The sequence below is a fragment of the Nocardia brevicatena NBRC 12119 genome (assembly GCF_000308495.1).
Classification (GTDB): domain Bacteria; phylum Actinomycetota; class Actinomycetes; order Mycobacteriales; family Mycobacteriaceae; genus Nocardia; species Nocardia brevicatena.
Map to the genome: position 1 here is coordinate 1 of NZ_BAFU01000019.1, position 115,343 is coordinate 115,343.

The 115,343-nt window shown below is 67.3% G+C and carries 74 protein-coding genes, 1 tRNA gene and 4 pseudogenes; 53 read left to right on the forward strand and 26 right to left on the reverse strand.

Going from position 1 to position 115,343, the window contains the following annotated elements; all coding sequences use genetic code 11:
• Nucleotides 1-219 precede the first annotated feature (219 nt).
• From ON20_RS03740 to ON20_RS03755, 4 genes are all read right to left on the reverse strand, one after another.
• Nucleotides 220-1,275, reverse strand: coding sequence for a Glu/Leu/Phe/Val dehydrogenase dimerization domain-containing protein (locus ON20_RS03740; protein WP_051161591.1), 1,056 nt, complete (start codon nt 1,273-1,275; stop codon nt 220-222).
• A gap of 175 nt (nt 1,276-1,450) precedes the next feature.
• A complete protein-coding gene (locus ON20_RS03745) occupies nt 1,451-4,945 on the reverse strand; it encodes an indolepyruvate ferredoxin oxidoreductase family protein (RefSeq protein WP_040833508.1) in 3,495 nt (1,164 codons plus the stop codon).
• 195 nt (nt 4,946-5,140) lie between these two features.
• Nucleotides 5,141-5,626: an Lrp/AsnC family transcriptional regulator gene (locus ON20_RS03750; RefSeq protein ID WP_040833510.1), complete on the reverse strand. Its 486-nt coding sequence runs from the start codon at nt 5,624-5,626 to the stop codon at nt 5,141-5,143.
• Nucleotides 5,627-6,014: 388 nt separating this feature from the next.
• The gene (locus ON20_RS03755; protein ID WP_051161566.1) at nt 6,015-6,488 is read right to left on the reverse strand and encodes a YbaB/EbfC family nucleoid-associated protein; all 474 of its coding nucleotides are present in this window, start codon (nt 6,486-6,488) and stop codon (nt 6,015-6,017) included.
• Between the two features lie 1,375 nt (nt 6,489-7,863).
• Between ON20_RS03755 and ON20_RS03765 the strand changes: the two genes are divergently transcribed.
• The 4 genes and pseudogenes from ON20_RS03765 to ON20_RS03775 all read left to right on the forward strand — a co-directional run bounded on the left by ON20_RS03765 (nt 7,864) and on the right by ON20_RS03775 (nt 11,895).
• Complete coding sequence (locus ON20_RS03765) at nt 7,864-8,337, forward strand: YbaB/EbfC family nucleoid-associated protein (RefSeq protein ID WP_051161568.1); 474 nt, start codon at nt 7,864-7,866, stop codon at nt 8,335-8,337.
• A 32-nt stretch (nt 8,338-8,369) separates the two neighbouring features.
• Nucleotides 8,370-8,771: pseudogene (locus ON20_RS41225) on the forward strand (WXG100-like domain-containing protein); the annotation flags it as partial.
• 99 nt (nt 8,772-8,870) lie between these two features.
• On the forward strand, nt 8,871-11,582 hold the full coding sequence (locus tag ON20_RS03770) for a hypothetical protein (protein ID WP_218002427.1): 2,712 nt from the start codon (nt 8,871-8,873) through the stop codon (nt 11,580-11,582).
• 34 nt (nt 11,583-11,616) lie between these two features.
• The gene (locus ON20_RS03775; protein ID WP_040833516.1) at nt 11,617-11,895 is read left to right on the forward strand and encodes a hypothetical protein; all 279 of its coding nucleotides are present in this window, start codon (nt 11,617-11,619) and stop codon (nt 11,893-11,895) included.
• Between the two features lie 185 nt (nt 11,896-12,080).
• Here ON20_RS03775 and ON20_RS40915 read toward each other — a convergent pair.
• The 4 genes and pseudogenes from ON20_RS40915 to ON20_RS03790 form a co-directional block, all read right to left on the reverse strand.
• Nucleotides 12,081-12,245, reverse strand: a pseudogene (locus ON20_RS40915) (MoaF-related domain-containing protein); the annotation flags it as partial.
• Nucleotides 12,246-12,398: 153 nt separating this feature from the next.
• Nucleotides 12,399-12,935: pseudogene (locus tag ON20_RS40420) on the reverse strand (HEAT repeat domain-containing protein); the annotation flags it as partial.
• Between the two features lie 605 nt (nt 12,936-13,540).
• Nucleotides 13,541-13,613 (reverse strand) — tRNA-Arg (locus ON20_RS03785).
• A gap of 102 nt (nt 13,614-13,715) precedes the next feature.
• A complete protein-coding gene (locus ON20_RS03790; RefSeq protein ID WP_040833576.1) occupies nt 13,716-15,188 on the reverse strand; it encodes a flavin-containing monooxygenase in 1,473 nt (490 codons plus the stop codon).
• Nucleotides 15,189-15,802: 614 nt separating this feature from the next.
• Here ON20_RS03790 and ON20_RS03795 point away from each other — a divergent pair.
• A complete protein-coding gene (locus ON20_RS03795) occupies nt 15,803-17,440 on the forward strand; it encodes a long-chain fatty acid--CoA ligase (RefSeq protein ID WP_040833519.1) in 1,638 nt (545 codons plus the stop codon).
• A 65-nt stretch (nt 17,441-17,505) separates the two neighbouring features.
• Here the strand turns inward: ON20_RS03795 and ON20_RS03800 are convergent, their stop codons facing one another.
• Entirely contained in the window at nt 17,506-17,898 is a 393-nt protein-coding gene (locus ON20_RS03800) for an SCO5389 family protein (RefSeq protein ID WP_040833521.1), read from the reverse strand.
• Nucleotides 17,899-18,420: 522 nt separating this feature from the next.
• On the opposite strand from ON20_RS03800, the gene ON20_RS03805 reads away from it, so the two are divergent.
• The 6 genes from ON20_RS03805 to ON20_RS03835 all read left to right on the forward strand — a co-directional run bounded on the left by ON20_RS03805 (nt 18,421) and on the right by ON20_RS03835 (nt 50,175).
• A complete protein-coding gene (locus ON20_RS03805) occupies nt 18,421-19,266 on the forward strand; it encodes a M23 family metallopeptidase (RefSeq protein WP_040833523.1) in 846 nt (281 codons plus the stop codon).
• A 69-nt stretch (nt 19,267-19,335) separates the two neighbouring features.
• Nucleotides 19,336-20,100, forward strand: coding sequence for a helix-turn-helix transcriptional regulator (locus ON20_RS03810; protein WP_083864599.1), 765 nt, complete (start codon nt 19,336-19,338; stop codon nt 20,098-20,100).
• Between the two features lie 206 nt (nt 20,101-20,306).
• Nucleotides 20,307-29,777, forward strand: coding sequence for a non-ribosomal peptide synthetase (locus ON20_RS38525; protein WP_245547018.1), 9,471 nt, complete (start codon nt 20,307-20,309; stop codon nt 29,775-29,777).
• A gap of 296 nt (nt 29,778-30,073) precedes the next feature.
• A complete protein-coding gene (locus ON20_RS03825; RefSeq protein WP_083864602.1) occupies nt 30,074-42,697 on the forward strand; it encodes a non-ribosomal peptide synthetase in 12,624 nt (4,207 codons plus the stop codon).
• A gap of 185 nt (nt 42,698-42,882) precedes the next feature.
• The gene (locus ON20_RS03830) at nt 42,883-48,900 is read left to right on the forward strand and encodes an AMP-binding protein (protein ID WP_157228680.1); all 6,018 of its coding nucleotides are present in this window, start codon (nt 42,883-42,885) and stop codon (nt 48,898-48,900) included.
• A gap of 249 nt (nt 48,901-49,149) precedes the next feature.
• Nucleotides 49,150-50,175, forward strand: coding sequence for an alpha/beta hydrolase (locus tag ON20_RS03835; protein ID WP_040833524.1), 1,026 nt, complete (start codon nt 49,150-49,152; stop codon nt 50,173-50,175).
• A gap of 75 nt (nt 50,176-50,250) precedes the next feature.
• On the opposite strand, the gene ON20_RS03840 is transcribed toward ON20_RS03835, so the two are convergent.
• On the reverse strand, nt 50,251-51,063 hold the full coding sequence (locus ON20_RS03840; protein ID WP_040833525.1) for an enoyl-CoA hydratase-related protein: 813 nt from the start codon (nt 51,061-51,063) through the stop codon (nt 50,251-50,253).
• A 134-nt stretch (nt 51,064-51,197) separates the two neighbouring features.
• Between ON20_RS03840 and ON20_RS03845 the strand changes: the two genes are divergently transcribed.
• Nucleotides 51,198-52,424, forward strand: a complete 1,227-nt coding sequence (locus ON20_RS03845; protein ID WP_040833526.1) for a TetR/AcrR family transcriptional regulator — start codon at nt 51,198-51,200, stop codon at nt 52,422-52,424.
• 36 nt (nt 52,425-52,460) lie between these two features.
• Here the strand turns inward: ON20_RS03845 and ON20_RS03850 are convergent, their stop codons facing one another.
• Nucleotides 52,461-53,987 (reverse strand): aldehyde dehydrogenase family protein, encoded by a 1,527-nt coding sequence (locus ON20_RS03850; protein WP_083864604.1) that lies wholly within the window; start codon nt 53,985-53,987, stop codon nt 52,461-52,463.
• A 276-nt stretch (nt 53,988-54,263) separates the two neighbouring features.
• Between ON20_RS03850 and ON20_RS03855 the strand changes: the two genes are divergently transcribed.
• From ON20_RS03855 to ON20_RS40425, 4 genes and pseudogenes are all read left to right on the forward strand, one after another.
• Nucleotides 54,264-55,442: an ATP-binding cassette domain-containing protein gene (locus ON20_RS03855; protein WP_245547020.1), complete on the forward strand. Its 1,179-nt coding sequence runs from the start codon at nt 54,264-54,266 to the stop codon at nt 55,440-55,442.
• A complete protein-coding gene (locus ON20_RS03860) occupies nt 55,439-56,254 on the forward strand; it encodes an ABC transporter permease (protein ID WP_040833527.1) in 816 nt (271 codons plus the stop codon). Before ON20_RS03855 ends, ON20_RS03860 begins: the two co-directional genes overlap by 4 nt.
• Nucleotides 56,251-57,105 (forward strand): ABC transporter permease, encoded by an 855-nt coding sequence (locus ON20_RS03865; RefSeq protein ID WP_040833528.1) that lies wholly within the window; start codon nt 56,251-56,253, stop codon nt 57,103-57,105. Before ON20_RS03860 ends, ON20_RS03865 begins: the two co-directional genes overlap by 4 nt.
• Nucleotides 57,106-57,209: 104 nt before the next feature.
• A pseudogene (locus ON20_RS40425) lies at nt 57,210-57,377 on the forward strand (Uma2 family endonuclease); the annotation flags it as partial.
• Between the two features lie 48 nt (nt 57,378-57,425).
• On the opposite strand, the gene ON20_RS03870 reads toward ON20_RS40425, so the two are convergent.
• Together ON20_RS03870 and ON20_RS03875 are read right to left on the reverse strand one after the other, a co-directional pair.
• The gene (locus tag ON20_RS03870; protein WP_051161571.1) at nt 57,426-58,646 is read right to left on the reverse strand and encodes a lycopene cyclase family protein; all 1,221 of its coding nucleotides are present in this window, start codon (nt 58,644-58,646) and stop codon (nt 57,426-57,428) included.
• A gap of 498 nt (nt 58,647-59,144) precedes the next feature.
• Nucleotides 59,145-59,675: a hotdog fold domain-containing protein gene (locus tag ON20_RS03875; RefSeq protein ID WP_083864607.1), complete on the reverse strand. Its 531-nt coding sequence runs from the start codon at nt 59,673-59,675 to the stop codon at nt 59,145-59,147.
• A gap of 548 nt (nt 59,676-60,223) precedes the next feature.
• Between ON20_RS03875 and rpsJ the strand changes: the two genes are divergently transcribed.
• The 12 genes from rpsJ to ON20_RS03935 all read left to right on the forward strand — a co-directional run bounded on the left by rpsJ (nt 60,224) and on the right by ON20_RS03935 (nt 66,171).
• On the forward strand, nt 60,224-60,529 hold the full coding sequence (gene rpsJ / locus ON20_RS03880; protein WP_003938093.1) for a 30S ribosomal protein S10: 306 nt from the start codon (nt 60,224-60,226) through the stop codon (nt 60,527-60,529).
• Between the two features lie 14 nt (nt 60,530-60,543).
• On the forward strand, nt 60,544-61,209 hold the full coding sequence (rplC, locus tag ON20_RS03885) for a 50S ribosomal protein L3 (protein WP_040833529.1): 666 nt from the start codon (nt 60,544-60,546) through the stop codon (nt 61,207-61,209).
• A complete protein-coding gene (rplD, locus tag ON20_RS03890; RefSeq protein ID WP_040833530.1) occupies nt 61,206-61,904 on the forward strand; it encodes a 50S ribosomal protein L4 in 699 nt (232 codons plus the stop codon). The genes rplC and rplD overlap by 4 nt, the downstream gene beginning before the upstream one ends.
• On the forward strand, nt 61,901-62,206 hold the full coding sequence (rplW, locus tag ON20_RS03895; RefSeq protein ID WP_011207266.1) for a 50S ribosomal protein L23: 306 nt from the start codon (nt 61,901-61,903) through the stop codon (nt 62,204-62,206). The genes rplD and rplW overlap by 4 nt, the downstream gene beginning before the upstream one ends.
• A gap of 33 nt (nt 62,207-62,239) precedes the next feature.
• Nucleotides 62,240-63,076 carry a 50S ribosomal protein L2 gene (rplB, locus tag ON20_RS03900; protein ID WP_040833531.1) on the forward strand — a complete coding sequence of 279 codons (837 nt, stop codon included), beginning with the start codon at nt 62,240-62,242 and terminating at the stop codon, nt 63,074-63,076.
• A gap of 14 nt (nt 63,077-63,090) precedes the next feature.
• Nucleotides 63,091-63,372, forward strand: a complete 282-nt coding sequence (gene rpsS, locus ON20_RS03905) for a 30S ribosomal protein S19 (RefSeq protein ID WP_040833532.1) — start codon at nt 63,091-63,093, stop codon at nt 63,370-63,372.
• Complete coding sequence (gene rplV / locus ON20_RS03910) at nt 63,369-63,770, forward strand: 50S ribosomal protein L22 (RefSeq protein WP_040833533.1); 402 nt, start codon at nt 63,369-63,371, stop codon at nt 63,768-63,770. Before rpsS ends, rplV begins: the two co-directional genes overlap by 4 nt.
• Complete coding sequence (gene rpsC, locus ON20_RS03915) at nt 63,771-64,568, forward strand: 30S ribosomal protein S3 (protein ID WP_040833534.1); 798 nt, start codon at nt 63,771-63,773, stop codon at nt 64,566-64,568.
• A gap of 3 nt (nt 64,569-64,571) precedes the next feature.
• A complete protein-coding gene (gene rplP, locus ON20_RS03920; RefSeq protein WP_040833535.1) occupies nt 64,572-64,988 on the forward strand; it encodes a 50S ribosomal protein L16 in 417 nt (138 codons plus the stop codon).
• Nucleotides 64,988-65,227 carry a 50S ribosomal protein L29 gene (gene rpmC / locus ON20_RS03925; RefSeq protein ID WP_039822435.1) on the forward strand — a complete coding sequence of 80 codons (240 nt, stop codon included), beginning with the start codon at nt 64,988-64,990 and terminating at the stop codon, nt 65,225-65,227. Before rplP ends, rpmC begins: the two co-directional genes overlap by 1 nt.
• Nucleotides 65,224-65,499, forward strand: a complete 276-nt coding sequence (rpsQ, locus tag ON20_RS03930) for a 30S ribosomal protein S17 (protein WP_040833537.1) — start codon at nt 65,224-65,226, stop codon at nt 65,497-65,499. Before rpmC ends, rpsQ (ON20_RS03930) begins: the two co-directional genes overlap by 4 nt.
• Nucleotides 65,500-65,580: 81 nt before the next feature.
• A complete protein-coding gene (locus ON20_RS03935; RefSeq protein WP_218002428.1) occupies nt 65,581-66,171 on the forward strand; it encodes an HD domain-containing protein in 591 nt (196 codons plus the stop codon).
• Here ON20_RS03935 and ON20_RS03940 read toward each other — a convergent pair.
• Entirely contained in the window at nt 66,147-66,629 is a 483-nt protein-coding gene (locus ON20_RS03940; RefSeq protein ID WP_040833538.1) for an NUDIX hydrolase, read from the reverse strand. The two genes, ON20_RS03935 and ON20_RS03940, sit on opposite strands and share 25 nt — an antisense overlap.
• 4 nt (nt 66,630-66,633) lie before the next feature.
• Nucleotides 66,634-67,371 carry a helix-turn-helix domain-containing protein gene (locus tag ON20_RS03945; protein ID WP_040833539.1) on the reverse strand — a complete coding sequence of 246 codons (738 nt, stop codon included), beginning with the start codon at nt 67,369-67,371 and terminating at the stop codon, nt 66,634-66,636.
• A 591-nt stretch (nt 67,372-67,962) separates the two neighbouring features.
• On the opposite strand from ON20_RS03945, the gene ON20_RS03950 reads away from it, so the two are divergent.
• The 4 genes from ON20_RS03950 to ON20_RS03965 all read left to right on the forward strand — a co-directional run bounded on the left by ON20_RS03950 (nt 67,963) and on the right by ON20_RS03965 (nt 71,451).
• Nucleotides 67,963-68,277, forward strand: a complete 315-nt coding sequence (locus ON20_RS03950; protein ID WP_040833540.1) for a hypothetical protein — start codon at nt 67,963-67,965, stop codon at nt 68,275-68,277.
• A gap of 243 nt (nt 68,278-68,520) precedes the next feature.
• Nucleotides 68,521-69,159 (forward strand): dTMP kinase, encoded by a 639-nt coding sequence (gene tmk / locus ON20_RS03955; protein ID WP_040833590.1) that lies wholly within the window; start codon nt 68,521-68,523, stop codon nt 69,157-69,159.
• A gap of 32 nt (nt 69,160-69,191) precedes the next feature.
• Nucleotides 69,192-70,013, forward strand: a complete 822-nt coding sequence (locus ON20_RS03960; RefSeq protein WP_218002429.1) for a DNA glycosylase family protein — start codon at nt 69,192-69,194, stop codon at nt 70,011-70,013.
• Complete coding sequence (locus tag ON20_RS03965) at nt 69,994-71,451, forward strand: B12-binding domain-containing radical SAM protein (RefSeq protein ID WP_040833541.1); 1,458 nt, start codon at nt 69,994-69,996, stop codon at nt 71,449-71,451. Before ON20_RS03960 ends, ON20_RS03965 begins: the two co-directional genes overlap by 20 nt.
• Here ON20_RS03965 and ON20_RS03970 read toward each other — a convergent pair.
• Complete coding sequence (locus ON20_RS03970; protein ID WP_040833542.1) at nt 71,448-71,906, reverse strand: NUDIX hydrolase; 459 nt, start codon at nt 71,904-71,906, stop codon at nt 71,448-71,450. The genes ON20_RS03965 and ON20_RS03970 overlap by 4 nt on opposite strands.
• A 183-nt stretch (nt 71,907-72,089) precedes the next feature.
• Between ON20_RS03970 and rpsQ (ON20_RS03975) the strand changes: the two genes are divergently transcribed.
• The 3 genes from rpsQ (ON20_RS03975) to ON20_RS03990 all read left to right on the forward strand — a co-directional run bounded on the left by rpsQ (ON20_RS03975) (nt 72,090) and on the right by ON20_RS03990 (nt 74,022).
• Nucleotides 72,090-72,350: a 30S ribosomal protein S17 gene (gene rpsQ, locus ON20_RS03975; protein ID WP_040833593.1), complete on the forward strand. Its 261-nt coding sequence runs from the start codon at nt 72,090-72,092 to the stop codon at nt 72,348-72,350.
• Between the two features lie 268 nt (nt 72,351-72,618).
• The gene (locus tag ON20_RS03980; protein WP_218002430.1) at nt 72,619-73,185 is read left to right on the forward strand and encodes an NUDIX domain-containing protein; all 567 of its coding nucleotides are present in this window, start codon (nt 72,619-72,621) and stop codon (nt 73,183-73,185) included.
• A gap of 480 nt (nt 73,186-73,665) precedes the next feature.
• Nucleotides 73,666-74,022 carry a hypothetical protein gene (locus ON20_RS03990; RefSeq protein ID WP_218002431.1) on the forward strand — a complete coding sequence of 119 codons (357 nt, stop codon included), beginning with the start codon at nt 73,666-73,668 and terminating at the stop codon, nt 74,020-74,022.
• A 68-nt stretch (nt 74,023-74,090) separates the two neighbouring features.
• On the opposite strand, the gene ON20_RS03995 is transcribed toward ON20_RS03990, so the two are convergent.
• Both ON20_RS03995 and ON20_RS04000 read right to left on the reverse strand, forming a co-directional pair.
• The gene (locus ON20_RS03995; protein ID WP_040833544.1) at nt 74,091-75,032 is read right to left on the reverse strand and encodes an RluA family pseudouridine synthase; all 942 of its coding nucleotides are present in this window, start codon (nt 75,030-75,032) and stop codon (nt 74,091-74,093) included.
• Nucleotides 75,033-75,116: 84 nt separating this feature from the next.
• On the reverse strand, nt 75,117-75,566 hold the full coding sequence (locus ON20_RS04000) for a TIGR03667 family PPOX class F420-dependent oxidoreductase (RefSeq protein ID WP_245547022.1): 450 nt from the start codon (nt 75,564-75,566) through the stop codon (nt 75,117-75,119).
• Nucleotides 75,567-75,831: 265 nt separating this feature from the next.
• On the opposite strand from ON20_RS04000, the gene ON20_RS04005 reads away from it, so the two are divergent.
• Both ON20_RS04005 and ON20_RS04010 read left to right on the forward strand, forming a co-directional pair.
• Complete coding sequence (locus tag ON20_RS04005; protein ID WP_040833545.1) at nt 75,832-76,881, forward strand: AMP-binding protein; 1,050 nt, start codon at nt 75,832-75,834, stop codon at nt 76,879-76,881.
• A gap of 116 nt (nt 76,882-76,997) precedes the next feature.
• A complete protein-coding gene (locus ON20_RS04010) occupies nt 76,998-80,519 on the forward strand; it encodes a non-ribosomal peptide synthetase (RefSeq protein ID WP_051161579.1) in 3,522 nt (1,173 codons plus the stop codon).
• A gap of 100 nt (nt 80,520-80,619) precedes the next feature.
• On the opposite strand, the gene ON20_RS04015 is transcribed toward ON20_RS04010, so the two are convergent.
• Entirely contained in the window at nt 80,620-81,327 is a 708-nt protein-coding gene (locus ON20_RS04015; protein ID WP_040833546.1) for a siderophore-interacting protein, read from the reverse strand.
• Nucleotides 81,328-81,523: 196 nt separating this feature from the next.
• On the opposite strand from ON20_RS04015, the gene ON20_RS04020 reads away from it, so the two are divergent.
• The gene (locus tag ON20_RS04020) at nt 81,524-82,813 is read left to right on the forward strand and encodes a SidA/IucD/PvdA family monooxygenase (RefSeq protein ID WP_040833603.1); all 1,290 of its coding nucleotides are present in this window, start codon (nt 81,524-81,526) and stop codon (nt 82,811-82,813) included.
• Nucleotides 82,814-82,873: 60 nt separating this feature from the next.
• Here ON20_RS04020 and ON20_RS04025 read toward each other — a convergent pair whose 3' ends face one another.
• Nucleotides 82,874-83,539: a GNAT family N-acetyltransferase gene (locus tag ON20_RS04025; protein WP_040833547.1), complete on the reverse strand. Its 666-nt coding sequence runs from the start codon at nt 83,537-83,539 to the stop codon at nt 82,874-82,876.
• 265 nt (nt 83,540-83,804) lie between these two features.
• Here ON20_RS04025 and ON20_RS04030 point away from each other — a divergent pair, with 265 nt between their 5' ends.
• Both ON20_RS04030 and nbtC (ON20_RS04035) read left to right on the forward strand, forming a co-directional pair.
• Nucleotides 83,805-85,151: a beta-ketoacyl [acyl carrier protein] synthase domain-containing protein gene (locus ON20_RS04030; protein ID WP_040833548.1), complete on the forward strand. Its 1,347-nt coding sequence runs from the start codon at nt 83,805-83,807 to the stop codon at nt 85,149-85,151.
• Entirely contained in the window at nt 85,144-88,290 is a 3,147-nt protein-coding gene (gene nbtC / locus ON20_RS04035) for a nocobactin polyketide synthase NbtC (RefSeq protein ID WP_040833549.1), read from the forward strand. The genes ON20_RS04030 and nbtC (ON20_RS04035) overlap by 8 nt, the downstream gene beginning before the upstream one ends.
• A gap of 67 nt (nt 88,291-88,357) precedes the next feature.
• Here nbtC (ON20_RS04035) and ON20_RS04040 read toward each other — a convergent pair whose 3' ends face one another.
• Nucleotides 88,358-88,843: an MTB12 C-terminal domain-containing protein gene (locus ON20_RS04040; RefSeq protein ID WP_051161582.1), complete on the reverse strand. Its 486-nt coding sequence runs from the start codon at nt 88,841-88,843 to the stop codon at nt 88,358-88,360.
• A 293-nt stretch (nt 88,844-89,136) separates the two neighbouring features.
• On the opposite strand from ON20_RS04040, the gene ON20_RS04045 reads away from it, so the two are divergent.
• Genes ON20_RS04045 through ON20_RS04080 form a run of 8 tightly spaced genes read left to right on the forward strand, consistent with a single transcriptional unit; the run spans nt 89,137 to nt 106,725 of the window.
• Entirely contained in the window at nt 89,137-89,892 is a 756-nt protein-coding gene (locus ON20_RS04045; protein ID WP_040833551.1) for a thioesterase II family protein, read from the forward strand.
• A gap of 45 nt (nt 89,893-89,937) precedes the next feature.
• Entirely contained in the window at nt 89,938-91,266 is a 1,329-nt protein-coding gene (locus ON20_RS04050; protein ID WP_040833553.1) for a beta-ketoacyl [acyl carrier protein] synthase domain-containing protein, read from the forward strand.
• The gene (nbtC, locus tag ON20_RS04055; protein ID WP_040833555.1) at nt 91,259-94,402 is read left to right on the forward strand and encodes a nocobactin polyketide synthase NbtC; all 3,144 of its coding nucleotides are present in this window, start codon (nt 91,259-91,261) and stop codon (nt 94,400-94,402) included. The genes ON20_RS04050 and nbtC (ON20_RS04055) overlap by 8 nt, the downstream gene beginning before the upstream one ends.
• A 12-nt stretch (nt 94,403-94,414) precedes the next feature.
• The gene (locus ON20_RS04060; protein ID WP_040833556.1) at nt 94,415-99,583 is read left to right on the forward strand and encodes a non-ribosomal peptide synthetase; all 5,169 of its coding nucleotides are present in this window, start codon (nt 94,415-94,417) and stop codon (nt 99,581-99,583) included.
• Complete coding sequence (locus ON20_RS04065) at nt 99,565-104,184, forward strand: non-ribosomal peptide synthetase (RefSeq protein WP_438803376.1); 4,620 nt, start codon at nt 99,565-99,567, stop codon at nt 104,182-104,184. Before ON20_RS04060 ends, ON20_RS04065 begins: the two co-directional genes overlap by 19 nt.
• Nucleotides 104,181-105,185: an ATP-binding cassette domain-containing protein gene (locus ON20_RS04070; RefSeq protein WP_438803375.1), complete on the forward strand. Its 1,005-nt coding sequence runs from the start codon at nt 104,181-104,183 to the stop codon at nt 105,183-105,185. The genes ON20_RS04065 and ON20_RS04070 overlap by 4 nt, the downstream gene beginning before the upstream one ends.
• Entirely contained in the window at nt 105,182-105,961 is a 780-nt protein-coding gene (locus tag ON20_RS04075) for an ABC transporter permease (RefSeq protein WP_245547024.1), read from the forward strand. Before ON20_RS04070 ends, ON20_RS04075 begins: the two co-directional genes overlap by 4 nt.
• On the forward strand, nt 105,958-106,725 hold the full coding sequence (locus ON20_RS04080) for an ABC transporter permease (protein ID WP_040833557.1): 768 nt from the start codon (nt 105,958-105,960) through the stop codon (nt 106,723-106,725). Before ON20_RS04075 ends, ON20_RS04080 begins: the two co-directional genes overlap by 4 nt.
• Nucleotides 106,726-106,777: 52 nt before the next feature.
• On the opposite strand, the gene ON20_RS04085 is transcribed toward ON20_RS04080, so the two are convergent.
• The 3 genes from ON20_RS04085 to ON20_RS04095 form a co-directional block, all read right to left on the reverse strand.
• Complete coding sequence (locus ON20_RS04085; RefSeq protein ID WP_245547026.1) at nt 106,778-108,139, reverse strand: SagB family peptide dehydrogenase; 1,362 nt, start codon at nt 108,137-108,139, stop codon at nt 106,778-106,780.
• Nucleotides 108,140-108,172: 33 nt separating this feature from the next.
• Nucleotides 108,173-109,150 (reverse strand): ABC transporter substrate-binding protein, encoded by a 978-nt coding sequence (locus tag ON20_RS04090; protein ID WP_051161585.1) that lies wholly within the window; start codon nt 109,148-109,150, stop codon nt 108,173-108,175.
• 171 nt (nt 109,151-109,321) lie between these two features.
• Nucleotides 109,322-111,361, reverse strand: coding sequence for a M13 family metallopeptidase (locus ON20_RS04095; protein ID WP_040833559.1), 2,040 nt, complete (start codon nt 111,359-111,361; stop codon nt 109,322-109,324).
• 337 nt (nt 111,362-111,698) lie between these two features.
• On the opposite strand from ON20_RS04095, the gene rplN reads away from it, so the two are divergent.
• From rplN to ON20_RS04120, 5 genes are all read left to right on the forward strand, one after another.
• Nucleotides 111,699-112,067 (forward strand): 50S ribosomal protein L14, encoded by a 369-nt coding sequence (gene rplN / locus ON20_RS04100; RefSeq protein ID WP_014349098.1) that lies wholly within the window; start codon nt 111,699-111,701, stop codon nt 112,065-112,067.
• A 1-nt stretch (nt 112,068) separates the two neighbouring features.
• A complete protein-coding gene (rplX, locus tag ON20_RS04105; protein WP_040833560.1) occupies nt 112,069-112,386 on the forward strand; it encodes a 50S ribosomal protein L24 in 318 nt (105 codons plus the stop codon).
• A 1-nt stretch (nt 112,387) separates the two neighbouring features.
• Nucleotides 112,388-112,951, forward strand: a complete 564-nt coding sequence (rplE, locus tag ON20_RS04110) for a 50S ribosomal protein L5 (RefSeq protein WP_040833561.1) — start codon at nt 112,388-112,390, stop codon at nt 112,949-112,951.
• Nucleotides 112,952-112,954: 3 nt separating this feature from the next.
• Complete coding sequence (locus tag ON20_RS04115) at nt 112,955-113,140, forward strand: type Z 30S ribosomal protein S14 (protein WP_011207308.1); 186 nt, start codon at nt 112,955-112,957, stop codon at nt 113,138-113,140.
• 167 nt (nt 113,141-113,307) lie between these two features.
• Nucleotides 113,308-113,898, forward strand: a complete 591-nt coding sequence (locus tag ON20_RS04120) for a Uma2 family endonuclease (RefSeq protein ID WP_051161587.1) — start codon at nt 113,308-113,310, stop codon at nt 113,896-113,898.
• 22 nt (nt 113,899-113,920) lie between these two features.
• Here ON20_RS04120 and ON20_RS04125 read toward each other — a convergent pair whose 3' ends face one another.
• On the reverse strand, nt 113,921-114,127 hold the full coding sequence (locus ON20_RS04125) for a DUF397 domain-containing protein (protein ID WP_040833562.1): 207 nt from the start codon (nt 114,125-114,127) through the stop codon (nt 113,921-113,923).
• Complete coding sequence (locus ON20_RS04130; protein ID WP_040833563.1) at nt 114,111-115,010, reverse strand: helix-turn-helix domain-containing protein; 900 nt, start codon at nt 115,008-115,010, stop codon at nt 114,111-114,113. The genes ON20_RS04125 and ON20_RS04130 overlap by 17 nt, the downstream gene beginning before the upstream one ends.
• Nucleotides 115,011-115,343 lie beyond the last annotated feature (333 nt).

Here is a 115,343-nt window from a genome sequence, read left to right on the forward strand (position 1 = left end):
TGCGAATCGCGACCACCGTTACCCTGCCATCCCGTTCATCGGCCCGAGTTGCCTGCGTGAAGCATACGACCGGATCGCCTGCTATGTGCCCGTACCGTGCCCGTCGAATCTCAGCGGGTGTCTCACGTGGGGAGTTTTGTAGCAGGTGCGCGTTGCAGCGCTCCGCACTCGCGAGTCGGCGTTGGACCTGCCGGCTTGCTCGTACCCGACTCTTGTCTCTTACGATTCGGCGGCGGCGTGGTCGGGTGATCGGGAAAAGGAGTCGAGCCGTCGCTCTGCGAACCGAATTGCTGCCGTGCCGGTGCCGATTCCTTCGGCCTTGGCTGTTGTGATGATGTCGCGGCACCGGTCGAAGATGCGCGCGACGTCGGTTTCGACAGTGGTGCTGTCTGTGCCGTTCAGTTCCCCGGCGACTTGGATGATGCCGCCGGCGTTGGCGACGAAGTCCGGTACCCACGTAATCCGGCGTTCGTTCAGGGTGTGCTCTACAGCGGGGCTCGCGAGTTGGTTGTTGGCTGCGCCGCATACCAGCCTGGCTTCGATGGTCTCGACGCCGGCTGCGGTGAGGGTGCCGCCGAGCGCGCATGGCGCGTACACATCTACCCGGGCGTCGGCAACCGTGTCCACTATCCGAACGTCGGGGTTCTCCTTCGACAGGCGTTGCAGTGCCGCGTCGTTCACGTCCGTGGCGCAGACGTCGGCACCGTCGGCGAGCAGCAATGCGATCAGTTCGCGGCCGACCTTGCCGACTCCCTCTACGCCCACCGTGCGGCCCGCGAGAGTAGGCGCGCCCCAAACGGATTCGGCGCCTGCGCGCATGGCATGGAAAACGCCGAGCGCGGTCAGCCGGGCGCTGTCGCCGGAGCCGCCCGCGGTCGTACTGCGGCCTGTCACGTAGGAGGTATAGCGGCCGATGGTGTCCAGGTCGTCGGTATCGGTGCCGACGTCACCCGCGGTGATGTATCGCCCGCCGAGGGTTTCGACGAATCGCGCGTAGGCTGCCCACAGCGCGTCGCTCTTGTCGACGGCCGGGTCGCCGATGATCACGGCCTTACCGCCACCGAGGTCGACGCCCGCGGCGGCGGACTTGTAGGTCATTCCCCACGACAGGCGTAGCACGTCATCGAGCGCGCGGGCCTCACCGGCGTAAGGGTACATGCGGGTGCCGCCCAGTGCGGGGCCCAGTGCAGTGGAGTGGATTGCGATGATCGCCTTGAGCCCGGATGCGTCGTCCTCACAGAACACGACCTGCTCATGAGGTCGGGTGCTCAGCATGTGGGAGCGGCCGAAGACCAGGGCGTCGGCGTCTGTATGTGCTGTGGTCAAGGGAGGGGCCTTTCCGGCTGGTTCGGTGGGGGAACGCGGGCCGCGGCGGCAAGGCCGCGAGCGGAATCGCGAGAGCTCGCCGGTGTGCGAAACGTCTCGGGATGGACGGGGTACAGCTGGGAAATCAGCACTCGATGCCGAGTTCGCGCAGACGCGACCGGTACAACTCGACATTGCCGAGCTTGATGTCCTCGTAACCGCGGACCAGATCGGGCAGGCCGGCGGCTTCGGTGGCGGTGGCGTAGGTCTCCGGGCGGAGCTCGTCGGTGAGTCGCTCGATCATCGTGGTGTAGTGGGACAGCAGCTCGCGTTCTACCTTCCGCACATGGGCGTAACCGAAAGGGTCCAACCGGGTGCCACGCAGAAACTTGCCCTTGGCCAGGACTTTCAGCGCCACATGGCTTCGCGGGCCCAGACCGATCTTCTTCTTGCGGCCCAGCACCCGCAGCATCGGCGGATGCAGCTTGTAGGTGAGCTTCTCGCCGCCGGGGACCTGAGCACGGATATCGGCGAGGAAGGCGGGATCGACCAGTAGACGAGCCACCTCGTACTCATCCTTGTACGCGGTCAACTTGTACAGACCGTGGGCGACCGCCTCGCTGAACTCGGTCCGTTCGGTGACCTTGCGCTCGGCGCTCCACACGGCCTGGACCGAATCGATGTAGCGCCGCGCGGCTTTCGTGTTCTGGTACGCGATCAGTTCACCGGCGCGGAGTTCGACTATCCGTCGCACCTCGCCATCGAGTGTGGTGCCGGTCATCAGATCGGCGGGTACGGGCGCCGAAGTACGTTTCGGCGCGGGCTCGCCTACGGCGCCGGTGAACGCCGCCGGATCGGCCACCGCGACTCGGCCCCAGCGGAAGGCCGAGATGTTTGCGGCGACGGCAACACCGTTGATTGCGATGGCTTCCTCGACCGTGGTGGCGGGCAGGCGGAGACCGCCGGACTGGACTGCGGCGCCGACGATAAGGAAGTTGGCGGCGGTGGTGTTGCCGAACAGCGCCTGAGCAGAGGTCAGTGCATCGAGGTGAATCAGCGAATGCGTGACTGCCTCCAAACGGTTCAGGAGCGACCGGGTGTCCGGGTAGTCGACGGTTTTGTCGTAGACCATGTCGCCCGTAGGTGTCCGGCCGGTGGAGGCGACCGCTACGGTGCGTGCGGGGGCACAATAGGGCAGGTTTGCGGTGTCGGTGGCGGTGAGCAGGTCGATTGCGAGGATGCAGTCGGCGCTGCCGGGGGTGAGGCGGTTGGATGGCTCCAGTTCGGTGGTCGAGAATCGCAAGTACGAGACAACGGGCCCGGCTTTCTGGCCCAGTCCGGTCCGGTCGAGGCTTTCGACGGCATATCCTGCGCGCAAGGCAGCGGTGGCCAGCACTTGGTTGACAGTGACGATGCCTGTGCCGCCAATTCCGGCGAGTAGGACGTTTTGGGTGTGGCGCGGCGGTTCGAATCCCGGATCGACCACCTCGGGCGGCTCGATGGTGTCGCCGGCGTGTTTGCCTGCACTGCGGGAGCTTTTCGCATGTTCGGCATCCGGTAGCTCGACTGTGACGAACGACGGGCAGTCACCGTCGAGACAGCTGTAGTCGGTGTTGCAGGAGGTCTGGTCGATGCGAGTCTTGCGCCCGAATTCGGTTTCCACCGGCTGTACGGACAGGCAGTTGGATTTGACACCGCAGTCGCCGCAGCCCTCGCAAACCGCTTCGTTGATCAGCACGCGGGTATTGCGTGTCGGGAGAGTGCCGCGCTTGCGTTGGCGGCGGGCATCGGCGGCGCAGTGCTGGTCGTAGATGAGAACGGTGACACCGGGGATCTCGCGCAGCAATCGCTGCGCCTCGTCGAGGCGGTCGCGATGCCACAGCAGCGTGCCTTTGGCGAGCGCTTTTCGGTTATGCCGCTTGGGCTCGTCGGCGCAGATGATGATCTGCTCGACTCCCTCGGTGGTGAGTTTGTGGGTCAGCTGTGCGACGCTCAGTCCGCCTTCGACATCCTGCGCGCCGGTCATGGCCACGACCTCGTTGTAGAGCAGCTTGTATGTGATGTTCACTCCGGCCGCGACGCAGGCCTGCACGGCCAGTTGACCCGAGTGGAAAAAGGTGCCGTCGCCGATGTTCTGGAATATGTGCGGTACGTCGGTGAACGGCGCCTGCCCGATCCATTGGCTGCCTTCGCCACCCATCTGGGTCAGGCCGGTTACCTCGGAATCGCTGCGGCCGGACATGGTGACCAGGGTGTGGCAGCCGATGCCGCCGGCACCGATGGAGCCCTCCGGCAACGCGGTGGAACGGTTGTGCGGGCAGCCGCTGCAGAAGTAGGCGGTTCGCTTTGCCGGAAGGACCTCGAGCGTGAGCGGGGGCGGGGGAGCCTTTTTCAGTTCGACTCGGTCTCGCAGTACTCGGCGTAGCGGCCCGAGCAGGCGACCCGGCGTGAGTTCGCCGCCGACCGGGAACAGCGGTCTGCCTTGGTTGTCTTTCTTACCGATGATCTGTGGCGCGTCGGGGGTGCCGTAGAGGATCTCACGAATCTGGGTCTCGATGAAGGCGGTTTTGTCTTCCACGACGATGAGCTGCACCAGCCCGTGCGCGAACTCGGTCACGACCTGCTGACCGACCGGGTACGGCATGCCGATGCGCAATAGCCTGATGCCATAGTGCCGCATGGTGGCCTCATCCACTCCCAGATCCAGCAAGGCCTGCTTCACGGCGTCGAAAGTGGGTCCGGTGGCGGCGATTCCGATCCGCGCGCCGTCGGGATCGACCTCGATCTCGTCGAGGGCGTTTGCCTCTCCGAAGGCGTGCACTGTGGCCCACCGCGGCCCGTACAGATCGGCCTCGGCGAGCAGGCTGTGGGTCGGCGCGGCCATCGGACGCTGCCGGTAAGCGTAAGGCTTTCCCTCCCAGTGGATCTCGGGGGTGGAAATGGTGAGGTCTGCTACCGATGTGTCGACGGTCCACGCCCCGTCGGCGACATCGGCGACGATCTTCATCGCGACAGCGCAACCCGATGCCCGAGACAGCGCGATGCCCCGCATGCCCATGGTGATGATTTCCTCGGCATTGCGTGGAAAGAGCACCGGAATTCCCATGGCGGCCAGGGACCGTTCACTGGCGGCAGGCACCGTCGACGACTTGGATGCCGGGTCGTCGCCGACCAATAGCAGTACGCCGCCGCGGGGGTTGACCCCGTACATATTGGCATGTCGCAGCGCGTCGGTCGCGCGGTCGAGGCCAGGGCCTTTTCCGTACCAGATACCGATGACGCCGTCGTGGGTCGGTGTGCCGGTGTGCAGCTCTGTCTGACTGCCCCAGACCGAGGTGGCCGCCAGTTCCTCGTTGAGCCCCGGTACGAAGACGATGTCGTGTGCGGCGAGCACGCCGGGCATACCGCCCAACAACCTGTCGACGCCGGCCAGTGGACTGCCTTGGTAGCCGGAGACGAACGTTGCGACTCGTCTGCCTGCTCGGGCGTCTCGCGCGTGTTGTTCGACCATCAGTCGGGCAATGGCCTGCACGCCCGTCAACAGGACCGGACCGACGCCGGGGCGGTAGCGGTCTGCGAGGTCGTAGGAGGGGACCGGTGTCGACGCTCGGAGATCGAACGGGCGGGCAACGCTGGTCATGAACAGTCACCACACTTTCCACAACCCAGATCGTGAGCTGCACAAGGATCGAACTAGCAATCAGCTCAGCAAAATTTGCCGTGTAGTGGAGAATCCATCAACTGTTACGGAAAATGATGATCAATCTGATCAATAGTGATCTGGAGCACTGTGTCGACCGCAGCATTCTGCTCGAGTCGGGCCGAACGTGGCTCGTCAAGACCGTTCGCGGCTTCTGGTGAGGTGATCGACCAGGGGCAGTGCCCTGTACTCGATCGGTGTGGCCAAGGCGAGCATCGTCTCGGTCTGCCGCACGCCGCCGATGGCATGCATGCGCTTGATGATGTCGAGCAGCTCCTGCTGCGTTTGGGCCGCCACCCTCACGAGTAGATCCGCGTGTCCGGTAGTCGCATGGACCTCGAGCACGTGGGGGAAGGCGCGCAGCGCCTCGATGATGTCGTCCATCCTGTTCTGGTCGGTCTCGATACCGACGAACGCGTGTACAGCGAAGCCCAACGCCTGCAGATTCACGTGGGGCGGATATCCCCGCACCGCCCCCGACGTTTCCAGGCGCTTCATCCGTGCCTGCACGGTATTGCGGGCGACTTTCAAACGTGCTGCCAGGTCCAGGATCGGTGCCCGCGGGTCGGACGCCAGTTCACGGAGTAACGCGGAATCCAATAGGTCGAGCTTGATGGCCATGACGACGCATTGTTACACGGGCCTCCTCGGCCGCCTCGGCCCGTATCCGGCGCGGGCTTGCGGGGGTCCTGGGGATGCTCCGCAGAGGCAGCCGGTAATGGCGGACCAGGCGCGGTTTACCGCACGGTTGCCTGAGCGTAACGGCGAATGTGGTCCTGGCCCGGTACGAACCGCCGGTAGGACACCGAGCGGTAGCGCTTCCGGACCGGCCGGCGCCGGTCGCGGTTGCTCGGGAGAGGTCAGGGGCGATGACTTCGGTGCGATTCCTGTTGCGGGAGTTGTCGCACGGCGCAGGTATGGCCTGCCCGGGGAAGGTGCGGAACGTCCAGGTGGAGACGGTGGTCCGGGCGATCTCGAGGAAGTCGTCGGCCTGCTGCCCGCCGCGCGCTCACTCCTTGCCGGGATCGCGCTCCGCGGTCTGGTCGGTGTCGGGCGCCGTGCGGGTGGCTGCCTCGACGACTTCCCGGATGCCGCGCAGACTCGGCGCGCCCGGCAGCAGATCGGGAAGGTCCGGCAGCTCCTCGGCGATCCCGGTGATCGGCGAGATGATTTCCGCCAGCTGCTGCCGTGCCGCATCGGCCGCGGCGCGGGCCGCCTCGGTGATGGATCGGGCGAGGTGTGCCGGCGGACCGCCTCGGAAAGCCCCGGCCACCAACCGGACATCGACGACGAGCCCGTACGCGTCGACGGTGACCTCGGCCAGCCGATCCGACGACCATGCCGACGATCGGCATCGCGACAACCGTTCGTGAACGCCCGGAATGTCCTCGCGTTGTTGATCCAGGCCATCCAGCAACGCACCGATGAGCCGCTTCATCCTGGCGGTCGCCTCGGTCAATTCATCCAGACTTCGATCGTCCATCCGTGGCTTCCCCGAGTGCTCGTCACATGGTTGTCGGTGTGCGCTGCATCGACTATACGACGTCCAATATGCATACGCCTCTCGTTCGAGCGGCAGGCGCATGCACCAGGTTCCCGGTCTCCACTGGTGGGAATGCGTGACACTGGGCGTGCCTGACGTCCGGAATCGAAAATAGGGACTTATGAGGTCGATCGGCCGTCGTTGGCGTGACAATTGTCGCGGCATGACCGTACCCACCGGTGCCGTTCATGAGCCGCGTATTCTTCCTTGACTCCGACGAACTAGCTGGTCAGAGCCCCACGATTGCAGGGGCCGCGGAGGAGTTGGCTGCGGCGCTCCACAATCTCGAAACCGTGCTCGGTACCGAGGGGCGGTGCTGGGGTAACGACGAGCCCGGAAAGGTCTTCGAGCAGACGTACGATTCCGACGCGAAGCAGACCGTGGTGAATCTGCGGAACCTGGTCGGGACATTGCGATCGAGCGGGCAATCCTTCAAAGATATCGGCAACGTATTCAACAATATGGATACCGATGCCGGTCGCCGGGTCCGAGGTCACGAATCGCCGTCCGAAACAACCGCATTCAGCCCGGCAGGTTCGCCGGGGAGCAATTACCCCGCGTCGCGACCGAACACCGTGTCACCGCTGTCCGGTATCGATTCGAAGTCGCCGAATGGGCAGCGGCCGCACTCGGAATCGCCGGTCGGCAGTGAGCAGGGGCAGCGCGGCTCGCGACCACCGGCTGCCGATGACACCACCGGGAACATGCCGGGCTCCGGAGCCGTTGCGCCTTCCGGGCCGTCCGGGGAACCGCCGCAATCGCCCTCGGTCCGCGACGCGGCCTCGGCGGCCGGAGCCGTCGAGGACGGAGCCGTCGAGGACGGAGCCGGTCTCGTCACCGGGGATCCGCCGTCCGGAGCCACCATCGCGCAGGCGGCACAGACGATGCCGCCTGCCTCGCTCGACAATGCGTCCTCGGGTGCGGAAACGGCTGGTCCGGCGCCGAGCAGTCCGTGGTCTCGACCCAGCGAGCGCCCTGGTCCCGGCGGGCAATCACCCGGCTCGCAGTCCGGTCAGCCGTCGGGAAACCCACCTGGCACCCGCTCGTCGGCGCAGCCCCAGGGCTCCCGAGCGAAACAGCAACGCCGTGAACGGAAGAAGGACAACAAGCAGCAGAAGCGCCCACCCGAAGTTGCCGCCTCCGAGAATGCGGACCGGCCACCCGCCGTGCCCACCCGGCCCACCGACCGAACGCGGCCGTCGGGCGGGTCGCGGAGGTACTCGACGCCCTGGTCGAAACCGGAACCCGTGGAGCCCGCGGAGACTACGCGGGCCGATGGGTCGAAAATCGGTCACTGACGAAAGGACGAGTCCACATGAATCGACCGAGTTCCGAGGATCCGCGTTCGGCCCACTCCGGATTGACACGGCTCGTAGATACACTGCTGGGCGGATTCGGTGAACAGTCGGCGGATCTCCCCGACATCGCCGCGCAGCTCACGGCTGCGCGCTCGTCGGCTTCGTCTTCCGATCATCTGGTGGAAGTGACGGTCGACGCATACGGAATCGTGATGGACGTGCAGCTGTCGCCCCAGGCGTTCCAGGCGAATTCGCCCGAACGGCTGGCCCGATCCGTCACCGAGGCGGCCCGGTCCGCTGCTCTGGCGGCGCAGCGGCGACGGGCCGAGATCGTTGCGCCGATCACCGGTACCGCCGGTGATCTGCCGGACCTGCCCGACTTGTTTCCGGATGCGCCGAGTCTGCGGGGAATCCGCGACATCACCGAGTCGGCCGAGCCCGGAAACGCCGAACCGGCGCGCGCTGACCGCGAGTACAGGTCCGGAGGATGAATGGTCGTCGCCGAGCACCGCCCTGGTAAGCGATGACGCTCGAAATTCCCAAGGAGATTCCCTCCTGGGTGATCGCCGCGGTGGCCGGTCCGTGGCCGGAGGGGGACGAGGATGCGTTGCGTCGGCTGGGCGCGGCGTGGAAGGAAATCGGCGATGCGATCACCGCGGTGTCGCAGCTGACGGGCGAGGCCCGGAAAAAGGTCCTGTCGGCGATCGAAGGGCAGGTCGGGGAGGCGCTCGAGAAATACGGCATCGACCTCGACGGCGACCTGAAACACGCGGCGGACGCCTGCTACGGGCTGTCGGAACAGTGTATGCACAATGCGCTGTCCACCGAGTACAGCAAGTATGTGATCATCGGGTCCCTGGTGGCGCTGGTCATCCAGTTGGGCGTGGATGCGTTCGTCCCGGGTGTGGGGCAGGTGCACGGCGTGTTGGCGACGGCGGCGACCCGGTTGACAGTGCGGGCCGCGTTCCGTGAACTGATCACCCGCCTGGGGACAGAGGGGGCGCGGGCGGCTGCGGCACGGTTGGTGCGAGCGATCGCGTTCAAGGGCGTGACGTTGGGTGCGGTCCAGGGTGGTGCTATTCCCCTTGTCGCACAGGCGGTGCAGATGACGGGTCCGGAACATTACCGGACGGAGTTCGACTGGAATGACATCGGCTTGGGGGTCGTCTCCGGCGCCGCCGCCGGTGCTGCGGGTGAGTTCTTCGGTGTGCGGACGATGATGGGACTGGAGCGCCGCTTCGCGAACAACACCACTTCCGCGGCGCGGAGCAGGCTCCACCAGGTCGGAATTCGGTTCGTTGGCGCCGGAGTCGGCGGTGCTGCGGGTGCTGTGGCCGGAGTGGTGTCGGTGGTGCCGTTCACCGGCCGGCTGGACCTGGGGTGGGACCACTTGTTGCCCGGCATGGTCGGTGGTGTGCTGGGTTCGATGCCACACGCGCTGCGCGGTCCGGCCGGACCCGAGATCGGGGCGCCGGTCGGTGACGTCGGAAGGCCCGTCGGTGACGGACCGGGTGCGGGAGACAGGACATCCGCGTCGCCCGGTGATGACGGGCCGCCGCCTTCTTCGCCTCCCAGAGACGAGGGCGGTGCCGCCGACAGGCCGGGCGCGGACCGGGACGACGGTGCGTCCGGCGGGCGTGACGACGATTCCTCCGACACCTCGGCGCAGCCCGGGGACGAAGGAGACTCGCCCGGCGCGGTGCGGACCGAGGCGGATGGGCGGACCGAAGGCGAGGCGCGTCCGGAGACCGCGGCTCGTCCCGAAGGGCAGCCGCGGCCGGATACCGAGGTGCGACACGACGACGGGGCTCGGCCGCAGCCGCCTGAGGAGACCGAGGAGACAGGGGGCCCTCGAACCGAGGAGAGGCCGGCCTCACGCGGTGAACCCGGCACTGACACACCGGCTCCCGCACACCGGGACGAAACGGTGCCGGTGAGATCCGAGGACGAGACGCAACCCGAGACCGTGGCGCAGCCCGAGCATGAGGGGGGTGCGTCGCGTTCTGAGAGCGTGGCGCAGCCCGAGCATGAAGGGGGTCCGGGAAGTGAGGTGCGTCCGGAGAGCGTGGTGCGTCCCGAGGGCGAGCCGCGGCCGGACACCGAGGTGCGATCGGAGGACGGGGTTCGGCCGCGTCCGCACGAAGAGACCGAAGGGACAGGGAGCCACCGAACCGACGAGGAGACCCACACCACGCGCGGCGAAAACGACACGGCTACACCCGTTCCTGCACGCGGGGACGAGGTAGTCTCGCCGCGCGGTCGCGATCGTGAGGCCACTCCGCCGAGCGTTCGTGAGGGCGAGCGGACTCCGCCGCGCGGCCGTGACAGCGGAACGGCCCCGCCGCGTGGTCGTGGGGGTGAGATCACGGCACCTCGTGGTCGTGAAGCGGAAGCCGCGGCGGCGCATCGTGGTCTGGATGAGACGACCACACGCAACGAGGCGGACGAGACGACCCCCCGTGAGGCGGACGAGGCGTCGGCACGTCGGCATGCGGATGAAGAAGAAACGGCTCGTCGTGCTGCGGAGGAAGAAGAGGCCGCACGGCGCGAGGAGGAAGAGGATCCGCCCACCGTGCCCCTCCGGCGAACCGGATTGAGCGACGAGGAGGCGGCCCGGATAGCGGCGGGCGAGGAGCCCGGGGCACTTCGGGTCGAAGGTGATTGGACGCAGCGCGAATTCATCCCACCGCTGGACGGCGTCAGCCGTCGCACGTACACGAAAGATCAAATTGTGGAGATGTGGGAGAACAAGATTGGCCGGAAGATGACTCTGAATGAGATCAGGACACTCGAGCTGGGGTGCGTCGGTATTTCGAGTATGTTTGCCGGCCACCCACTGCATCCACCGAACAACCTGATGTTCAGCGATCCCGACTCCTACCCCCGCCAGTTCGAATACGAGAAAATACTCGCGCCGCTGGACCGTTTGAACAGTGATATGGACAATGCGCGGAATTCACTACGTGAAGTGCAGGCGGCTCTGCGGCGAGCGGAAAAGGAACACCGTCTCAACCCGGGGTCCACGGAGGTACACGAGCTGAGAAAGTCGGTGAAAGCCTGGGAGGAATATATAAATCAGATCCGGGAGGCGGGGCGGAAAGCGGCAGCGAAGCTGTCGGACGATATCAGTATGCTAGACTATGAGCGCGAAATGGCAATGCGGGAACACGGCTTCAACACCCAAGAATTGGTCCAGCATTACAAGCAGCGCTTCGAGGATATCCTGCGGCGCCAGCCCGCGACGCGAGAAGAATTTATGCAGATGGTGGCGGAGGATTCGCAGCTATCCAAGCTGCGAAACGTGGAGCAGTACTTGCCGAGCGGTCAACCTTCCGAGTGGGATGTGGTCATGTACGCGAAGCACTTCTATTCCGGGCAGGAACACGTCCGGGATGCCGCCGGGAATCCACTCTATCACAACAACGGCTGGCCGGTTTCTCGGTCCACCGACCCGAATCCCGACTTGTTCAAACCCGATCCGGAAACCGGTCAGGTCGATATGTCGGGCGATCTGTGCTGCCCGAAGGGGCCCGGGATGGGAAACTTCGATTTCGGTCTGTATCTCGAAGACATCGATGCCTGGGTGAATGCGAATCATATGGAGTACCCGAACCCGGTGCGGCGGAAAAAGGATCCGATGAGGGCCTTCGTGAAGAGTAGTATGGACTTTCATAGCTACGGAGGCTATTATGATAGCGCAGTGATAGGCCTCGCCTTCCGGCGTATTGTACCGTGATAATGAATGCCCTGCGACGCGCGGTGAGGTAGAAATGAATTTCGAAGAATATCTGGACGGCCCGGTGACGCTGTTCGGCGTTGCCCAGAATTCGATGACCGGCGCGATTCTCATGTGCGGCGCGCGCTCGGTCGTCTATATCGACGGACTGCGGGAATGGGACGCCGCCGACGTGTCGAAGGTGCTCGAGCTGTCCGGCACCTTGGTCGTGGAGGGTGATGACGACGAGCTCTATACCGTCGACGGCGCGGTCGGGCACGGTATCGGTCGGCATTATGTGGTGAAAGAGGCCAGCTGGGAACGGCTGTCCTGAGTTACTGCGGCTCGCCTTCCCAACCAGTGTCCTGAGTCGGCAATCCGTTGGCAGTATGCGGCGGGGGCTTCGAGGATCTCATCGGCGGTTTGGTCCAGTGCGTTCATGTGGTTCGACGGGCGCGCCGACGCGACCGAGCCACGGCCATCTGGTCATGGAGTCATCGAACATAGCTTGCTGGCCGGTCATGCCTCCGTGATGGTTCCGACGAGGTTGTACAGGGTGCCGTCGACGGTGACGTTGGAGTACGGCGTCGCGTCGGCGAAGTCCTCCACGTGGGTCACGGTGGCGCCGCCGGCCTCGGTCCAGGAGTTCAGGTAGACGCCGTCGCGAATTTTCCTCAGGTCGAGCGGGCGGTCTCGGCGTGGCCGGCCGGCGCGAGCCCCCGCCTTTCTGGACGACGAAGCTGCCTCGCGACTGTGACTCGAAGGTGAACTTCCGCGTCTATCATCTGCAGCACGTCATACTCGTATGCACCGGTCTGTGCCACAAGGACTCCGCGATCACGCAGCCGAAGGATATACAGCGCCGGCACAAGGTGGTGTCGGCGGTACTGCTCGGTAGAGGTTTGGTGCTCTCTCGGGGTTCGTCGGGAACGCCGAGCCGATGGTAGTGCCGCACCGTGTTGATCGTGGTGCCGGCGAGATCTGCAAGCGCACATGTGCTCCACGGCATCCGAGCTGGAACCGGCCACTGTCGGCGATACGACCATTACGTGACACGGCGCCCGACCGGGCAGGCGGGGAGGCGCCAGACCGCCTCGTCGTTCCGGTCGCTTCAACAGTCACTCGGCCAGTCGAGCCTGTACCCTCGCGCAGGGTGTTGACGGCAGCTCGAGCTGCCTGCCGGCCATCTTCGTGAGAGTCTCCCAGCAACGGTTCGATCAGCGGTATCACCTCCGTTGAACCGAGGTCGTCGAGCACATCGAGGACCGTCTCGCGCACGATGTAGTCGTCGTCGCAAAGGCCGTGCAACAACAGCGGGTACGCCGACTCCGGTATCGCTCGCGCCAGGTAATCCAGCACGCTGGCCCGCACGAAAGGTGACGAGTGCTCCCCCTACTGCGGATGCGTTCCCCTGGGTCTGCGACGCCGAGCGAGCCGAGAAGCCTGCAGCGATCACCGGTTCGGAATCGCCGGCAGGCGACTTGACACTGTCGATGAACGCCGGGTAGCCGCTCTGATGCATTGTCAGGACAGTGAGCGCTGCGCGTAGCCGAGAGACCCGCCGACCGCCCAATTCCTGCTCGAGTCCTTCGATGCCGGCGCGGCCCTGGTCTGCCAGGCATCGGCTCCCACGGTTCATGAAGGTTGGCCCGGTGATCCGGGTTTTGGAGGTGTCCCACATGCTCGCGGCTATTTTGCGGGATCGCCGAGTGTCGGGCCGGTGATGGCCTGGGTCGGGCAGGCCACCGCCTCGGAGGCGAATGCGCTTGCCATACTGTTGAAACGGCAGGTGGATGGCTCCGGAGTCGGCCGGTCCTGGATTCCGGCGAACTGTCGGTCAGGTTGCCCATGTTTCGTGTTTCCTAGGGGTTCGCACAAGGGAAATCGGTTGACCTGCGCATTTCGTGCCCATTGACGAACCGGAAGCGACGCACGGCTCAGAAAATCGCGCTGAATTGCGCAAACGCGTCACAGGTTTGTGCCCTCGGCAGGATTCGAACCTGCGACACCCGCTTTAGGAGAGCGGTGCTCTATCCCCTGAGCTACGAGGGCCGGGCCGGTGGCCGGATGGTGGGAGTCTACCGGCTCGACGGCCGAGGAGCCGCATCGTATGCGTCCGGTTCCTGTTCCGGCTCGTCATCGGCACCGCTCGGTTCAGGCGGTGAGCCGGGCGGCCTGGCGTTCGTCGTACTCGGCCGGGTCGAAGCGGCGGGTCTTCCGGCGGTAGAGCAGGGTGGCGCCGGGCCAGTTGTTGGTGATGCGGCCGGAGGCGTTGCGGTACCAGCTGGTGCAGAAGTTCCAGGGGGTGATCTCCAGACGTTTCTGCAGCCAGTCGTCCCAGCGCTGTTCGGTGTCGGGGCGGATGGCGAGGCCGCGGCCGGGGCGGTCGGTGAGGTATTCGACGATCCGGCGGATATAGCGGGCCTGCGATTCCAGCATGTAGACGATGGAGCCGGAGCCGACGTTCGTGTTCGGGCCGTACATGAGGAACAGGTTGGGGAATTCGGGGACCGACATACCGAGGTAGGCGCGGGCGCCCTCGCCGGCCCAGGCGTCGGCCAGTTTGCGGCCGCCGAGGCCGTAGATGTTCATGGGGGTGAGGAATTCGGTGCCCTTGAATCCGGTGCCGTAGATGATGACGTCGGCTTCGTGTTCCACTCCATCGGCGGTGCGCAGGCCGGTCGGGGTGATCGCTTCGATGGCGGTGGTTTCCACGCTGACGTTCGGTCGAGTGAGGGCGGGGAAGTAGTCGTTGGAGAACAGGGCGCGTTTGCAGCCGGCCTTGTAGTCGGGGGTCAGCTTCTCGCGCAGCACCGGGTCGGGGACCTGCCTGGCGCGGTGGCGGTCGGCGACCCCGATCGTCGGCTCGGCGATCCACTGCAGATCGGTGAGGGCGAGGGCCATCACCTCGAAGAACAGCCAGACCGCGAAGCGTTCGGCCCAGCGTACGGGCGGGACGTACTTGAAGAGAGCATGGTGGAACGGGCGGTAGACGGTGTCCGGTTTCGGCAGCACCCAGGCGGCCGAGCGCTGAAACAGGGTCAGGTGTTCGGCTTCGGGTTGGATGCGCGGAATGTACTGGATGGCGCTGGCGCCGGTGCCGATACAGGCGATCCGTTTCCCCGTCAGGTCGATACCGTGCTTCCATTCGGCCGAATGGAAGGCCGCGCCGGTGAAGGTCTCGATACCGGGGATGTTCGGCAGGGCCGGGCGCGACAGCTGGCCGACCGCGGAGATCAGGACATCGGCGGTCAGGGTGGCGCCGTCGGCGGTGCGGACCTGCCAGCTGCCGGCCGCTTCGTCGAATTCGGCGTCGGTGACCTCGGTGCCGAAGCGGATATGGCGCTGCACCCCATATTTCGCGACCACCCCCCGCATGTATTCGTGGATATCGGCCTGTTCGGAGAAGCGGCGCGGCCAGTCGCTGCGCGGTTCGAACGACCAGGAGTACAGCGGGGAGGGGACATCGCAGGCGGCTCCGGGGTAGGTGTTCTCCCGCCATACGCCGCCGAGGTCATCGGCGCGTTCGATGATGGTGAAATCGTCGATGCCGGAACGGAGCAGTTCCAGCGCCATGCCGAGTCCACCGAACCCGGCTCCGATGATGATGATCGACGGCCTTGTCATGGAACCGAGGGTAAACCGGTGAACAACCGTTCCGAAGGGATCGACGGACAGCGAATCCATATTTTCGGCCAGATGCTGCGGAGGGTTCGATGGCCGGTTTCGGCTCTGCCCATCAGACGGGGATCCCGCTGCCCGTGCATTTGCATTTGAATCCGCCGGCCCGCCCGAAACCGGTGGGAAAGTGAATGGGGGCAGTTCAAAGGGTATTTTTTGCGAATGTCACAAGTGCGCCGGCCCTGGGTGCGCGTCTCATTCGTGTGTCGTTTCTTTCTCCGGCTTGGCACGGCCGGGGGCGAGTAGTTATCACCGATTACGTGCTCGATGTCGTAGAACGCAGTGCCGGCGGCCCGCAGGGGGCGTCGCCGGCACTGCGTACGCCTCGAGTCGTCCCGGCGGGTCGGTTTCCTTGATTTCCGCTCGGCCGTCCGAATCGGTACCCGTGTTCCGACGTGCCGGTCTCCGTGTTCCGCTCCCGGGTAGACGTCACCGCGGGTAACTACTCTTGGGTAGTCTCTCGGTCTGTGACGTGGGTCATGTCGCACCGGAGGCCTTCGTTCTCCTGGCGGCGGAGCCGCGTCATGGCTGTCCACCCAAGGAGTTAGGGGCGTTTTCCGATGTTGAGCACCATGATGGACGACCAGCTGTCGTTGGCGACGCTGCTGCGTTACGCGTCCACTTTCGTCGGCGATTCCACCGTTTCCACCTGGACCGGCGACGGGATGCGCACCATGACCTATCGCGAGGTCGGCGCGGAATCGGCCCGGCTGGCCAACGCCCTGCGCGAGCTCGGGATCGGAGAAGGCGACCGGGTGGGCACCTTCATGTGGAACAACAACGAACATCTGGTGGCCTATATCGCGGTCCCGGCCATGGGGGCGGTGCTGCACGCGCTGAACATCCGCCTGTTCCCCGACCAGGTGGCCTACGTCGCCAACCACGCCGAGGACCAGGTGGTGATCGTGGACGGCAGCCTGGTGCCGATGTTCGCCCAATACCTGCCGAACCTGAAGACCGTCCGGCACGTCATCGTCGCCAACGGCGACGCCACCACCCTCACCGCGCCCGAGGGCGTGCAGGTGCACTCCTATGCCGAACTGCTGGCCGGCCAACCGGACACCTACGACTTCCCGGTGCTCGACGAGCGTTCCGCCGCCGCCATGTGCTACACCTCCGGCACCACCGGCAACCCGAAGGGTGTCGCCTACTCGCATCGCTCGAACTGGTTGCACGCCATGCAGGCGTGTACGCCGAGCGGTCTGGGCATGCTGCCCACCGACACCATGCTCGCCATCGTGCCGCTCTTCCACGCCAATGCCTGGGGCCTGCCGTACGCGGCCCTGATGTCGGGCGCGAGTCTGATCATGCCGGACCGTTTCCTGCAGCCGGGTCCGCTGCTGGAGATGATGGCCGCGGTCGAGCCCACCTTCGCCGCGGCGGTGCCGACCATCTGGGGCGGTGTGCTGGCCGCCCTCGCGGCGTCCCCGCAGGACATCACACATCTGCGGACGGTGGTGGTGGGCGGTTCGGCCGCGCCGCCGGCGATGATGCGCACCTTCCAGGAAAAGCACGGCGTCCGGGTGGTGCACGCCTGGGGGATGACCGAGACGTCACCGCTGGGCAGTGTCGCGCATCCGCCCGCAGGGGTCAGCGGTGAGGAGGAATGGGCCTACCGGATCACCCAGGGTCGGTTCCCCGCCGGTGTGCAGGCCAGGTTGGTTGCCGACGACGGCAGCGTGGTGCCCAACGACGGTCGGTCGCTGGGCGAAGTGGAGGTGCGTGGTCCCTGGATCACCGGCTCCTACTATTCCCCGGACGGGGCCGAGGTCGATCCGGACAAGTTCGACAACGGCTGGCTGCGCACCGGCGATGTCGGCAAGATCGGCCCCGACGGCTACCTGACCCTGGTGGACCGGGCCAAGGACGTGATCAAGTCGGGCGGTGAATGGATTTCGTCGGTCGATCTGGAGAACGCGATCGTGGGCCACCCGGAGGTGGCCGAGGCGGCGGTGATCGGTATCCCCGACGAGAAGTGGGACGAGCGGCCGCTGGTCGCCATCGTGGCCGCGGAGGGGGCCGAGCCCGAGCCCGAGGAACTGCGCGAGTTCCTCGCCGACAAATTCACGAAATGGCAGCTGCCGGAACACTGGGCCTTCATCCCCGAGGTGCCCAAGACCAGTGTCGGCAAGTTCGACAAGAAGCGGCTGCGCGCCCAGTACGCCGACGGTGAACTGACCGTCATCAGTCTGGTCTGAGTTCGCACCGATATGGTTCGGGCCCGGTGCGAAGCAACGTACCGGGCCCGAAATCGTCTGCGCTTCTAGCAGTTACGCAGTTCCGGGCTCTGGTTGAGCAGTTGGGCCCGGGTGCTGATGAAGGTGGTGTAGGTTTCGCCACCGACCGCGGAGAGCGGGAAGGCGGCCACCCTATGGCAGTTCTGGAAGGCCAGTTTCACACCGAAATGCCGTTCCAGGCCGCCGCGGATGGCGTCGGAGGCCATGGCGCGCAGCAGCTGTCCGCGCGCGGTCTCGTCCGGCGGGGGTACCACGTTATCGGTGAATTCGGCGTTGCCGGACTTCAGTTCACCGGCGACCCGGCTGACCACTTCCCAGGCATAGGGCAGCGAGTTCCGGACGCATTCGACGAACTCGGCATCGGTGACTTCACCACGTTCGGCGCGTTCCAGTAAGGCGGTGGGGACATCTAGGGACATTGCGCTCTCCTCGATCGGCTCGGGCGCGAGTGACTGCGGATACCCGCGGCGTAGGTGCCGGGACCGAGTCTAAACGAAATTGGTTGTCATCATCGATGGTTTCGACGCGAAAGTTGTCCCGCTGACCGGCTTTTCGTCACGCAGGGGTTCAGGCGGGAGTGCGGGCCCCTGATCGGGGGGTGGGCCGGCGGGGTTCGGGACCTTCGGGCGCCCGGTTCGGCGCGCCGGTCGGTCGAAGGTGATCGGAGGCCGGTATGACGGAAAGATCACGACCTAGGACCTGGAAAGTAACGATGGATTGAAGGCGCGACCTGCAGATAACCGAAATTTCCGTCCTAAACATTGCGGAATGATCACGACGAGGTAGAGTTGCCGTCACAACGGATGCCGAAACGTTATTTTCGGCCCGGGCGGCTCCCCGGAGCCGGCCGAACCGGAACGGCGTCCGCGACCAGAGTTCGAACGGAACGCAAGGACTAACCCGTGGCGCACCATCGAGTAGGCCCCAGCTCCATAACCGTCATGAGCCTGATCGGCGACGAAGTCAGGGTTCGTCCCACCCGGCACCGGGCCGAGGTGTCGGCGGCCGAGCGGGTCAAGGCCGCCGCCGGTGCCGCGGTCGCCGCGGGTGCGCTCATCGGTACCGCGGCGCAGGTCGCCCCGGCCATCGCCTACGGGACCCCGCTGCTCCCGGATCCGCAGGACGCCGACAAGGTCGTCGAGGCCGAGCCCGTGTCCACCGCCGAGATCCAGGCCGTCGAGGCGCGGGTCGCCGAGGCGCAGGCCGCCCAGGCCGCGCCCGCTCCGGCGCCGCAGGCCCCGGTTACCGCGGTGGCCGCCGAGATCGCCGAGAGGCCGGCCAACCCGGCGCCGTTCGGGCTGCAGAACCTCCCGCCGGAGGTCGCCGCACCACTGGCCCACGCTGAACGGACCATCAATCAGATCCAACAGCAGATCGCTCCCGCGTCCACGGTGCGCCCGGTGGCCGGGGCCATCAGCTCCGGCTACGGCAGCCGCTGGGGTGCCATGCACTACGGACTGGATTTCGCCGATTCGCTCGGTGCGCCGATCCATGCGGTCAGCAGCGGAACCGTGATCGAGGCCGGACCCGCCTCCGGTTTCGGACTCTGGGTGCGGGTCCAGCACGATGACGGAACCCAGGCCGTCTACGGGCACGTCAACGAGATGTTCGTCCAGGACGGTCAGCGAGTGAACGCCGGTGATGTCATCGCCACCGTCGGCAATCGAGGCCAGTCCACCGGTCCGCATCTGCATCTCGAGATCTGGGACCAGGGGGGCAACAAGATCGATCCCCGGCCCTGGCTGGCGGCCAGGGGTGTACCCCTGGAATGGGGGCCGTCGTACTGATTCTCGTGGGGCACTGGAGACGTCGCCGCCGAAGGGGTTTCGGTGGCCGGTAGATCAGGGGTTCGGGATATGACCGAGGCTGTGGAGCTCGTCGCCGAGCCGCGCAGACAGCAAATCGCCGCCGTCCACGCCGCGGTGTCCCGGTTCGGTGGGACGCTTCGCCCGGTGGGACGGTCGCCCTATGACGGTGAGGTGGTGCCGGTGTTCAACCGGGCCGAGATCCTGGCCGGTTTCGAGGAGTTGCACCGCACGGCTCGCGACACCGTCAAACTGGTCGAGCGCGGTCCGCACCTGGGCGATATCGGTCGGGAGCACCGGATATCCGAGCTGAAGCAGTCCCGGATGGCCGAGGGGGTGCGATACCAGATCCTCTACCAGGACACCATCTACCAGGATCCCGAACGCCTCGGCTGCGCGCTGGCGACCAACACCCGGGGCGCGCAGGCACGCACCCTGCCCGACCCGCCGTTCAAGTTCATCGTCGCCGACAACGAGCGGGCCGCCCTGGTCCTGCACACCGACGACCGCCGCCCGGATCCGATGGGCCTGCGCATCGCCTGTTCGCCACTGCTCGACCTGCTGGTCCACACCTTCGACGTGCTGTGGACCATGGCCGCGCCGATCTCGGTCGATCCCACCGTGGGCGGACTCGACGATCGTGACCGCGCCATCCTCACCTTGATGAGCATGGGTGCCACCGACGATACGATTGCCCGCCGCCTGGGCATGTCGCGGCGCACCGTGGTCCGGCGGACCGCTCGGCTGCTGGAACGCCTCGGCGCGAGCACCCGCTTCCAGGCGGGTGTACAGGCGGTCCGGCGCGGCTGGCTGTGACCTGCTTCACCCGCCTCTCCAGAGGTGCAACACCCGGCGATTACCCCTCGATATAGCGCCGGAGACCTGCGGCGGCAACCGCCGCGGCAATGGCCGGGTTGCGGCCGATCGTATGATGGCTCAGGCCGCGCCTGCCCCGGTGGATATGCCCAGGTTATGTGGGCATGGCCGGGTCCGGACTCGACGCGAGAGGTGAATGCACTCGAATGGAAACTGCCCGTCGCTCCGCTCGTGGCAGCCGTCGGCGCCGCTCGGGCAGCCCACTCTTCGGACAGCTGCTCACCGCGGCGGTGGAATCCGCCGCCGCCGAAGTGGCCATTCGGTACAATCCCACGGGCGAACCCGCCGACCAGCGTGAGCTCACCTATCAGCAGCTCGACGAGGCGTCCTCACAGCTCGCACGGGAACTGATCGAACGCGGCGTCGGTCCCGGCGAGGTGGTGGCCATCGGGATCGCGCGCAGCCTGGAATCGGTGCTGGCCGTCTGGGCGATCGCCAAAACGGGCGCGGCGTACGTGCCGGTCGACCCCGGCTATCCCCTCGAACGCATCGACCACATGGTCACCGACTCCGGGGCGGTCCTCGGCCTGACCACCGTGGCGCACCGTTCGTCGCTCGGCTCCGCGACCACCTGGCTGGAACTGGACGATCCGATACACGCCGAGCGGATCGCGCGGCATCCCCGCCACCCCATCTCCTATACCGACCGGGTGCGCCCGCTCTACGAGCGGCATCCCGCCTACGTCATCTACACCTCCGGGTCCACCGGTAAGCCCAAGGGCGTCGTCGTCGGCCACAGCGGCCTGGCCACGGTGGTCGCCGCGGCCAACGAACACTACGGCGTGACCAGCGACTCCCGGGTCCTGCACGTGTGCTCGCCCAATTTCGACGTCTCGATCCTGGAGCTGCTGCTCGCGTTCACCTCCGGCGCGACACTGGTGATCGCCCCGCCCACCGTGTTCGGCGGGTACGAGGTCGCCGAACTGCTGGCCGCCGAGCAGGTGACACATATGCTCATCACCCCCGGCGCGCTGGAATCGGTGGATCCGAGCGGTCTGGACGACCTGGAAACCGTGGTGGTGCTCGGGGACAAATTCGGACCCGAGCTGCTGGGCCGCTGGGCCGGTGAGCACGCCTTCATCAACTCCTACGGCCCCACCGAGGCCACGATCATCGCCACCAGTACCGGCCCCCTGGAGCCGGGGGAACAGATCACCATCGGGTCCGCGCTGTCGGGTTTCGGGGTGTTCGTGCTGGACGCGCGACTGCGCCCGGTGCCCACGGGCGTGGTGGGCGAGCTGTATCTCTCGGGCCCCGCGCTCGCGCTCGGCTATCTCAACCGGCCCGGCCTGACCGCCGAACGGTTCGTCGCGAGCCCGTTCGGCGCCGATACCGGCAATCCGGGCGCGCGGCTGTACCGCACCGGCGACCTGGTGCGTCGCGTCGACACCGCCGCCGGTGAGGCCTTCGAATATCTGGGCCGCTCCGATTTCCAGGTGAAGGTGCGCGGTTTCCGGATCGAACTCGGCGAAATCGACAACGCGCTCACCGCGCATCCCGATATCGACTACGCCGTCACCATGGGTACCGAACTGTCCTCGGGGGCGACCGCGCTGGTGTCCTATATTCTGCCGCACCCGGGTCGCAGTGTGGACACCGACGCACTGCCCGCCTTCCTCGGCAACTCGCTGCCCGCCCATATGATCCCGGCCGCGATCATGGTGTTGGACGAGATTCCGCTGACCCCGGTCGGCAAACTCGACCGCGCCGCGCTGCCCGCGCCGGTGTTCGCGTCCACGACCTCGTCGCGGGCGCCCTCGGGTCCGGTGGAGACCCGGCTGGCCGAATTGTTCGCCGAGGTGCTGCGTGTGGAGCAGGTCGGCGTGGACGACTCCTTCTTCGCGATCGGCGGCGACAGCATCCTGTCGATCCAGCTGGTCTCCCGGGCGCGCAACGCCGGCATTCTGTTCACCCCGCAGGACGTATTCGAGCGACGCACCGTCGCCGCGCTCGCCGAGGCCGCGGTCGTCGGGGACGCGACGCCGGTGGAGGTGCTCGCGGAACTGCCCGGCGGCGGTATCGGTGACGTTCCGCCGACCCCGATCCTGGCCCAGTACCTCGCCGACGGGGTGTACGGGCGTTTCTCCCAGAACATGGTGCTGGCCCTGCCGGACGGGATCGGCCGAGCGGCGCTGGTCGAAACCCTCGATGCCGTCCTGTCCCACCACGATATGCTGCGCGCCCGCCTGGTCCGGGACGGAAACGGATACCGGTTCGAGGTGGGTGTCCCCGGCTCGGTGGCCGCGGACACGCTGATCGCCGAGGTCGAGGCGCCCCTGGGTACCACCGACGAGGAGCTCACCGCACTCGCGGGCACCGCCATGAATTCCGCGGTGGCGCGACTGGACCCGCTCGCCGGTCGAATGGTGGCCGGGACCTGGCTGCGCCGGACCGACGCCGCTGACGCGCTACTTCTCGCGGTGCACCATTATGTGATCGACGGCGTGTCCTGGCGCATTCTGATCGGTGATCTGGTGCTGGCGTGGGCACAGCTGTCGCACGGGCAGCGTCCCGCGCTGCCGGCCGTGGGGACTTCGTTCCGGCGGTGGGCGCACGGTATCCGCGACGCGGCGGCCGATCCGGCGCGCCGCGATGAGATCGATTACTGGCGGCGGGTCCTGTCGTCCCCGGATCCGGCCCTGGGCGCCCGCGCCCTCGACCCGCGGGTGGACACCTACGCGACCGTGCGGCGGTTCGGCATCGAGATCCCCGCCGATATCACCGAGGTGCTGCTGACCCGAGTGCCCGCCCTGTACCGGTCCGGGGTCAATGACGGTCTGCTGGCCTCGCTGGCCCTGGCCGTGCGGACCTGGCGGGCGCGGCGCGGGATCGACGCACCGGTCACCCGGGTGCGGCTGGAAGGCCACGGACGCGAGGAAAGCGCCGTCCCCGGCGCCGATATCACCCGCACAGTCGGCTGGTTCACCAGTGCCTACCCGGTCGCGTTGGACCTGACCGGCATCGACACCGAGGCGGCGCTGTACGACGCGGCCGCGATCGCGGAGCTGCTGCGCTCGGTGAAGGAGCAGTTGCTCGCCCTTCCCGGCCGGGGTATCGGATTCGGTCTGCTCCGCTACCTCGACGCCGATACGGCCGCCGAACTCCTCGGTCCGTCGGCGCAGATCGGTTTCAACTACCTCGGCCGGATCTCGGCGGGTGAACTGCCGGAAGGCATCGACGGTTCGGCCTGGCTGCCGACCGGCGCGCTCGGCGAGTTCGACATCGCTCCCGATCCGGCCATGCCGGCCGGTATGGCGATCGATATCAACGCGATCGTCGCCGACGGCCCGGACGGGGCCCGGATGGCGGTGTCGTTCCAGTACGCGGCCGGTGTACTGGACGAGCCGGCCGTGCGGGAACTGGCCGACGACTGGATGGCCGCGCTCACCGCGGTGGCCCGGCATGTGGACGATCCGGCCGCCGGCGGGCTCACTCCCTCGGATGTCCCGCTGGTGCGGGTCGGCCGGCATGAGCTCGACACCTGGCGGACCGGTTATCCGGGATCGACGGATGTGCTGCCGCTGCCGCCGCTGGGTGCCGGACTGTTCTTCCACACGCAACTCACCCAGGGTGCGCCGGATGATTACGTGATGCTGCTGGCGCTCGAACTCGCCGGCACCGTCGATCTGGACCGCCTACATCGTGCGGCACAGGCCTTGGTCGAACGGCATATCGCCCTGCGGACCGCCTTCGTGACCACCGCGGACGGCATACCGGTGCAGCTGGTTCTGGACGGCGCCGAAATACCGTGGCGGGTCGTCACCGATATCCCCGATGTGGAGGTGCCGACCCGGCTCACCCAGGAGCGGCTCACCCGGTTCGATCCGGCGGTGGCACCGCTGTTGCGGATCACCGTGTACCGCACGGTGTCCGGACGCATCCATTTCGCGCTGGCCGCGCATCACCTGCTGTTCGACGGCTGGTCGCTGCCGTTGCTGATGAAGGATCTGCTGATCCTGTACGCCACCGGCGGGGACGCGTCGCCGCTGCCGCCTGCGCCCTCGTACCGTGACTACCTGGTCTGGCTGTCGCGCCGGAACGTCGACGCCTCACTGGCCCGGTGGGGCGAGGTGCTGGCCGGGGCCCGACCCACCGAACTCGCCGCCGTCCTGGACCGGCCAGAACAGGCGGTGCGGCCGGAGGACGGTATCGGTGAGCTCGAGTTCACCCTCACCGACACCGAGACCGCGGCGTTGACCGCGTTCGCGGCCGAATCCGAGGTCACCGTCAATACGGTGGTGCAGGCGATCTGGGCGCTGCTGTTGGCGAGCCTCACCGGACGCGACGATATCGTCTTCGGTGCCGTTGTCTCCGGGCGTCCGCCGCAGTTGACCCGCGTGGACGAAATGGTCGGCCTGTTCACCAACACCATCCCGGTGCGGGTGCGGCTCGACCCGAACCAGACCGTGGGCGAGCTGCTCGAGCGGATCCAGGCCGAGCAGGCCGGACTGCTGGAGCACCACTATCTCGGGCTCGCCGATATCCAGAGCGCTGCGGGCGGCGCCGGCCTGTTCGACACGCTGGTGGCCTACGAGTCCTATCCGATCGACGCCGACGGACTCCAGCAGGCCGGCGGTTCCATCGACGGCCTGGAGGTCGTGGACGTGTCGTCCATGACCTACACCCACTATCCGGTGACTGTGGTGGTAGAGCCCGGCATCCGGCTGCGGTGCCGGGTGTGGTACCGGCGTGACACGGTCACCGAGCCGGCGGCGCGGGCGCTCACCGAACTGCTGCGTACGGTCATCGACCGGTTCATCGCGGTGCCTCCGCAGATGGGCGCGGCGGCGCCGGTGGACTGGTGGCGGGTGCCCGGCGTGCTCGTCGAGCAGGGAGAGCTGCCCGCCGACCGGCCGCGTCCGGCGCTGCCGTCGCGGCGCAGGGCGCAGGTTCACCGCGATATCCCCGCCGAGGTACACGCCGCGCTGGCGGAGATCGCGCGGCAACGGGAAACGACGCTGTTCTCGGTGGTGCACGCCGCTTTGGCGCTACTGCTGGCCCGACTGTCCGGGAGCCGGGATATCGCCGTCGGCGCGTTCGCTCCCGACAATGCCGCAGCCGGCCCCGCGGTATTGCGCACCCCGGTCGAACCGGGCGCGACCTTCGACACCTTGCTCGCCGCTGCCCGCCGCACCACCGCCGAGGCGTTCGGCGGGGCGGATCGGTCCTCCACCCACCTCGCGACCATGCTCGACACGGTGCGCGCCGCCGCCGGGCATTCGTCGTTCCGGGTCGTGCTCACCGCCGGTGACGTCACGTCGTCCACGGTCGAGCATCTGACGGCCGAGCTGGATCTGCGGGTGCACCTCGCCGACCGGACCGACGGCCAGGGCGGTCCGGCCCTCTCGTTCGTCTATGCCGAGGATCTGTTCGACGCGTCGACCGTGCGGGATCACGCCGACCGGCTGACACGCATCCTGCACGCCGTGGCCGCCGACGTCACGGCGGTTGTCGGCGATATCGATCTGCTCGCACCCGGGGAACGCGAACTGGTGCTGCGGGAATGGAACAGCGCCGGCGTCGATGTGCCCGAGGTGACGCTGGTCGACCTCATCCGGACCCAGGCGCGGCGACAGCCCGACACGGCGGCCATTCGCTTCGGCGACACCTCGCTCACGTTCACGGAGCTGATGGGTCGGGCCAACCGGGTCGCGCGGGCGCTGATCGCACAGGGCGCGGGACCGGAAACCCTGGTGGCCGTGGCGGTTCCGCGTACCGAGGAACTGCCGGTCGCGCTGCTCGGCGTCCTGATCTCCGGGGCCGGGTACCTGCCGATCGACACCTCCTATCCGGCGCAGCGGCTGAGATTCGTGCTCGCCGACGCCGCTCCGGCGGCCGTGCTCACCACCGCCGGCGAACGGGACGCGGTACCCGTCGGGGAACTGCCGGTGGTGTTGCTCGAGGACACCGAGACCTTCTCCGACGCACCGGTTTCCGACTCCGATCGGCTCGCCCGCCTGCGCCCGGACAATCTCGCCTACGTCATCTACACCTCCGGTTCCACCGGTCTGCCCAAGGGCGTGGGGGTCGCGCACCGCAATGTGGTGGAGCTGTTCGCGAATACGCAACTGCTGTTCGAATTCGACGAGACCGACGTGTGGACGCTGTTCCACTCGTTCGCGTTCGACTTCTCCGTCTGGGAGCTGTGGTGCGCGTTGGCCAACGGCGGCACGGTGGTCGTGGTCGACTATCTGACCTCCCGGTCGCCGGAGCAGTTCCGGGAGCTGCTGGTCCGGGAGCGGGTGACGGTGCTCAACCAGACTCCGTCGGCGTTCTACCAGCTCGCCGAGGCCGACCGGGTCGCGCACGCGAACGCCGGTCCCGGGGAGCCGGAGCGGTTCTCACTGCGGTATGTGGTGTTCGGTGGCGAAGCGCTGGACCTGCGCCGGTTGCGGGACTGGTACAGCAGGCACGGGGGTCCGGGCGGCACCGATTCGGACGCGCCGTGGCTGGTGAACATGTACGGCATCACCGAGACCACGGTGCACGTGTCGTTCCTGTCGCTGGACGAGCAGACGGTGGACAACTCGGCCAGTGTCATCGGCCGGGCCCTGCCCGGACTGGACGCCTACGTCCTGGACGACCGGCTGCATCCGGCGCCGGTCGGCGTGGCCGGGGAGATCTACATCGCGGGCGCCCAACTCACCCGCGGCTATCTGGGCCGTCCCGGTCTGGCGGCGTCCCGGTTCGTGGCGAACCCGTTCGGCCCGCCCGGGTCGCGGATGTATCGGTCCGGTGATATCGGCCGCTGGGCGGGTTTCGCGGGTCGCGCCAATCTGGAATACGCGGGCCGTGGCGACCAGCAGGTCCAGCTGCGCGGTTTCCGGATCGAACTCGGCGAGATCGAGGCGGCGCTGCTGCGCTGCCCGGGAGTGGGCCAGGCGGTGGCGCTGGTGCGCACCGACGGGCCCGCGGGCGACCGGCTCATCGGTTATGTGGTCTCGGCCGCCGAGCAGGCGGTACACGTCGAGCCCGCGGCGGTGCGCGCGCAGGTCGCCGAATTCCTCACCGACTACATGGTTCCCGACGCGATCGTGGCGCTCGACGCGTTGCCGCTGACCCCGAACGGGAAACTCGACCGCAGGGCACTGCCCGAACCCCGGGTCACCGGCGGCGCCCTGTACCGGGCGCCCACCAACCCGGTGGAGAAGGCGGTCGCGGGGGTGTTCGCGGATCTGCTCGGCACCGACCAGGTCGGCCTGGACGACGACTTCTTCGCCCTCGGCGGCAATTCGCTGCTGGCCACCCGGGCGGTGGCCCGGATCAACGAGGCCCTGGCGGCGGATGTCGCGGTTCGGGAGCTGTTCGAGGCGCCGACCGTCGCCGATCTGGCCGCCCGGGTGACCCCGGGTGTCGGCACGGTGGTGGACCGGCCCGCCCTGACCCGGGTGGAGCGTCCCGAGCGGGTTCCGCTGTCGTTGGCCCAGCAGCGGATGTGGCTGCTCAACCAGTTCGACACGAGCTCCCCGGCATACAACATCCCACTGGCCATCCGGCTCGACGGCGACCTGGACGTATCCGCGCTGCGCCACGCCGTCTTCGATGTGCTGGAACGGCACGAATCGCTGCGCACCCGGTACCCGGCGGGGCCGGACGGCACTCCATACCAGCAGGTCCTGCCGGTCACCGAGGTGCACAGCGGCGGGTTGGAAACCGACACCACCACCGACCCGTTCGGTCGGGTCACCGAACTGCTCACCACCGGGTTCGATGTCACCGCCCAGGTGCCGGTGCGCTCCCTGCTGTTGAACACCGGACCGGACGAGTATCTGCTGGCGCTGGTCGTGCACCATATCGCCGCGGACGGCGCGTCCATGGCACCGCTGGCCCGCGATCTGATGACCGCCTATCTGGCGCGGCTGAGCGGTAATTCGCCGCGCTGGTCGCCGCTGCAGGTGCAGTACGCGGACTACGCGATCTGGCAGCGCGAGGTCATCGGCACCGACGACGAGGACGACTCGATCGCCGCGCGGCAGTTGGCGTACTGGCGCACCCAGCTCGCCGGCCTGTCCGGGGAGCTGGAACTGCCGGCGGACCGGCCGCGCCCCGCCGTGCCGTCCATGCGCGGCGCCGCCACCGGATTCGTGGTGGCGGCCGAGACCCACCGGGCGCTGGACCGGCTCGCGCGCGAACACGGCGCCACGCTGTTCATGGTGATGCACGCCGCCGTCGCGGTGCTGCTGGCCCGGTTGACCGGCGAATCCGATATCGCGGTGGGCACGCCCATCGCGGGTCGCGGGGAACGGGCCCTGGACGATCTGGTCGGCATGTTCGTCAACACCCTGGCGCTGCGGACCCGGGTGGAATCCACGCTGACCTTCGCCGAACTGCTCGACCGCGCGAAGGAAACGGATCTGTCGGCCTTCGCCAATGCCGATATCCCGTTCGAACGGGTGGCCGAGGTGGTGGCACCGGGCCGGGCGACCGCGCACAACCCGCTGTTCGGCGTGGTGCTGTCGTTCCAGAACAACGAACAGGCCACCTTGGAACTGCCGGGTCTGCGGGTGACCATGCTGGACGAGGGCGCGATCGCCGCCAAGTTCGATCTGCAGGTCAATGTGGATCCGCGGCGCGACGCCCACGGTGTCCCCGCCGAACTGATCACCGTACTCGGCTATGCCACCGATTTGTTCGACGAGGCCACGGTGCAGGCGTTCGGGCGCCGGCTGGAACGTATCCTTGCCGCGGTCGCGGGGCATCCGCAGGTGCGGGTCGGGGATATCGATATCCTCGACGCCGCCGAGCGGGAGCGGATGAGCGTCGGTGTCGAACAGGTGGTGCCGGCGGCCACCGCGGGGACCGCGCTGGCGCAGGCCTTGGGCGCGGCCGTCGAGGAGGACCCGGAAGGCCCCGCCGTGGTGTGGGGCGAGGAGGCGGTCACCTATCAGGATCTGGATGCCCGCTCGTCGCAGTTGGCGCGGGTGCTCATCGGCCGCGGATGTGGCCCCGGCACCGGTGTCGTGGTCGGGCTCGAGCGCGGGGTTGCCACCGTGATCGCCACCTGGGCGGTGCTCAAGGCCGGCGCGGCCGTCGTACCGGTGGACGCCCTGGACACCGCGGTGGGAACCGGTCTGACGGTCAAGGCCGGACTCGCCGTGGGCGGGGCGCCGGCCGTGCCCGAGGTGGATTGGCTGGTGCTCGACGAGATGCCGGTCTCGTCGGAGGTCGCCGCGGAATCACCGCGGCCGGTCACCTACGCCCACCGGATCCGGGCCCTGCGCGGTGGCGATATCGCGTTCGTGGGCGGCGACGGCCAGGTGGTCGGCTACGACGAGTTGGCGGCGGTGGTTTCCCGACTGCGCACGGTCACCGGGCTGACCTATGAGTCCCGGACGTTCCGGTACGGACGGGCGGACAGCTTCGCGGCCCTGGTCGAGGTGGTGGCGGCCGGTTCGGCGGGTGCGTCGGTGGTCCTGGTGCCGGAGCCGGACGAGCTCACCGAGTCGCTGGCCGACGAATGGGTCACCCATCTGTGGTCCGACCGGGCCGGGCTCGGCGTGATCGACCCGGCTCCGCTCGAGGACCTGCAGGCACTCGTGCTGGATTCCGACGGTCGTCCCGGCGGCGGGTGGTCACGGATCCCCACCGTGTGCAGTCTGCCCGAACTGCTGGGCTGAGCTGTCGCGGCCGGTCCGCGCCCGAGCTCGATCGGACGCGCACCGGCCGCTGTCCGGTGTTGTCCGGGTCACCCGGAGGGAGCCCCCAGAACTGGGAGTCGCCTCAGCGGCGTGGCGTCGGATGGTGCCGGGCGATAATCAATGTTCCGGAGCCGACGGGGTACCGCGAGCCGATGGCCGGTACCGGTAGGTAACAACCGGCGTGCACCGAACCGATGCTAGGAACGGAAACAGGCGCGACGACAGCGCCGTGGCACGCCGTCGACGATATGAGACTGGTAGGACGAGGCAGGTAGATGGATTCGCGGGTCGGGCAGTGGTGCGATCAGAACCAGGAGAGCGGCACGGGAGCGGTGCGCTCACCCCGAACCCGCCCCACCCGTCCCGCTCGGGTACGTCGTGCGCGGGTGACGACATTGCCGCAGTTGATGGCGGCGGCAGTGGAGGCCAACCCGGAGGGTGTGGCGGTGGTGTTCGCCGATGCGACGGGGGCCGGGGGCGGGGTGTCGTATGCGGAGTTGGATGCGCGGTCCAACCGTTTGGCGCGGGTGTTGATCGAGCGGGGGGTGGGCCCGGAGGATCTGGTGGCGGTGGGGGTGCCGCGGTCGGTGTCGTCGGTGGTGGCGGTGTGGGCAGTGGCCAAGACGGGCGCGGGGTTCGTGCCGGTGGATCCGAATTATCCGGCCGAGCGGGTCGAGCACATGGTGGTCGATTCAGGGGCGGTGTTGGGATTGACGGTGGCCGAGGTGGGTGCGGGGCTGCCCGATCGGGTGGAATGGCTCACCATCGATGTCCCCGAGACCGAGCGGCTGGTGGAGGACCAACCGGCCGATCCGGTGGCCTTCACCGATCGGGTGCGGCCGTTGCGGGCCGAGCATCCGGCCTATGTCATCTACACGTCCGGGTCGACCGGTAGGCCCAAGGGGGTGGTGGTCACCCAGGCGGGACTGGCCGGGTTCTGCGAGGAGCAGAAGGAGCGGTATCGGCTGACCGCGCAGACACGGGCGTTGCATTTCGCCTCGCCGTCGTTCGATGCCTCGGTGCTGGAGTTGCTGCTGGCGATCGGCGGGGCGGGGACCGTGGTGGTGGCCTCGCCGATGGTGTACGGCGGGGACGAGTTGGCGGGCCTGCTGCGGCGCGAACAGGTCACTCACGCGTTCATCACCCCGGCCGCGTTGGCGTCGATCGATCCGACCGGGTTGGACGATCTGCGGGTGGTGGTGGCCGGCGGTGAGGCGTGTCCGCCGGAGTTGGTGCGCCGCTGGGTAGTTCCTCTCGCCGGCGGTGGTAGCCGGGAGTTCTACAACGGGTACGGGCCCACCGAGACCACCATCATGACCAATATCAGCGACCCGCTGGTGCCAGGTGAGACGGTGACCATCGGCGCACCCATCCGCGGGATCACCGCCTATGTGCTCGACGAGCGATTGGTGCCGGTGCCCAGCAAGGTTGTCGGGGAGTTGTATCTGACCGGGGCGCAACTGGCCCGCGGCTACCACGACCGGCCGGGGCTGACCGCGCAACGGTTCGTGGCCAACCCCTTCACCGACGACGGATCGCGCCTGTACCGCACCGGGGATTTGGTGCGCTGGACCGACAGCGGCGCCCTGGAATATTTGGGCCGCAACGACTTCCAGGTCAAGATCCGCGGTTTCCGCATCGAACTCGGCGAAATCGACGCCGTACTGGCCGCCCACGACACCGTCGACTTCGCCGTCACCATCGGCCACACCCTCGACACCGGCGCCACCATCCTCGCCGCCTACGTCCATCCCGCCCCCGGTCACTCGGTCGACACCGCGGAATTGATCGAACACACCGAACGGCATCTGCCCCGCCACATGGTGCCCACCACCGTGACCGTGCTCGATACCATCCCGCTCACCCCCGTCGGCAAACTCGACCGGTCGGCATTGCCCGCCCCACAGTTGCAGACCAAGGACTACCGAGCACCGGAGGGTCGCCTGCAGGAGGCGATCGCCGAGGTCTTCACCGAGTTGCTCACCCCCACCGGCCCGGTCGGTGCCGACGACGACTTCTTCGAACTCGGCGGCAACTCGCTGATCGCCACCCGCGTCGCCGCCCGACTCGGCGAAGCGGTCGCCACTCGGGTCCCGGCCCGGCTCGTCTTCGAATCTCCCACCGTCGCCGGCCTCGCCGTCCGGCTGGAACAGCTCACGGGAACGGGTGGGCGACGCGCCCTGGTGCCGATGGAACGCCCCGAACGTATTCCGCTGTCGCTCGCCCAGCAGCGTATGTGGTTCCTCAACCAGTTCGACCCCGGTTCGGCGGTGAACAATATCCCGTTCGCGATCCGGCTGTCCGGCGAACTGGATGTGGCGGCGCTGCGGGCCGCGGTGGGGGATGTGATCACCCGCCACGAAACGCTGCGGACCGTGTACCCGTCGGTGGACGGTATCGGCTACCAGAAGGTCCTGACGTCCAACGAGGCGATCCCCGAACTGGCCACCGAGCCGCTCACCGAGAGCGCGCTACCCGAATGGCTGGCGACCCTGGCGCTGGCAGGTTTCGACGTCGCCGATCAGGTGCCGCTGCGGATCGGACTGGCCGAACTCGGCCCCGATGAGCACATCGTCGCCATGGTGGTGCACCATATCGCCGCCGACGGTGCCTCCATCACCCCATTCCTGCGGGACCTGCTGACCGCGTACCTGGCCCGGCGCGACGGACAGGCCCCGGCCTGGACCCCGCTACCGGTGCAGTACGCCGACTACACGCTGTGGCAGCGGGAACTGCTGGGCTCCGAGAGCGATCCGGAATCGGTTGCCGCGGCACAGATCGAATTCTGGCGCCGGCAGCTGACGGGTGTGCCGGATCGGATCGACCTGCCCGCCGACCGGCCGCGCCCGGGAGTCTCGAGCGGCGGCGGCCTGATACACGGTTTCGATATCGACGAGCGGCTGCACCGGGGCATCACCGATCTGGCGCATCGGGCCGGGGTCTCGGAGTTCATGGTGGTGCACGCGGCCTTCGCGGTACTGCTGGCACGGTTGGCGGCCACCGATGACATCACCGTCGGCGTCCCGGTCGCCGGACGCGGCGAACGCGAACTGGACGATCTGGTCGGCATGTTCGTCAACACTCTCGTCCTGCGCACCCGCATCGACTCCACCGAGCCGTTCCTCGACCTGCTGGGCCGGGTGAAGGAAACGGACCTGGCGGCGTTCGCCCACGCGGAGCTGCCGTTCGAACGGCTGGTGGAAGTGCTGGACCCGGTGCGTTCGCAGGCGCACCACCCGCTGTTCCAGGTGGCGCTGTTCTTCCAGAACCTGGACATGCCGCAGTTGGAACTGCCCGGCCTGTCGGCGTCCGCGCTCGAATTCGACGGTGCCATCGCCAAATTCGACCTCCAGCTGAATATCGTTCCGCGCAACTCCGACGACGGCTCGCCGGCGGGGCTGATCGCGTCGTTCACCTACGCCACCGATCTGTTCGACGAGACCACGGTGGCCGAATTCGGGCAGCGGCTGGTCCGGGTGCTGGACACCGTCACCGCCTCCCCGACCGAGGTCATCGGAGATATCGACCTGCTCGCTCCCGCAGAGCGGGACCGGATCCTGCTGGATCGGAACGCCACCGACCATCCCGTGGCGCCGGAACTGCTGCTCGACGGTTACCGGCGGACCGCTGCCCGGATGCCGGACGCGCCGGCCGTGGTGTACGAGGGTACGGAGCTGACATACCGGGAGTTCGACGCGCGCGTCAACCGGTTGGCCCGGGTGCTGATCGCGCGCGGGGTGAGCGCCGAATCGCTGGTCGGTCTGGCGCTGCGGCGTTCCCCGGAGCTGGTCATCGGTATGTACGCGATCATCGCGGCCGGTGGCGCGTACGTCCCGCTGGACCCGGACCATCCGACCGAACGCATCACCCATATCCTCGACACCGCCGACCCGGTGTGCGTGCTCACCACCGCCGCCGATGCGGCGTCCCTGCCGGAGAACACTCCCGTCCTGCCGATCGACACCCTCGACACGGACGGTATCCCCGCCGATCCCGTCCGCCCCGACGAACTGCTGCGCCCGCCGCGGTCGGAACATCCCGCCTACGTGATCTTCACGTCCGGTTCGACCGGTCGGCCCAAGGGCGTGGCGGTCTCGCACGCCGCGATCCACAATCAGATCGAATGGATGCTCGCCGAGTACCCGCTCGACGAACTCGATGTGTACCTGCAGAAGACCGCGACAACCTTCGACGTGTCGCTGTGGGGCTATTTCATGCCGTTGCGGGCCGGCGCGAAACTGGTGTTGGCCACCCCCGACGGACACCGCGACCCCGGCTATATCGCGGAGATGATCGCCGCCCACCGGGTGACGGTCACCGATTTCGTCCCGTCCATGCTGACCGTCTTCGCCGCCCACACCGCGCCCGGCAGTATCGGAACCCTGCGCGATGTGTTCGTGATCGGCGAAGCGCTGCCCCCGGAAACCGTCACCGCCGTGCGTGCGGTATCCGAGGCGAATATCCACAATCTCTACGGTCCCACCGAAGCCGCGGTATCGGTGACCTACTGGCCGGCCGGGTCGCAGCGGCGGTCGGTGCCGATCGGCCTGCCGCAGTGGAACACCCGGGTGTATGTCCTGGATGCGCGGCTGCGCCCGGCCCCGGTCGGCGTGCCGGGCGAGCTGTATCTGGCCGGGGACCAGTTGGCCCGTGGCTATGTGAGCCGCCCGGACCTGACCGCCGACCGTTTCGTCGCCGACCCGTTCGGCACCGGCGAACGGATGTACCGCACCGGCGACCTGGTGGTGTGGCGGCCCGACGGTGACACCGGAACCGTCGTGCTCGACTACCTCGGCCGCACCGACTTCCAGGTGAAATTCCGCGGCCAGCGTATCGAGTTGGGCGAGATCGAGGCCGCCCTGCTGGCGCAGCCCGCGGTGAGCCAGGCGGTCGCGCTGGTCGCCGCCTCGTCGCTGGGCGACCAGCTGGTGGCCTACGCGGTTCCCGCCCCCGATCACACCATCGACCAGGCCGAACTGCTCGCCGCGATCGGAAAAACGCTTCCGCCGTATATGGTTCCGGCGGCCATCGTCGCGTTGGACGCGTTCCCGCTCAATCCCAGCGGAAAACTGGATCGCAAGGCACTGCCCGCCCCGACGTTCACCGCTCGTGAGTTCCGGGCGCCCGGTACCCCGGTGGAGGAAATCGTCGCCGAGGTCTTCGCGGAGGTGCTCGGCGTATCCCGCGTCGGCGTCGACGACGATTTCTTCGCCCTCGGCGGCAATTCGCTCGTCGCCACCCGGGCCGTGGCCCGGCTCGGCGCCGCGGTCGGCGCCCGGATTCCGGTGCGGACACTGTTCGAGACCCCCACCGTCGGCGCGCTGGCGACGGCCGTCGAATCGGAAACCCACGCCGACCGGCGGATCACGCTGGGCAGTATTCCGCGTCCGGAGCGGCTGCCGCTGTCGCTGGCGCAGCGGCGGATGTGGTTCCTGAACCAGTTCGACCAGGGCGACGACGCGGCCGCGGCCGCCGGGTCGGCCGCCTACAACCTGCCGTTCGCGCTGCGGCTTTCGGGTGAGCTGGATATCGCGGCGTTGGGTGCGGCGCTCGAGGATGTGCTCGCGCGGCACGAGGTGTTGCGCACCGTATACCCGGAGACCACGGACGGCCCGGTGCAGGTCGTGCTGCCCGTCGGGCAGGCGCGGCTCGACACCGCGCCGCGGCGGGTGCGTAGCGACGAGGTACCCGGCGAGGTATACGCGCTGGCGGCGATGTCGTTCGATGTGACCGAACAGGTGCCGGTGCGGGTGCGGGTGTTCGATATCACCGATGTGCCCGCCGGTTCCGATCCCGAATACGTGCTGGCGGTGGTGGTGCACCATATCGCCGGTGACGCCTCGTCGATGGGTCCACTGGTGCGGGACGTGATGGTGGCCTACGGGGCGCGGCTGGCGGGCGCGGAGCCCGGGTGGGAGCCGCTGCCGGTGCAGTACGCCGACTACGCGCTGTGGCAGCGCGCCGTGCTCGGCGACGAACGAGACCCGGATTCGGTCGCCGCACGTCAGATCTCCTACTGGCGTGAGGCGCTGGCCGACCTGCCGGACGTGCTGGAACTGCCCACCGACCGGCCACGGCCCGCCGTCGCGTCCATGGCGGGCGGGCGGGTGCCGGTCGTGATCGACGCGCAGACCCACGCCGCGCTGCTGGAGGTGGCGCGCGCCCACAACGCCACCCTGTTCATGGTGGTGCACACGGCGTTCGCGGTGCTGTTGGCGCGGCTGTCCGGCGTGGACGATATCGCCATCGGCACCCCGGTCGCGGGGCGCGGGGAACGCGAACTCGACGATCTGATCGGCATGTTCGTCAATACCGTGGTGTTCCGTTCCCGTATCGACGGCAACGAACCCTTCGCCCGACTGCTGGCCCGGCAGCGGGAAACCGACCTGGCGGCGTTCGCACACGCCGATATCCCGTTCGAGCGGCTGGTCGAGGTGCTGAACCCGCCGCGGTCCACCGCCCACCATCCGCTGTTCCAGGTGGGTCTGTCGTTTCAGAACGTGGCCCGTACCGCCCTGGAACTGCCCGGTCTGTCGGTGAGCGGGGTCGACGCGGAACTGGAGGTGTCCCAGTTCGACCTGCACCTGATCGTGAGCGACAACTACGACGAATCGGGTGTGCCGGCCGGGATCGGCGGGTTCATCACCTATGCCACGGATCTGTTCGACGCCGAAACCGTCGGCGGTTTCATCGCCCGGCTGTTCCGGATACTCGCGGCCGTCGCGGCCGACAGCGCCGCCCCGGTGGGCGATATCGAGATCCTCGGCCCCACCGAACGCCGCACCGTGCTCGCGGACTGGAACGACACCGCCTTCCCCATGGTGCCGCGCGGCACCACCCTGGCGTCACTGCTCGACCACACGGTCGCCGCGGAACCCTACGCGCCGGCACTGGTCGCGGATCTGCCCGAGGGAGGGCGGGTCGAACTCGACTACGCCGAACTCGACCGACGCGTCAACCGGCTGGCTCGGCGGCTGCTCGCCGCGGGAGTGCGGCCCGAAGTCCCGGTCGCGCTGGCCATCCGGCGGTCGGTGAACCTGGTCGTCGCCATGTACGCGGTGGCCAGGGCGGGCGGTGCCTACGTCCCGGTCGATCCCGACCAGCCCGCCGAACGCACCGGCTACATCCTCGACACGGCGCGGCCGCTCTGTGTCCTCACCGACGCCGCCACCGGCTTCGACACCGACCGGGCACCCGTGCTGCACATGGACTCCGACGAGATCGCACGGCTCGACGACGCCCCGATCGGTGTCGCCGAGCGCGGCGCGGTGCTGCGGCCCGACCATACGGCGTATGTGATCTTCACCTCCGGTTCCACCGGACGTCCCAAGGGTGTGGCGGTGCCGCACGCCGCCGTGGTCAACCAGCTGCTGTGGAAAACGGCGGAATTCGGCCTCGGCCCGGGCGACGCGGTGCTGTTGAAGACCCCCGTGACCTTCGACCTGTCGGTCTGGGAGTTCTGGTCGGCCGCGGTCTGCGGCGGCCGGCTGGTGATCGCGACTCCCGACGGGCACCGTGACCCCGAATACCTCGGTGAGCTCATCGCCCGCGAATCGGTCACCATCCTGCACACGGTGCCGTCGATGCTGGACGCCCTGCTCACCGCGTCCGACGGGGTGCTCGCCGGTTCGTTGCGCCGGGTGCTCGCCATCGGCGAGGCCCTGCCGGGCGCACTGGCCCAGCGGTTCCGCACCGCCGACACCGGTGTCGAGTCCGGGGATTCGACGGGCGCGGAACTGTTCAACCTGTACGGCCCGACCGAGGCCGCGGTGTCCGTCACCAACCACCGCGTCACCGACGACGATACGAGCGCGGTACCGATCGGCCGCCCGGAGTGGAACAGCCGCGTGTACGTCCTGGACGCCCGGTTGCGGCCGGCCCCCGTCGGAGTACCGGGCGAGCTGTACCTGGCCGGCGCGCAACTGGCCCGCGGCTATTTCGCCCGCCCCGATCTCACTGCCGAACGCTTCGTCGCCGACCCCTTCGGCACCGGCACGCGGCTGTACCGCACCGGCGACCTGGTCGCCTGGACCGCCGACGGCGAACTGGACTATCGCGGCCGCACCGATTTCCAGGTCAAGGTCCGTGGGTTCCGTATCGAACTCGGCGATATCGAGGCCGCGATACTCGCTCTGCCCGACATCGCGCAGACCGCCGTGGTGGCGCATACCGACCCGCATACGGGCAACCGGCTCGTCGGTTATCTGGTGCCGGTATCCGCACAGGATGTCGGTGTCCCCGCGCGTGTGGACGGAACCGACCTGGATACCGGGCGGATCCGCTCGGCGCTGGAGAAGGCGCTGCCGTCCTATATGGTGCCGTCCGCCTTCGTGGTGCTGGACGCGCTGCCGCTGAACGTCAACGGCAAACTCGACCGCAAGGCGTTGCCCGACCCCGAATTCGCCCCGCGCGAATACCGCGCGCCCTCGGGCGCGGTGGAGGAGGCCGTCGCACAGGTGTACGCCGAGGTGCTGGGCCTGGAACGGGTCGGCGCGGACGACGATTTCTTCGAACTCGGCGGCGACAGCATCATCTCCATTCAGGTGGTGTCGCGGGCGCGGGCGCGCGGGATCGCGTTCTCCGCCCGCGATGTGTTCGAAGCGCGCACGGTGGCGGGTATCGCCCGGCGTGCCCGCGCTGTCGAATCGGCGGCCGAGTATGTGTCCGACGCGCCGCTGGTCCGGCCGGCGGAGGCGGATATGGAGCGTTTCGAGCGCGAATATCCGGGGCTGTCGCAGGTGTGGCCGGTGACGCCGCTGCAGTCGGGGATGCTGTTCCACGCGTTGCTGGCCGATACGTCGGTGGACGCCTACACCATCCAGTACATGCTGGAACTGGGTGGGACCGTGGACCCGGAGCGGTTGCGCGCCGCGGCGCAGGGGGTGCTGGACCGGTACGAGAACCTGCGGGTCGCGTTCGCCGAGGACGGCGCGGGCAATCCGGTGCAGATCGTGCAGGACGGGTTGCGGGTGCCGTGGCGACAGGTCGATCTGTCCGATATGCCACCGGATGCGGCGGCCGTGGAACTGGATCGACTGCGGGCGGCGGATCTGGCGGACCATTTCGATATGCGGACCGCCCCGCTGCTGCGGTTCGCGCTGCTGCGCACCACCGCCGCGGATGGTGGTATCTCCTACCGCCTGCTGGTCACCACCCATCACATCCTCGTCGACGGCTGGTCGGTGCCGCTGCTGATGCGGGATCTGTTGATGCTGTACGCGCTCGACGGTGCCGACACGGAACTGCCCGCGGCACCGGCGTATCGCACCTATCTGTCGTGGCTGGCCGCCCGGAACGACGAGGCGGCGCCGGCCGCGTGGCGGGCCGCGCTGGCCGGGGTGACCGAGCCGACCGTGCTGGCGCCGGTGGACCCGGGCCGGGCGATCACCGCCGGAACCGGGGAGACCGGATTCGCGCTTTCTCCCGAGACGACGGCGGCGTTGACCGGGATGGCAGCCCGGCACGGCGTCACCGTGAACACGGTGGTTCAGGCGGCGTGGGGTCTGCTGCTCGGCCGCAGCCTGGACCGCGACGATGTGGTGTTCGGTGCCACGGTGTCCGGCCGGCCGCCGGAGCTGCCCGGGGTGGAGTCGATGGTGGGGTTGTTCGTCAACACCCTCCCGGTACGGGTGCGGCTCGGCGCCCGCGACACCCTCGGTGAGGTCCTGACCCGTTTGCAGGCCCAACAGACCGGACTGCTGGACTACCACTGGCTCGGACTGGCCGATATCCAGCACGCCATCGGCGTGGAGAATCTGTTCGATTCGCTGGTGGTATTCGAATCCTTCCCGATCGACACCGAAGGGCTCGCCCGCGCGGGCTCGGTGGACGGTATGAATGTCACCGGTGTGGGATCGGTGACCGGCACCCACTACCCGCTGACCGTGATGGTCGTGCTCGACGATCGGCTGCGGGTGTCGCTGCAGTACCTGCGCGATGTGTTCGACGCCGAGCAGGCCGCGGCACTGGCGCACCGGCTGGAGATGCTCATCGGCCGGTTCGTCGACACCCCGGACGCCCGGGTCGCCGAGGTCGACGTGCTGTCGGGTAGCGAACGCGCCGAACTGGCCGCCCGCAACGACACCGCGGTGCCGGAGCTGCTCGACGAGGCGACCCTGCCGGCGCTGTTCGACGCGCAGGTGGCGCGCATACCCGAGGCCGTGGCCGTGCGTTACGGCGATGTGGTGCTCACCTACGGTGAACTGGATCGTCGGTCCCGGGCGCTGGCGGTCGAGTTGCGCCGCCGGGGCGTGGGAGTGGAAACCCTGGTCGCGGTGGCCATGCGGCGCGGTATCGAGCTGGTGGTGGCGGTGTACGCGGTGCTGCGGGCCGGTGGGGCGTATGTGCCGATCGACCCGGACCACCCGGCCGAGCGCAGCGAGTACGTCCTGGCCGGTGCCGCCCCGCTGTGCGTGCTGACCACAACCGGTACCGGATTCCACACCGAGACGGGGGTTCCGGTGCTGGCGGTGGACGCCCTGGAGCTGCCCGCGGACCGTGCCGTGACCTCGGTGCCCGACGAGGCGGACCTGTCGGAGCGGGGCCTCGCGGCCTCATCGGTGGACACGCTCCCGATCGGGGACGCTGCCGCCGCGTTCCGATCGGATGCCGTCGAGCCCGGCGCCGCCGTCCTCTTCGACCATGGTGTTCGCCCGGATGACACCGCGTCCTCGGACAGGATGCGCGAGGGCAGCGAGGCGCGACCGGACAACGTCGCCTATGTCATCTACACCTCGGGCTCGACCGGCCGGCCGAAGGGCGTGGCGATCACGCATCGCCAGATGGCCAATCAGTTCCGGTGGGCGCAGCGCACCTACCCGCACGACGGTTCCGACGTGGTGCTGCACAAGACGCCGACGACGTTCGACATCTCCACCTGGGAGTTGTTCTGGCCGTTGCACACCGGCGCGAGCATCGTGATCGCCGAACCCGACGGTCACCGCGATCCGGCGTATCTGTCCCGGGTGATCCGCGATCACGCGGTCACCACCGTGCATTTCGTGCCGTCCATGCTCGACGCGTTCCTCGATCCGGTTGCCGCCGGACACGGGGCATCCGCCGGAGACGCGATGTCCGGCAATGACCTCGCGGCGTCCGGGTACCCCTCGCTACGCCGGGTTTTCGCGGCGGGTGAGGCACTATCCGGGCAGACGGCCGATACCTTCGCCGCCGTCCTGCCGGGGGTCGACCTGGTCAACTGGTACGGGCCCGCGGAGGCCACGGTGGTCACGGCACAGCCGGCCGAGGAGCGCGGTGCCGGCGCGGCGGTGCCGATCGGGCGTCCGGTCGCCAACACCCGGGTGCATGTGTTGGACCGGCAGTTGCGTCCGGTGCCGCCGGGTGCGGCGGGCGAACTGTATGTGGCGGGTGTGCAGTTGGCGCGCGGTTATCAGAACGCGCCCGCGCTCACCGCGGAACGGTTCGTTGCTCACACCGACGGTGCCCGCCTGTATCGGACCGGGGATATCGTCCGGTGGCGTGACGGAGCCCTGGAATACCTGGGGCGCAGCGATTTCCAGGTGAAGCTGCGGGGTCAGCGCATCGAGTTGGGTGAGATCGAAACCGTTCTGGCGGCCCACGACTCGGTGCGGCACGCCGCGGTCTCACTGGTGCGCGGCGGTCTCGGGGACCGGCTGGTCGCCTATGTGGTGCCCACCGACCCGGCCACCGGTATCGATGAGCGGCGGCTGTCGGAGCATCTGCGCGGTGCCCTGCCCGCCTATATGGTCCCCACCGCCATCGTGGTCCTGGACGCCTTCCCGCTCAACGCCAGCGGCAAACTCGACCGCAAGGCGTTGCCGGTGCCCGAGCTGGCCGGGCGGCCCTACCGGGCGCCGAACACCCCGCTGGAACACGCGGTCACCGAGGTGTTCGCCGAGGTGCTGGACGCCGAGCAGGTGGGTCTGGACACCGATTTCTTCGAACTCGGGGGTAATTCCCTGCTCGCCACCCGCGTGGTGAGCATGCTGCGGGCCCGTATCGGGGCGCAGGTGCGGGTGCAGTGGTTCTTCACCGATTCCACTCCGGCCGAGTTGGCCGCCCGGATCCTCGACGGCCGCGACGACGTGGACGCCGATACGGCCCTGGGTGTGCTGTTGCCGCTGCGCACCCGGGTGCCGGAGGGCGTCACCGCGGACGCTCCGCTGTTCTGCGTCCACCCCATGTTCGGCATGGCCTGGAGTTATGCCGGTGTGGCGCAATATCTTTCGGCCGAGTATCCGATCTACGGTCTGCAGTCGCCCGCGCTGAGCGAGGACTATCTGCCGGATGCGCTCATCGATATGGCACGCCGCTATGTCACCGAGATCCGGACGGTGCAGCCGCACGGCCCGTACCGCCTGCTCGGCTGGTCGCTGGGCGGGGTCATCGCGCACGCGATCGCCACGGAACTGCAGGCCGCGGGCGAACAGGTCTCGCTGCTGGTCATGCTGGACAGCCTCGCCGATATCGACGACACCGATTTCCGGTCCGCGGTGCGCGACGCGCTCGCCGAGGTCGGTATCCGGACCGGGGATGAATTCGCCGATACGGAATTCGCCGATGAGGACATCCACGATCTCGGCGACGAGGCGCTGTCGGTCCTACAGGCGATGATCCCGCCCGATATGGCGGCGCTGGGACTGGAACGGCTGCGGCGTATGTACCGCAGCGCGATGCGGTCCACCCGGCTGATCAACGAGTACCGACCGGGGACGTTCCATGGCACACTGCATTTCTTCAGCGCCGAAGAACACCCGGCGGTGGCGGGCACCTGGGAACGCTACGTGGACGGAACGGTGGTCGACTATCCGCTCCCGCGCCGGCACGAGGAGATGACCACCCCCGAGGCGCTCGCCGAGATCGGCCCGAAACTGGCCGAGCTGCTCGCCGAGGTGGACGATGCGGCGGACCGAACCTGAGCGGACCGGACTCGAGTCGGCGGGCAGCGACCCGTGCGTCCCGGGCCGATGCGATGATAAGCGGCGCGGACGCGGCGGTATGGAGGGTACGCTGCGCCCGGCGAGGTAACGACGGCTAGGCGAGGCAGGCACATGGATTCGGTAGTCGAGCAGCGGGGCGACCAGATCCGGGGAGCGATGTGGGTATGACGCGTTCGCTCCGGCCCCGTCCGACGCGGACCCCGCGCCGCCCCCGGGTCACCACCCTGCCGCAGCTGATCTCCTCGGCGGTGGAGATGAACCCCGACGGTATCGCGCTCACCTTCGCCGATGCCGGTGAGACGCTGGACAGGCTGACCTACGCCGAGCTCGATGAATGGTCCAACCGGTTGGCCCGGGCGCTCATCGCCCGGGGTATCGGCCCAGAGGACCGGGTGGCCATCGGTATTCCGCGATCGGTGGAGTCGGTGTCGGCCATCTGGGCGGTGGCCAAGACCGGCGCCGCGTTCGTCCCGTTCGACCCGGCCGACCCGGCCGACTGGGCCGACGAGGTGGTCGCCGACGCCGATGTGGTGTTCGGACTGACCGTCGCCACCGTCGCCGCCACTTTGCCGGGCCGGGTCCAGTGGTTGCGTCTGGACACCCCCGAGGCCGAACGGCTGCTCGACAACTACTCGCCCGATCCGGTGACCTACGCCGACCGGGTGCGTCCGCTGCGGGCCCAGCATCCGGCCTACATCAGCTACACCGCCGATTCGCACGGCAACCCGAACGGTGTGGTCGTCACCCAGGCGGGGCTCGCCGGGCTGTGCGCCGAACAGCGGGACCGATATCGGGTGACCGACGATGCCGGCACCCTGCATTTCGCGCCGCTGTCGTTCGACGCCGCGGTGTTGGAGTTGCTGCTGGCGGTCGGGGGCGCGGCGAATATGGTCGTGGCCGCGCCGACCATCTCCACCGGGGACGAGCTGACCGCGCTGCTGCGCCGCGAAGGCGTGACACACGCCGTCCTGCCGCCGCTGGTCCTGGACGCGATCGACCCGGCGAGCCTGGACGAGCTGAGGGTCGTGGTGACCGGCGGTGAGGCGTGTTCGGCCGAGCTGGTGCGCCGCTGGGTTCGGCCGGTCGTCGACGGGGTGGGGGAGCTCTACCACGGTTACGGCACCCCCGAGACCACGATCATGACGAATATCAGCGCCCCGTTGGTGCCGGAGGAACCGGTGACGATCGGTCCGCCGATCCGCGGGGTGACCGCGTATGTCCTGGACGAGCGCTTGGCGCAGGTTCCGGTCGGCGCGGCGGGGGAGCTGTACATCACCGGACCGCAGGTGGCGCGCGGTTACTACGGCCGCCCGGCACATACCGCCTCCCGGTTCGTGGCCGATCCGTTCGACGGTGGTGGTTCTCGCCTCTACCGCACGGGCGATCTGGTGCGCTGGACCGAGAACGGCGGGCTGGAGTATCTGGGTCGCAACGACTACACCGAGCAGCCCTTCCCGTCCGGCGTGCCGGATGAGCCCGCCCATTCCGCACCCGGTTCCACCGCGCCGCCCATCGCACACGAACCCGCCGCGCCGAGGCCGGAATTCCGGGCGCCGGCAGATGCGCAGACGGCCGTCGTCATGGCCTATACGGATGTGCTCGCCCCCGCGCTACCGGTCCATGCCGAGACCGATTTCTTCCAGGTGGGTGGCAATTTCCACACCGCGAACCGGGTGGCGGCGCGGCTCGGTGAACTGTTCGGGACCACGGTATCCGCCCAGCTGATCTTCGAATCGCCGGTGGTCGCCGACCTGTCCGCCCGGTTGCGTTCGCTCACCGTGGTCGACGACCGGTCCGGGCTGGTGCCGGTTCGCCCGGAGCGGGCGCCGCTGTCGCCTACGCAGGAATGGCTGTGGTGGTCGAATCGGTCCGAACCGGACGGGATGCGGGAGAATCTCGCGTTCGCCGTCCGCTTGCCAGGCACGCTGAACCTCTCGGCGCTGTGCGCCGCCGTCGCCGATGTGGTGGAGCGGCAGGAGTCGCTGCGCACGGTGTACCCGGAAGTGGACGGTATCGGATATCAGCAGGTGCTGCCGCCGGATCGGGGGGTGTGCGAGCTGGGGGCCGAGCCGGTGTCCGAGGACGCGTTGACCGATTGGCTACGCAGGCTCGCGGCGGTCGAATTCGATATCACCGCGCAGGTGCCGGTCCGGTTCGCCCTGGCCGAACTCGGGCCGAGCGAGCACGCCCTGGCGGTGGTGATGCACCGGATCTGCGCCGACCGCGCTTCGATTCGGTCGTTCCTGCGGGATCTGGCGCAGGCTTTTTTGGCCCGCCGCAACCGGGCTGTGCCCGCCTGGCCGCCGCTACGGCCGCAGTACGCCGATTACGCGATGCGGCAGCGCGAACTGCTCGGCGACGAATACGACCCCGAGTCACCGGCCGGAGCGCAACTGGCCTACTGGGCGGCCGAACTCGCCGACCTACCGCACGAGCTGAACCTGCCGGTCGACCGACCCCGGCCGACGACACCGTCGTTCGGGGGCGTGACAACCGATTTCGTGATCGATGCCCGCACCAGGGCCGGACTGGTCGAACTGGCGCGCGCCCACGATGTCACGCTGTTCACGGTGCTGCACACGGCGCTGGCGGTGTTCCTGGCCCGGATATCCGGTGCCGGTGATATCGCCATCGGAACCCCGGTCTGTGGGCGCGGCGATGCCGAACTCGAGCAGGTGATCGGGCAATTCGCCAATACCCTGGTCCTGCGCACCCGCGTCCAGCCTCGCTCGACTTTCGTCGAGGTGCTGGTGGCACACCGGGAGAACGATCAGCGGGCCTTCGCGCACACGGATATCCCGTTCGAGCGGTTGGCGGCCGAGTTGGATCCGGCGCCCCCGGCGGGCCGGCATCCGTTGTGCCAGGTGGCGCTGTCCTTCGAAGATCCGGCCGTTACCGGTTTGGAACTGCCGGGAGTGCCATTCGCCGCCCTGGCACCCGATTTCGGGCCGACCACCTACGACCTCCGGTTGGCGATACGGGAGACCACCGACACCGAACCGGAGTTGGCGGCCCGGCTGACCGGTGCGCGCGACCTGTTCGACGAGGCGACCGTGCAGCGGTTCGGGCGTCGATTCCAGCGGCTGCTGGCGGCGGTGGTACGCGACGCCGACCGCGAGGTCGGCGACCTGGAACTACTCGACGAGGTCGAATACGCCGAGCTGACCGGCCGCACCGGCGGCCCGGCGGCCCCGCCGCGCACTCTGCCGGATCTGCTGGCCGATGCGGTGGCCGTGAACCCGGACGGTGTCGCGGTGGTCGCGGGCGGTCGCTCCTTCACCTATCTCGAACTCGATATGGCCTCCACCCAGCTGGCCCGGGTGCTCATCGACCGCGGTGCCGGACCGGGGGTGCCGGTGGCGGTGGCATTGCGCCGTTCCCTGGAATCGGTTCTGGCCGTATGGGCGGTCGCGAAAACCGGTGCGATGCTGATACCGGTCGATCCGGCATATCCGCCGGAGCGGATCGCGCATATGCTCGCCGACTCTCGCGCCATGCTCGGCGTCACGTTGAGCGTCGTTCTCACGGATCTGCCCCTCCTGCCTGCCGGGTGGATCACCCTGGACGACCGTGCTCTGGTCATGGACGTGACGCGCCGATCCGCCGCGCCGATCGCCGACGCCGACCGCCGCGGCCCGATCCACCCCGCCACCGCCGGGTATGTGGTGTACCCGTTCCGTTCGCCCGGATCGGTCGAGGGCGTGGTGGTCACCCACAGCGGTGTGGCCAATCTCCGCGCCGAACTGGTGGACCGGTATGGGCTGGACACCGCGACCCGTGCGCTTGCGTTCGCGTCGCCCTCATCCGATGCCGCGCTGCTGGAACTGCTGCTGGCGGTGGGGGCGGCGGGCACTCTGGTCGTCGCACCCGCGGAGCCGATCGGCGGCACCGAACTGGCCGACCTGATCGGCGATGAGCACATCACCCATGCCTACCTCACCCCTTCGGTACTGGCCTCGCTGGACTCCGAGGCGGTGGTAGGGCTGCGCGTGGTCATCACCGGCGGCGAGCCGGTACCGGCCGAACTGGCCGCTCACTGGGCGAAGGTACCCGGACGCGCGCTGTACAACGGCTACGGCCCGGCCGAGGCCACGATCATGGCAGCCGTCGGCGACCGGTTGGTCCCGGGCGGCCCGCTGACCATCGGCGGTCCGATCCGCGGTATGCGGGCACTGGTTTTGGACGATCGGCTGCGACCGGTGCCCGAGGGAGTGGTCGGCGAGCTGTACCTGGGCGGTGTGCAACTGGCGCGTGGTTATCACGATCGACCCCGCGCCACCGCGGTCCGTTTCGTCGCCGACCCCTACGCGGTGGGGGAGCGACTCCATCGCACCGGTGATGTGGTGCGCTGGCGCGGCGGCGCGCTGGAGTACATCGGCCGCAGGATCACCCATCGGGAAGAAGAGGTCCGACTCGAGGCCGCGGTCCGGCCGGAACTGGCCGCACGATACGAGTCCGGCACCGTGTACGAACCGACCGAGCGCTACGCTCCTGCCGGGCACGAGGCTGCCGGTTACGCTCCTGTCGGGCACGAGACCGCCGGTTACGCGGCTGCCGGGCACGAGACCGCCGGTTACTCGCCGGCCGAATACCGGCCGGCCGATTACGAGATCACCGCCCGATACGCGCCGGCCGATTACGAGGCTACGGCGCAGTACACCCCGATGACCGGATACGAGGCGGCGCGGTCCGATCACGAGGCGACGGCGCGGAATATCCCGACGACCGGTCACGAGGCGGCGCCGCGGCATGAGGCCGCCCGCTACGAATCGGCGGTGGGACCCACCGGCGCCACCGTGGTCGATCTGCCGGCCACCCCCACCGCGCTGCGGCTGCTCGGCAGACCGACCCCCGGTATCGAGGTCCGCGCCATCGCACTGGATGTGCCTCGGGAATGTCCGTTGATCCATATCGAGACGGCGGCACGGGACATCCTGGCGCAGCATCCCATGCTGCGGGTGCGTATGGATCCCGGCACCGGCGCCCTGCGCATCCTGCCCGGTGTACCGAGCGACAGTCCGTTCTCCCGGTCGGTTCCGGAGACCGGGGGAGGCGCCGTGCCCATCGACGAGGTGGTGCGCGCCGCCGCCGCCGAACTGGACCCGGTGACCGGGCGCAATATCCGTTTCGTCGCTTCCGGGCCGCCCGAGGCCACCCGACTGGTCGTCGTCGCGAACGGGCTCGTCGCCGACGATCATTCCTGGCGCATCATCATCGATCGACTCGCCGCCGCCTGGGACCCCGGCCGGCTACCCGTATCCGCCGCTACCGAGACCGGGGTGGTGGGGCTGCTGCGTGATCTGGCCGACCGGGCCTTTTCGCCGCATATCGCCGAGGAGGCGCTGTGGTGGCGGCAGCTACTGGCCGTTGCCGCGCCCACTCCGGCGCTCGGGGCCACGGACCTGCGGCCGCGCCGTCGGGTCTCGCTCACCATTACCGGCGAGGGCGCGGCGGCGGTCGCGGGTGTCGCCGAGCTCTACGGGGCCACGGTGCCGGAGGTGCTGCTCACGGCGGTGGCCGTGGCGCTGCGCACCGCCGCGCAGGAGGCCGTGCCGCGGATGCTCGGCTCAGTGGTCCGGCTCGAGGCCGACGGACGGACGGCGACCCGTCCCGATGTCGGCGCGGTGGTCGGCGGTTTCCGTACCGAGTTCCCGCTGCCACTGCGCCTGGACGATGTCGATACCGACGAGATCCTGGTCGGCGGTCCGGCCGCCGGGGCGGCGATCGCCCAGGTCAAGGATCTGCATCGGTCGGTGCCGGCCTCCGGTATCGGTTACGCCCTGCTCCGCTATTCGAACCCGGAGGCAGGTGCGGAGTTGGTCGCGAGCGATCGGGGACGCTTCGCGCTGCGCTATCGGGATCTGCGCCCGGCCGAGATGCACACCGATGCCCCCGCGGACGATCTGCTGCTCACGCTGACGGTCGACGTCACCGACAACGGTCTGCTCACCCGCTTCGACTACGCGACCGAGGTCTTCGCCGCCGACGAGGTGAAAACTTTTGCCGAACACTGGGTCTGGGCGCTGGGCGGCCTCGCCGAACACGGATTGCGACCGACGGATCCGGGAACGGCCACGGACACTCGCAACGATGCGTACGACCGATCGGTCGACGAGTACCAGACCACGATCCTCGAACTGCCGCATCGTACCCCCGCCGAGTCCCGGCGCCGGGGGTGGTGACCGGCCGTCCTGGCGGGTCGTTCGTAACCGGTTCGTCGCATCGGGCATGATTGGGCAACGTCGGGGTAACGGCACGCGCTGTCGCGCCGACTACATGATCGTGAAGTTAGGGCGCGTGGACCCGTGTCCGACAACATCCGGGGAATTCCGCGCCCAGGCGCGCGGCGCTCGAACGGATATTCGATAAGAAGCGAAGGTGCGAAATTGATACGTCGACTCACCCGGCGTGGCGGAAGGCGTGCCGCGGCGATGATCGCGGCAACGGCGGTACTCATGGGACTGGTCTCCGGTCTCGGCGCATCCACGGCGTCGGCGGCCGATCCGATCATCGAGTCCCAGCGCCTGCTCGCCGACCCGACCGCCCCCGACGGATCACGCATCGTGAAGGCCGCCTACCGCGACGATCGCAATATCCGGCTGTATGTGTACTCCGCGGCCATGGACGAGGAGATCACCGTCGATGTGCAGCGCCCGGCCGATGCCTCGGTACCGCGCCCCACGCTCTATCTGCTCAACGGCGCGGGTGGCGGCGAGGACGACGCGTCCTGGCAGGTCAAAACCGATACCCTGAAATTCCTCGCGGACAAGAACGTCAATGTCATCCAGCCCATCGGCGGTAGCTGGAGCTACTACACCGACTGGATCAAGGACGATCCCGTACTGGGTCGCAACAAGTGGAAGACCTTCTTCACCGAGGAACTGCCCCCACTCGTCGACGGCGCGCTCGGCACCAACGGCGTGAACGCCATCGCCGGACTGTCCACCTCGGGCACCACCGTGCTGGCGCTGCCCATCGCCAAGCCCGGCCTCTACAAGGCCGTCGCCGCCTACAGCGGCTGCGCCCAGACCAGCGACCCGGTCGGTTCGGAGTTCGTCAAGCTGACCGTGGAGGTCTGGGGCGGTGGCGACACCATGAACATGTGGGGCCCGCAGGGCTCCGAGGAATGGGTGAAGAACGACCCGTACGTCAATGCCGAGGGACTGCGCGGCCTGGATCTCTACATCTCCACCGGCAACGGCCTGCCCGGCCGGTATGACACTCTCAACGGCCCGTATACCCTGCCCGGCTCTACCGGTCTGGCCAACCAGATCCTGGTCGGCGGTGTGATCGAGGCGGGCACCAACTTCTGCACGCACAACCTGCAGCAGCGGCTCGGCGAACTGGGTATTCCGGCAACCTTCAAGTTCCGCGAGAACGGCACCCACTCCTGGGGCTACTGGCGGGACGAGTTCTTGGAGTCCTGGCCGGTCCTGGCCCGCGGGCTGGGGTTGTAAGGCGGGTGATCGGTGAAACGGCCGCCTCCGGTGTGAAGCCGGGGCGGCCGTTTTCGTGGGTGCGGGTGCGGTGTCTTATTCGGCGAAGACCGCCTTGCGTTTGCCGAGCATGGCGGCGGCGCCCTCGAAGAAATCGGGCGACTGGAGCAGCTCGGCCTGTCCGGTCTTCTCGTCGGCCAGGGCGGTGTCCAGGGCGGCCAGTGTGGCGCGGTTGAGCGCCTTCTTGGTCAGTTCCAGGGCGCGGCGCGGGCCGTGCGCGATCTTCTCGACCGTGGTGTTCACCGCGGCGTCGAGTTCCTCGGCGGTGGGCAGTACGGCGGTGAACAGACCGGCTTCGTGTGCGGCCGGGGCGGGCAGGCGTTCGCCGAGCAGCGCCATGCGCGTGGCCAGCGGTCGTCCGGCCGCCGCGGCGACCAGTGCGGCCGCGCCGCCGTCGGGCATCAGGCCGATATTGACGAAGGCCAGCAGCAGATAGGAATCGGCTTCGGCGTAGACCAGGTCGGCGGCCAGCGCGATACCCACACCGACCCCGGCGACCGCGCCGCGCAGGCGGGTGACAACCGGAACGGGGGAGTCGACGATGGCGCGTACCAGCCGATTCGCCGCGTCCATCACCATATCCGGGGTGATGCCGCGGGCGCCCTCGGCGGCGGTGGCCGCCAGGTCCGCACCGGTGCAGAAGTCGCCGCCCGCACCGGTCAGCACGATGACCCGGACGGCCTTGTCCTCAGCGGCGGCAAGGAAGGTGTCGCCCAGCGCGACCATGGTGTCGTAATCTATGGCGTTCTTACGGGCGGGTTTGGTGATCGTCACTCGCAGTACCCGGCCGTCGCGTACCACGGTGAAGCCCGCGGCCGACTGTGCTGAGGAGGAATCAATATTGACCATGCGTGCTCCCTGAGGATGCGGGTCGGCTTTAGCCGGGCCATGAATTATCGTTAACATTTGCGAATTGTGGTTAACTTAGGTTGACTGGTCGGGCGCTGTCAACCGACAGTGTCGTCGACAGAACGGAGAGGTGCATGGTCGCCGAACGCAGCGGGATCGACCTGGTGCGCGACCGCTCGGCGGAGCGTCGCAATGGTCAGTCCGCGCGTCGCCGACCCAAGGACCGCAAGGTACAGATCGTACGGGCGGCCGCTCGGGCCTTCAGCGAGCGCGGCTACTACCCGGTCGGAGTGGATGAGATCGCCGCCGAGGTGGGGATCTCCGGACCGGCGCTGTACCGCCACTTCGCGAACAAGTACGCCCTGCTGGTGGCCGCCGCCGAAGAGGGTGCGCGGCATCTGTTGGACGCGGCCCGGGCCGCGGACCGGCCCGATCTGGGTCCGGAGGAGCGGCTCGACAAGCTCATCGCAGCGGTCGCCGAGCACACCATCGAGGTCCGCCGGGAAGCGGGCCTGTACCGGTGGGAGGGACGGTATCTGGAACGGGCCGACCGGGCCCGCGTCAAGACTCTCTACGACGATATCAACGCCACCTTCAGGGAACCGGTGTCCCAACTGCGCCCCGACGCTTCTCCCGCCGATATCGCCATGCTCGCGGCCGGCGTGCTGAGCGTGATCGGCAGTATCTCCGCCCACCGCACCGCACTGTCCAGTGCTCGCCTGCTGCCGCTGCTGCGGGATATGTCCTGGGCGATCGTGCGCACCGAACTCCCGCCCGCGCCACGCGACACCGACCCGACCCCTCGACAGCGCGGCCTGCCGGTGACATCGAAGCGTGAGCAGCTTCTCACCGAAGCCATCCGGATCTTCGGCCGCCAGGGCTACCACGAGGCCAGTATCGAGGAGATCGGTGCCGCCGTCGGGATCAACGCCTCGAGTGTTTACCGCTACTTCAGCAGTAAATCCGATCTGCTCGCCGCCGCCTTCCACCGCACCGGCGACCGGCTCGCCATCGCCATCACCGAGGCCCTGGCCGAGGCGACGGGCCGCGCCGACGCGACGCACCGGATCGCCGAGCGCTATATCCGGCTCAGTTTCGCCATGCCGGAGATCATGCCGGTCTACTACGCCGAATTCTCCAACCTGCCCCAAACCGAACAGCACAAACTGCGCACCATCCAGCGGCAGAACGTGCTGGAATGGGCGAATCTGCTCGACACCGACCCGACCGAGGCCCGATTCCGGGTGCATTCGGCCATCGGTCAGGTCATCGACGTGGGCCGATTGATCCGATTCGACGCCCGCCCCGAACAGACGGCCCGGCTGCACGCGCTCATGATGGCGGTGCTGCTCGGCCGGTGAACCGGGTCGGCAGGCCGACCGGCCGGGCGCCGGCGCTCAGCCCCGGATGCCGTGCCGGAGGCGGAACACCGTCCGGGTCAGCCGCAGCTGCCGCGGCTTGCGGTCGAAGGTGGACAGATACAGCGGACCGCCGAGCCGTTTACGGGCGATGGACAGCGTCCGGCTGAACTCGCGCAACCCCAGTTCTCCGTGGCTGTGTCCCTGCCCGTACTCGCCCACCCCGCCGAACGGTAGGGCCGGGATTCCGGCATAGGTGGTGGCGGAATTGACCGTCACCACGCCGACGCGCAGCCGTTCGGCGAAGCTCTCCACCTCGGCCATATCGCGGGTGAACACCGATACCGCGATGCCGCGGCCCGCCCCGTTCACCCGGCTCACCGCCTCGTCGAGATCGGCCACCCTGTTGACGATCAACACCGGGCCGATTCCCTCACCGGTCACCGCCAGCGAATCCTCGGGGACCTCGGCCAGCACGATCGGTTCGATATAGGGATCCCTGATCGAATCCAACCCGCCGACCACGGCGCGGCCACCGCGTGCCAGCGCGTCGCGGACCTGTCTGCGCACCACTTCGGCCTGTGCTTCCAGGATCATCGGGCCGTAGGAGGAGCGCTGTGCCGCGCCGGGCCGCAGCCCGCGGGCCCGTTCGGCGACCAGCTCGAGGAACTGGTCGTAGACCGAGGCGGCGACATACGCGCGCTGAATACCGGTCGCGTTCTGGCCCGCGTTGGCCATGGCGCCGAAGACGGCGGCCTCGGCGGCATCCTCCAGTTTCGCGTCGACGTGCACGATCATGGCGCCCTTGCCGCTGTGCTCGACCACCACGGGGGTCATCGACCGGGCGCACAGCGTGATCACCTCGCGGCCACCTGCTTCCGGACCGGCGTAGGCGATTTTGTCCATTCCGGCCTCGCACAACGCGGCAGTGGTCGAATCATCGCCGGTGACCGCCTGCAGCACCGGTTGATCCGGTGCCAATTCCCGCCAGGTCTGCGCCAGCCATACACCGGCCCCGGTGGTCAGTTCGTGAGGTTTGAACACCACCGCGTTGCCCGCGGCCATCGCGTACGCGATCGACCCCATCGGGGTGAACACCGGGTTGTGCCAGGGGCCGAGCACTCCCACCACGCCCAGTGGCAGATACCCCACCGAGGCGTGCTGATTGCGGGTGAGCCAGTTCGGCGCCAGGGACCGGCGTCCGAGCGCACGTCCGGCGTTGCGGGCAGCCCAGTCCAGGTTCTCGACCGCGAGCATCACCTCGATCACAGCGTCCGCCTCGGGTTTTCCGGTTTCCTCGCGCAACAGGTCGGCCAATTCGCCCGCGCGTCGGGCGATTATCCGTTTCCAGTCCAGCAACCACCGTTTACGCGTGCCGAAACTCAGGGCGGCCCACCATTTCTCGGCCGGACGCGCCGCACGGACAGTGCGATCGATATCGTCGGCTCCCTGAATGGCATAGCTGCCGACGGTTTCCCCGGTGCGGGGGTCATAGGATGTGAGCACGCTCGGTCGGCCGGATCCTCCCGAACGCACCGCCACCTGTGGCTGTGCGGTATCGGCCATGGGGCTCAGACTATGGGCGTGATACCGGGCCGACAAGGTGCGAATACTGCCCGTGTGCTGCCCTTGCGTCCGGCGACCAGCGGCGAACCACCCCCGATGGTCGAATTGTGAGCAGAAACACAGTTGAAACCGAATGCCATGAGGGTAGGGGTCGGCGTGCCGGAAGCGGGGAGCGGGGTCGGTAACATCGCGCCCGGCGCCGAGGATCACCTAGCGGGACGCCGATCCGAGCGCTCCGGCGACCCGTCGCCTCATCCGGCCGATAGTGGAGAGTTGATGCCGAGTTCGAATGAAGCCGAACCGTCCGCCGACGAGACGGGTCGGTCGGTGGATCGCGCCGAACCGACCGCGAACGCGGTGATGTCCGCGGAGGCCGTGGTCACCACCACCGCGGCCGCCGACCGCGCCGCCGACCCCGCGTCGGACCGGGCCGCCGCGCCGGCGCGACCGGCGTACGCCGCACCCGTCGACGCGGATGGCGGCCCCGAACCGGCCGAGGTCGCCGTGCGGGTCGAGGACGTGCGGAAATCGTTCGGTCCGGTACACGCGCTCCAAGGTGTCAGTTTCACCGCGGCGCGCGGGACCGTCCTCGGCATCCTGGGTCCGAACGGAGCGGGAAAGACCACCACGGTGAAAATCCTGTCCACCCTGCTGCGTCCCGATTCGGGAACCGCCGTGGTCGCGGGCCGCGATGTGCGCGCCGACCCGGCCGGGGTGCGCCGATCGATCATGATGACCGGCCAGTACGCCGCCCTGGACGAGAATCTGTCCGGTCGGGAGAACCTGGAGCTGTTCGGCCGGCTGATGGGGCTGAGCAAGAAGGTGGCGCGTCGGCGCGCCGACACCCTGCTCGAGGAATTCGATCTCGTCGGCGCGGGACGTCGCGCGGTGCGTCACTATTCCGGCGGTATGCGGCGTCGGGTCGATATCGCCTGTGGGCTGGTGGTGCGGCCCGAGGTGGTGTTCCTCGACGAACCGACCACCGGCCTGGACCCGCGCAGCCGTCAGGGCGTCTGGGATCTGGTCACCGCACTGAAGGAACAGGGCATCACCGTCCTGCTCACTACCCAGTACCTCGAAGAAGCCGATGTGCTCAGTGACAACATCATCGTCATCGACAGGGGCACGGTGATCGCCGAGGGAACCGCCGACGAACTCAAGGAGAAGACCGGCGGCAGCTATTGCGAGGTTGTCCCCCTCGACCCCTCCGCCCTGGGCCGGGCCGCCGCCGCACTCGGTGAACTGGTGCCCGCCGCGGTGACCGCCGAACTCGCCGGCTCCGACCGGCTGTCCATCCCGGCACCCGACGGCGCCGCGACCCTGGCCGAGGCGCTGCGGCGGTTGGACGCGGCCGGGGTGGATCTGGCCGATATCGCTTTGCGCAGGCCCTCACTCGACGATGTGTTCCTGTCCATAACCGGTCATTCCGGTAGCCGGTCGGGTGATTCGGCGTGACCGTCTCGAATACCGGAGTCGCCGGTTCCGGGCTTTTCACGGAACTGCCGCGGGCGCGGGTCTCCTCGTTCGCGCAGTGGCGGGCGCTGACCGCCCGCATCGTCAGGACCATGGCCACCAAGGGCGAGTTGGTCGTCGCGGTGATCACCCCGCTGGTGTTCACCGTCGGGTTCTATCTGCCGCTGCGCTTTGTGATGAAGTTCCAGGGCATCGACTACGCCCAGTTCGTCATGCCGATCATCGTGCTGCAGACCATGGCATTCACCATGATGTCCAATGCGCAGTTGGCCGCGTTCGAGGCGCTGACCGGGTTCAGTACTCGACTACAGACCATGCCCATCGGGTCACTTGTTCCGTTCACCGCGCGGCTCGCGGCCGGCCTGGTCCGTTCGCTCGTCTCGTTGGCCGCCGCGATGATCTTCGGCCATGTCATCGGATTCCGATTCTCGGCCGGATGGTGCCAGGCCGTACTGTTCTGGGTATTCGCACTGGCCGTCGGCACGATCTTGGCGATCGGCGCGGACGGTCTCGGCTCACTGACCAAGAGCCCGCAGTCGCTGAGCCAGGCGCTGACCCTGCCGACCCTGATCTTCGGCATGATGTCGTGCGGTTTCGTTCCCGAGACCGGGTTCCCGGGATGGATTCGACCCTTCGTCCGCAACCAGCCGATCTCGCAGTTCTCCTTCGCGCTGCGCGATATGGCCGCCGACGGGGTGACCTGGCAGGTGCTGTGGGTGCCGCTGGTCTGGTTGGCCGGATTGGCCGTGGTATTCACGCCCTTCGCGGTGTGGGCGAGTGTGAGGCGAGCATGAGCACTGTCAACGAAACGGCGAGCGAGGCGGTGCGGCCGGCCGCGGCGCTGCCGAAGGTCGCGGGCCGATCGGAATCCTCGCTGCGGGCCTGGGCATCGCACAGCATGATCCAGTGCAAACGGTTGCTGATGGTCTGGATGCGGGATCCGACGACGACCATCCAGGCCCTGGTGTACCCGGCGCTGACGCTGCTGATGTTCCGCGTTGTCCTGGGCGATTCGATCACCGCCGCCACCGGCAGGCCGAGTGTCTACGGCACCGTCCCGATGATCACCCTCGTGGCGGCGATGACCGGTGCGATGGTCAGCGCGCTGGGTTTCAAGGCGGAGAAAGCCACCGGGCTGCTCGGACGGTTCTGGACCATGCCGGTGCACCGGGCCGCCGGACTGACCGCCCGGCTGCTGGCCGAGGCCATCCGAGTGCTGATCACCACGCTGTTCGTGATCGCGGTCGGCTACGCCATCGGATTCCGTTTCGATCAGGGGCCGCTCGCCGCCGTGGCGCTGATCGGTATCCCGGTCCTGTTCGGGATGGGGTTCGCGGTCTTCGTCACCGCCCTGGCCACCCTGACCGAGGGCGTGCTGCTGGTGAACGCCGTCAGTATCGTCACGACCCTGCTGATGTTCTTCAACTCCGGTTTCGTCCCGATCATGGCCTACCCCACCTGGTTGCAGTCCGCGGTGGCGAACCAGCCGATGAGCTGCGCCATCGAGGCCATGAAAGGTCTGTCCTATGGCGGTCCGGTCGCCGAACCGCTGATCGACACCGTGCTGTGGGTTGTCGGGATCATTGTGGTCTTCGGATATCCGGCCGTCCGCGGCTACCGGCGCGCCGCCGAAACCAGCGGCTGACCCCTTGGGGACCTTGTGGATAACTTTGACGCAGGGTCTCGAACAGGTAAGGCCCTCTCTTCCTGATCTGCGGGTCGAGTGCGCCTCGTATGACGAACAGGTTCATGGTCCTCGAAGTCACCAGCGACCACCCCGACCGGCACCGTAGGGCAAAGCGTTTCGGCTACGCCCGGTCCCGAATCCCGTCGTATCTGCTGGTCGGCCGCCGGGAGCGGACAGTGACCTTGTTCGGCGAACCCGACGGGACCACCGACCCGGTCGACTACTGCCAGGACATCGGAGTGCCGTTCGGCAAACCGCTGGGTCTTCCGGAACCGTTCTCATTCGCGCTCGACACCGCCGATTTCGACCGAGTCGTCCGTCTCGGTGGAGCGCGGGGAGGGGAATTCGTACCCGACCCAGCGGTTGCGGTTGGTCCAGCCGACGAGGTCGTAACGCCAGTGGAACGGCCAGGTGTGGGCGACCGTGTTGAATAGTACGACGCCGAGCGCGGCGTAATCGTCGTGCGCGGACAACAGGGCCCGCTGCTCGCGCGGTGAGGCGGAGAAGAACGAGTCGAACATGGCGATGGATTGAGCCGTCGTCAACCGGCCCAAACCCCACAGGCCGCGCATCCGCATCCAGTAGACCAGCCGGGCCCGCCACGGCCAGAGCGCGGCGATCGGGTCTTCGCCGCGCTGGATCGCGGTAACCGCGGTATCGGTCAGCGCGAAGGAGTCGGCAACGCTGTAGCCGGTGCAGGGGTGCATCATGCCGCCGCGGGAACCGAAGGGGACCACCCGCCCGGTGCCGCGGCGCGGCGGCGGCTGGTCCAGCGGATAGTGCGCGGCCTCGCCCGGTTCCTCGCCGGTGAGCCGGATGCCATGTGCGGCAAGTCGGTTCAGTGCCCGCCTGCGCAGTTCGTGCTGAGGCATACCGCCGCGCAGGCCGAGACTGGTTTCTTCGAAGATCACCGTGCCGTCGCCCAGTGGCACCGCGTACAGGAACGACGGCGGCTCGTCCGGGCCCGTGCCGTTCTCCGGGCGCCAGTCCAGGAGCAGTCCTTCGCTGTCGGCGACCATCGGCGCGGCGGTTTCGGCGTCCACGAATATGCCGTGGGCACTGGCGGCGCGGCGGTCGCCGGTCGTGGGGAGGCCGCGGGTGTCGACCACGGTGGTCGCGTCGACGGTGGTGCCGTCGGCCAGTTCCACCGTATGCGCCCGGACCCGGGTCGCCCGCCCGGCGTACACCGTGGCGTCGCCGATCGGCAGCGCGTCCCGCAGTCTCGGTTTGGACAGCACGACGTAGGGGCGTTCGATCCGGTGTTCCTTGTCGGTCCAGACGACGGGCGCCTCGATCCGGCTCGCGATGGTGCTGTGTGGCAGCCAGTCGGGCAGTTCGTCGATCCAGCAGGAAAAGGTCGGCGGCCACAGCCGATCCGGTCGCGGATCGACCGCGGCGACCCGAAGACCGGCCACCGTGGCGCGGTGCGCCAGTGCCCGGCCCGCGGGACCCAGGCCCACCACGCACACATCGAATTCCCGAACCACGCCCACTGCCATGCTGGCATTCAAGCCGTACCACCTTCCTGATGGCAACCGCCCCCACTACCGGCGCGACACGTCGCGGACACGCGCGGCGGCGCCCACCGCTCACTCGGATCGAGCACGGACGGAGCCACTTCGGTCCGGACCGATACGCCGGCATCGCCCGATGGCAGATCCAAGGCCTCTTTCCCGGACCGCCCACCCCGGTGGCCGGGGCCCGCCTTCGGCTCCGCCCGACCGCAGTGCTGTCGCGCAGCAGCGCCGCGCAGAGACAGAACCCGGTGGTCGCCACCTTCTCGACCGCCTCCCCTCGGTACCCGGATCCGAACCGACCGACGCGACACCGCCCTCCCGGCCAGACCCACTGCGCCGAGTCTTACGAGACCCACAAAGGGTTGCGGCCCGTCTCGCGTTTCGGCATCCGAAGCGCATGCGCCGAAGGCGCGAGTCTCGGGTGCCGAAACGCGAGACCCGCCAGGGCCGCAACCCCGCCCGCGCGAACGCGCGGGCAATTCAACACTGCAACCCCGCGCCGCCGGGGGCGGCGCCAAAAGGCACAGCGCCATTGGGCACAGCGGTGACCCAGGTGGTGATCTCGGCGTGCACGACCTCGTGGCCGTGTTTGTCATATATCGATATCGGCACCACCACGTCCCGTCCCTCGACGATCGCGGCGTAGTCGGGGATCTCGTCGAGCCGGGCGACGGCCCGCAGCCCGGTTTCCGCCTTGTTCAGGTACTCGACCTTCATCGCCTTGGGGATCCAGCGGTGCGTGGTCGGCACCGTCGCCTCGCTGAGCATTCCCATGGCCACCTCGGCGAGATTGCACGCGGCGATGGCGTGGAAGGTGCCGAGGTGATTGAGGACGCCGAACCATTTCGGCGCGGTGACCTCGCACAAGCCTGGCTCCAGTCGCACCACGGTGGGCAGGACTGTGCCGAAGTAGGGCACCCGGGCGACCATCCCCAGCGAGAACAGGGCATGTCCCCAGCGGTTGTCCGGCAGTTTCCTCCAACTGCGATAGGTCGCGGTCTCATTCGTCATACGCTTATCTTACTCAAGAGTAAGATAAGCGCGGGCCCGCTGTATCGCCGTCGTGCCGTCCGCGGGACCCCCGATTTGAATGGGCTCGCCGGGGTCGTGCATACTGTTCGGGTTGCCTTGCAGCGGGGCGTGTCCTCGACCGGCCACCGGCGGTCGAAATGGAGCCACGGACCGGGCGGGGCGAGCAGTAGCCATCCAGTACCTCGCCGATATTCGGTGTGGGTGCGTCCGGGACAACAGTTCCGACAGCCCGAGCAGGATTTCATCCGGGGCCGAGGAATGAGCGGGTGGGCGACACGCCCGACCGCGTGGACCGGAGAACCATGACAGATGAACAGCGGCGAGGATCGGGCGAGACCCGGTCGTGGTCTCCACTGTGTGGGATCTTGTCCGAGCGGGGCCCTGCGTGATTACGCGGGCCGCCCCCTCCGGGCCTGACCCGCTCGGACCGGGACGTCATCGTGTGTTCGGGCTGTGCAAATGAGGGTGGTACGGACGCCTGGCCGGTATCCGGACCACAAACGAAAGCGGAGAAAAGGACACTTAGCGTGGCGGGACAGAAGATCCGCATCAGGCTCAAGGCCTATGACCACGAGGCGATCGACGCGTCTGCGCGCAAGATCGTCGAGACGGTGACCCGCACGGGTGCCCGGGTGGTCGGGCCGGTGCCGTTGCCGACCGAGAAGAACGTGTACTGCGTCATCCGTTCGCCGCACAAGTACAAGGACTCGCGTGAGCACTTCGAGATGCGTACGCACAAGCGGCTGATCGACATCCTCGACCCGACGCCGAAGACGGTCGACGCGCTCATGCGTATCGACCTGCCGGCCAGCGTCGACGTCAACATTCAGTGACGGGGACTCGAGATATGACTGACAACAAGAACCGGCCCGCGGCCGGCATCCTGGGCACCAAGCTCGGTATGACCCAGGTGTTCGACGAGAACAATCGCGTCGTTCCGGTGACCGTCGTCAAGGCGGGTCCCAACGTGGTCACCCAGATCCGCACCGCCGAGCGCGACGGCTACAGCGCCGTGCAGCTCGCCTACGGCGCCATCGACCCCCGCAAGGTGAACAAGCCGGTCTCCGGCCAGTTCGCCAAGGCCGGGGTCACCCCGCGCCGGCACGTCGCGGAGATCCGTGTCGCGGACGCCTCCACCTTCGAGGTCGGCCAGGAACTGTCCGCCGACGTGTTCGAAGAGGGCAGCTTCGTCGACGTCACCGGTGTCAGCAAGGGCAAGGGCTACGCGGGCACCATGAAGCGCCACGGCTTCCGCGGCCAGGGCGCCAGCCACGGTGCGCAGGCCGTGCACCGTCGTCCGGGCTCCATCGGTGGCTGCGCCACCCCGGGTCGCGTGTTCAAGGGCATGCGGATGGCCGGCCGGATGGGTAATGACCGCGTCACCACGCAGAACCTGTCGGTCCACAAGGTGGACGCCGAGAACGGCCTGCTGCTGATCAAGGGTGCGATCCCGGGTCGCAAGGGCGGCGTCGTGATCGTCAAGAGCGCCGTGAAGGGTGGTGCGCACGCATGACCAGCCTCGAGAAGAAGGCCAACCTGACGCTGCCGGTCAAGGAGATCGGCGGTAAGACCAACGGCACCATCGAGCTCCCCGCGGAGATCTTCGACGTGACCGCGAACATCTCGCTGATGCACCAGGTGGTCGTGGCCCAGCAGGCCGCCGCCCGCCAGGGCACGCACTCCACCAAGACCCGCGGCGAGGTCCGGGGCGGTGGTAAGAAGCCGTACCGCCAGAAGGGCACCGGCCGCGCCCGCCAGGGCTCGACCCGCGCCCCGCAGTTCACCGGTGGTGGCACCGTGCACGGCCCGAAGCCGCGCGACTACAGCCAGCGCACCCCGAAGAAGATGATCCGGGCCGCGCTGTGCGGCGCGCTGTCGGACCGGGCGCGCAACGAGCGCATCCACGTGATCAGCGAACTGGTCGCGGGCCAGACCCCGTCCACCAAGACCGCCAAGACCTTCCTGTCCGAGCTGTCGGACCGCCGGAAGTTCCTGCTCGTGATCGGCCGTGAAGACGTCGCCGCGTGGAAGAGCGCACGCAACCTGGAGTCCGTGCACATCCTCGCGCCGGATCAGCTGAACACCTACGACGTTCTGGAGAGCGACGAGGTCGTCTTCAGCGTCGAGGCGCTGAACGCTTTCGTGCACGGTGGTGCCGGCTCCCACCCCACCGCCCCGGCCGAGGCTGCACAGGAGGAGAGCAAGTGACCACCATCGCCGATCCGCGCGACATCCTGCTGGCGCCGGTCATCTCGGAGAAGTCCTACGGCCTGATCGAGGAAGGCACCTACACCTTCCTGGTGCACCCGGACTCCAACAAGACCCAGATCAAGATCGCGGTCGAGAAGGTCTTCGGGGTGAAGGTCACCAGCGTCAACACCGCCAACCGTCAGGGCAAGCGCAAGCGGACCCGCTTCGGTTACGGCAAGCGCAAGAACACCAAGCGCGCGCTCGTGACCATCTCGGCCGACAGCAAGCCCATCGAGATCTTCGGAGGCCCGGTCGCGTAAGCGGCGGGGATTCCAGAAAGCAGAGAAGAACTCATGGCAATCCGTAAGCACAAGCCGACAACCCCGGGTCGCCGCGGCTCGTCCGTCTCGGACTTCGCCGAGATCACCCGGTCCACCCCGGAGAAGTCGCTGATCCGTCCGCTGCACGGCACGGGCGGCCGCAACGCGCACGGCCGGATCACCACCCGGCACCGCGGTGGCGGCCACAAGCGCGCCTACCGGCTGATCGATTTTCGCCGGCTGGACAAGGACGGCGTGCCCGCCAAGGTCGCGCATATCGAATACGACCCGAACCGCACCGCGAATATCGCGCTCCTGCACTACCGGGACGGCGAGAAGCGCTACATCATCGCCCCCAAGGGTGTGCGGCAGGGCACTCTCATCGAGTCCGGTCCGACCGCGGATATCAAGCCCGGCAACAACCTGCCGCTGCGCAATATCCCCACCGGTACCACCATCCACGCGGTGGAGCTGCGTCCCGGTGGCGGCGCCAAACTGGCCCGCTCGGCCGGCGCCAGCATCCAGCTGATGGGTAAGGAAGGCCCCTACGCCACGCTGCGTATGCCCTCCGGTGAGATGCGCCGCGTCGACGTGCGCTGCCGCGCCACCGTCGGCGAGGTCGGCAACGCCGAACAGTCGAACATCAACTGGGGCAAGGCCGGCCGTATGCGCTGGAAGGGCCGCCGTCCCACCGTTCGCGGTGTGGTCATGAACCCGGTCGACCACCCGCACGGTGGTGGTGAGGGCAAGACCTCCGGTGGTCGCCACCCGGTCTCGCCGTGGGGCCAGCCGGAAGGCCGCACCCGTAAGCCCAACCGTCCGAGCGACAAGCTCATCGTCCGCCGCCGTCGTACCGGCAAGAAGCGCTAAGGAGGAGGTAAGAAATGCCACGCAGCCTCAAGAAGGGCCCGTTCGTCGACGATCACCTCCTCGCGAAGGTGGACGTGCAGAACGAGAAGGGCACCAAGCAGGTCATCAAGACCTGGTCGCGTCGTTCGACCATCATCCCCGATTTCATCGGCCACACCTTCGCCGTCCACGACGGCCGCAAGCACGTGCCGGTGTTCGTCTCGGAGTCCATGGTCGGGCACAAGCTCGGTGAGTTCGCGCCGACCAGGATGTTCAAGAGCCACGTCAAGGAAGATCGGAAGAGCAAGCGGCGATGACGACGACCGAGACTCAGAACCCGACCGCGCGTGCGACCGCCAAGTACGTTCGCGTGACTCCGATGAAGGCTCGCCGCGTTGTGGACATGGTCCGCGGCAAGCGGGTCGACGAGGCCCTGGCCCTGCTGAAGTTCGCTCCGCAGGCCGCCAGCGAGCCCGTCGCCAAGGTCGTTGCCAGTGCCGCGGCGAACGCCGAGAACAACTTCGGCCTGAACCCGGACACTCTGGTCATCTCGACGGCCTACGTCGACGAGGGCGCGACCATGAAGCGGTTCCAGCCGCGCGCCCAGGGCCGGGCGTTCCGTATCCGCAAGCGCACCAGCCACATCACGATCGAGGTCGAGAGCGTCCCCACCGCCGGTGGCACTCGTGGCCGCCGGAAGGGAGGGGCGAAGTAAATGGGACAGAAGATCAACCCCCACGGCTTCCGTCTCGGTATCACCACCGAATGGAAGTCCCGTTGGTACGCCGATAAGCAGTACTCGGACTACGTCAAGGAAGACGTCGCCATCCGCAAGCTGCTGAGCACCGGTATGGAGCGCGCCGGTATCTCCAAGGTGGAGATCGAGCGCACCCGCGACCGGGTTCGCGTCGACATCCACACCGCACGTCCGGGCATCGTCATCGGTCGCCGCGGCGCCGAGGCCGACCGCATCCGCGCCGAGCTGGAGAAGCTCACCGGTAAGCAGGTGCAGCTGAATATCCTCGAGGTCAAAAACCCCGAGACCGATGCCCAGCTGGTCGCCCAGGGTGTGGCCGAGCAGCTGTCCAACCGGGTGGCGTTCCGTCGCGCGATGCGCAAGGCCATCCAGTCGGCCATGCGTTCGCCGAACGTCAAGGGCATCCGCGTGCAGTGCTCGGGCCGTTTGGGCGGCGCCGAAATGTCGCGCTCGGAGTTCTACCGCGAAGGCCGGGTGCCGCTGCACACGCTGCGTGCCGATATCGATTACGGCCTGTACGAGGCCAAGACCACCTTCGGTCGTATCGGTGTGAAGGTTTGGATCTACAAGGGCGATATCGTCGGCGGCCGCCGTGAGCAGGCCGCCCAGAGCGTTCCGGCCGGCGACCGCCCGCGCCGGGAGCGGCCGAGCCGCCCGCGTCGTTCCGGATCCTCCGGCACCACCGCGACCAGCACCGAGGCCGGACGCGCCGCCACCGCGGTGGCCGACGCCCCGGCAGAAAAGCAGGAGGGCTGACCCATGCTGATGCCGCGCAAGGTCAAGCACCGCAAGCAGCATCACCCGAAGCGCACCGGTATCTCCAAGGGCGGCACCTCGGTGGCGTTCGGTGAATTCGGCATCCAGGCGCTGGAGCCGTCGTATGTCACCAACCGGCAGATCGAGTCGGCGCGTATCGCGATGACCCGCCACATCAAGCGTGGCGGCAAGATCTGGATCAACATCTACCCGGACCGTCCGCTGACCAAGAAGCCCGCCGAGACCCGTATGGGTTCCGGTAAGGGTTCGCCGGAGTGGTGGATCGCGAACGTGAAGCCGGGTCGGGTGATGTTCGAGATGAGTTACCCGAACGAGGAGATCGCTCGCGAGGCGCTGCGCCGCGCGATGCACAAGCTCCCGATGAAGTGCCGGATCGTGACGAGGGAGGAGCAGTTCTGATGGCTACCGGAACACCGGCCGCAGAGCTCCGCGAGCTGACCGAGGAGGAGCTCGTCTCCCGCCTGCGTGAGTCGAAGGAAGAGCTGTTCAACCTGCGCTTCCAGATGGCGACGGGTCAGTTGACCAACAATCGCCGGCTGCGTGTGGTGCGTCACGAGATCGCGCGTATCTACACGGTCATGCGTGAGCGTGAGCTCGGACTGGCCACCGGACCCGCTGACAAGGGAGATGCGGCATGAGCGAGGAGAAGGTGACCGAGGAGCGTAGCCGCCGCAAGGTACGGATCGGCTACGTGGTCTCGGACAAGATGAACAAGACCATCGTGGTGGAGCTGGAGGACCGGGTGAAGCACCCGCTCTACGGCAAGATCATCCGGACCACTTCGAAGGTGAAGGCGCACGACGAGAACGAGATCGCCGGTGTGGGCGACCGCGTGCAGTTGATGGAGACCCGCCCGATGTCGGCCACCAAGCGGTGGCGGCTGGTGGAGGTTCTGGAGAAGGCCAAGTAGGTCTGCTCCGCCTCGGCCGAGAGTCGTATACCGAAGGCCCGCTTCCCGCATGTGTCGGGGGCGGGCCTTCGGCGTATTCGGTTGTTGCGAGTCGGTCGCTTTGGCAACAGCCATGTCAGTGAGCCGCGCGTAGCATGGATCGCCGTGGACGAGGTCACGGCAGCACTGCTGGCGCCGCTGACGCAGCCGCGTCGGGCTCATTCGATAGCTGTGGGCCGGAGGATGGAAAGCGTCGCGCACCGCCTGCCGTCGCCCTTACGCGGAGACGCGATAACGGCGGCGTACCTGCACGACGTCGGTTACGGCTACCCGGATATCGGGTTTCATCCGATCGACGGGGCCCGGTTACTACAATCGCTCGGCTACTCGCCGGTCGTGTGTCATATGGTTGCGTTTCACACCGCGTCCGAGGTCGAAGCGGAAGTGCGCGGCCTCGACAGAAGTATTTTCGAGCCGTTTGCGCTGGATGACGTTCCCGGACTGAGCATCGCCGATGATTTCATGTGGTGGGCGGATCTATCCACCGGTCCAAGCGGAGAAGCGTTCACCGTGGACGAACGCCTGGCGGAGATCCTGCGACGATACGAGGTGGGGAGTGTCGTTCACACCGCGATAACGCGCGCGGAGCCCCGGTTGCGGGTAGCTGTTCAGCGGGCGTCGGAATCGATGTAGGGCTCGTCCCGAGTGAGTGCCCAGTCGATTCGCTTCCGCTGGCTGGGGTCCATCCGCAGATCGGGAATCCGATCGACCGGGATCCACTCGACTCGTGTGCTTTCGCCACTGGGTGCCGGTGTGCCGCCGATCGGCTCGGCCCGGTAGATCACCGTGAATTCCTGCCGAACCTCATCGTTACTCGTGTAATGGATGACATGGGTCGGGTCGGTGAAGATTCCGACCAGCCCGGTGACACGAATATCGATCCCTGTTTCTTCCTGAGTTTCACGTACAGCGGTTCGAGTCAGAGACTCGCCCGGATCGTGCGCCCCACCGGGCATCGACCAATTTCCGTTATCGGAACGGCATATCAGTAGTACCGCGCCATCACGATGGACGAAGGCGCCGGCGCTCGGCCGCACGCTGTTGGCGGTCGGTGCGTTGGGATCTTGATGGTAGTCGATTCGGCGTCCCATGAGCTCAGAGTAGTGCCGGACGACCCGTTGCCCAGACGGCTTCGAACGACTCCGAGTAGTAGCCGAACAGGCGGCCGCCGGGCACTTGCTGGAAGTGTTGGACCGGCGACCTCGCCGCGTAGGCACCATAGCTGTGAGTGTTGACAAGCATCGAGCCGTCGAAGCGATAGATGCTGCTGTACAGCGGGGTGCGGTGGGTGCGGATATCGACCATGGGGGAGGAGGTTGTTTCCCAGAGGTATTCGAGCGTCGATCGGCAGCGTTGAGGTAAAGACGGCAGGCCCTCTTCGCGAGAACGAGCAGTCACCTCGGGCGAGTCGGATTCGCCCAGGAGGATTCGAATCACGACACCGGCCGCTGCCTTGGAGCGGACGACATCCACGAAGTCGAGTGATTCCACCAGGAAGCCGCCCGCGTAGACGAGAACATCGATACGGTTCGTGGTCTGCTGCATGAGCGAACGCCAAACTTCGTGTGGCACTTCGGACCGGGTTGGCCAGATCTGCACAATTTCGGACAGGGACGCTGTGGTGGTTCGACTGCCCGCCAGGAGTTCGGGCCACAGATAGGTCTCATCACGACCCAGTTCGCGAGCGGCCGCGAGCCGCAGCCCTGGGTGAGGACATCGGCCCTGCGTAATCCACCGCTCGACGGTCTTCACGTTGACTTCCAACCGCTCGGCAAGGGCGTGCTTCGTGAGATTCGCGGCGGCCATTGCGCCTCGAAGGCGTTCGTTCGGCATGCCTTCATACTGCTCGAAAGTGTCCCTATAAGTCCTATTTTGGCGGTTACTGCGTCCCTATACGTCAGGGGATTCTTGATGGGCGCGAGGCAACAGAACCTTGGTTTCCGCTCGGACCCGGCAACCTGCCCAACCCGGTGCGGAATCCGATACCCCACCACAACTCCTATTGAGGTCTCCGATGACAGAGATTCCCGCTGATCTGCCCGTAGCCGACGTGGACGCCATGGTGCCGCGTAATGGCGAGGTACCACGCTTGCCCGTCAGAGCACCCGTCGGAACTCAGGCGATGGCGACCACACTTCGATTGTGGCGAGAAAGCGAATGTCATGATCGTGCCACTTTGGAACATATCGCCACGGGTCTTCGCACCCTCGATACATGCGACCGTTCGTACCGTCCACAGGACGAGGTCGACGGTGTTATCGCCCGATGGCGAGCTACCCGTCCCGAAGACCCGCGCGCATGACTTGGCCGACTGGACGGGACTGTGGGCGCGAACCCTGGATCTTCCTGTCGAGGTGTGGTGGGCAAGTAGCAGTAGGTGCCTCATTCGTATCCGTAGGAAACACACCGTGATGTACTCCGAGCGTGCCTGCCGTCGTCTACCTGCGCACTGACCTCAGTGGCGACGCCCGGGGACTGGACGAGCACCGGATGAAGCGGTTGTCCACCCGTTTCGGCTACCAGTTGCGCGTCCTGATCCGGGTCGATGATTTCCAGGTTCAGCGATTGGTGATTCTGGAGGATCGAATCAGGTTGCACGGGGCCGAGGCGGTTTTCGTACCAACCGTTGACCACTTGGAAGGACAGTTGGCGCGGATAGTCGCGCAGGCCGATGTAATAGAACAGAACGGCGAGACCTACGCGCGGTGGTCTCCGACGCAATTATGCTGGGTGGCTTGATTCTCGGCCGCCTGGTCTTCCGGCTGACCGAGGTGCCGGCGGAAGCCTCGACGAAGGTGTCAGGCTCCCTCATCTCTGAAACCTGTTGATTTGCTGACGGATTCGTTTTCGTATGTCAGCCTTGACGTAGCAATCGGGTGGGGTTGTTTCAGACCGGCAGGGGGTGCCAGCGGGTGGGCGAATTCTGTGTTCATGGCGTGTATCCGGTGCGTGCATGTCCATTTGCGCTGGAAGGGAGATGGTATGTACGGCGAAAATTGGGACGGGATGTTCGTGAGTATCGACGGCCCCTCTGGGGTCGGGAAGACCACGACATGTAAAGGGCTTGTCGCACGGTTGCGGGAGGCCGGGGAATGGGTGCATGCCACGTGCGAGCCGACCGCGACCCCGCTGGGTGAGTTTGTTCGAGCCCACGCCGACACGTATCACGGGATGGCGTTGGCGTGTATGGTCGCCGGCGACCGACACCATCACGTGACGACCGACATTCTGCCGGCGGTGCGGTCGGGGGCGTTGGTCGTCACGGATCGGTATCTGCCGTCGTCGCTGGTATTGCAGGTACGCGACGGTGTACCGGTTGAGCTGGTGTGGCAGATCAACCATGGCATTCCCCTGCCAGATCTGGCGGTGATCCTCATCGGTGACGCCGGGGTGGTGTCACGGCGTCTGGCCCGGCGAGTAGAACGAGATCGGTTCGAAGCCGCGCACGACACCGGCGAAGTGCAGCGTTTCGCCGAGGTCGCCGAGGAATTGGGTGCGGCCGGATGGCCGGTGTACCTGCTCGATTGCGGTGAGCTGAGTCCGGACGAGGTCGTGGCCGAGCTGGTGGCCAGGATTGCGGAGGTAGATCCCCGGCGTGGCGGCAGCGCGAGGGGGACATGATGGGCGGACACAACACGACGAAGGAGACGACGATGCCGGCTGTCCGTTTGATGACCGATCACCCTGGTTGGGTCCGCGACGGTGCCGAGGTGCGGCGCGCGGTTACCGATGGCAGGTCGGTGTCGGTGCTGACCGCCGGCGGACACGGCGACGTCCTCGATTTGCGGGTTGACTCGGTGCAGGGCAGGGGAGCGGCGACGGTGGTCGAGGAGTTCGATCCAGCAGCCCTGTCGGGGCCGGATTCTCTGGTGTCACCGTTGAAGCACGCGGGAGTGGTTGTGCGGGTGGCGAACCCGTCGCTGTGGGATGCGATCGCAACCGCCATCGTACGGCAGGTTATCCGGGCCGCGACCGCGCGCGCGTTGTATCGGTCGTTCGGGCGGGCCACGGGCGCGGTGGTCGATGACGGTGGTGCGGCGCTGATGTGGGCGCCCGCCCCGGAAGTTGTATTGCGGATGTCGGATTCCGAATTCGCTGACCTACGGATGACATTCCAACGTAAGAAGCTGGTCGCGGCAGCGGCGGCGTTCCTCGAACATGGCGAACGCTGGAGCATGTTGCGCCGCACGGCCGAGCAGCGCGCGGAGTTGGTGGAGGCGTTGGTGTCGGTGCCGGGCATCGGTGCCTGGACAGCGGGTGCGGCCGTCGCCGACTACACCAATGATTTCGGCCTGTACCCGTTTTCTGATCTCGCGGTTCGAACTTGGGCGGCGCGGATGGCTCCGGAGCTCGGCTGGCCCGATACCGAACCCGAGTTCGCAGCGGTGTGGCGGGAGATCGCCGGTGAGCAGTTATCGCAGTGGACATTGCTGACCCTTGCATGGGGAGGTACCTATGTTGAACAAAGACTTTGAACGGTACATTGCCGGGGCGAACCCGAAGCACCCGTTGGACGCGGTGTTCGTGAACGCACCGTTGCGGGACTACGAGCACCGCCCCCGGGTCAACGATTTCACGCTGCCGGTGCTGGGGATGGCCTACATCGCCACCTACGCGGCACAACAAGGGTTCAATGTGGGGGTTCTCGACGCCGAAGCCGCAGGTCTCGGCGTCGATTTCGTTATCAGGGTGGTGAACGCGGCGGAGCCGAGGTGGGTGGGTTTCAACCTATTGGCCCCGACCTATGAGATCAGTGCGCGGATCGCAGCGGGACTGGATCCCGATATTCAGGTGATGTTGGGTGGGCATCAGGCCAAGGCGATGCCGACGGAGGTCCTGACCGATCCGAGGATGGCGCGCTGCGCCGCGCTGGTGGTGGGGGAGGGCGAGACCCGGGTTGTGGAACTGCTGTACGACTACCGTCGCAGGGAACTACTGCCGGGAGTGATGTGGCTGGATCCGATGACAAGGACACCCGTGACCGGCGGAACGCCGGGCGGCAGCCGTCACCTCGCGCCGGATATCGACGCGCTGCCATTCGTGGACCGCCGTTTCCTGGTGCAGGACCCACATCTGGAGGACGGAATGTGGGAGGCGAATATGGTTGGCGCGCGAGGCTGCCCGTACGACTGTTCGTTCTGCGGTGCGGCAGTATCAGCGAACCCCGATATCACTATCCGGGTGCGCGATCCGCGCAACATCATCGAGGAAATGAGCGAGTTGCGGGCGGCGGGGGTGGGGGCGTTCCGGTTTGTCGATGACCTGTTCTTGGGGGCGAGGCGGGTGATCGAGAGGATGATGGACGCGTTCACGGCCGAGGATGTCGGCAGGTGGGCGCGCTGGGACGCTACCGGCCGGATCAATGTGCTGCACCGGGCAAGTGATGCCACGTTGGAGCAGCTGGCCGCGAATGGGTTGCGGGAGGTGGCGTTGGGCATCGAGTCCGGTAGCGCGCGGGTGCTCGACTACATCGACAAGCGGATCACACCGGACATGGCCGTGGAGGTGGTGCGCCGGTTGGGTGAGCGCGGTATCGGGGTGAAGGGGTATTTCATTCTCGGCTTCCCGGGCGAAACACGGGATGAGATAGACGCCACCGAGCGGCTCGTGCACCGACTGTGGGAGGTCACCGACCGGTTGCCGGGGCGATTTCGGGCATCGGTATTCGAGTTCCGCCCGTACCCCGGCACACCGGAGTGGCATCGGCTGATGCAGACCGGCCGCTACACCCCGGCAGAGTTGTTGAACTATTCGGCGGTGGATCTGACCAGCGGCGGGGTCGATGAGGCGATGCTCGGGCGGGATGAGTTCAATTTCTCGACGAATGTGCAGTTCAGTGACGTATCGATCGATGTGGTGAGGGCGAAGTTGGTCGCATTGGCGCATGCCCAGCACGACCGTTTGCGCCGTTAGATGGGAGCCGGTGCCGATTCCCAGCCGATTTCGCTGAATACCTCACTGTTCTTACCGTCGAGGTAGGTGCGGATGCCTGCGGCTGGGTAGGCGATGAGGTTGTCGGGGAGTTGATCGACCGGGAACCAGCGCACGTCGCTGCACTTGTCGGGTTCCTGATTGGTTGGCTCCCCGACCCACTCGGAGGCTTCGAAGAATATGCCGAGTCGGGGCTCGGGGCCGGAGTTCGCGACGTGGGCGGCGTGGACGAACCGCAGGTGGGTGGGGTCGATGACGACGCCGATTTCTTCTCTGGCTTCGCGGGCGGCGGCAGCGGTCAACGGTTCCCCGGCGTCGACTTTGCCGGAGGGAAGGTGCCATTCTCCGTCGAAGGCACCGCCGCGGCGTTGGGTGAGTAACAGCCGGTGGCCGCGTATGAGCAGGATGTGAACGTCGATAACGTGGCGATCGACCACGGTTATGGTCCTTCCTGGTTGCCGGAGGTTGGCGGTGACGCTATCGGCACCGCCTGGATCTCGCATCTCGGACGATATCGATCGCCCCCCGCCCTGTGTGGGATGGGCGGTCACAGGTGTCTGTCGGTGAGCTCCGCACGAAGGCGCTTGTTTCGCAACACCCCGGCCGCAGAGCTCCACGAGCTGACCGAGGAGCGTAACCGCCGCAAGGTACGGATCGGCTACGTGGTATCGGACAAGATGAACAAGACCATCGTGGTGGAGCTGGAGGACCGGGTGAAGCACCCGCTCTACGGCAAGATCATCCGGACCACTTCGAAGGTGAAGGCGCACGACGAGAACGAGATCGCCGGTGTGGGCGACCGCGTGCAGTTGATGGAGACCCGCCCGATGTCGGCCACCAAGCGGTGGCGGCTGGTGGAGGTTCTGGAGAAGGCCAAGTAGGTCTGCTCCGCCTCGGCCGAGAGTCGTATACCGAAGGCCCGCTTCCCGCATGTGTCGGGGCGGGCCTTCGGCGTATTCGTCGGACGGCGTTGACCACACCGCTTCGTGTTCGACCGGGGATTCGAAGTGTGAAGGACGACACGGGTGGGGCGGAGATACGGCGGGGAATTTTCGCGGTCGCGTGCCCGGCGGTCGAAGCGTGATTCGTCGGGATTCTCGGCCATGGCCGTCGATCGGCTCGGGAGGGCGTCTTCTTGCCGGCACAGCTGTGAGAGCCGATAGGGCCGCCCTGACAGGGGTGCGCCTGCGGTGCCGCATTCGGCGCGGTATCACCTCCATGCTCTACTGGGAGCTCGGTGTACAGGGTACCGGAGGCGGGGAGATGATGACAGAGGATATCGCATATGCGCGTCTGGCGGCGGGGGCGCTGTTCGTGCGGGAGGATCACGTGCTGCTCGTTCACAAGACCTACGGCCACGGTTGGGACGTTCCCGGCGGGTATGTCGAACCCGGCGAGTCACCGGCTGCCGCCTGCCGGCGTGAGATTCGCGAGGAGCTCGGAATCGAGCGCCCACCTCGGCGTCTGTTGGTGCACGATTGGGCGCCGAATCCGAGTGAGGGGGACAAGATTCTGTACCTGTTCGACTGCGGTGAGCTCGGCGACGACCAGGCGATCGTATTGCAGGAGTCGGAACTGGACCGGTGGGAATGGGTTTCGGTCGGACGACTCGACGATGTCGTGATCCCACGGCTGGCTCGGCGTATCCGGCAGGGTTATATCGCGTGTGTCGAGAACAGCACCCGATACCTCGAACACGGCGAGCCCGTGCCCTGATCGTGCCGATACGGAACGGCGTACCACCGATTGCGGAAGCGGGCTCTGGCGGGGCCGCGGTGGCGACACAGCCGATTTCGTCGAGCTCCGTACGGCCGGCTTTCACTTCCCGCATGGCGGAGCCGTTGTTCTGCCCCGAAGTTCGGTGAAAGGGCGGCGCAATGTGATACGACGGCAGTTCCGTTTCGGCTCGGTGGCGTTGATCCTGGTCAATAGAACAACCGTGCAGGAGGGGAATATGCGAACGGATTGGGACGGGAGCAGCGGCGAATTCTTCCCGCCGCGTTACCGGAGACCGGCCGGGAGCGAGCAGCTCATCGGAGGCGGTCATGGGGTGCCGGGTCGATGCGGGGGAACGCCACCCGAGCGGAAAGCCGGCCAGTGGGTCTCGGCGTCCGTGGGAGGCCCGGATAAATGCGCCTGGAGTGACCTGCGGATCGTCGACGATACCTCTGTCGCGCTGATCGGGGGTGTGCGGTGATGTGGACAGACCGGGCCCAGGCCATCGCATATCTGCGCACCGATATCTCCGGGGTCCATCAGAAATGGGACGAGACGCAGATGCGCGGTCTGGCGAAACGGCTCGGCTTCAACCTCTGCAAGACCATCGCGTTCTCCCACACGACCCGTGACCCGATCGGGAAGTTGTTGGAGGTGGTCGAACATCAGCGGGTCGATACGGTGTTCGTACCGCACGTCGGCCACCTGGGCGATGACCTGGACCGGGTAGCGGCTCGGATCGAGGTGATCGTGAACGCGGAGGAGACATACGGACCACCGCCGGCCCTGAGAGTTGTGTTCACCGATGACGGCCCGTCGCCGGACAGTGGGCCGTGATGCGTTATGGGCGCGGTCTCGTTGGTACGACCACGGATTGATGACTCCGCCGACCGGTCCGCACGTCGTCAGGTGCCGACCGGCCCGGCCCAGTCCTTGTAGGACGTCCACGCCTGGAGCGTGCGGGTGGTCTCGAAGCGGCGGAGCGTGCCGGTGACCGGGTCGGTGAATTCGAGGGCCGAGGCCAGCAGTTGGAGGGGGCGGGTGAAATCGTCGACCGGTTTGTCGGTGAGCACCGGGTAGAGATCGTCGCCGAGTATCGGGACGCCCAGCGAGTTCATGTGCAGTCGGAGCTGGTGGGTACGGCCGGTCAGCGGGTGGAGGCGGTAGCGGCCCAGGCCGTCGCGGTGTTCGAGCAGTTGGATCCGGGTGTGGGCATTGGGTTCGCCCGGAACCTCCTGGGCGGCGTACACGTGTTTTTCCTTGATGATCCGGCTACACACCGTGGTCGGCAGTTCCAGGGCCGGGTCGTGCCGGGCGACGGCCTCGTATTCCTTGCGCACCGTGCGGCGGTGGAACATGGTCTGGTAGGCGCCGCGGCGGGCCGGGTCGACGACGAACAGAACGAGCCCGGCGGTGGCCCGGTCGAGGCGGTGGGCGGGGATCAGGTCGGGGAGGTCGAGGTCGCGGCGCATCCGGACGAGAGCGGTCTGCAGAATGTGTCGGCCGCGGGGGATAGTGGCCAGGAAATGCGGTTTGTCGACAACCAGGATGGTGTCGTCCCGGTACACGATCGGAATGTCGAAGGGAACGGGCGTTTCCTCGGGCAGGTCGCGATGAAACCAGATCGCGCCGCCCGGAACATAGGGCGCGTCGGGGGCGATGGGGCCGTTGAGGTCGACGATGCCGCCCTCGCGGAGCAGCTCGTCGATCCGGTCCGGGGATACCCGGGGGAGTCGGTGCACCAGGTGGTCACGGATCGTGGCCCAGTCGCCGTCCTCGGGCAGCCGGAGCCGGGCCGGGTCCAAGCCGTGCCGCTTGGGCAGCGGGGGCTGCTGTCTTCTTCTCACCGCAACGACCTCAGGGCTTGCTCGGGGACCGCCCGGCGCCGGGGCATCCACGGTGACCTGCGGAACAACATCGGTCGTGGTCGATCAGAAACCGCGCAGCCGGTCGGGGATGATCCGAAGGGGCAGCGAGTAGTCGGAGAGGAATTGTTCCCTGGTCATCGAGAGGGAGGCCAACCTCTCGGTGTATTTGTCTAGGTAGGCATCGACCTCGGCCTGGTCCACGCCCGCGTCCTCGACCCGGGCGGTGCCGGTGAACACGCAGATGTCTCCACCGATCTCGGTGCTGTTGAAATGTAGCGAGACCCGGGAGTTGCGCCTGATGTTGCGGATCTTCGGGCGATTCGGCCGACTGAATATGAGGAATGCGCCATCGTGCCGGCGGAACCACACCGGGCTGGGCTGGGGTGTGCCGCCGCCGTCGACGGTGGTCGGCCAGACGATCCGTTCGCGGTCCAGTCGCGCGGCGACTCGCGCACCGAATTCGGTTGAGCTATCCACCACTATGTTCGGGGCGGACTCGGTATCGGTCATCATGAGCCTCCTGGATCTCGGTGGGGTGGGGTGACAATACCGCCGTGGATGTGACGATCCGGATTCGGTAGGTCATGCGAGGCCGGAGGCTCTTACCATATTGAGGATAAGGTAAGCCTACACTCAGGTAGAGGTAAGGATGTCCGGAGTGGTGACGGCCGTATACCGCGGCGAGCGACAGCACCGGGCGGTCGACGAGAGCGGGAGCGGCAATGAACGGACCTCTGAGGCCGAGGTCGGACCCGCCGCCCGTTCGAGGAGGTGACCTATGACCGTGATCGACGATGTCAGGAGTGTCGGCCGGATCGCCGAACCGGAGCTACAGCCCCGGGATCGGGTGCTGGGTGAATGGGCCAGCGGCGTCGAACCGTGTGATGTGCCCGCCCTCGCCACGGTGATCCGCCATTGTCACGCGGTGCCCGGACGTCGGGTCGCGGCACGTTGCGGGGACGATGTGGTGACCTACGGTGATCTGTTCGGCCCGTCCGACCGGCGGGAGGATTCATCGCGAGCGGTCGCCGGCCGCACCGTCGAGAGGGTGATCGGTCTGCCCGGCGACCTTGTCGCGGCGGTGCGCTCGGGTGCCGGCCGTTTCGGCGAGCGCGGACTGCTGTTGGGAGTCGACGCCATCGAGGCGGTCGTGGCGGACCGCTATTGTGTTGCCGCCGATCGCCGGCCCTGTCGGGTCGATCCCGCGTTACGACCGCCCGATGTGCGATTGTTGGCCCTGCCGTGGGGTGATGCGCAGAATGTGGTGGATTCGATCGCGGCGTGGTCGTCGGGTGCGACGGTGGTCGTGCCGACCGAGGCGCAGCGACGCGATCCGGTGGCATTGGCCGAACTGATCGAAGAATATTCCATAACCCTGGTGGTCGCCGAGGCCCGGATGCCGGTGCAACTCGCGGCGGCGAGGGCCGGGCGGCTGCCGAGCGTGACGCGCTGGGACCTGGCCGGAGTCCGTGGTGGCCCCGAGCTGTTGTCCGCCGTGCGCACGGTGTCACCGGATGCGGTCGCTACCTTTGCCTTCCATACGCCTGCCTACCTCGGTGCGGTGACCCGGGGTCCGGTTGCGGTAACCGGGTGGACGAGACCGGTGCCCGGGGCGAAGGTCCTCCTTCTCGATGCCGAGCGTCGGCCGGTACCGCCGGGTGTGGCGGGCGAGGTCTATGTGGGCGGACGGGCCCTGGCGGTCGGGTTTGCCGATGGTGGCGACCTGGACCGGTTCGCGGATGACCCATTCCAGGTCGGTGCGCGGCTGTTCCGGACGGGACATCGTGCGTGGTGGACTTCGGAAGGCCGTTTGATCCTGGAATCATGAATCCGGCCGCTCGGTTTCGGCGCCCACCAGGACTTCTATTTAGGTTAGGCAACCCTATATAGATAGGTTACTCTGCTGGTGCGGGGCTACCGCGAAAGAAGCAAGGAGTGACAGCGGTGACGGAATCAGAGCGGCGGGTCGAGGCCATACGGGTCGGCGATGTGCGTGCGGCGGTTGCCGAGCAACTGGGAATCCCCGCGGACGAGATCGCCGACGACGCAGATCTCATCGAGCTGGGGCTCGATTCCATCCGGACCATGAAGCTGGCCGGCGGCTGGCGTAAACGAGGACGCGACATCAACTTCGCCGAGCTGGTCGCGGCACCCACCGTGAACCACTGGCACAGAATGCTCACCGAGGGTGAGCAGGGCACGGATACCGGCCTGCTTCACTCCGCGGTCGCCGAGGACTTCGAGGCCGAGAGCGGCCCGGCGGATCTCGTGCCGGCTACGGACGAATCCGAAGCGTTTCCGCTCGCACCGATGCAGCACGCGTACTGGATCGGACGTTCCGACGAACAGGAACTCGGCGGAGTCGCCGCCCACCTGTACGTGGAATTCGATGGCGGTCGGGTCGACCCGGTTCGGCTGGAGCGGGCAGTGGCCGACCTCGTCGCCGCCCATCCCATGCTGCGTACCCGGATTCTTCCGAACGGCACCCAGCAGGCGATGGCCACGCCGGGGCGCTCGGTGTTCACAACGGTCGACCTGCGCGATCGATCCGACGAAGAAACACAGTCGGAACTCGAGCGGCTGCGGGAACGGATGACGCACCAACGCCTGGCGATCGAGGACGGGCAGGTCATCGACGTCGTGTTGAGTCTGCTCGCCGATGGACGAACCCGGCTGCATCTCGATCTCGATATGATCGCCGCCGACGCCATGAGCTACCGCGTGTTGGTCGCCGATCTGGCCGACCTCTACCACGGTCGCCGCCTGCCCGAACAGGAGTACAGTTACCGGCGCTACCGCACCGAACGCGTCATCGACGAGGCGGCCCGAGAGCGCGATCGCGAGTGGTGGCGGCAGCGGATGGCCGAGTTGCCCGGTGCGCCGGAGTTGCCGACCGTTCCCGTCGCCGAACGCGCCGCACCGAACCGCACCGTCCGATACGACCATTGGCTGGCCCCGGAGGCCAAGCGGCGATTGCTGAGCGCGGCGCACGAACGTGGTATCACCCCGGCCATGGCCCTGGCCTCGGTCTTCGCCGAGACCATCGGCGGGTGGTCGGCGCAGAGCCGGTTCCTGCTGAATGTGCCGCTGTTCCACCGTGAACCGGTGCATCCAGGTATCGACCGGGTGGTGGGTGATTTCAGCTCCTCGATCATGCTCGACGTGGATGTCGCGGATAATGTGACGGTCGCCGAGCGGGCTCGGACCTTACAGCGAACCATGCACGAGAACGGGGCGCACGCCGCGTATTCCGGGCTGGAGGTGTTGCGTGACCTCGGTCGACATCGGGGGGAGCCGGTGCTGGCTCCGATCGTCTACACCAGTGCGCTCAATCTGGGTGAGCTATTCGCCGAATCGGCCACCGATACGTTCGGTGAGCCGGTATGGATCATCTCGCAAGGGCCGCAGGTACTGCTGGACGCCCAGGTGACGGAGGTGAACGGTGGCCTGCTGCTCAACTGGGACGTCCGGGACTCCGCCTTCCCGGAGGGCATGATCGATGCCATGTTCACCCACTACACCGAGGCGGTCGGCCGGCTCTGCGAGGGGGATGCGGGCTGGGACGCCGAAGCCGCCGTGCGGCTGCCTGTGGAGCAGGCGCGGGTGCGCGCGAAGGTCAATACCACTGATGGCCCGGTGAGCGGGCGTTGCCTGCACCAGGGCCTGTTCGACCACGCGGCGACCGATCCCGACGCGCCCGCGGTGATGTGGACCCGCGACGGCGTCGACGGCGGCATGACCTACGGTGCGTTGGCGGCGCAGGCCTTGGCGGTGGCCGGCGCACTCACCGACAGCGGTGTCCGACCCGGTGACACGGTGGCAGTGCAACTGCCCAAGGGGGCCGATCAGGTCGTCGCGGTCCTGGGTGTGCTCGCGGCCGGTGCCGCCTATGTGCCGATCGGTTTCGACCAGCCCGCGGCGCGACGGGCCGAGATCCTGCGCATCGGCGAGGTGGTCGCCGCTCTCGTCCCCGAGGGCGCCGATATGGACACCGGGCGTGTTCGCTGCCTTTCCGTTTCGGCGGCACGGCAGTATCCGAATCCCTTGCGGCAGCCGGTTTTCCCGGATACCCAGAGCATCGCCTACGTTATCTTCACCTCCGGGTCCACCGGAGTGCCGAAGGGGGTAGACGTCCCGCACCGCGCCGCGATGAACACCATAGACGCGGTCAACGAATGGTTCCAGGTCGGCCGGACCGACCGAGTGCTGGGCCTGTCGGCCCTGGAGTTCGACGCATCGGTATACGACATCTTCGGAATGTTCTCGGCGGGCGGCTCGATCGTCGCACTCGACGCCGGTCAGCGTGCCGAAGCCACCTCATGGGTGGAGTTGCTGCGCCGCCACCGGGTTTCCCTCCTCAACTGTGTGCCTGCCATGCTCGATATGATCCTGGAGATCGGCGGCGACGAGCTGGGTGATTCGCTGCGTGCGGTGACCATCGGGGGCGACTGGGTCGGTGCCGACCTGGCTCGCGAATTGGTCCGCCGGGTTCCGGGTTGCCGTTTCTCCGGTTTGGGCGGTGCCACCGAGACCGCTATCCACAACACCATCTGCGAGGTCGCCGACCCGCCCGCGCACTGGGCGACCGTGCCGTTCGGCGTTCCGCTGCGCAATGTGCGCTGTCGTGTCGTCTCCGCCGCCGGGCGGGACTGCCCGGATTGGGTACCGGGGGAGTTCTGGGTGGGTGGTGCGAATGTGGCCGCGGGATATCGCAACGATCCCGAGCGGACGGCGCAACGCTTCGTCGAGTACGACGGGATGCGCTGGTATCGAACCGGTGATATGGCGCGGTACTGGCCCGATGGCACGATCGAGTTTCTCGGTCGCGCCGATCACCAGGTGCAGATTCGCGGGTACCGGGTGGAACTCGGCGAGGTGGAGACCGCACTGCGGAGTGTGCCGGGAGTGCGGCACGCCTTGGCGACGGTGGTGGGAACGAGCGCGCCGAAGCTTGTCGCCGCCGTTTCGGGCGAGGCGGAACTCGACACCGCCGATATCGTGAACGCGGTATCGGAGCGGTTGCCCGGCTATATGGTCCCCTCGCGTATCGAGTTCCTGAAGAGCATGCCGTTGACCGGTAACGGAAAACTGGACCGGCGGGCGGTGGCCGCCCTGCTGGAAACAGACGCCGGAACCGTCCCGGACGGGAGGCCGCGTACCGAGGTGGAGGCCGCTCTGGCCGATATCGTGGCCGGTGTGCTCGAGCTCGACGATATCGGGGTGCACGACGACTTTTTCCGGTCCGGTGGTGATTCGGTGTTGGCCACCACGGTGATCGCTCGGGTGCGCGAGTGGCTGGATGCCGACTATGCGGTGGTCGCCGATATCTTCGCGGCACGTACCGTCTCGGCGCTCGCGCAGCGACTGCAGGAGCGGGATCCGCAGGAAGGGCGGCTGCCGCAGATCGCCCGGATGTATCTCGAGGTGGCCGCGATGAGCGACGAAGAGGTGCTCGCGCAGACATAGGCGCGGGCTTGTTCGGTCGTGCTCGGGCCCGGTTCACCGTCGGCGGGATTATATCGCCGCAGCGGGTGAACCGGGCCCGAGCACGGGTCGGTGTTACGGGCTACTTCCAGTAGGCCTGGTACTTGATCGAGGACTTGGGCAGGCCATGGATGGTCTTGAGTGTTTTGACGATGGACCGCGTGGTGGCGCCCTCGCACGCCACCCACGCGAACACGGTGTCGGACACCGAGATTTCTTGTGCCCGCTCACGCAGCAGCAGGCCATCGTCGATGCGCTGCAGCCAGGTCACCGTGTGGTTCGGCTTGTCGCGTACCGGTAGGGAGGTGTCGGATTCGTACTGCCACTCCAGCCAGACGCGCGCGGGGGTGTCGCCGATTGCGTCGAGCAGCGAATTGACGGCGGGCAGCGATGCGGTGTCGCCGATGATGATGTACTCGCTCGGGGCGGTGTCCGGCAGGTCGAATTTCGAGCCGAGGACCGAGGCCTCGAGCATATCGCCGACGGTTGCGCGCAGCGCCCATTCGCTGGCCGGTCCGGAGTGGATGGCGAATTCGATGTGGAAGTGGTCGTTCTCGGGGTCCTGGTCCACCAGTGTGTATCCGCGATGGTGGAGTTTGCCGGTGGTTGCGTCGGGGATCCAGAGTCGGATGAACTGCGTGGGATGAGCCGGGTGGTCGGCGAGCAGGCCGCCGGCGGTGAAGCCGATGCGTATGTAGGTATCGGTGATGTGTTCGGTCGATGTGACGCGCAGCTTGTAATCGTCGGCGCGCCACATTTTCAGGATCACGCCGTTGGCTCCTCTACCCATGCGGTTAAGGTTAGCCTAAGTAAAGTTGGATGTCTCATGGTTGGGCGGATCGGCCCTCCCGGCGCCGGGTAGAGCATTAGGTAAGCCTATGCAAATATGGTTTGGCGCCGATGGCCGGAGCGGCCGGCGGGTTCGCGGCCGGGCGGCCGAATCCGATGACGGCAAGGAAGCCCGGTGCGAGGAGAGTGGAGATCCGGTGGACAGACTTCTGGTGGTCGGTGCGGGGCCGAAGGCCATGGCCGTGGCGGCGAAAGCATACGTACTGCGCGAACTGGGGCTGCCGGCGCCGCGAGTGACCGTGGTGGAACCGCATGCGGTGGGCGGGAACTGGTTGCCCGGCGGCGGCTGGACAAATGGCCGGCATCGGCTCGGCACCAGCCCCGAGAAGGACATCGGCTTTCCGTATCACTCGACCTGGGCGCGCGGACACAACCGAGCGATCGACAAGGCGATGACGGCGTTCGGCTGGACCTCGTTTCTGATCGAGCGGGGCACCTATGCCGAATGGATCGACCGTGGACGCCCGAGCCCGGAACATCATCTATGGGCCAGGTACCTGCAGTGGGTCGCGGAGAAGGCAAGTGTCGAACTGGTGGCCGGGACGGTGCGCACGATCTCCGCGGCGGCCGGGGGCTGGCGGGTAACGGTTGTCGCCGCGGACGGGTCGACGGCCGACATCGAGGCGGAGCGGCTGATGATAACCGGTCCGGGGAGCAGTCGGCGCGCGCCGGCCGACCACCCGAAAGTGTTGAGTATCGCCGACTTCTGGGATCTCGTCGGCCGCCGCCGCCTGCCGGTGTCCTCGCGGGCGGCGGTAATCGGCGGCGGCGAGACCGCGGCATCGGCCATGGACGAGTTGGTCCGACACGAGGTGCTGACCGTTTCGGTTATCTCACCCGCCGCCACCATCTACACCCGAGGCGAAAGCTATTTCGAGAACTCCCTGTTCAGCGATCCGGCGAAATGGCGGGGACTGAGCATCGAGGAGCGCCGGGATGTCGTGCGGCGTACGGATCGAGGCGTTTTCTCGGTTCGGGTGCAGGAGAACCTGCTGGGTGACAACCGAGTTCACCATCTGCAGGGACGTGTGGTGCGGGTGGTCGGCAAGGACGATGGTGTGGCCTTGACGTTGCGCAACGAGAATCGCCCGGACCGGGTGCACACCTTCGATTTGGTGGTGGACGCGACCGGTGGTCAGCCGCTGTGGTTCTTGGAGCTGTTCGATATGGCCGCCACCGATCTGGTGGAGCTCGCCATCGGTGGGCCGATCACCGCGGCGCGGCTGGAGGCGGCGATCGGCCATGACCTCGCCGTGTCGGGATTGGAGAGCAAGCTGTATCTGCCCAATCTCGCCGGCCTGGCGCAGGGGCCCGGTTTTCCGAATTTGAGCTGCCTGGGTGAGCTCTCGGATCGGGTGCTGCAGCCCGTGCGGGTTCGCGCGCGCTCGGCGGTCGGACCCGCGCGGGGAAGTTCGGATATGCGCTGAGGGTTGCCCGGACCGCACATCGGGAACGGACTCACAGCGCCGCTGTCGCGGGCCGGGTCGTTAGGCGCGTACGGCGGGGATGTCTCGTTCCGTACGCGGACATGTCCACAGGGTGATCCGCCGGTCCGGCCGGATGTCGAAGGTGCCGAGATTGTGCCAGCCCTTTTTCGTGAAGGCGCGGTCTATGGCGGGATTGCGGTGGTCCGGGTCGCCCATGACCCGCCGGCACTGTGGCTCCGCCGCGAATATCCGTGGTCCGAGCAGGCCTATCCAGGTCGACATGACGCCGCGTCCGACCACCTCGAGGTCGGCGGTGGCGATATGGAAGCCCATATCGTGTGGATCGGACTCGTACAGTCGGGCGATCTCGTCCTTCGCGGGCCGGTACAGCTCGATATAGGCGACATCGCGCATGCCTAGTTCAGGGCGATTGATGGCGGCGAAGTCGAAGCCGAGAATGCAGGGACGCGAGTAGGTTCCGGCCAGTTGCGCCTGCCAGTTGGCGCGTCGGCGTTCCGCGCTCCACGGCTGGTCCCAGGTTTCCAGCAGATGGGGCCTGCGCATCCACTCGGCGAGCAGTACCGGGTCGTCGCCGTTCGGGTCGGCGGGGCGGAGTGAGTAAGGGGCGGGGAACTCCGGGATGACCGGTGCGGGTCCATGTCGGACGTCTTCCGGAATATCGGTCAGTTCGCGGGGGAGGGTGCTAGGGGTCCCGGCCTGGCTCATGGCGACTGCGGCTCCGTTCGGCTTCGGTGTGCGGCACCATCGTGCGGAATAAGGTAAGCCTATGCAAAGGCTCAAAGGGCAGGGTCTCGGGGTGGCGGCTCGCCCTGAAGCGGCAGGTCATCCCGCGCAGGCCGGCGAAGGTATGTCGCTATTAGGTTAGCCTATGCTAACGTCTTGCTGCTGTTGATCGGCCGCTTCTACACCATGCGAATTGCCCGGGGGCGTAGTGCATCTCGCGGGGCCCACGCAGCAGAAGGAGTAAGGGATGACATCAACCATCGACGATCCGATCGCTATCGTCGGTATCGGAGTCGAAGCACCAGGGGGGATCGAAACCCCCGCGGGACTGTGGACGGCACTGGCCGAAGCCAGGGAGCTGATCGGGCCGTTTCCGCGTGACCGGGAATGGCCGGTAGCGCAACTGCTCGAGCTCGGGGCCATCGACGGCTGGTCGGAGGTGCCCGACGCCGGGGGATTCCTCAGCGCGGCCACCGAATTCGACCCCCTGTTCTTCGGCGTGACCCCGCGCGAGGCCGTCGCGATGGACCCGCAGCAGCGGGTGGCGATGCGGGTTGCCTGGCGGGCGCTGGAACACGCCGGGATCAATCCCGCCGCCCTCGCCGGAGACGCTGCCGGATGCTGGATGGGCGTCTCGGTAATGGAATACGGGCCACGAATCGCCGGCGTCAACGAATACAGCGGTTATCGGGTTACCGGGGCATCGCTCAGCGGTGTCGCCGGACGGATCTCGCACAATATCGGCCTCACCGGGCCGTCGATCAGCGTGGACACCGCCTGCTCTTCGTCACTGACCGCCGTGCACCAGGCCGCTGCCGCGATCCGCGGCGGCGAATGCGACTGGGCACTGGCCGGCGCCGTGTGTGTCATGGGAACACCGCACGCGTTCTTCGAATTCTCGAAGAACAATGCCCTCGCCGTCGACGGTCACTGCCGCTCCTACGCCGCCGACGCGACCGGAACGCTCTGGGGAGAAGGTGCCGGGGTGCTCGTTCTGGAACCCGAATCCCGGGCCCGCGCCCGAGGACACCGAGTCTACGGTCGCCTCTTGGGCAGCCGCGTCAATCACAATGGCAAGGGTGCGCCGATCGCGGTGCCGAGCACCGAAGCGCAGGAACATGTGATCCGCGACGCCCTCGCCGTCTCGGGTATCGAGCCGGATCTGGTCGGGCTTGTCGAGGGCCACGGTACCGGAACCCCGGTAGGGGATCCCCGGGAGTTGGTCGCGCTGGCCCGAACCTATGGTGATGCGCGCTCGGGCCCGGGACCACTGCTGGGGTCGGTGAAATCGAATATGGGCCATGCCCAGGCGGCCGCCGGCATCCTCGGGATGATCAAGGTGCTGTTGTGCGGACGGTACGGGTATATCGCGCCGAGCCTGTGGGCCGACAACCCGACAACCGAACTCGACTGGTCGGCCACCGGCCTCCGGCTTGCCACGCACTACCAACCCTGGGAACCGATCGACGGTATGCGGTATGGGGCGGTGTCCTCGTTCGGGGTGACCGGCACCAACGCGCACGCCATCGTGGCCATGCCGGTCGCCGACCACGATATCGACGATATCGCCACCGAGGAGGACATCGATGCCTAGCCACCGGCTTCCGGATGGAAGCACCCCGGTTCTGTTGTCCTCGGACACCGCCGACGGTGTACGCGCCGAGGCCGCGGCCGTACTGGCCTATCTCGAACCACGATCGAAGGTGACCCCGGACCGGGTGGCGGATATGTTGTTTCGCACTCGCGCCCCGCGCCGGCACAGGACGCTGGCGATGGTGCGAACTCGGGACGAACTGCTCGTCGCCCTGCGGGCGATCCTGTCCGGGCAGGCGCACACCTCGGTCGTGCGATCCGACGCCCCGGCGACGGCGCGTCGGATCGGTTTCGTCTTTCCGGGCCAGGGCAGCCAGTGGCCCGGTATGGGTGCGTTGTACCACCGGACGTCGGCCGCCTATCGGCGTGCCGTGGACGACTGCGTGGCGGTCCACACCGAACGCTATGGACACGCCCGGCCGCTGCGCTACCTGCTCGGTGACGAGGGTTGTTATGAGGACAAGGTGTGGGAAGTGCAGCCCGCGCTGATGTTCCACATGTACGGTCTGGCCGCGATGTGGCGGGCCGCCGGGGTGCTTCCCGGCGCGACCATCGGCCACAGCCAAGGGGAATTGGCGGCCGCGGCGGTCGCCGGGGTGATGACGCTGCGCGATGCGGTTCTCGCGGTCACCCACCGCGCACTGCTCGTCGAGCGGATCGCGCCCAGCGGCTGCTCGATGGCCGTACTGGGGATGGGCGCCGAGGAATGTGAGGATATGCTGGCCCGGACGTCGGGATGGGCCGAACTGTCGGTGGTCAACGCGCCGAACATCGTCGCGATTTCCGGCGACCGCGAAGCCATTGCCGAAGTGGTGGCGATGGCGATCGACCGCGGGCGGTTCGCCAAGGAGATCCAGGTCGCCTACCCGGCGCACACCACGTTTCTCCACCGGCTGCGAAACGATTTCGAATCCATGCTGGGTGAGGAGATGAGCAGCCAGACCTTCACGGCCGGCGAGATGACCTGCTATGGGGCCACTCTCGGCGCCCCCATCACTCAGGATCTGAGCCACCGACAGTACTGGTTCTGGAATCTGCGCAACAAGGTGCGATTCGACCGCGCCGTGGTCGCCGCGTGCACCGACGGTATCGATACTTTGATCGAGATCGCCGAACACCCGGTGCTGCAGTTGGCATTGCAGGAGAACGCCGCCATGGCGCCGAAGCCTTCGACGGGTATCGACCGCGATATCCGGGTGATGGGCACGTCCCGACGCGATGCCACCGGGCTGAGCGAGTTCACCCACAATCTCGCCTGCGTCGCCGTCGCGGATCTGAACTTCCGTTGGGAGGCGTTGCGCACCGAGCTTCCGGGCGAGACCGTCACGTTGCCGTTGCGCGATTTCCCGCATACCCGCCTGAATCAACGGCGACTGTGGGCGGTCCCGGATGATCCGGCACCGGCCGCCTCGGACTTGTCCGTCTCCGGACCGAAAACGGGCGAGCCCGCCGCCGACCGACCGGCACCACAGCGGTTGACCACCACCTGGCTTCCGGTTACCCAACGGCCGATGAATGGGCCCCGCGCTCTGGCGTTGGTCGACCACACCGGCCGTGGCGCGGACTTGGCGTCGGCGCTTGCCGCCGCGGCCGATCGGTACGGGGCGGCCGCGACGGTATTCGACCGTGTGGCGCTCGCCGAACTCGACGGGGCGTCGGAACCGGTCGACTACGACACCGCGGTGATCCTGTTGCCGGCCGGAGAGCCGGGTATCGACATGGCCACCGCGGTCGCCGAGCTCACGGAGTTCTTCGCGGACAGGGTATGGCTGCCTGCGCTCGCCCGGCTGCGACCGGGCGGCGAATGCCGGCTGGTGACCATCGGCGGTGAATCCGTTATCGACTCCGATCCGGCACCGCATTGGGTGCACGGATCGATCAGCGCGGGATTCCGCAGTGTGGCCATCGAATATCCGGGTGTGCTGTTCGGGCATCTCGATCTCGACGTCGGCGAACCCGGTCCGGAGCAGGCCGCGCGTGTCATCGGTGCGCTGCACACCGCGTCCGAGCCCGAACTCGCGCTACGCGGGGAGACGGTATACGCCAAACGGCTGGTCCCGGACGAGACCACGGTGCCGCTCGATCCGGCCGTTCTCGACCATGTGCTGATCGTCGGTGGAATCGGTCGGCTCGGTATCCGCTTCTGTGAATATTTCGCGACCTCGGGTGCGCGGCGGATCACCCTGCTCGGCAGGTCCGGTGAAACCCGGGAGGTCTCGGCGCGAGTGGATCCGATACGCCGTGGCGGAACCGAGATCTCGGTGTATTCCGCCGATATCGGCGATCTCGGAAGCCTGAACCGGTTGGCGGGTGAGCTCGGCGGTGATCCGGTGACGCTGCTCGTGCACGCTGCGGTCGATTACGTCGACGCCGACCTGGCCCGGATCACCCCGCGGCTGGTCGCGAAGGCGGCGGCGGCGAAGGTCGTCGGACTCGAAGCGGTGCTCGCCACGCTACCGCGGGCCGAGCGCTGCCGAATCGTCCTGTGTTCGTCCTTCGCGGCCGTCATGGGCGGTCGTGGGCAGATCCTGTACGCGGTGACCAACCGGATGCTGGATATCGCCGCGCTACGGTTACGGGCACGCGGCGAGGACTGTGTATCTCAGCAGTGGGGTCTGTGGGAGGTTGCCGGACCGCTCGACGAGGCGGGATTCGCGCGTGTGTCCGGAATGGGGGTGGTCCCGATGAGGCCCGAGGAAGCCATGGCCGTGGGGTTGACCGGTCACCGTACCGACGCGGCGGTCATCGCCGCCGACTGGTCTCGGGTGCACGAGGTGATGTGCGCATTCGGCCAGGGCGCGATACCGGCGTCACTACTGGGTCGGATGCCGTTCGGCGCACTGTCGAATCCTCCTGCGGCCGTGACGGGTCCGCCGGTCGGGCCCGGCTCGGCCGCGGTCGACCGAAGGTCTCTCACCGAACGCCTACTCGTCGAACTGGAGTGGGTCATGGGTGTGGAAGGAGCCGATCTCATCGACCGCTCGGCTCCCCTGGTGTCGCTGGGATTGGATTCGCTGCAGGCCTTGGATTTCCGTAAACGAGTACAGGCGAAGTTGGATCGCGATCTGCCGGTAGCGGCGATCCTGGGGGGCGCGTCGATCGACGATCTCGTATCGCTCATGGTCGAGAACGTCGCCTGAGGCGGGTCGGAGGGGCCCACCGACGGTAAGCGGTGGGCCGGTCTCCGTTCCGTTACGTCACATGCCGTTACACGGTGCAGGGCAGGAAAGCGACCCTGGCGACGGTGCACTGGGCTTCCCGGGTGAGCTTCCAGGTGCCGTCGATCTGCCGCCAGGTCAGGGTGTAATAGAAGGGGTCATAGCCGTCGACGGCGGTCTGTAGCTGCGCGCTGAGGACATCGCCGTTGACCGTGACGGGGCCGAGGATGGACCAGCGGAAGCTGGGGGGTGCGGCATCCATGGCGGCGGCGACCTGGTCGACGAGCGGAAGCCCGGCCGCACCGGCCTCGAGTTCGGCGGCGCGGGCGGTGGGGGCGGCGCCTCGGTTGAGCGCCACTTGCAGTTTCGCCTGCAGTTCGCCGGGACCCGGGGCCTGGGTGCGCATCGGGGTGACCACCGGCGCGGCGGCGGCGGGGGCCACGGTGGATACGGCACCGAGGCCGACCGCGAGGGCGGCGGCGAGCGTGCAGGTCGCGGCGGCGACGCGGTGCAGTGGCCTGGTCGTCCTGGTCATGCGTTCTTCCAATCGTTCTGACGGCGGGGATACCTTTCGGTCCCCTGCTTTCCCATGATAGTAAGGTAAGCCTATGCATACTGAAATAGCCGACCGTAGATCAGTTGTCCAGGTCGGTAAAGTTAGCCTATGCTAAGGTCCCTGCGGTACTGCTGCTCGACCGGCCGCGACGTCCGTCTCCCGTCGTGACGGAGATCGCGCGCAGGCGCCTCGTATTCGCCGGTTTCGAGTGGCGGTGGCGCATACGAAAGCAGGTCGGCCGGACGGGCCGTAGGTAGGAGAGGTGCGGGTAAATGCCCACAGAACTCGGCTGGATCAGGCAATTTCACGCTCCGCGTTCCCCGGAATCGGCACCGCTCGTGATATTTCCCCACGCAGGTGCGGGTGCCTCCGCGTATCGAGCGTTCAGCAAGGAACTCGCCCGGCATTTCGACACCATTGTCATGCAATACCCGGGCCGACAGGACCGGGTCCGGGAAGTCGCGGCCGAAACCTTGCCCGATATCGCGGCCGGGGCGTTCGAGGCGTTCGGTTCCTCGCCGCACAACCGGAACCGGCCGATCACCGTCTTCGGGCACAGCATGGGCGCCATCATCGCATTCGAATTCGTTCGACTGGCCGAACAGGCCGGTCTTCCCATCAGGTTGTTGGCGGCATCATCGGCCGGCGCTCCGATGTGTATCGCCGACCTCCCCCCGCACCCGAGCGACGACGAACAACTGCTCGAGCACATGTCGGCGCTCAACGGCACCGGCGACGCCGTCATGGCCAGCCGGGAGGTCCTGCGGATGGCGCTGCCGGTGATGAAGGCCGACTATCGCGCCTTCGACGCCTACTCCTGCCCGCCCGATATCCGAATCGCCGCGCCGATCGCGGTGCTGGGTGGCGACACGGACCCGTTCGTCGCGCCCCGCGATCTGTATGCCTGGGAGGCCCACACCGAGGCGGGGATTCAGGTGACGCTGTTCAACGGGGGGCATTTCTATCTCAACGAGCACCACGCCGGTATCGCCGAATTGCTTGTCGCGGAAACCAGCGTGGTCGCGTAATCGCCGGCCTCGGCCCCAGAGCACGGCATTCGTAAGGAAGTGCAGATGACCCCCACCAAAGACGATCCCATTGCAATCGTCGGAATGGCGGTCGAGGCGCCGGGCGGGATCGAAACCCTCACCGAATTCTGGTCCGCCTTGGCCGAATCCCGTGAATTGATCTCCCCTTTCCCGCGTGATCGCGGCTGGCCGCTCGACCGCGTGCTCACCCTGGACCGCACCGAAGGCTGGTCTCCGGTGCGTGACGCCGGCGGATTTCTGAGCAGCGCCGCCGAATTCGACGCCACGTTCTTCGGGATCACCCCACGCGAGGCGGTCGCCATGGATCCGCAGCAGCGCGTGGCGATGCGGGTCGCGTGGCGAGCGCTCGAGCACGCGGGTATCAACCCGGGCATGCTCGCCGGGGACTCCGGCGGATGCTGGATGGGGGTCTCCGGCACCGAATACGGACCGCGGGCCGACGATATCACCGAGTACACCGGGTATCGCGCCACCGGAACCGCGCTCGGTGCGGTTGCCGGGCGTATTTCACACAGCCTCGGTCTCATCGGGCCCTCGATCAGCGTCGATACCGCCTGCGCGTCTTCACTGACCGCGCTACACCAGGCCGCGAGCGCGATACGTGGCGGAGAATGCGACTGGGCGTTGGCCGGTGCGGTGTGTGTGATGGGTTCGCCGGCGGCCTTCCTCGAATTCGCCAAGAACAACGCCCTCGCCTCCGACGGCCACTGCCGTTCCTATGCGGCCTCCGCGACGGGCACCCTGTGGGGAGAAGGCGCTGGTGTTTTCGTGCTGGAACGCCTCTCGCGCGCCGAGGAACTCGGCCACCGCGTGTTCGGCACCCTCTGCGGTTCGCGGATAAACCACAACGGCAAAGGCGCGCCACTGGCGGTACCCGACTCGGCCGCTCAGGAACGCCTGATCCGTGACGCCCTCACCGTCGCGGATCTCGCACCCGAGGCAATCGGGTTGATCGAGGGACACGGTACAGGAACTCCGATCGGCGACCCGGTGGAACTGGCCGCACTGGCACGGACCTACGGGGCCGCCGCCCGCGCCGATGCCGGTCCGGCGCTGGGGTCGGTCAAATCGAATGCCGGCCACGCGCAGGCGGCCTCGGGCATCCTCGGACTGATCAAGGTGCTGCTGTGCGGGGCCTACGGGTATATCGTGCCCAGCCTGTGGGCGGACGATCCGACCACCGAACTCGATTGGTCGACCACCAAGCTGAGGCTGGCCACGAAGTACGAACCCTGGGAACCGGTCGACGGCGTTCGTTACGGGGCCGTGTCGTCGTTCGGTGTCGCCGGCACCAATGCGCACGTCATTGTCGGTATCCCGGCCGATCTCGAGGAAGAGTTCACCGATGCCTAGCCATCGGCTGCCGGACGGCAGCATTCCGGTTCTGCTGACGGCCGATTCCGTTATCGGTATGCGTGCCGAGGCGGCGGCGATCCGGGGCTATCTCGACACTCGTCCGCAGATCACCCCGGAACAGGTGTCCGATATGGTGTTCCGCACTCGAATCCCGCGCCGGTATCGCGCATTGGCGCTGGTGCGGACGCGGGACGAACTGCTCGGCGCCCTGCGCGCCGTCGTCGACGGAACGGAGCATCCGGCAGTGGTGTCCGGTTCCGGCGCGACCCGCGCCCGCCGGATCGGGTTCGTCTTCCCCGGCCAGGGGAGTCAGCGTCCGGGTATGGGCGCAGTGTTCTACGACCGCTCCACGCATTACCGGCAGGCCGTCGACGAGTGCGCGGCCCTGCACCTGGACCGCTTCGGCCACTCGGAACCGCTGTCCTATCTGCGTGGTGACGAGGGCGGTTACGCGGACGCTGTATGGGTGATCCAGCCCGCGCTGATGTTCCACATGTACGGTCTGGCCGCGATGTGGCAGGCCGCGGGGGTACGACCGGCCGCGACGATCGGACACAGCCAGGGCGAATTGGCCGCCGGTGCCGTCGCGGGCGTGATGACCCCACGTGACTCGGTGCTCGCGGTCACCCTCCGTGCGCTGGCGGTGGACCGTCATTCACCGGACGGCTATTCGATGGCCGTGTTGGGCATGAACCGGGACGAGACCGAGGCCCTGCTGGCCCGGCACACCGGGTGGGCGGAGCTCTCGGTGGTCAATTCCCCCAATATCCTCGCCGTTTCGGGAGAACGAAAGGCGATCGCCACGCTGGTGGCCGCCGCGACCGAGGCGGGAAAGTTCGCTCGGGAGATCAAGGTCGACTATCCGGCGCACACCTCCATCGTGAGCGAGTTCGCGGTCGAGGCCGCCGCGATGCTGGGTGACGAAATGAGCGGCAGCCATTTCACCTCGAGCGATATCGCCTGCTACGGCGCAACCTTGGGTACGCCGATCACCCCCGAGATGAACCACCAGAACTACTGGTTCCTGAACCTGCGCAACCGGGTGCGCTTCGATCTGGCCATCACCGCCGCGGCGGCCGGCGGTATCGACACCTTCATCGAGGTGGCCGAGCACCCCATTCTGCAGTTGGCACTGCAGGAGAACCTGAGCGTGGTCCCACCGGGGCCTGGCGGCAAGGCTCGCGACTTCACGGTGCTCGGCACCTCCGTGCGCACCGCCGAAGGGCTCGGAGAGTTCAGCCGGAACGTGGCGGCCATCGCCGTCCACGACACGAACTTCGACTGGACGGCGCTGCGGGTGCCCGCGGCGGAGGAACGCCCCGCGCGTCCATTGCTCGATTTCCCACTCACCTGGATGAACCCCGAGAAATTGTGGGCGAAGGCGTCGTATGGTCCGGACGCCTTTGCCGAAACCGGAGGGCCGAACCGTCCTCGGCCCGAACGGTTGGTGCAGTGCTGGCGGCGCCTGGACCGACAGTCGCTGGTCGCGCCGCGCGCCCTCGCGGTGCTCGACCACACAGGAGAATGCACCGAATCGGCCGAGGCCCTTCGAGTGGCCGCGGACCGACACGGCGCGAATATCACGGTGCTCGACGCGCGGCGGGTATCCGAACCGGGGACCGATCTGTCCGGTATCGACGCACTGATCGTATTGCTTCCGCCGCGCCCGGCCGTCGACGGTCCGGAAGTGCTCGCCGATGTGGCCGACTTCTTCGCCGAACGAGCCTGGCTGCCGGGGGTCTCCGGACTGTCACGCGGGGCCGAATGCTGGTTGGTGACCATCGGCGGCGAAGTGGTGGTGGAACACGATACGGTGCCCCAGATGTTCCACGGCGCCGTCGCCGCCGGATTCCGCAGTGTCGGCGTCGAATACCCCGGCCTGTCGTTCCGGCATCTCGATCTCGCGGCCACCGAATCCGTGTCCACGCAGGCGGCCCGGGTCATCGCAGCCGTGCACTCGGTGGGCGAGCCGGAACTCGCCCTGCGCGACGGCGCTGTCTACACCAAGCGCCTGGTGCGCGACGACATCCTGGCCCCGGTCGACGAGACCCGCCTGGACCATGTGCTGATCGTCGGTGGAACCGGTCAACTCGGCCTGCTGTTCTGCGCGCATTTCGTGGACGCCGGAGCACGGCGGATCACCCTGCTGAGCCGCTCCGGGGAGACCGACGCGGTCGCGAGCCGATTGGCGCGGCTCCGGCGGCGTGGGTACACCGAGATCGTTGTCCACGCCTGCGATGCGACCGATCCGGCGGCGGTCGCTGCGGTCGCGGCGGGTCTCGCCGATCGGCCGGTCACGCTGTTGGTGCACGCGGCGGTCAACTACATCGATGCCGGAATTGCCGAGATCACCCGGGAGATGGTCGACACCGCGGCCGGGTCCAAGATCATCGGCCTGCACACCGTACTCGCCGGGCTGCCGTTGGCGTCGGACTGTCGGATCGTTCTGTTCTCCTCGATCGCCGCTACCGTGGGCGGACGGGGGCAGCCGCTGTACGCGGTGAACAACCGAATGCTCGATATCACCGCACACGCATTACGCGAGCGCGGATACGACTGCGTCTCCCTGGAATGGGGGCTGTGGCAGGTTGTCGGACCGCTCGACGCGGACGGGCTGGCCAGGGTCGACGGTATGGGGATCGTGCCGATGGAACCCTCCGAGGCGATCGCCGCCGGCCTCACCGGACACCGTACGGACGCGGTGGTAGCCGCGGGCGACTGGCCGCATCTGCACGATATGCTGTCCGCCTTCGGCCACGGGCCTCTGGTCGGCGAATTGTTCGATACCCCGGCCGCCGTTTCCCACACCCCGACGAGGGAACCGGCGGCGGTCCCGCCCTCCGCCCGGGACGACCATCCCGAAGCGTCCGCGCCTACCGCCGCACCCGTGGACGGCGACCTGGCCGACCTGATGCTCGTCGAGCTCGCTCGGGTGATGGGCGCGGACGGCATCGAGGCCATAGACAGCGCGGCCCCGCTCGTCGCGCTCGGTCTGGATTCCCTGCAGGCGCTGGACTTCCGCAAACGGGTCAAGGCGGAGCTGGATCGCGACCTTCCGGTCGCGGCGATTCTCGGGGGCGCGTCGTTCGACGACATCGTGCTGCTGATGACGGAAAACACCAACGAGGGCTGAGAGGCCGGATATATGTCAGACACCGATCCCACCAGAAGCTCCGGCGTGTCCGTCGCCGACCGTCGCAGGGAACTGCTGCGCCGCCGGATGCGGGAAAGCGGTCTGAGCGCGCCCGAGCCGGCGTTCACCGGGCCGCGTGTGACGGCGGGAGAACGGTATCCGCTGTCGGCCGGTCAACGGCGAATGTGGTTCCTGCAGACCCGCGACCCCGAGAACACCTCCCTCAACCTGTGCGTCGCCTATCGGTTGACCGGTGAACTCGACCCCGAGCGATTACACACCGCGTTCGATGTCGTCGTGGGCAGGCACGCCATCTTGCGCACCACTTACGGCGTCGATGCCGACGGTGAGCCGTATCAGGTGTTCGCCGACGACCCCGGCCTCGTATGGCAGACACACGATCTGACCGAGCTGCCCGCGGACAGCCGCGAACGCCGGGTGGAGGTGCTGGCCCGGCGGGAATTCGCCCGTCCGTTCGACCTGGCGACCGAACTGCCGATGCGGGCCACCCTGGTGCGCACCGGTATCCGCGAGTGGGTGCTGATGCTGGTGCTGCACCATATCTGCTGGGATGACGATTCCTGGGGAGTCTTCTTCACCGAGTTGAACGCCGCCTACGCCGACGCGAGCGCGCTCGATGCGCCTGTGTCGCAGTTCGTCGAGGTGGAGGTGCTCGACGCGCCACCGGAGGCGGGGGATCAGGAACTCGACTACTGGCGCGAAGCCCTGCGCCCGCTGCCCGAACCGCTGGATCTGCCCGGCGGGGAGACCGACGTCACGGCGAACAGGCCGGCCGGCCGGAGCACCGGGGTTCTGTCGCCGGAATCGGTCGAGCGTGTCGGGGCGTTCGCCCGCGATCGGGGCGCGACCCCGTTCATGGTGCTGCTCGCCGGTTTCGCCGCGTTGGTTCGCCGCTACACCGGGGCAGCGGATTTCCTGGTATCGGTTCCGGTCACCGTGCGGCGCGGCACGGCAGGCCGGCATCTCATCGGCTATTTCGGCAATACCCTGCTGCTGCGGGAAACCGTCGACGGCGACGACACCTTCACCACTGTGGTGGACGCGACGAAACAGACCTGCGTGGACGGATTCGCCCATCAGGAAGTCGGGATCGAGCGTGTCATCGGCGCCGTGAATCCGGACCGGGTCGCCGGTCGGGACGGAATGGAGCAGTTGGTCCGGCTCGGCTTCAGTGTGCGCCGGGATTCCAACGGTTTCCGACTGCCGCGGGTCACCGCCGAGCAGCTCGACCTGGGGACATCGGATACCCAGGTGCCGCTCTCCTTGGCGATCGTCCTGGACAAGGCGGGCGCGGCGCTGGTGGAGGCCGAATATCGGGTGGATGCGCCGGCCGAACCGCTGGTGCGGCAACTGCTCACGCACTATGTGCGGCTGCTGGACAGCGCGTTGACCTTCCCGGACCGCCGCCTGGCCGATCTGGACATGCTCGGTGACGCCGAGCGGGCCGCCGTGCTGGAACGCTCCCACGGCAAGCTGGTCGATATCCCGCCGACCACCCTGGTCGACCTGTTGGAAGAGCAGGTCGCCGCGAGTCCGGACGCGCTTGCGCTGCTGGCCGACGACACCGAGTTGTCCTATGGCGAACTGAACCGGCGGGCGAATCGGTTGGCGCACTGGCTGATCGGCCGCGGGATCGGCGCCGAAGACCTCGTCGCCCTGAGGTTTCCCATTTCGGTGGAATTCATCGTCGCGGTGATCGCCGTGCTCAAGGCCGGCGGGGCCTATCTGCCGATCGATCCGGCCTATCCCCAGGACCGGATCGACTACCTGATGATGGACGCCGCTCCGGCGCTGCTGCTCGACCCGGCCGGACTCGCTGTCGCGGAGGCCGAAGCCGCCGCGCTGCCGGAGACGGACCCCACGGATACAGATCGGGTGCGGTCGTTGCTTCCCGGTCACCTCGCCTATGTCATCTACACCTCCGGCTCCACCGGCAAACCGAAGGGGGTGCCGGTTCCCCATGCCGCCATCGCCGAGCATGTGCGTCTGTTCGCCGCGGACTGGGGGATGACGGATCGGGAGCGGCTGCTGCAGTCCTCTTCGGTGAGCTTCGACGCCTCGCTGTTCGATATCTTCATCACCCTCTCGGCCGGTGCCCGGCTGATCGTTCCGAAGCCGGAGGCGTTCCGCGATATCGCCTATGTCGCGGAACTGATCGCCCGGCACGGAGTGACGGTGCTGCATATGGTGCCGTCGATGCTCAGCACATTCCTGCTGCTGCCGGAGGTGAGCGAATGGCGCTCGCTGAAGCGTATTCCGGTGGGAGGCGAGGCACTGCCCGGTGAGGTCGCCGATAGGTTCGCCGCCGTTTTCGATGCCGAACTGGGCAACCACTACGGCCCCACCGAGGCGGTTGTCTGCGCCACCAGTATGGCGGTGGACGGGCCGCAGGGGCCTGGCACGGTGCCGATCGGTATGCCCAACAGCAATGTGTATGTCTATGTGTTGGACGAGGCGCTGCAGTTGGTGCCGCCCGGTGTGGTCGGCGAAATCTACCTGGGTGGTGCGCAGTTGGCGCGCGGATACCTCGCTCGGCCGGGCCTGACGGCCGAGCGGTTCGTTGCCGACCCGTTCACTCCGGGCGCCCGGCTGTACCGCTCCGGCGACCTGGTGCGGTGGAACCTCGACGGCGCCCTGGAATTCGTCGGCCGGGCCGATGAACAGGTGAAGATACGCGGGTTCCGAATCGAACTCGGGGAGATCGAAGCCGCTGTCGCCGAACATCCGTCGGTCGGTCGCTGCGTGGTGATCGTGGTCGAGGATCCGACCGTCGGCACCATGCCGGTGGCTTATGTGGTGCCCGCGAACGGCCTGTCCGTCGACGAGGTGGACCTCGACGATGTGCGGGCCCGGGTAGCGGCCGGCCTGCCGGAATACATGGTGCCCAGCGCGTTCATGGTCATCGACGAGATTCCGTTGACCGTCAACGGCAAACTCCACAAGCAGGCGCTGCCCACACCCACCCCGGCGGCCGGACTCGCTTTCCGGGAACCGGCCACCGCCACCGAGCGGCGGTTGTGCGAGATCTTCGCGCAACTGTTCGCCACCGAGCGGGTCGGCGCCGACGATTCGTTCTTCACGCTCGGTGGGCACTCGCTGTTGGCTGCCCGGCTCGTCGCGCAGATCCGCATCGGGTTCGGGCTCGAACTCGACATCCGGGCGGTATTCGACACCCCCACCCCGGCCGGGCTGGCCGCGCTACTGGTGGACCGTTTCCGGGACGAGTTCGGGATCGACCTGGACACGATGGACGACGACCTCGACACGCCGGAGGACGCCGACACGGCCGACACGGTCGCGTCCTCCGGCGCCGACCCGGCCATCGGGGACACGGCGGTCTGCGCCGCACCGGCGGACCCGACGCGTGTGACGGGCGCGGCACGTCCGCCGCTGTCGACGCGGACCCGTCCCGAGTATCCGCCGCTGTCGTATTCGCAGTTGGCCATGTGGTTCCAGCATCGGATGGACGGTCCGGGCGTCGCCGGGAATCTGCCTTTCGCCCTGCGGATCGAGGGGGAACTCGAGATCGCGTACCTGGCGGCGGCGATCAATGATGTGATCGCCCGGCACGAGGCTCTGCGCACCACCTTCCCGGAACGGGGCGGGGTCCCCTACCAACTGGTGCGCCCCGAACTGACCGTGGACCTTCCGGTCACCGAGATCACCGCCGACCGCCTGGACGCGGAATTGGCCGGTATCGCCTCCTATCGTTTCGCGCTCGTCGGCGAACCGCTGATCCGTCCCCGGCTGCTGGTGCTCGGCGAGCGGGAGTATGTGCTGTCGGTGCTGGTGCACCATATCGTCGCCGACCATGCGTCGTTCTCGGTGTTTCTCGACGACCTCATCACCGCCTACCGTGCCCGGGTCGCCGGCACGGCCCCGGCGCGACCGGGCTTGTCCGTCCAATATCCGGATTTCGCGTTGTGGCAGCGGGAGCTGTTCGACGTCGGACCGGACGGGCGGCCGAGCGATTACGGTCGCGTGGAGGTCGAATACCGGCGATCGACGTTGGCGGGATTGCCCGAGGAGATCACGGTGGCACACGACCGCCGGCGGCCCCCTGTCCTGGGTAAGGACAGCGAAGTGGTGACGTTCACGGTGTCGGCGCGGCAGCACGACGCATTGGAACGGTTGGCCGCGCAGTGCAATACCAGCGAGTTCGCGTTGTACCAGTCGATTGTCGCCACCGTCTTGCACATATTGGGCGGCGGTACCGATATCGCGATCGGCACTCCCGTCGCCTGCCGCACCGAGGCGGCCACCCATCCGATGATCGGCCTGTTCGCGAATATGGCCGTCCTGCGCAACGACCTGTCCGGCAACCCGACCCTGCGGGAAGTGGTGAACCGTGGTCGGGATGTCGTCATCGACGCCTACGCCCACCAGGAACTGCCCATCGAACGGTTGGTCGAGGCGGTGAACCCACCGCGTTCGCGGTCCCGGAACCCGCTGTTCCAGACCATGCTGCACTTCCGTGGCCGGGACTGGGCCCCGGCGCCGGTCGCGCTGACCGATAACGGTTCGACAACCGTGACGGTGCTGCCGGCGATATTCGATATCTCCTTCCTGGATCTGAACCTGAGCATGAACGTGGCCGCCGACGGCAGTATGGAAGTGCGGGTCGTGGCCAATGCCGACCTGTACGAACCGCGGACCGTGCGATCGATGGCCGATGCGCTCTCCGCCGCGCTGCATATGTTTCCCGCATCGGCGGACACTCCTGTCTCCGAGTTGGAACTGCTGCCGGCCGCGGAGCTCGAGCGGCTGCTCGCGGTTCCCGAACCGGTGGCCGCCGCGGTCTCGGCGGCTGCCGCGGCCGGAACGAGCGGCGAGACCGAGCGCACCCTGATCCGGTTGCTGGAAGAGTTGCTCGAGATCGACGGTGTGACCGGCGAGGACGGGTTCTTCGCCTTGGGTGGCGACAGTGTGATCTCCATCCAATGGTCGGCACGCGCGGCCGAGCTCGGGCTGCCGTTGACACCGCAGATGGTGTTCGAGCGCCTGACCATCGCCGAACTGGCCGCCGCGGTCGACGCGGCGGCGGCCGAACCGGCATCGGACCCGGAGGCTCGGCAGGTCGAGCACGCGCCGATGACGGCATCCGGACTGGACTCCGACGCGCTGGCCGCACTCACCGCGTCCTGGCAGGCACGCGCATGAGCGGCCGGCCGGAAATCGAGGATGTGCTGGCACTGAGCCCTCTGCAGGAGGGGCTGTTCTCCCTGGCGAAGCTCACCGGGACCGGTGTCGACCCGTACACCATGCAGTTCGTCGTGGATATCGACGGGCCGCTGAATGTCTCGCTGCTGCGCACCGCCGCCCAGGCCATGTTGGACCGGCACCCGAATCTGCGAGTGTCGTTCTGGGATACCGATGTGCCGAAACCCGTGCAGATCGTGCCGACCCGGGCGGAGCTGCCGTGGTCGGAGCGGGAGGCCGAACCGGCCCGGTTCGACGCCATCGCCGAGTCGCAGCGCCGCCGGCCGTTCGATCTGAGCCACGGGCCCGCCATGCGGTTCCTCCTGCTGACCGTTCCCGGCGGAGAGGAGCGGCGGCGACTCGTCCTCACCGCCCACCACATCCTGATGGACGGTTGGGCGATGGCGGTGTTCTTCACCGAACTGCTCGCCATATACCAGGCCGGGGGTTCGCCGGCGAATCTGCCGCGACCGCGACCGTACCGGGACTACATCGGGTGGCTCGCCGCCCAGGACACGGCCGCGGCCATCCGTGGCTGGACCGAGTACCTCGGGAAGCTCAGCGGTCCGCTGCTCCTCGCCGACGGCGCGGTGCCGCGCGGCAGGGTTCCCGAGAAAACCGGGCTGTCGTTGCCGGGCGCGGATCTGGACCGGCTTCAGCGGTGGGCTCGCGGCCATGGGCTCACCCTCGCCAGCGTGGTCCAGTTCGCGTGGACGGTGCTGCTCGGCCGGCTCGCCGACCGTCGCGATGTCGTTTTCGGGACCACGATCTCCGGCCGGCCCGAGAACCTGGCGGGGGTGGAGCAGATGGTCGGACTGTTCATCAACACCGTTCCGATCGCGCATCGGGTTGACCGGGCGGTGAGCGTGGTGGACCAGTGCCGGCGAATGCAGTCGGCGGCGGCGGCCATGCGAGATATCGGCTACCTGAGCCTGTCCACGATACAGCGGACAACCGAGCATCCGAACCTGTTCGACACGCTGTTCGTCTTCGAGAACGCGCCGATCGGTGACGCTGTCCAGGACACGGTCGGCGCGGACGGGGTCCGGTTCCGTCCGGTCGGGATGGAATCGCCGGCCCACTATCCACTGACCGTCGTGGCGCATCTCGGTGACGACGAACTGGTGGTTCTGCTCGAGTCGATTCCGGAGGCGCTGCCGTATCTGCCGGCGGCCGAAACCGGCGAACGGCTGCTGTCGATACTGCGGCAACTGCCCGATATCGCGGATGCCGGTCCCGACGCGCTGGATGCCCTGACCACGACCGAACGCGCCGCGACGGCCGCCGCGGCGCGGGCGCCGATCGTCGGCGCGAGCGCCACCATCTGGGAACTGTTCGAGCAGCAGGTCGCGCGCACCCCGGACGCGGTCGCGCTGACCGCCGGCGACGGCGAACGGTACACTTACCGGCGGTTACGCGATGCCGCCGCTCGCCTGGCCGCCGAATTCGGCGAATACGGTATCGGCCCGGAATCCGTGGTGGCGCTGGCACTTCCCCGTTCGACCGGGTCCATCGTCGGCCTGCTCGCCGTGCTGGCGGCGGGCGGGGCCTATGTTCCGGTGGATGTCACGCTGCCCGCGGCGCGGATCGCCTCGATTCTGCGTCAGGCGCGCCCCGCGCTGCTGGTGACCACCGGTGAACACCGCGATCTACCGGTCGACTACGCCGGGCCGGTGCTCGTCCTCGACGACCCGGATCGCGCGGAACGTATCGCCCGCCGCTCCGCCGGGATCCCCCCGGTGCACCGGCATCCGGCGCACCGGGCATATCTGATCTTCACTTCCGGCTCCACCGGCGAGCCGAAGGGTGTCGTGGGTACCAACTCGGCGGTGGCGGCCTATTTCGCCGATCATCGTGACCGCGTCTACCGTCCCGCGCAGGCTCGGCTCGGCCGACCGCTGCGGATCGCGCACGCCTGGTCGCTGAGTTTCGACGCCTCCTGGCAGCCGATGGTGGGGTTGCTGGCCGGCCAGCAGATCCACCTGTTCGACGCCGAGGAGATGCGGGACGCACACCGGCTCGTCAAGGGGATGGCTCAGCACGGTATCGATATGCTCGATACCACGCCCTCGATGTTCGCGCAGTTGGCCGCGGCCGGGTTGCTCGATCACGCCCCGGCGGTCCTCGCCCTGGGTGGTGAGGCGATCGATACGGCGCTGTGGTCTCGGCTGCGGACACTGCCCGAAACCGCGGTCTACAACTGTTACGGGCCGACCGAGACGACCGTCGAGGCCGTGGTCGCCGCCGTCGCGGACACCGCGGAACCCACCATCGGCCGACCCACCGCCGGAACCTCCGGGTATGTTCTCGATTCCGCGCTGCGGCCGGTGCCGCGGGGCGTTGTCGGCGAGCTGTACCTGTCCGGTCCGCAGGTGGCACGCGGGTATATCGGCCGTCCGGCCACCACCGCCGAGCGCTTCGTCGCCGATCCGTTCCGCCCCGCGCAGCGCATGTATCGCACCGGCGATTTGGTGCGGCGGCTCGACCACGGCGGTTTCGCCTATCTCGGCCGGGCCGACGCCCAGGTCAAGGTACGCGGCTACCGGATCGAGGTGGGCGAGATCGAGACGGCGCTGCGCCGGTTGTCCGATGTGGACACCGCGGCGGTCACCGTGGTGCGCCGGGCGGGCGGGGCGAGTCTGGTCGGATTCGTCGTCCCCCGGGACGGACGCGCGGCGGATCCGGCGCAGCTGCGGGTGGCGCTCACCGACCGGCTTCCCGCCTACATGATTCCGGCGCGGATCATCGTGCTCGACCGGTTGCCGGTGAACGCCAACGGCAAACTCGACGGTCACGAACTGGATCGACTGGCCGAACAGACGATGTCGCGGTCGATTTCGGCCGACACCGCCGGCGTGCGCACGGCGAGCGAACAGGTGTTGAGCGAGGTGTTCGCCGAACTGTTCGACGGTCGCACTCCGGGGATCGACGACGACTTCTTCGAACTCGGTGTGGACAGTATCGTGGCGATCTCCCTGGTCGGCAGGGCCCGGCGGCGCGGGCTGATGGTGAATCCGCGGATGGTCATGGCCGCCCCCACGATCCGCGAACTGGCCGCCGCGGTGGACGCGGCCGCCGCGGTGGACGCGGCGGCCGCCACCCCATCCGGCGACGTCCGGAACGGCCCGGACTACGGCGAAGTGCCGCCGTTGCCCATCGTCTCGTGGATGTACGAGTACGGCCGGTACCGTCGATTCACCCAGACCACGCTGCTGCGGTTGCCGAGCGGGATCACCGATGACCGGCTCGAGACCGTCCTGCAGGCGATGCTCGACGGTTACGACACTCTGCGCTCCCGCCTCGCCGATACCCCAGACGGGCCCCGGCTCGTCACCCGGGAGCCGGGCACGGTCCGCGCCGCCGACGTCCTGCTGCGTTGGAGGTCCGATCCGGTCGCCGACCCGGCCATGGTCGTGCGGGACGCCGCGCGTACCGCCGTGGACGAGATAGATCCGCGCACCGGCGATATGGTGCGCGCGGTCCGGCTCACCGATATCGGCGGCGATACTCTCCTGCTCGCCATCCATCATTTGGCGGTCGATGTCGTGTCCTGGCATATCCTCTTGGCCGGTCTCGGCGAGATCTGGGCGTCGGTCGAGGCGGGCGTTCCGGTCGAACCGGTTCTGGAATTCACCTCCTACCGGCAGTGGTCGCGGCGGATGACCGAGCGGGCCGTGGAACCGGAGGTATTGGCCCAGCGTGACTACTGGGCCGCGCAGCTGGCGGGACCCGATCCCGCTGTCGGTCGCCGGTTCCCGGATCCCCTGGTGGACGACTGGTCCGGGTTGCGGGTCACCGCGGCATCGGTCGACGTCGCCGTCACCGAACGTATTCTCGCCGCCCTCACCAGGGACGAGGGTGTTCGCGAGTTCCTGTTGGCCGCGCTGACCATGACATTGGCGAGTTGGCGTGTCGAACGCGGACAGGACCCCGCCGTCGGTGCGCTCATTGCCCTGGAGGGGCACGGCCGCGCGGACGAGCTGTTCGGCACCGACACCACGCACACCCTCGGCTGGTTCACCAGTGTGTTCCCGGTGCGCTTGGGCGCCGGCCCGGACACGGTGAGTATCGCTTGTGCCGAAGCGGATCCGGCGGCGGCGACCGCCCTGGCCGATTCGGTCGCCGCCCACCTGTCGGCCGTCCCGAACGGCGGGCTGGACTACGGGCTGCTCCGGTACGTCGACCGCAGTCCCGGCCTCGTTGATGCGCCCGAACCGCAGGTCGAGTTCAACTACCTGGGCCGGATGGATCTCGGCGGCCATGAGGACAGGCCCTGGTCGATACTCGCCGGCGGTCTCGATACGGCCCTGCCGCTCGATCCGGAACCGGATCTGCCGCTGCGGTACGCGCTGGATGTCATCGCCGGTATCGGCAGTACGCCGGACGGGCCGCTGCTGCACACCAACTGGAGATGGAACAAGGCGCTGTTCACCGAGTCCGATGCCGAGCGCCTGGCCGCGCTGTGGCGGCGCGCTGTCACAGCGTTGGCCGCGGCGCTCGAGTACCGCGGTCGCGGCGATACCCGCACCGAAGACGATACGAGCGGAGGAGAAGTCAGGTGACCGGACCGCGGACAGATAGCCGGCTGCGCAGTGCGACGAAACCGTCCACGGCCGAGGACGGGATCGTCGTCGAATCCGTCGAGAAAGGATTCGGTGAGGTTCGTGCGCTACGCGGTATCGATTTCCGGGTTCCGGCCGGACAGGTGCTCGGTGTTCTCGGACCCAACGGGGCGGGGAAGACCACCCTGGTGTCGGTGCTGTCCACCCTGATTCGACCCGACGCCGGCCGGGCGCTGGTCGCCGGTTACGACGTGGTGCGCGATGCCGCGCGAGTGCGTTCGTCCATCATGCTCACCGGTCAGTACGCGGCCCTGGACGATATGCTCACCGGGCGGGAGAACCTGGTGTTGTTCGCCCGGCTGATGGGGTTGCGCCGGCGGCAGGCCCGGCAGCGCGCCGAGGAACTGCTCGAACGGTTCGCGCTCACCGATGCCGCGGACCGGCGCGTCGGCCAGTACTCCGGTGGTATGCGTCGTCGTATAGACATCGCCTGCGGCCTGGTGAGGCTTCCGAAGGTGGTGTTCCTGGACGAGCCCACCGCCGGTCTGGATCCGGTGAGTCGACAGAACCTCTGGTCCCTGGTGCGGGAGCTCAAACGGGAGGGCGTCACGATCTTGCTGACCACCCAGTACCTGGAGGAGGTCGACGTGCTCAGCGATTCCATCATCGTCGTCGACAAGGGCACGATCATCGCCGAAGGCACCGCCGGCGAGCTCAAGGCGCGGTCCGGGCCGAGTTTCTGCGAGGTGGTTCCGGCGGACGCCGGGGATGTACCCGCGGTGGTGGCCGCGCTGTCCGGGCTCGGCGAATGCGCCGTGGCCGAATCGGCGGACCGGGTTTCGCTCCCGGCTCCCGACGGCGCGGTCACCCTGTCCGAGGCTTTGGCACGGATCACCGCCGCCGATATCGCCCTGATCGATATCGCACTGCGTCGGCCGTCGCTGGATGAGGTGTTCATCCGGCTCACCCGGCCCGCGGCCGACGACAAGGTCGGCGTGTGAACACCGTCGCCGACGCCTCCGAGATGGTGATACCCGCCCGGTCGCAGTGGACCGCGTTGAGTGAGCGCGGCATTCGCGCCGCTCTGCGCGAGGGCGATCTGGTGCTCGCCTTCGTCGCTCCGGTGGCGTTCTTCGTCTGCGCCTATGTTCCGTTGCGTAAGTCCATGGCGGCCGTCGGCATCGACTACGCGCAGTATCTGCTGCCGCTGATCGTGGTGTACGCCATGTTTTTCACCGCCATGTTCGCCGGTGACCGGGCCGCCCGGGAAGTGGCCGGGGGCATGGGGACTCGGCTGCGTGCCATGCCGGTGCGCCCGTGGGTGCCGCCCACTGCCCGTATTTCGGCGAATATGGTGCGTGCGGTGGTGGCGTTGGCCGCGGCGCTGGCGGTCGGCGCGGGTTTCGGATTTCGCTTCCACGGGGTGCTGCCCGCGCTGGTGTTCGTTGTGCTGGTCCTGGTTTTCGGCGCGGCCGCGGTGCTCTGCGCGGACGCTTTGGGCACCGCGACCGGCAATCCCGAACTGGGTGCGACCGTGCTCTTGGTGCCGCAGTTGCTGCTGCTCATGATGTCGACGGGTTTCGTTCCCGTCGAAGGGTTCCCGGAGTGGGTTCGGCCGTTCGTCCGTTATCAGCCGGTCTCCCGGATAACGGACGCATTGCGCGGGTTGGCCGATGGACGGTTCCCGAGCGATGTGGCGGTCGCCGTGGTTTGGACCGTGGGGCTGCTGACGCTGGGCGCGGTCGCGGCGGTGCGGGTGGAAAGGAAACGACGGTGACCGCGCTTCTCGATCAGGTACTCGTGGAGACCGAGAGGTTGTTGCGGCGCTGGATCAGACAGCAGGAGGTGGTGACCACAACGCTGGTGATGCCGGTTCTGCTGCTGTTGATGTTCCAGTTGGTTCTGGACGGGACCTTGGGCATGCTCGGCGAAACCGAACCCATCTACGGTTTCGTCCCGATGATCGCCATCGCGGGCACCATGTACGGGGCGATGGGGACCGGTCAATCGCTGTTCGCCGAACGGGAAAGCGGGCTGCTGCGGCGTTTCTGGGTGTTGCCGGTGCATCGGTTCGCCGGGTTGTCGGGTCGGCTGCTGGCCGAATGCGTTCGGGCGTTGGTTGCCACCGCACTGGTGGTCATCGTGGGTGTGGTGCTCGGTCTACGGTTCGAGAACGGACTGTTCGGGCTGTTCGGTGTCCTGATGGTCCCGGTTATCGTGATAGCCGGTTTCACCCCCTTGGTCGTGGCGGTCGGGGTGAGCCGGTCGGGCGCTCAGGTCGTGCAGGTGTTCGCGATCGTGGTGCTGGTGGGTATGTTCTTCAACTCCGGCTTCGTTGCCGTGGACAACTATCCCGGTTGGTTGCAGCCGATCGTGCGGGGGCAGCCGATGAGCTGCGCTGTCGAGGCCATGCGCGGTTTCCTGCTGGGCGGCCCCATCGCGGCCCCGCTGCTGCAGACCGTTGCCTGGTCGGTGGGGCTGATCGCCGTATTCGGTGCTCTCGCCGTTCGCGGATACCGCCGCGCGGCGGTAGGCCGATGAGCCCGCCGAGTAATGCGATGTGGTGTCCGTTCCGACGATGCCTGCGCTGTGGTCAGCGTGTGGGCGAACCGATAATGATGCTGCCCACGCTGCATTCCTCGAGCTCGTGCACGTTCGCGGCCGCGACGAAGGCAGCGGTATCGCCGAATCCCTGTGCGCATGCGCCCAGACCCATCGCCGTCGCGGTGAGATACATCGTCTGCATCAGCACCCCGACGTGTTTCAGGATGACCGCATAGGCGACCCGCTCGTAGGTCCACATGACACGGCCGGACCGCGCCGCCATGATGATCAGCACCTGCGGTTCCGCGCCCTCCGTCAAGGTGGCCGAGGTGGACTTGATCAATTTCCGCACCGCCACCGATTCCGCGTCCGCCACCGGGCGCAGCACATGGTCGAACGAATCGTAGTGGTACATACCCGGTGCCAGGCCCGCGATATTGCGCACCACCGGATACAGCTCGAGCTCGTACACGCTCCCGCCCGAGGGATAGGGACGTGACACCAGCTCCTCGCCCGGCGCGGGGGAGCGGGTCTCGCGAGTGCGTGCGGTGCGGTACAGCAGCTCACCCAGCTGTTCGGCGGTGATCGGATGCGCGTCGTCGAAAGCCCGGGTGGACACTCGATCTTCCAGCACCGCGGTGAAGGAGCGATCGCCGTGACGCAATGCCGCCAGGTCGGGGGTGTGCAGGGCGACCGGCTCGCCGGGATAGGCGGGTTTGCGGGCCGGCGGTTGCGGGAACCGCGATTTCGCCCATTTCGTGGGGCCGAAATGTTCCCAGTTCACGACCCGGTCGCCGAGCGTGCTGCGGCGGTGGAACCACAGATCGGCGGTATTCCAGCTACGGGTGGCGAACCGCTGATCCTCGTCGGCGATGACAGTGAAACCGCCGCGGTGCAGATCGGCCGCGAGGCGGGCGACCAGATCGTCGGGCAGCGTCGTCTCGTTCGGTTCCTGCCCGCCCAGTAAGGCCAGCACTCGTGGGTCGTGGATGTGGATATCACACCACGACAGCGGATGTTCGAGTACGAAACCACCGGCTTCTCGATGCAGGACGGCGAATTTCGACAGCGCTCCCGGCGACGGCGCGGAACCTGTGGGCGGGGCGGGCGGTGTCGAGAACGGGGTGACGGTGTACAGCTCATGGTCACCGTCGAGGACCGTGACCGCCAGCCATCCGTCCGCGGTCAGTTCGCCCATCAATTCGACGACAGCCGGGTCGCCGGCCAGTTCGTCCAGTGTCGACGGGCCGCGGTTGAGGATTTTCAGCGCCGTGAGCCGAGTCGCGCTCAGGCCGGTGAGTCTTCTGCTGTGTGGGGGGTTCAACAACACCGCGCCGTTGGGCACGGTGAGACAGGTGACGCCGGGACGCAGTGCATACCGGAGCCGTTGGTGACGGGTGGCGGTGGACAAGCGAGACCTCCGCGGTGGGATCGACTTGGACGGCTATTTCGCGGCGTTGACCAGGGCCGGCTCGAGTTTGTCGAGAATGTGGGGCAGGGAGAGCGCTGTCGGTTGGTTCACGGCGCTTATCTCGACATTGTCGAAGAAGACCACGGCGTTTTTGCGCACCGAGGGCAGGTCCGCATAGCCCGGCAGTTGCCGGTACCGCTCGTCCATACCGGTCGAGTATCCGGCGATCAGCAGGTCGGCCGTGAGCTCGTCGACCCGTTCCGGGGACAGGCCGGCTCGGCCGCCATTGGACGGCAGGGCCTTGATGTTCTCCGGGATATCCATCCCCAAGCGGGTGAAGACCTGCCCGGACCCGTCCTCGGGGTCGTTGAGCACCATGAGTTGAGTGGGTCCGGCGAGCCAACTGCTGACGAAGGTCTTTTCACGCAAACCCGGGTTGGCCCGTGCGATACCGTCGATCTTGGCGTTCACCTCGGCGATCACCTTGTCGGCCTCGGCCTGTTTGTTCAGCACACGCCCCAGCGCGGTCACCTGGTCCTGCCACGGGGTGACGGCGTCATCGGTCAACGCGGGCAGGGTGGGCGCGATCTTGGAAAGCTGGTTGTAGGTCTGCCGGTCGGCGATGAACGCATCGGCCAGGATCAGATCGGGTTCCAGCGCCGCCACCTGTTCGGCGACGTTGCCGCCGGTCTCCAGCGCTTTCGCCGATTCCAGCGATTTCGGCTCCCACGGCGGAGTGGTACGGGCCAGGGTTGCCACATTGTCGATATAGGCGATCGGGGTCACGCCCAGAACTTGGACGGTATCCAGCCACTGATTGCCCAGGGCGATGATCTTCGTCGGGGTGCCTTCGACGACGGTTTCGCCGTGCGCGTGGGGGATGGTGATTCCCGCGTCACCGCCGGCCACGTCGTCCGTGGAGCCGCATCCGGCCAGTCCCAGGGCCAGCACTCCGGCGAGCGCGGTGATCACCGCCCGCATCCCACTGCGGGGTCTCCGTATCGCCTGCATCGTTACTTCCTCCTTCGCCGAGGAATCTCCTCGGAAGGGCGCCAAGAGCCCGTCTCAGCATAGGGCAGGCTTGGCTAACTCAGGGGCAATAGGGGGTGCGCACGATGCCCGCGGCCCGCGCCGGGGCTTTCCGGGGCTCCCGTCATAGCGCCCGGCTACGGAATCCGCTCGTCAGAGGGCGACCCGCTGCTCCGGCGGCAGGAACAGTTCGTCGGTCTCCACCACCCCGAACGTCCGGTAGAACTCCTCGATATTGCGGACCACCTGGTTGCATCGGAACTCGTCGGGGGAATGGGTATCGGAGGCGAGCAGCTGCTCGGTGACCTCCGGGGTCTGCTTACTGCGCCAGGTCCGAGCCCACGACAGGAACATGCTCCGGTAGTCGGGATTGTCGATACCGTTGCGCTGTTCGGCGATCCGGAACGCGGCCAGGGCGATCTGCAGGCCGCGCACATCCGCCAGGTTCTCCCCGACGGTGAGTTCGCCGTTCACATGCCGGTCGGGGCCCAGACCCTCGGGAACGAGCTTGTTGTACTGGTCGACCAACTGTTTCGCCTTGGCCTCGAAAGCGGTCCTGTCCTCGGGGGCCCACCAGTCGCGGCGGTTGCCGTCGCCGTCGTATTTGGAGCCCTGGTCGTCGAACCCGTGCCCGATCTCGTGGCCGATGATGGCGCCGACACCGCCGTAGTTCACCGCCGGTTCGGCGTCCTTGTCGAAGAACGGGGGCTGCAGGAAGGCCGCGGGGAAGACGATCTGGTTGGTGGTGGCCGAATAGTAGGCGTTCACCGTCTGCGGTGACATGGCCCATTCGGATTTGTCCACCGGGGTGCCGAGTCGGTCGAATGAACGCTTCACTTCGAAATCGTTGACGGCACGCAGGGATTCGATGAGCTTGCCGCGGGTGATTTTCAACGTGGAGTAGTCCACCCACTTGTCCGGGTAGCCGATCTTGGCATCGATCTTGTCCAGTTTCTCGATCGATGCCCGCCGGGTCGGCTCGGTCATCCACGGCGAAGTGGTGAAGTTGTCCCGGTAGGCCGCCATCAGGTCGGCCACCATCTCCAGGGCGCGGTCCTTGGCCTCGGGCGGGAAATGCTTGTCCACATACAGTTTTCCGAGCTGTTCGCCCAGGTTCGAATCCACCGTCCCGACCGCCGACTTCCACAGCTCGGGACGTTCCTGCTGACCCGCCATGAGCCGGCCGTTGAAGTCGAAATTGGCGTCGGAGAATTCCTTCGGCAGATATTTGGCGTACTGCCGCAGCAGTTCCAGCCTCAGGAAAACGCGCCAGACGGCGATGTCGGTTTCGGCCCAGATCTTCCCGGCCTCGGTGATGAACGAGGGCTGGTTGACCACGATCTCGGCGAACAGTTCCTTGGGCCGGTCGGTGATCGCCGACAGCCAGGGCTCCCAGTCGAACTGCGGCGCCAATGCCTTGGTCTGGTCCCAGGTGAGCCGGTTGTAGGTGGCGTCGGTATCGCGATTGCGCACATCGTCCCAGTGCGCGGCGGCGATCCGCTTCTCCAGGGCCAACTGGCGCTGTGCGATCCCTACCGGGTCCGGCAGTCCCGCGGCCTTGACGAGCCGCTCGGTGAAGGTCTGATAACCCGCCAACTGTTCGGCGTACTGGGGTTCGCGGTAGTACTGCTCGCCCAGACCGATACCGGACTGACCCATGGAGGCGATGTAGGCGGAGGAGTTCTTGCGGTCGATCCCGACCCCGAACCCGATCAGCCCGGACAGCGGCAGCCGGCCCATCACCGCGGCCAGTTCGGGCTTGGTCTTCGCCGCATCGATCTCGGCGAACATCCCCTCCAGCGGTGTCAGACCCAGCCGTTCGATCTCGTCCAGGTCCATCCGGGCGTCGTACAGATCGCGGATCTGCTGCGCCTCCGAACCCGGCTCCGGATCGGAGATGGATTCGATGATCTCGCGCAGCTGCTGCTGCACGCGCTCGTTCGCCTCGGAGAACGCACCGAAGGAGACCTTGTCCGGCGGCAGTTGGTACTCCCGCAGCCACTTCCCGTTGACATGCCGGTAGAGGTCGTCCTGCGGCCGCACCACCGGGTCGGAGCCGCTCATATCGACCTTGGTCAGCGGCTTCTTCTTCTCCTCGGCGCAGGAGACGAGCACCGCGGCCGCGGGCACCACGCCCAGCGCGACCAGGAACGCGCGGCGGTCCAATACGAAGGGACGACCCGACGACGACACAGGATTTCCTCTCCCGATGTGGCTTCTTCCCACACCCGTGTTCTCGGTGAACCAGCTCGCCCGAGGCTACCGGTGCGAGGGGCCGGCGTCCGGTCAATACTGGGAGGACGGCCCGCCGCACGGACCCTGTCCCCCCGATTTCCTTCCGACCAGGGCGTTCGCTTACACTGGACCGGTTGCCTGCGGGAGCTGTACCCGCGATTCGGCCGCGAACCCCCAGTGGTTGATCCATCCGATCGAACGAAACCGCTGGCAGGCGCGCGTTCGGACGGCAACAGACCATGCCCGTCGGGTCGGCAATCCGGCGTGCTTTTACGTCCAGGTCGAGGAGGCTGAAGTGATTCAGCAGGAGTCGCGACTGCGCGTCGCCGACAACACGGGTGCGAAGGAAATCCTCTGCATCCGGGTGCTCGGTGGCTCGTCGCGCCGCTATGCCGGTATCGGCGACGTGATCGTCGCCACTGTCAAGGACGCCATCCCCGGCGGCAACGTCAAACGGGGTGACGTCGTCAAGGCCGTCGTGGTGCGTACCACCAAGGAACGGCGCCGTCCGGATGGTTCCTACATCCGTTTCGACGAGAACGCCGCCGTGCTCATCAAGGCGGACAACGACCCGCGCGGCACCCGCATCTTCGGCCCGGTCGGCCGCGAGCTGCGCGACAAGAAGTTCATGAAGATCGTTTCGCTGGCCCCGGAGGTGCTCTGACATGAAGGTGCACAAGGGCGACACCGTGCTCGTCATCTCAGGCAAGGACAAGGGTGCCAAGGGCAAGGTCATCCAGGCCTTCCCTAAGGAAAACCGGGTCCTCGTCGAGGGCGTGAACCGGATCAAGAAGCACGTCGCGAACTCGGCCAACCTGCGCGGCGCCTCTTCCGGCGGCATCGTGACCCAGGAAGCCCCCATCCACGTGTCCAACGTGATGGTCGTCGACTCCGACGGCAAGCCGACCCGCATCGGCTACCGGACCGACGAGGAGACCGGCAAGCGGGTTCGGATCTCCCGTCGCAACGGGAAGGACATCTGATATGACCACCACCGAGAAGATCCAGCCCCGGCTGAAGGTGCGCTACCGCGAGGAGATCCGCGACGCGCTCAACGCCGAGTTCGAATACGCCAACGTCATGCAGATCCCGGGCGTGGTCAAGGTCGTCGTGAACATGGGTGTCGGCGACGCCGCCCGCGACGCCAAGCTGATCAACGGCGCGGTCGAGGACCTGGCCCTGATCACCGGCCAGAAGCCGCAGATCCGCAAGGCGACCAAGTCCATCGCCCAGTTCAAACTGCGCGAGGGCATGCCGATCGGCGCCAAGGTCACCCTGCGCGGTGACCGCATGTGGGAGTTCCTGGACCGGCTGGTGTCCATCGCCCTGCCGCGTATCCGCGACTTCCGCGGTCTGTCGCCGAAGCAGTTCGACGGCAACGGCAACTACACCTTCGGTCTGAACGAGCAGTCGATGTTCCACGAGATCGACGTGGACAAGATCGACCGCCCGCGCGGTATGGACATCACTGTCGTCACCACCGCGACCAACAATGAAGAAGGCCGTGCCCTGCTGAAGCACCTCGGCTTCCCGTTCAAGGAGAACTGAGCCATGGCGAAGAAAGCTCTGGTCAACAAGGCCAACCGGAAGCCGAAGTTCGCGGTTCGCGCCTACACCCGATGCCAGCGTTGCGGGCGGCCGCACGCGGTGTACCGCAAGTTCGGGCTGTGCCGCGTGTGCCTGCGCGATATGGCGCACAAGGGCGAGCTGCCCGGCGTGCACAAGAGCTCCTGGTGAGCTGACGCGGCCACGCGCCGCCCGATCAATACCGAAACAGAGACCCGAGCCACTGGCTCGGGTCCCTGTCGTGCGTAGGCGGAGACAGTTCCACCACCTTTGATGCGCTCGAGGGAAGTGCGATTTGTAGACCTTGGCCGGGGTACGGAATGCTTAAGCTTGTCGATATGACGACCGATCTGTCCGGCCACCTACCGCATCAGATGACCGAAGAGCAATACCGGCTGTTACCCGCCGATATCGCACGTGAGATCGAGGTCGTGCACGGACATGTGATCGTCTGTGAGTCTCCGGTGCCCGAGCACAATCGGGTCGCGCGCAGACTCGCCGGAGCTATGGAGCAGCTACCGAGTACCGAGGAATGCGTACGCATGGAGACCGACATCGACGTCGTGCTCTGGCGGATTCCGAAGTTCACCTTCCGCCGTCCGGATGTCGTCGTCTACCGGTGCCTGCCCGAGCGCGGCGCCAAGCCCGAGGTCGGTGACGCGTTGGTTGTGGTGGAAGTGTCCTCGCCGTCCACAGCTGCCGAGGACCTTCTGGACAAGAAGGTGCAATATGCTCGCGCAGGCATTCCGCTGTACCTGGTCGTCCTCCTGGATACGAAATTCGATATCGAAGAAGTGCGCGAATTCCGGCTCGACGCGCACGCCGCGGAATACCGCCTGCACAATCTGCACCGCGACGGGTTTCTGCGACTCGAGCACGTCGTGGTGGGCGAAATCTCTTTCGCCCGGTTCGGCTGGGCCGCTTGCTGACGCCGGGCTCGTTGCGCTGTCGTCAGTGATGCGACTTGGTTGTGGTGACCGCCAGGAAGGCGTCCCATTCGGCAGGGGTGAAGATCAGAGCCGGGCCGGTGGGGTTCTTCGAGTCGCGGACGCCGACCATGCCGTCGGCGAAGTGGGCAACCTCGACACACTGGCCGTTCGACTCGCTATAGCTGCTCTTAAACCAGCGTGCCATGGACGGGTCATCGGTCACCGTCATAACTCCTTGCTACCCGGCGAAGCAGGTCTCGCGTCATCCTGTCGTCCAACGCCGTTTGGCGGATGGCGTCGGCCATCTCAGTGTAACGCTCTACCAGTTCGGGTTTCTCCAGGTAGAGGTCGCTGCTCATACCGCCATCGAGGTATACGACAGGCGGTTCGATCGGGTTGCCTTTGTTGTCATCACCGAAATCCAGGATCACGAACGAACCGTGCAAGATGCCGCGTGTGTAGCCGGCCGTGTACGGGTGTATTTGCAGGGTGATATTCGGTTTAGTGCTCATATCCGCAAGGTGGCGAAGCTGTGCTGCCATCACCTTCGGTCCGCCGACCATGCGGTGCAAGGCAGATTCGTCGAGAAGTACTTGTAGCTCGAGCGGTCTGGTCTTGCGGGTGACGACTACTTGCCTGCTGCGGCGCACTGTCACTCGTTGTTCGATGTCCTCAGTAGTCCCCTTGTATAGAAAAGTACTGATCAGGGCACGAGCGTAATCGGCGGTTTGGAGCAGGCCAGGAACTTGTACCGCGTACGTCACCAGCCGCCGAGCCGATCGTTCCATCCCGATGTACATGTTGAACGCGTCGGAGAACAGCCCGCCGAGCGGCGTCACCCCGTCTTCGTCCCTGGCCGACGCGGCACGAGTCGCCAGCCCGATGGCCTGTTCGGTTCGTTCCGCGTCCACCTCGTACAACATGCACAGTTCCCGCACGTCCTGTCTTCGAGGCTTCACGGCACGGCCGGTTTCCAGGCGCTGTAATCCGTTGAAGCTGAGCTGCACTTCCTTCGCGGCGGTGGCGATCGTCAAGCCCTGGCCTTCGCGGGCCTCGCGCAGAAATCTGCCCAGTTGGCGGCGCAGCAGTGTAGGTGACTCGTTCTCGGACAAGGGATCTCCTCAGGGATCTGGATCCGGACGTGCGAGCGATCTGAATCCATATCTATCGCAGATGCGCATGTCACCGTGCGACTTTCGATGAGTTGATTTGGATATTCACGTGTCCTGTATGTGACAGGTCCGGAGCTGGTGAGCTGTGGCTGCGCCCGAAAGTGGCGGGGTGGCTGTAGTCATAGTCCCGCTTCCCGCCGCTGTGAGCCCGGCGCATCGGTCGAATCCGTGAGAGATGAGGGGAAACGTTATGAGGGGTGGCGCTTTCGAGGACACACCGGCGACGCGGTGCGCGTACTACCGCCGTGTTGGCGGGCTCGCCGCCGGTGTCGA

Bases quoted from the DNA above. Each gene is read 5' to 3' on its own strand.
- ON20_RS03740 (WP_051161591.1), bottom strand. From the start codon at position 1,275: ATGCTGAGCACCCGACCTCATGAGCAGGTCGTGTTCTGTGAGGACGAC.
- ON20_RS03745 (WP_040833508.1), bottom strand. From the start codon at position 4,945: ATGACCAGCGTTGCCCGCCCGTTCGATCTCCGAGCGTCGACACCGGTC.
- ON20_RS03750 (WP_040833510.1), bottom strand. From the start codon at position 5,626: ATGGCCATCAAGCTCGACCTATTGGATTCCGCGTTACTCCGTGAACTG.
- ON20_RS03755 (WP_051161566.1), bottom strand. From the start codon at position 6,488: ATGGACGATCGAAGTCTGGATGAATTGACCGAGGCGACCGCCAGGATG.
- ON20_RS03765 (WP_051161568.1), top strand. From the start codon at position 7,864: ATGAATCGACCGAGTTCCGAGGATCCGCGTTCGGCCCACTCCGGATTG.
- ON20_RS03775 (WP_040833516.1), top strand. From the start codon at position 11,617: ATGAATTTCGAAGAATATCTGGACGGCCCGGTGACGCTGTTCGGCGTT.
- ON20_RS03790 (WP_040833576.1), bottom strand. From the start codon at position 15,188: ATGACAAGGCCGTCGATCATCATCATCGGAGCCGGGTTCGGTGGACTC.
- ON20_RS03795 (WP_040833519.1), top strand. From the start codon at position 15,803: ATGTTGAGCACCATGATGGACGACCAGCTGTCGTTGGCGACGCTGCTG.
- ON20_RS03800 (WP_040833521.1), bottom strand. From the start codon at position 17,898: ATGTCCCTAGATGTCCCCACCGCCTTACTGGAACGCGCCGAACGTGGT.
- ON20_RS03805 (WP_040833523.1), top strand. From the start codon at position 18,421: ATGAGCCTGATCGGCGACGAAGTCAGGGTTCGTCCCACCCGGCACCGG.
- ON20_RS03810 (WP_083864599.1), top strand. From the start codon at position 19,336: ATGACCGAGGCTGTGGAGCTCGTCGCCGAGCCGCGCAGACAGCAAATC.
- ON20_RS38525 (WP_245547018.1), top strand. From the start codon at position 20,307: ATGGAAACTGCCCGTCGCTCCGCTCGTGGCAGCCGTCGGCGCCGCTCG.
- ON20_RS03825 (WP_083864602.1), top strand. From the start codon at position 30,074: ATGGATTCGCGGGTCGGGCAGTGGTGCGATCAGAACCAGGAGAGCGGC.
- ON20_RS03830 (WP_157228680.1), top strand. From the start codon at position 42,883: ATGACGCGTTCGCTCCGGCCCCGTCCGACGCGGACCCCGCGCCGCCCC.
- ON20_RS03835 (WP_040833524.1), top strand. From the start codon at position 49,150: ATGATCGCGGCAACGGCGGTACTCATGGGACTGGTCTCCGGTCTCGGC.
- ON20_RS03840 (WP_040833525.1), bottom strand. From the start codon at position 51,063: ATGGTCAATATTGATTCCTCCTCAGCACAGTCGGCCGCGGGCTTCACC.
- ON20_RS03845 (WP_040833526.1), top strand. From the start codon at position 51,198: ATGGTCGCCGAACGCAGCGGGATCGACCTGGTGCGCGACCGCTCGGCG.
- ON20_RS03850 (WP_083864604.1), bottom strand. From the start codon at position 53,987: ATGGCCGATACCGCACAGCCACAGGTGGCGGTGCGTTCGGGAGGATCC.
- ON20_RS03855 (WP_245547020.1), top strand. From the start codon at position 54,264: ATGCCGAGTTCGAATGAAGCCGAACCGTCCGCCGACGAGACGGGTCGG.
- ON20_RS03865 (WP_040833528.1), top strand. From the start codon at position 56,251: ATGAGCACTGTCAACGAAACGGCGAGCGAGGCGGTGCGGCCGGCCGCG.
- ON20_RS03870 (WP_051161571.1), bottom strand. From the start codon at position 58,646: ATGGCAGTGGGCGTGGTTCGGGAATTCGATGTGTGCGTGGTGGGCCTG.
- ON20_RS03875 (WP_083864607.1), bottom strand. From the start codon at position 59,675: ATGACGAATGAGACCGCGACCTATCGCAGTTGGAGGAAACTGCCGGAC.
- rplC (WP_040833529.1), top strand. From the start codon at position 60,544: ATGACTGACAACAAGAACCGGCCCGCGGCCGGCATCCTGGGCACCAAG.
- rplD (WP_040833530.1), top strand. From the start codon at position 61,206: ATGACCAGCCTCGAGAAGAAGGCCAACCTGACGCTGCCGGTCAAGGAG.
- rplB (WP_040833531.1), top strand. From the start codon at position 62,240: ATGGCAATCCGTAAGCACAAGCCGACAACCCCGGGTCGCCGCGGCTCG.
- rpsS (WP_040833532.1), top strand. From the start codon at position 63,091: ATGCCACGCAGCCTCAAGAAGGGCCCGTTCGTCGACGATCACCTCCTC.
- rplV (WP_040833533.1), top strand. From the start codon at position 63,369: ATGACGACGACCGAGACTCAGAACCCGACCGCGCGTGCGACCGCCAAG.
- rpsC (WP_040833534.1), top strand. From the start codon at position 63,771: ATGGGACAGAAGATCAACCCCCACGGCTTCCGTCTCGGTATCACCACC.
- rplP (WP_040833535.1), top strand. From the start codon at position 64,572: ATGCTGATGCCGCGCAAGGTCAAGCACCGCAAGCAGCATCACCCGAAG.
- rpmC (WP_039822435.1), top strand. From the start codon at position 64,988: ATGGCTACCGGAACACCGGCCGCAGAGCTCCGCGAGCTGACCGAGGAG.
- rpsQ (WP_040833537.1), top strand. From the start codon at position 65,224: ATGAGCGAGGAGAAGGTGACCGAGGAGCGTAGCCGCCGCAAGGTACGG.
- ON20_RS03940 (WP_040833538.1), bottom strand. From the start codon at position 66,629: ATGGGACGCCGAATCGACTACCATCAAGATCCCAACGCACCGACCGCC.
- ON20_RS03945 (WP_040833539.1), bottom strand. From the start codon at position 67,371: ATGCCGAACGAACGCCTTCGAGGCGCAATGGCCGCCGCGAATCTCACG.
- tmk (WP_040833590.1), top strand. From the start codon at position 68,521: ATGTACGGCGAAAATTGGGACGGGATGTTCGTGAGTATCGACGGCCCC.
- ON20_RS03960 (WP_218002429.1), top strand. From the start codon at position 69,192: ATGCCGGCTGTCCGTTTGATGACCGATCACCCTGGTTGGGTCCGCGAC.
- ON20_RS03965 (WP_040833541.1), top strand. From the start codon at position 69,994: ATGTTGAACAAAGACTTTGAACGGTACATTGCCGGGGCGAACCCGAAG.
- ON20_RS03990 (WP_218002431.1), top strand. From the start codon at position 73,666: ATGTGGACAGACCGGGCCCAGGCCATCGCATATCTGCGCACCGATATC.
- ON20_RS04000 (WP_245547022.1), bottom strand. From the start codon at position 75,566: ATGATGACCGATACCGAGTCCGCCCCGAACATAGTGGTGGATAGCTCA.
- ON20_RS04005 (WP_040833545.1), top strand. From the start codon at position 75,832: ATGACCGTGATCGACGATGTCAGGAGTGTCGGCCGGATCGCCGAACCG.
- ON20_RS04015 (WP_040833546.1), bottom strand. From the start codon at position 81,327: ATGGGTAGAGGAGCCAACGGCGTGATCCTGAAAATGTGGCGCGCCGAC.
- ON20_RS04025 (WP_040833547.1), bottom strand. From the start codon at position 83,539: ATGAGCCAGGCCGGGACCCCTAGCACCCTCCCCCGCGAACTGACCGAT.
- ON20_RS04030 (WP_040833548.1), top strand. From the start codon at position 83,805: ATGACATCAACCATCGACGATCCGATCGCTATCGTCGGTATCGGAGTC.
- nbtC (WP_040833549.1), top strand. From the start codon at position 85,144: ATGCCTAGCCACCGGCTTCCGGATGGAAGCACCCCGGTTCTGTTGTCC.
- ON20_RS04040 (WP_051161582.1), bottom strand. From the start codon at position 88,843: ATGACCAGGACGACCAGGCCACTGCACCGCGTCGCCGCCGCGACCTGC.
- ON20_RS04045 (WP_040833551.1), top strand. From the start codon at position 89,137: ATGCCCACAGAACTCGGCTGGATCAGGCAATTTCACGCTCCGCGTTCC.
- ON20_RS04050 (WP_040833553.1), top strand. From the start codon at position 89,938: ATGACCCCCACCAAAGACGATCCCATTGCAATCGTCGGAATGGCGGTC.
- nbtC (WP_040833555.1), top strand. From the start codon at position 91,259: ATGCCTAGCCATCGGCTGCCGGACGGCAGCATTCCGGTTCTGCTGACG.
- ON20_RS04060 (WP_040833556.1), top strand. From the start codon at position 94,415: ATGTCAGACACCGATCCCACCAGAAGCTCCGGCGTGTCCGTCGCCGAC.
- ON20_RS04090 (WP_051161585.1), bottom strand. From the start codon at position 109,150: ATGCAGGCGATACGGAGACCCCGCAGTGGGATGCGGGCGGTGATCACC.
- rplX (WP_040833560.1), top strand. From the start codon at position 112,069: ATGAAGGTGCACAAGGGCGACACCGTGCTCGTCATCTCAGGCAAGGAC.
- rplE (WP_040833561.1), top strand. From the start codon at position 112,388: ATGACCACCACCGAGAAGATCCAGCCCCGGCTGAAGGTGCGCTACCGC.
- ON20_RS04115 (WP_011207308.1), top strand. From the start codon at position 112,955: ATGGCGAAGAAAGCTCTGGTCAACAAGGCCAACCGGAAGCCGAAGTTC.
- ON20_RS04120 (WP_051161587.1), top strand. From the start codon at position 113,308: ATGACGACCGATCTGTCCGGCCACCTACCGCATCAGATGACCGAAGAG.
- ON20_RS04125 (WP_040833562.1), bottom strand. From the start codon at position 114,127: ATGACGGTGACCGATGACCCGTCCATGGCACGCTGGTTTAAGAGCAGC.